This window comes from Jeotgalibacillus aurantiacus (assembly GCF_020595125.1).
Classification (GTDB): Bacteria; Bacillota; Bacilli; order Bacillales; family Jeotgalibacillaceae; genus Jeotgalibacillus; species Jeotgalibacillus aurantiacus.
This window is the reverse complement of the sequence record NZ_JACNMS010000002.1, coordinates 57,672-172,409: the sequence shown is the minus strand read 5'-3', so window position 1 is coordinate 172,409 and position 114,738 is coordinate 57,672. Positions and strand designations below refer to the sequence as shown.

Here is a 114,738-nt window from a genome sequence, read left to right as displayed (position 1 = left end):
CCAAAGCCGTTTTCATCACTCTTTCCTGTTGCTGAAAAACCTCATATGGTTGTATCTTTTTTAGCAGTGCTGGAACTTGTTAAAAGAAAAGAAATTTGGATAAAGCAGGATCATAATTTTTCGGAAATCATGGTTCAAACTACTGAAGGAGTGTCGTTAGTTGGCCAGTCATAATGTTTATGCGATTGTGGAAAGTCTGTTGTTTACGTCAGGTGATGAAGGTCTGACGCTTGAGCAGCTGATGGATGTGTTGACACTTTCAGAAGATGAGGTGCTCAAAATCATGGCGACCATCCGTGAGCAGTATTTGCAGGAAGATTCACGAGGAATCCAGCTCGTTGAATACGCAGGTAAGTATCAGCTTGCCACGAAAGCAGGATTTTCAGACTATATTAAACAGCTCGCGGAAGCTCCATCACCAGCCACCCTGTCACAGGCAAGCCTTGAGACTTTGGCCGTTATCGCTTACCGGCAGCCGGTAACAAAAGTTGCCATTGAAGAAATACGCGGCGTTAAAACCGATCGTCCGGTCCAGACTTTATTATCCCGTGGGCTGATCAAAGAATTGGGCCGTGCAGAAGGTGCCGGCAGACCTATTCTCTATGGAACAACCGATGAGTTTCTCGACAGCTTTGGTTTGAATAACCTGACTGAGCTCCCTGAATTGCCTGAATCGATGGATGAGGACGACGCTGATCAGGGTGGAGATCTCTTTTTTGAATCGCTGAAAAAAGGGCTTGAATAAAGAATTGAACAAATAATTTTAATCATCACACCGTGTCAGCGCGGTGATAAGGCAGTTAAGTGATACAGACGCATTGCGTTTATTATTGCTTATCTGCTTTTTTTTGCGCCTGAGCGCCAGTAATAGCAGCCCCCTCTTTTACATATATATCCCTTATGTATAAATAAAGGTGGTGGGACTTCTGAAATATTTCCGGCTATTCCTGACAGTGCTGGTGTTCTTTTTGTTAGTATCAGAAACGAAAGCTGTCCCTTCTCCTTCTGCCACTTCAGCTATTTTGATAGAAGCAGAAAGCGGAAGAGTCCTGTTTGAAAAAGCTGCTGATCAGGAAATGAAAATTGCGAGCATTACTAAAATTCTCACGGCACATGTTGCACTTCAGCACGCTTCTCTGCAGGATAAAGTAAAAATCTCAGCAAAAGCGGCAGCCACTGAAGGCTCTAGCCTCTACTTACCTGCCGGTTCAAAGGTCACCATGGAGGATCTCTTATATGGACTTCTCCTAAGGTCAGGTAACGATGCGGCTGTTGCCATTGCTGAACATGTCAGCGGTTCGGTAGAAGACTTCTCTGTATTGATGAATAATGAAGCGAAGAAATTAGGGATGACCCATTCACATTTTACAAATCCACACGGGCTGGATCTTGATGATCAGCATTATTCAAGTGCGCGGGATATGGCCATGCTCACGAAAGAAGCGATAAAAAATCATGACTTCAGTAAGATATTCTCGAGCGAAAAATACAGAGCTGAACTAAATGGAAACCCTGCACTCTGGCATAACAAACACCGCCTCGTAACCGGCCTGTACCCATACGCTTCAGGAGGCAAAACTGGTTACACAAAAAAAGCAGGGCGAACACTTGTGACTTCAGCCAAGCGGGATAATATGACGCTGATTGCTGTCACGATACAGGCTTCAGATGACTGGAACGACCATATTCATATGTTTGAACACGGCTTTTCAACTTACAAGAACGTCCCGCTGTTGGAAAAAGGTGAGCTTCCGCCTTATGCTGATCAGTCTGAAGATGTGATTCTCGTGAACAAAAATCATTTCTCCTATCCGCTTGCTAAACATGAAAAGGACAAAGTTTCCTTTATCCTTAATCCTCAAAATGCGACGTTAAAAGTACAGCTACAAAACAGGACCATACATACTGAACAGCTTGAGGAAAAATCAGTAAAAGAAAAAAACTGGTTTCAAAAACTGATTCAAAGAATCGCGGGTGGATTTAATGGTTAATCTGATCTGGATCTTTATGGTCATCATCGGTCTGCTTTTCAGTTTTTACAATGGTACAACCGCCGAAGTCAATCAGGCTATGTTTGAAGCCTCAGGAAATGCTGTTGAACTTGTAATCGGCTTTATTGCGATCTTTACTTTCTGGCTCGGTATGATGGAAGTAGCCAAAAAAGCAGGATTATTGAGTATGATCACTTCTATTTGTTCACCTTTTTTATCACGGCTTTTTCCAGATCTTCCGAAAAAAGATCCATCATTCGGCTTTATCATGTCCAATGTTACCGCCAATTTCTTCGGACTCGGTAATGCCGCAACCCCGTTTGGTATAAAAGCAATGAAAGAAATGCAAAAATTGAACCCTGCCCCTGATAAAGCCAGTCGTTCCATGGTGACATTCTTATGTCTGAACACGGCGGCCATCACGTTTTTTCCTGCTACTATCGTGTCTCTTCGTCTGACTGAAGGAGCAGCTGACCCGCTTGATATTGTGATTCCTGCCTTTTTAGCAACACTCGTCTCCTGTACAGCCGCGATTATCTATGACCGGATCAGCTGGCAGATCGTTTCAAGGAGGAGAAAGTAATGGCAGCCATCCAGCTCGCCTCAGGGTTTTTTTTACCCATGCTCATTCTGATTATCCTGATCGCTGCCTTATGCACCAGAACAGATGCATTCGGTGCCTTTGTAGAAGGAGGTAAAGAAGGACTTCAGCTGTCAATCGCCCTTCTGCCTTATTTACTCGGAATGCTTGTTGCCATCAGTGTGCTGAGGGCTTCAGGGATTCTCGACTTAATGACAGGCTTCTTCTCTCCTGTTCTGGAAAAACTGATGATCCCTTCTGATCTGCTGCCTTTATTTTTAACAAGACCCATTTCAGGTTCGGCCTCTCTTGGCATTGTGGCAGAACTGACAAACAGTCTTGGCCCTGATCATATGGCTTCAAAGATCGCTGCGGTCGTACAGGGCAGCACGGATACGACCCTTTACATACTCACGGTTTATTTCGGTGCAGTCGGGATCCGGAAAATGGGGCGTGCACTGACAGTCGGACTGCTTGCTGATTTTACAGGGATGATTGCGGCTGTTATGATATCTGTATGGTATTTCGGATTTTTTTCATAATGGATGATTATTGGAGTGAAAGAGATGAAAAACTATGATCAGGCCTACCTTGATTATTTAATTCATTTTCACGGGGACCGTGATTATTTTGAATGTCATGAAGTGCTCGAAGAATACTGGAAGGAATATACCGCACAGGAGAAAGACAGTGTCTGGGCCGGCTTAATACAATTTGCCACAGGCATGTATCACTACCGCCGCGGTAATTTACGCGGTGCTGCAAAAAGCATTCACCAGGCACACGGAAAGCTGAACACAAAAACCAATCAGCTGGCAGCACTCGGGATTGAGCATGATGCTTTTATTCAAACCATCATTGAAACCGAAAGTGCCATCGCGGCTACAACCCCGTATCAGAGTGTCATGATCCCCCTCACCGATAGCGGGCTCGAGTCCTACTGTAAACATGAATGTGCCCGAAAAGGCTTTGCCTGGGGAGAACCAAGTGACCTGTCAAACCCTGAACTCATTAATCGGCACACACTGAGAGACAGAAGCGAAGTCATCGCCCTTCGGCAAAAAGCACTGCGCGAAAAAAACAATTGACCCCTCACGCAGTTGGAGAATGTCCATTTGTGGTTTACAATCAGCTTAAAATGCTTTAATTTTTACAATTTCCTTAAACCACTCTATAAATAGCAATAGAAGAACACAACATATTAGTGCCGGGGACATCCGGAGACTCCTATGGCGGAAAGGGACAGGTGAAACCGATGTGCGAAGCACAGCGGGTTCACCGCCCGGCCACTGAAAAGCGGAGGCGGGCGCTCAGGGACGTACAAACTGGACTGGCCCCGACGGAGATAAAGGAAACACAGTGAACGCAGTGAACTGATGTTGACTTATCGGACGAGGGGACGGGAAGTTTGCTAGTCCCTGCTCGTCGCAGCTAGACAATGGAAAGCGGAGGATGTCCCCGGCACGGTTTTTAATTGAACATAAAGAAAACACCGCTATTCTGCGGTGTTTTCTTTATGTTCATCACATCTCGCCATAAAACCTGACGTGTACGAATTACTTTTTAACTGTTTATCAGCGTAAATCTCTTTCAACGTTTCAACCATTTTGCGCCCGATCCCTTCGTTCCGGTGAGATGGATTAACGGAAATATGCTGAAGCGTCACGGCATCCTCTTCGATGAATACGCCAGCCAACCCGATGATATCCTCTTCCTTCCATAGGAAAAGCTGATAGCGCTGGTCCTCTTCATACAGCTTCATGGATTGCTGAAGCTGTTTGATATCCTTTTCAGTTGGCATGAAAGACATAAGCCCCATTGCGATTTTTTCAAAGGATTTTTTATAACGTATTAACATAAGGTACTCCTTATCAAAGTTGTAGTAGAGAGCTGACCACGCAGATTCTCTTCTTTCCTGTTACTGCTGCCGCTCTTAATCATACTAGAAACCCTGTGTGAATTCAATCACGGCCAAAATACCTGTTTTACGCAATAAATGCCCAGTAAATAATTCCCCATATGACAGCAAGGATTAAAAGCACGATAAAAGTAATCGCATTCTGTTTTTTCATTGCTTGTTTCCTGCTTTTAATGGTCTGTCATGTCTGATCAGATCTTTATAGCTTTCTCTCTCGATGATCAGCTCAGATTCTCCATTTTCAACAAATACGACGGCAGGTCTTGGAATTCTGTTATAGTTGTTTGCCATCGCGTAACCGTATGCGCCTGTACAGAATACAGCCAGGACATCTCCCGGGTTAGCATCACTGATTGGTAAGTCCCAGATCAGCATATCTCCAGATTCACAGCATTTACCGGCAATCGATACAACGTTGTCATTCACAGCTTCCGGATGATTGGCGATCACTGCCTCATAACGCGCCTTGTAAAGCGCCGGTCTGATGTTATCGCTCATTCCACCGTCTACTGCCAGATAAGTCCTGATATCAGGTACCTCTTTTGTAGAACCGACTTTATACAGCGTCGTTCCTGCATCCCCTACAAGTGAGCGCCCGGGTTCAATCCAGATCTCAGGCATAGACAAATGACGCTGACCCATCTGATCCTTCACATGACTGATAATGTCTTCTACATATCTTGCCGGTGCGATCGGAGTATCCTCTTCTGTATATCTGATACCGAATCCCCCACCAAGATTTAACACTTCTGATTCGAAGCTGTGGCGCTCTTTCCACTCAGCCAGCTTTTCAATCATTCTTTCAGCAGCTTTAATAAAGCCGGTTGTTTCGAAGATCTGAGACCCGATATGACAGTGCAGACCGAGCACTCGAAGATTTTGATTTTCAAGCGCTGATTGTAAAGCCTCGTCTGCCTGACCGTTCTGAAGGCCGAATCCAAATTTCGAATCATCCTGTCCAGTCAGAATATAATCATGGGTATGCGCTTCAATTCCAGGTGTTACACGGAGCAAAATACTGGCAGTCGTATTTTTTTCTTTACACACTTCAGGTAACAGCTCAAGCTCATAAAAGTTGTCCACGACAAAACAGCCTACTCCTGCATCAAGTGCCATCTCTATTTCATGTCTGCTTTTATTGTTCCCGTGAAAATGAATTTTTTCCGGGTTAAACCCTGCTTTAAGAGCCGTATACAGTTCTCCTCCTGATACGACATCCAGGCTGAGCCCTTCTTCCTCAATAAGCTGAATCATGGCAATCGAAGAGAAAGCTTTACTTGCGTATGCAACCTGTGATGATACTCCAAGCTTTTCAAACGTTTCCTTAAATCCTCTTGCACGTTCCCTGATCAGAGCCGTGTCATATACATATAAAGGCGTGCCGTATTTTTCCGCCAGTTCAATCGTGTCGACGCCACCTATGGTCAGGTGACCTTTTTCATTGATACCTGATGTTCCGTAATAATGCATGTTCTTATTCCTTTCCGCCATAGCAGTACTTACATACTTATAGATAGTAAGTACTCTATCACACTAAAGCGTTTTATTGCAATGTCATTTCTCTGACGGTTTTTGTCTGACACGGTCTTTTGTTTTGACGATCATCGGACGTACAAACGATCGGGTAACCGGCATTCTGATCAGCACATGAATCAACGCAAGCGGACGAAATGGAACGAGTGGCCATAAATAAGGAACTGAAAAGACTTTTATTCTCATCAGGAAAAGCAGCATAAGTGTAAGTCCAATCACAAATCCACTGATGTGAAATATCCAAACAAGAAGCATTAAAAGGACACGTGCCATCTTGTTTGCCACACTCAATTCATAGCTTGGTGTGGCAAATGTTCCAATGGCAGCCAGCGCAACATACAAAATGACTTCCGGAACGAAAAGCCCAACATCAATGGCAATCTGTCCGATCAAAACTGCCGCAATCAGACCCATCGCGGTCGACAGCGGCGTTGGGGTGTGAATGGCTGCCATCCTTAAAAATTCAATTCCGATATCGGCAATCAGCAGCTGTACAATCAGGGGAACCGCAGTATCTTCTTTCATCCCGAGAAATTCAAGTGATTCCGGTTTCAGTCCGGGATCAATGGCAAGCAGGTACCACAGCGGTAAGAGAAATACGGATGCGATGATTCCGAGTATCCTGATAAACCGGATGAAGGTTCCGACTGCAGGAGACTGTCTGAATTCTTCTGCATGCTGGATATGATGAAAAAAAGTAGAAGGTGTAATCATGACACTTGGCGAAGTATCGACGTACACACATACATGCCCTTCGAGTAGGTGCTCTGCTGCAATATCGGCTCTTTCTGTATATCGCACGAGCGGATATGGATTAAATCCCTGCTTCACGATATACTCTTCCAGTGATTTGTCAGTCATGATTAATCCGTCCGTTTTAATCGGTTCAATCTCTTTTTTGATCACCTGAACGAGTTCGTCATTGGCAAGCCCTTTGATATAACCGATTGCAACATCCATTTTAGACCGTTCCCCAACCTCCAGCATTTCAAAACGGAGTCCCGGGTCTCTTATTCTTCTTCTTGTTAAGGCTGTGTTCACGATGATGTTTTCCACAAATCCGTCTCTGGATCCTCTGACTACTTTTTCAGTATCAGGTTCTTCAGGCTGCCTGCCGGGATAACTCCTCACGTCAATCAGAAAACAATCCGGTTCTCCATCGACTTTTATGGCAATCAATCCTGAAAAAACCTGTCTTACAAGCGCCTGCTTCGAATCAGTGGACTCAACCGAATGATGAATCAGCCTGTTTTTCACCCATGTATTCATATGAGGTGGAACGGCGTCTGAATCACCTGTGAGTTCATCAAGAATTTCCATAATGAATCTCGTTTCGCATAGGCCGTTTACGGCATAAAGACTGATCAGGTGATCATGGATCATCATATGTCTGACTAAAAAATCGAAGCTCTTCCCGAGGCCGGCGTGTTCTTCAAGCCACAGGTCGAGCTCATGATTATGTGTTGGCAGCATTGTTCTATTCCCCTTTCAAATATGGCAAATAGATCAGCCAGTAAAACAGGGATCCGGCTATTTTGCCAGTGATAATTGCCATTATTATTGCCTGAAGCCGTGTATGGCTATTCAGTCTTCTGGCAATCAGGGGAATTATTTTTAACACTTCAGTCAGGGCTCCTGCGAGCATGCCGACAAACATACCGGAAAACAGCCCAATGAAAGGAACTAAAATCACGGCATTCACGAAGGTCCACCCGGATATCATCATGATGCATACAGACATTGCCCCCATAACGAGTGCTGCTTCAAGCAGTGATAACCTGCTTTTTGTTTTCGTCAGATCCACCAGTCGCGGAATAATGCCGAGCGCAAAAAGAAAGGCTGTAAACCCTCCTCCCACTGCAAGGCCTGATGACAGACCGAGAAATAACAGAAGAAGATGTTCAGCCATTTCGATTTCGCGCCTTTTCCTGCTCTGTCAAAAAATCCGCTAATGATTTTTCATAATGATGGACTTCCATCTCGAGAGGGCTCGGTTCATCTGAAAATTTCTTATTCAAAAAACGGTTGAAGAATAAGTACATACCAATACCAAGACCAAAAGAATACGGAATTTGAAACCATAACGGGTTACTTCCACCAAGCATTTCAGTCAGAGCAATCTGGGATTCCGCCATGCTGACATCCTCATGAAAATACATGATGGTAAGTGCTGCACCTGAAAACAGAAGAAGCCAGGCGAATAAAAACAGCAGGAATGAAGGTGAAGATTGACTGGATCCATAATCAAGCAACGTATGCGGCGGGCCAATCCATTTAATATGAACCTCGTTGTGCTTATGTTTTATGACTGATTCAACATGATATTGCTCAATCAGCTTGTATCTCCCGGTTGTTTGACCCCACTCTCCCACCACGAGGTTTTTTATTTTATCTGTGTCGTGATGTGAGATAATATCAGCAATATCCTTCAAGGTAATATCTTTCCCGCTAAATCCGGATTTCCCTTTCATCCGTAACGTGATGATCATGTGCTTTCACCCTTTTTTACGCCTCCTGAGCCTCTTCCATCCAGTGCCGGATTGACTGCAGCACCCTTTTTTCGATTCTGGATACCTGAACTTGCGAAATGCCGAGCTTTTCAGCAACCTCCGATTGTGTGCAGTCCATATAATACCTGAGAAAAATGATTTTCCGGTCCCTTTGTTCCAGCGTCAGCAGTGCTTCTTTAATCGCGATTTGATGAAACCATCCACCGTTATCAGCAGACAGCTGATCAAGCAGTGTAATCGGATCACCTTCATTCTCATATACAGTCTCATGAATGGAGGATGGAGCCCTTGAGGCTTCCTGTGACAGCAGAACATCATCAGGGGTAACATCCAGGTGCGCTGCAATTTCATTGACAGTAGGTAACCTGCCGAGCTGACTGCTTAAAGCTTCTTTTGCTCTTTTCACTTTAATCGCCAGCTCTTTAATGGAGCGACTGACCTTTACCGACCCATCATCTCTCAAAAACCGCTGAATTTCACCGATAATCATCGGAACAGCATAAGTGGAAAACCTCACGTTATAGCTCAAATCAAATTTATCGACCGCTTTTAAAAGGCCGATCGCACCGATCTGAAACAGATCATCCTGATCATATCCCCTGTTTTGAAAACGCTGAACGACTGACCAGACAAGCCTGATGTTGCTTTCAACCATTCTTTCCCGCGCGCTCTCATCTCCTGACTGACTTTGCCGAATCCATTCCCTGACCGTTTCGTGGTTAACCGGATATGAACTCATCAGTCCGCCCCTAATGACATTCAGCCTGAACGGATGTCAGCTGTTTTGTCATTTTTACAGTCGTACCTTTGCCAGGTTCAGAGATTACTTCAACGCCATCCATGAAGTGGTCCATAATGGTAAATCCCATTCCAGATCTCTCCATGTCAGGGCGGGATGTATAAAGAGGCTCCATCGCTTTTTCTACTTCTGCAATACCTTTTCCCGTATCCCTGACTTCAATCTTCAGCACACGGTCCATCATAGTCATTTTCATATAAACCTCATGGTCCTCTTCCCCATTGTAGCCGTGAATGATGGCGTTGGTAACGGCTTCTGAAACAACTGTTTTAATATCGCTTAACTCCCCGATGGTCGGGTCATATGACGCTGCAAATGAAGCTGCGATCATTCTGGCAAGCGCTTCATTTTCACTGATTGATTTAAACGTACACGTCAGGCTGTTATTCATTGTACGGCCCCCAATCTTGAGAATGCCCGTTCCTCTGACAGCTCCACCATTAAAATTCTGAACATCCCTGACATTTCAAACAGTCTTTTTACCTGCGGTGAAGCTGAACATAAAACGACATTTCCACCAGCTTTTTGAATGGATTTGTATCTGCCAAGGATCAAACCGAGACCTGAACTGTCCATAAACTCCAGATTAGAAAGGTTTAGCACAAGGTGTTTAATCGCATTTTTATCCATCAGCTCAGATAATTCACTTCTGATGGACTCCACCTCGTGATGGTCAAGCTCCCCTTCCATTCTTAACAGCAGAATATTCCCCTTGATTTCAGCTTCTACCTTACACGCCATTTATGATTCCCCTTTCTGTCATATGCGTCTGATGAAGTCCATGCCTCAGGCACATCTTTTCACACACGCGATCACATAAAATACAAATCAGGTATTCACGCTAAACGGCTGAAATTCCTTCAAGGTGACATTAATAGAAAAAAATAGAACGAAATCGACTTATTTTGTTCCATCCGTCAGTTCTAATAAGCTACGGTTAAACAAATCTCCCCACGATGCCCGCTTTACCTCATGTTTTGTCAAAAGCGGCAGCTCTTTAACTTCTTTGCCATCCACCTTTAGAATCACACTGCCAACCTGTGTCCCTTTTTTCATTGGAGCTTTAAGGTCACGGTCAACACTGATGATTTTTTGGACGTTTGCTTCCTTCTTTCCATCATTGAGCCACGATAACGGCTGGTCAATGACGGCCTTTACTTCATGCGGAGCCCCTTTACTGATCTTTACCTCTGCAATGGCATGGCCCGCTTTATATAAGGTCTTTGTCTGATAATGGGTAAACCCGTAATCCAGTATTCCTGCAGTAATTCGGTTTCTTTCAGCAGACGTTTCGGCTCCAAACACGACTGAAATTAACCGCATATTGTTTTTTTGTGCAGTTGCAGTTAAACAATACATAGCCTCTTTTGTGAATCCTGTTTTCAGTCCGTCTGCGCCTTTATAGGAGCGTACGAGTTTATTCGTATTCACGAGCCAGAACGGCTCTTCTGCATCCTGCCTTAAAAAGTCCTCGTAAATTCCCGTAAACTCCGTAATTTTTTTATGTCTGAGCAGTTCTTTAGCAAGTATGGCCATATCATTCGCCGTGCTCTCATGACCTTCTGCCGGCAGTCCCGTCACATTTTTAAATGTCGTATTCGTCAATCCAAGCGATTTGGCTTTTTTGTTTATCTGATCCACAAGGGCAGCCTCAGAGCCGGCGAGATGCTCTGCCATAGCCACTGAAGCATCATTTGCAGAGGCCACTGAGATCGCCTTGACCATTTCCTCCACCGTCATCGTTTCGCCTTCTTTTAAATAAACCTGGGAACCGCCCATCGACGCAGCTTCTTCACTTGCCTGCACTTCATCCGTCCACTTCAGCTTTCCGGAATCAATCGCCTCCATAATCATCAGAAGTGTTCCAATTTTTGTCATTGAAGCAGGTGGTAATTTTTCGTTTGCATTTTTCTCGAGCAGGATCATACCCGTGTTTTCATCGATCAAAATTCCTGATTTGACACCATTCATCAGACTGTTTTCCTCTGCTGATACTGACGATGCTGAAAAAAAGAACCCTGCTGCGATAAACATTGTGAGAATTTTTTTCATGTTGCTCACACCTTTCCCATGCTTTTTCTTTATTTTTTCTAAGATGGAAAGGTTTTATACATTTTGGTCAACTGATGCCTTTTCGCCATAGAAAAAGCGGGACAGCTCCAATCTGAGCATGTCCCGCTTCTATGATTATGTCAGTCCAGGCCGTGAAGCCGGGGGCTGATATTCAGATTTATTCTCCTGTTACTTCACCAACGATCAGGGCTGGCGCATGTCCTTCCTCTGATACAATGATACTTTCATACAGCTTTTCTTTAACGCGCTCCACTTCGGTCAAATCATTCGCATAAATCGTTACAAGTGATTCTCCCTTTTCAACGGAATCGCCAACTTTTTTATTCAGCATTAAGCCGACTGCGAGGTCAATTTCACTTTCTTTTGTTGCGCGGCCTGCTCCAAGCCACATGGCTGCTGTTCCGACACTGTCCGCAACAATCCGGCTGACCTTACCGCTTTCTTTTGCCTCAAGCTCAATTTTATGCTCAGCCTGAGGGAGTCTTGATGGATCATCAACAACAGATGCATCCCCACCCTGTCCTGCAAGGAACGCTTTGAAACGGTTGAGTGCTTCTCCATTCCTAATGACTTCTTCAAGCTTTGTTCTTGCCTCTTCAAGACTGCCTGCTTTACCCGCAAGGTAAACCATGTAGCTGCCGAGGACTAAACATAGCTCTGTTAAATCCTCAGGACCTTCACCTTTCAGCGTATCGATGGCTTCTTTTACTTCAAGCGCATTACCGATCGCTAATCCAAGCGGCTGGCTCATATCCGAAATGACAGCCATCGTTTTACGGCCAACGTTGTTTCCAATACGCACCATGGCTTCTGCAAGTTCACGTGCCTGCGCTTCGTCTTTCATAAACGCACCTGCACCGGTTTTCACATCAAGTACGATCGCATCCGCTCCTGCCGCAATTTTTTTACTCATAATTGAGGAAGCAATAAGCGGGATGCTGTTAACTGTTGCTGTAACATCACGAAGTGCATACAGCTTTTTATCAGCAGGCGTCAGGTTACCGCTTTGTCCGATAACAGCAAGCTTTTCTTCATTGACAAGACGGGTGAATTCCTCACTTGAAAGCTCTACATGAAACCCGGGAACCGCTTCCAGTTTATCAATCGTTCCACCTGTATGCCCAAGACCGCGTCCGCTCATTTTCGCAACCGGAACGCCAACAGCTGCAACCAGTGGTCCAAGAATTAAGGTTGTTGTGTCACCAACTCCCCCAGTCGAGTGCTTGTCGACTTTAACCCCTTCAATCGCTGAAAGGTCAATCTGATCACCTGATTCAACCATTGCCATTGTCAGATCTGCACGTTCCTGCTGAGACATTCCTTCAAAATAAATGGCCATTAAAAGAGCGCTGACCTGATAATCAGGAATCGTCTCATTTGTGTAACCTTCAATCACAAAGTTGATTTCTGCCTGTGATAATTCGCCGCCATTACGTTTTTTCTCAATGATGTCGACCATTCTCATTGTCGTTTCCCCGTTTCTTTTTAAATATAGTGTGGCAAATGGTTCATGACTAATACCGGGAACCTGTTTATATGCTGTTCATCCAAACGGGTTCCCGGATCTTGTTGCCTATTAAATTAAATCTTTTAAGAAGCTTTTACCGAACTTAGGTGCTTTTACATTAAAGTTTTCTGCAACCGTTGCACCGATATCAGCAAAGGTTTCACGAAGCTCCAGCTGTCCGGCTTCTTTTAATTTTGGAGAATAAACCAGAAGCGGCACATATTCACGCGTATGGTCCGTACCGTGGTGAACAGGATCATTTCCGTGGTCTGCTGTAATAATCAGCAAGTCGTCCTCTGTCATTTTTTCAAACACTTCTGTCAGACGCTGATCATAAGCTTCAAGCGCTTCACCATATCCTTTAGGATCGCGGCGGTGACCAAACAGCGCATCAAAGTCAACAAGGTTCAAAAAGCTCAAACCGGTAAAATCACGGTCAAACGTCTGGATAAACTTATCCATTCCGTCCATGTTGTCACTTGTGCGAAGAGAGTCTGTTACCCCTTCACCGTTGTAAATGTCAGAGATCTTTCCGATTGCCACTACGTCATAACCGCTGTCCTTCAATTCGTTCATGACAGTACGTTCAAACGGTTTTAAAGCATAGTCATGGCGATTAGAAGTACGTTTGAATGAACCAGGCTCTCCAACGAATGGGCGGGCAATGATCCGGCCAACCAGATATTTTTCATCCAGCGTCAGCTCTCTTGCGATTTCACAAATACGGTACTGCTCTTCAATCGGAATAATATCCTCATGCGCTGCAATCTGTAAAACTGGGTCAGCTGACGTATAGACAATCAGCGCACCGGTTTTCATGTGCTCTTCTCCCAATTCGTCAAGAATCGCTGTTCCGCTTGCCGGCTTATTCCCAATCACTTTTCTGCCCGTTTTCTCTTCAAGCTGATCAATGAGCTCCTGCGGGAATCCTTCAGGGTATACTTTAAATGGCTTATCTATATTAAGCCCCATGATCTCCCAGTGACCTGTCATCGTATCCTTACCAACAGAAGCCTCCTGCATTTTTGTGAAATAAGCCATTGGGGAAACCGCTTTCTCAATACCCTTAATCTCCTCAATATTTGAAAGGCCGAGCTTACCCATATTTGGCATATTCATACCGTCCATATGGTCTGCAATATGACCAAGTGTATGAGCACCTTTATCATTAAAATCAGCTGCGTCCGGCGCTTCACCAATTCCCACCGAATCCATTACGATCAGGTGGACGCGTTTAAATGTTGACATCCGTCTTCCTCCTTTAATCTGCATGTTTCTATCATAACTGCATCATGTTCAGTCTGACAAGATATTCGTCTGAAGTCTGACAACTAATTTCACCCGGGATCAGGCTCTCGGGTGAAATTGTGAATAAACCTCGCGAATCCGCTTTGTTGATACGTGTGTATATATCTGGGTGGTGGAAATATCTGCATGTCCAAGCATTTCCTGAACCGCTCTCAAATCCGCCCCATTTTCAAGTAAGTGTGTGGCAAATGAATGCCTTAACGTATGAGGAGTGAGTTCTTTTTCAATTCTTGCTTTTGAAGCAAGTGATTTGAGTATTTTCCAAAAACCCTGCCTGCTTAACCGGTTCCCGTGATGATTGAGAAACAGCGCTGTTTCCCGACCTTTTTTCATCTGGTTTCTCGTCTGATTTAAATAAGTTGAAAGGACTTCTGAAGCTGTTTTTCCTATTGGAATAATTCTTTCTTTATTTCCCTTTCCCCTGCATCTGATAAACCCCATTTCAAGATTCACATCATCTGCATTCAATCCGATCAGCTCACTGACGCGCATGCCGGTCCCATATAAAACCTCAAGCATCGCCTTGTCACGCCAGCCGTTCTTTCTGGAGAGGTCCGGTGCATTTAATAATTCCTCAACTTCTTCCAGGTTTAACACTTTCGGAAGGGATTTTTCTGCTTTTGGTGTATCCAGGTGTTCAGTCGGATCTTCCTGACATCGCCGGTCCCGCATTAAAAAGTGATGGAACGACCTGATAGAAGACGTATGACGTGCGATCGTCCTCGAAGATTTCCCTTTTGACTTTAACAGGTGAAAAAACTGAAGAATATGTACCCGCTTAATGTCACATACATCCTGCAACTGTTCAACTTTTATCAAATAATCTATATAACTTTTCAAATCCCGTTCATAAGATTGAACCGTATTTTTAGACAACCCTTTTTCAACAACCATAAACTGAATAAAATCCTGCAGGTGATCCTTCATCACATATCCCCCTTATCTTACTATTGTATTATGGAAGCCCGGTAAAGTCATCTTTCGTATTCAAATTAAAGAAAGAGCTTTCGCTTTATACGTTCGAAAATTATACCATCCATCAATGTAAGAGAGTGTTTTAAATGATAAGTTCATTCTTTTCATTTTCTAAAATACTTTAATGAGCTGTTCCTGTCTAAGGGCCGTATTCCACCGAAGACTCCTGTGGCGGAAAGGGTCAGGTGAAACCGACTGTGCGAAGCGCAGGCGGGTTCACCGCCCGGCCACGGAAAGCGAAGGTGGAATACGGCCCGGTTTTATTATTAAACAAAATAAAAACGAGACATATCAATGAATGTCCCGTTTGTTCTTCAATTATCCCTCATCCGTTCCATCATGACATCTGTGACAAATGCCGTGAAACGTAAGGCGGTGATCTTTAATTTTAAAATTCCAGTCGCGTTCAACAATTTCTTCCACATCTTCGAGTAGATCATCCTGTATTTCATCTACTGTTCCGCACTCAAGGCAGATCAGATGGTGATGAAAGTGTGCAGCACCCTCTTTTCGAAGATCATAGCGCGAGACACCGTCACCAAAATTGATTTTATCTACTACTTTTAATTCTGATAAAAGTTCAAGCGTACGGTAGACAGTAGCCAGTCCAATTTCGGGCGCTTTTTCCTTCACTAGTAAATAAACGTCCTCTGCACTCAGATGGTCTGCTTCATTTTCAAGCAGGACTCTCACTGTCGCTTCGCGCTGAGGGGTCAGCTTATAGCTGGCTGAATGCAGCTGTTTTTTTATTCGTTCAATCCGGTTTTCCACTAGGTACCCCTCCCTCGCATTATCAATTCTCATTATAACAAACCAATTGATAAATGCAAACGATAATCATTATAATTTAAGGAGGAAATTTATTATTATTTAATAATAATTATCATGTAATAAACCATTTAGCCCACTGAACCGGAACGATAAGCTCTATTGCAGCACCAGCAGCTGCTATAACCAGAACAAGGGTGAGAACGGCGCAATAGGAAATAATGGTTTTCCTAAACGCAGGACCAAATGACTGGCGTGTTAAAACACTTTTCCAGAGCTGGAAAGTCAGGATCGTAGCCTGGCTGCAGACAATCAGATAGACAGGGATCAGAAGAAGATTCTGTGGCAACAGCAGCCCTGTTGCATGCCAAATCCCTTCCCATCCACTTTGATATACAAGAAAACCTGCAGCAAAGCCAAACAGACAGCCTTTTATGTATAACAGAAACCATGCAGCAGGAATGCCGATCAGCGTCAGTCCTGAAATCCACATCATAAACAGGATAATCAGATCAGCAAACATATATGATTTAATCGTTTCAATTTGATCAGTCAGTGTACCATCAGGCCAAATCAAATTCAGGCTGTCTATTGTCACATTATGTGACGAAAAGTCATTGACCAGAATGGCTCCGGTCACTGTTCCCCCTACTAAAAGCAGTAAGCTGAACAGATAAAATGACAGATGGGTGTTTACATAGCGTTGTAATTGCCGTGCTGCAGGTCCTTTCACGTATTCTGCCCCCTTTTATTTGCATTTCTCCATTGTATGCAAATAAAAAGAGTTCATGAATCACCTCAGCTTTGCTGAAGTCTCAGGTGCAGGACGGCATAAGCGGTTTTCGCATCAAAAATGCGCTGTGTTTTCACACATTCTTCCGCTTCCTCAAGCGTCAGTTCAACGAGTTCAACAAATTCATCTTCATCTGTTGCGCTCGCATTTTCGATTTTATAAAGATCTTCAGCGACAAAAACGTGAACCAGTTCGTCAGCAAAGCCCGGTGACGTATAGAAAGAAATGAGCGGCTTTAACTCCCGGCAGCCATAGCCTGTTTCCTCCTCAAGTTCCCGGACAGCTGTAATATGCGGTTCTTCTCCCTCCTCCAGTTTTCCTGCAGGGATTTCAAGAATCGAACGCTCAAGCGCTTTGCGGTACTGCTCCACCATGATGATTTTCCCCTCATCGGTTACAGCGATGACGCAGACTGCCCCGGGGTGTTTAATGATTTCACGTTTAGACGTTTTGCCGTTCGGCAGTTCAACCTCTTCAATTTGGAGATTGATGATTTTCCCTTCATACAGCACTTCTTTAGAAATTGTTTTTTCTTCGAATTTTTTCAACATGATCACTCCTCCTTTCATATTGTATCAGCCTTCATTTAGTAAAGACATGAAAAAGCAGACTGTTTGAACGTAATCCTTTTTGAGAATACACTAACTATATGAAGGAGGAGATGTACGATGATCAAAAGAAAAATAGGTTCATCATCCCTTGAAGGGACATTGCTCGGACTTGGATGCATGTCCATCGGAACTGATAAAAAGAAAGCAGAAGAAATTCTGTTAACGGCTTATGATCAGGGGATTAATTATTTTGATACAGCGGATCTGTATGATTACGGGCAGAATGAGGAAATCGTCGGTGATGTGCTGAAGCAGGTCAGAAGCGAGGTTTTGATAGCAACCAAGGTTGGCAATAAACCAAACCCGGCAAAAGACGGCTGGTCCTGGGACCCTTCAAAGCAATACATAAAAGAGCAGGTTAAAAACAGCCTCAAGCGCCTGCAGACCGACTACATTGATTTATATCAGCTTCACGGCGGCACACTCGATGACCCGATTGAGGAAACGATCGAAGCGTTTGAAGAACTGAAAGCTGAAGGGCTGATCCGCGAATACGGGTTTTCTTCCATCCGGCCGAATGTGATCAATGAATATGCACCCCGATCTTCTGCCGTATCCAATATGATGCAGTACAGCCTGCTCGACCGCAGACCTGAGGAACAGGCATTCCCGATCCTTGAAAAACATGGCGTTTCTGTCATTACACGCGGACCGCTTGCAAAGGGATTACTGTCAGGTCAGTTTAAAAAGAAGCTTGACCAGGCGAAAGACGGTTTCCTGAATTATGACCATAATGAGCTGACCGAGCTGCTCCATGCTCTGCAGGATAAGTTTGAAAACCGGCCACTTGAAGAATTAGCGATACAGTTTAATGCGTCACAAAAAGTCGTCTCCACCGTTATTACCGGTGCAAGTTCAAGGGAACAGGTGCTCTCGAACGTAAAAGCAGTTGAGTCTCCCGCCTTGTCAGATCAAGAGCTTGCTCTCTTAAAGCAGCTGACCAAAGACAACGGATACAGCGAGCACCGCTTATAAATAACGGTACAATGAAGGACCGCATGCAGCGATACAGCAGGCGGTCCTTTTTGTTTCAGCTTTTATAATCCTTCCAGTTCATGCTGCTTTCATCCAGCAGTTCTTCAAAGGATTTATTTTTCTCACGCTCGATGCGTTCAGCTTCTTTTTGTCTGATCCGCTCCTGACGCGCTTTTTCTTCTGCTTCCACAGCATTTTTCTTCAGGTTCTGAAGTTTTTCAAGCATGTCCTGATTCAGTGAATCTTTCAGGCTTGGTTCCTTCTCCTGCTGCTTCTGATGTCCTTTTCTCATCTGATTACCTCCATCATGCGGCGTGCTGGACGGATGTTAGAAGGCACCTGTTTTAACGTGTTCAGGCACGTGAAGCTCGGGTTCAGTGGAAGACACAATTTCTTCTACCGTAAATCCTTCCGCCACTTCCGCAAGCACAAGCCCCTTCTCTGTTACATCAATGACCGCACGCTCGGTAATAATCCGGTTGACAACCTTTTTACCCGTCAGAGGAAGTGAACATTCCTTCAGGATCTTTGGCTGTCCATCCCGGTTGACATGCTCCATAATCACAATAATCTTGCGGGCACCATGAACGAGATCCATTGCACCGCCCATTCCTTTGATCATCTTACCCGGGATCATCCAGTTTGCCAAGTCACCTGACTCTGATACTTCCATTCCACCTAAAATGGCCACATCCACATGACCACCTCTGATCATCGCAAACGATTCGGCACTGTCAAAGTAGGAAGCCCCTTTCACAGCCGTCACGGTCTCTTTTCCGGCGTTGATCAGGTCAGCATCGACTTCATCCTCAGTTGGATAACGTCCAATACCGAGCAGACCGTTTTCCGATTGTAAAATGACCTGCTTGTTTTCTGACAGATGATTGGCTACAAGAGTCGGCATCCCGATCCCGAGATTAACATAATCTCCATCATTGATTTCTCTTTCAGCACGTTTGGCAATCGTTTCTCTTACTTTTTGTTTGTCCATGTTGACACCCCTTTCTGTTATGCTGTCACCGTTCTTCTTTCAATGCGTTTCTCCTGATCAGCCTGAATCAAATGCTGAACATAAATGCTTGGCGTATGAATTTCATTTGGATCAAGGTCCCCGATTTCAACAAGTTCTTCCACTTCAGCGATTGTGACTTTACCTGCCGCTGCGATCATTGGATTAAAATTACGCGCTGTTTTGCGGTACACAAGATTGCCCATTTTATCGCCTTTCCACGCACGTACTAAACTGACATCTGCCTTCAGTGCCTGTTCTAGGACGTATTCTTTCCCGTCAAATTCACGCACTTCTTTTCCTTCCGCTACCGGGGTTCCAACGCCTGCCGGGGTGTAAAAGGCAGGAATCCCAGCCCCGCCGGCACGGATGCGCTCTGCAAGTGTTCCCTGCGGCACAAGCTCCACCTCAAGCTCGCCGGATAACACCTGGCGCTCAAATTCCTTATTTTCCCCGACATACGAGCCAATCATCTTTTTGATCTGACGGTCGTGAAGAAGCAGTCCAAGTCCCCATTCATCGATGCCGCAGTTATTTGAGATCACGGTTAAATCTTTTACACCACTGTCTCTTAGTGCCAGAATCAGCTGCTCCGGGATCCCGCACAAACCAAAACCGCCTACCATGACGGTGTCGCCATCTTTAATATGTGAAACAGCTTCAGCTGCTTTAGCATAAATGGTTTTCATTACGCGTCACCCTCTCTTTCCACAACTGTAGCCACGCCCTGACCGCCTCCGATACAAAGTGTAGCCAGGCCGTAACGCGAATTTCTTTTTTGCATCTCATGAACGAGCGTCACAAAAATTCTCGTTCCGCTTGCTCCGATCGGATGTCCAAGTGCAATGGCACCACCATTGACATTCAGCTTTTCTTTGTTAAACGAAAGCTCGCGATCCACAGCAAGGGACTGTGCGGCAAAGGCTTCGTTCGCTTCGATCAGATCCATATCCTCAAGAGCAGTGCTTGATTTCTGCAGCGCTTTTTGCACCGCCTGTACCGGTCCGATTCCCATTACGCTCGGATCCACACCTGCACTCGCATTGCCTCTAATCGTCACAAGCGGTGTCAGGCCAAGCCCAAGTGCTTTTTCTTTAGACATGACTAATACAGCAGCTGCTCCATCATTGATTCCTGATGCATTCCCGGCTGTTACGGTGCCGTCTTTTTTGAACGCGCCTCTTAGCTTACCGAGGGATTCAGCAGTCGTTCCCGCTCTTGGGTATTCATCAGTTTTAAATACGAGCGGATCCCCTTTACGCTGCGGGATCACGACCGGTACGATTTCGTCTTCAAAGCGGCCGCCTTCAATCGCTGCCACCGCTTTTTGCTGACTGGCAGCCGCAAACGCATCCTGTTCCTCACGCGTCAGACTGTACCGGTCGCATAAGTTCTCAGCTGTCATCCCCATATGGTAATCATTAAAGGCACACCATAACCCGTCACGGATCATGCTGTCTGTCATTTTCTGATCGCCCATTTTAAAACCGTCACGTGCTCCTTCAAGTAAATACGGGGCACGGCTCATATTTTCCATTCCACCTGCGACAATAATGTCCGCATCTCCTGCGATAATTGCCTGTGATGCCAGATGGATTGCTTTTAATCCTGATCCGCATACTTTGTTAATCGTCATAGCCGGAACTTCCTGCGGCAGTCCCGCCTCAATCGCAGCCTGTCTCGCGGGATTCTGACCAAGCCCGGCCTGAAGGACATTTCCCATAATGACTTCATCAATCGTCTCAGGTGAAATACCTGCTTTATGTACGGCTTCTTTTATCACGACTGCACCAAGTGCCGTTGCACTTACCCCTTTCAGTGAACCGTTAAAGGCACCGATTGCTGTTCTTACTGCACTTACCACTACTGCTTCTCTTGTCATGAAAAAATCCTCCTTTGTTGTGTTCCACTTATTCCTTTTCTATGAAAACGCTTTAATTCCTTCTTTTTCGACTGGATTTTTTCTGGTACGCTTACTTTAGATCTTGGAAAAATCATAAAGGGGTTGGCTCGTGTGAATTTACCTGAAACCGCAACGATTATTGAAGTAGGACCGCGTGACGGTCTGCAGAATGAATCAAACTTTGTGCCGACTGAACAGAAGGTCGCTTTTATTCAGTCGCTATTTAATTCCGGATTTCGTGAAATGGAGGTCACATCCTTTGTGTCACCGAAATGGGTGCCGCAGATGAGCGATGCGGCTGAAGTGATGGAATATGTCAGTCACTACGATAAAACGATTGTTCTGACGCCGAATCAGAGAGGCGTGGAAGCTGCCCTGCAGGCAGGTGCAAAATCGGTGGCGGTCTTTATCGGGGTGAGCTCGACTTTTAATCAGAAGAATATCAACCGTACAACGGAAGAAGCACTGAAGGGTCTGCACCCTGTCATTAAGGAGCTGAAAATGCAGGGAATCTTTGTCCGCGCCTGTATTTCAACGGCTTTCCACTGTCCTTATGAAGGTGCTGTGGATCCTGATGATACCCTTGCACTGTGCCAGGCCTTTTATGAGATGGGCGTGGATGAACTGAGCGTGGCAGATACGATTGGAAAAGCAACACCGAAGGAATCGTATGCGCTATTCTCAAAACTGAAGGAAGAGCTTCCGGGCATTTTGTTAACCGCCCATTTCCATGATACGCGGAAAATGGCACTGGCTAATATTTATGCCGCTCTCCTTGCCGGCATTAACCGGTTTGATTCATCTGCAGGCGGCCTTGGCGGCTGTCCGTTCGCTCCCGGCGCCAGTGGAAATGTCGCGACAGAGGATGTCGTGTATATGCTGCACGAGATGGGCATTGAAACAGGCATCAATCTGGATTCACTGGTACAATCTATAGATATTATTAAACCTTATGTATCGAGGGAATTATCAAGCTGGTATTACAAGGAACATCAAAAGGCGTAACCGAAAGGGGGCATCGCGATGAAACGTAAAAAAACCGCAGCCGCCATCGCATCTGCAGCAGCTGTTACCGTCAGCGGACTCGGGGTTTATTTATCAAACCGGATAATGTATATGAAAATGAAGGAAGCATCTGTCATTGAAGAACGGGAACGCTCGGCGGGCTTTTATGTAGAGGATGAATACAGCGCACTGCCGAAAGAGGAAGTGACGATCCCCTCACCCGGCGGTTATGACCTGCAGGCTGTTTTTGTTACACCACATCCCGGCGGCCCCTACGTGATTTTCTGTCACGGTGTGACGGAAAACAAAATGAATTCAATGAAGTATATGCAGCTGTTTTTATCAAAGGGTTATAATGCCGTGATTTATGATCACCGGCGTCACGGGGATTCCGGGGGTAAAACAACGAGCTACGGCTTTTATGAAAAAATCGATCTGAAGGCTGTGGTTCGTGTTCTGCTCGAGCGTGAGGGGGAGCAGACCGTGTTTGGCATTCACGGCGAGTCAATGGGAGCCGTGACAACCCTTTTGTACGCAGGTACGGTGGAAGATCGTGCTGACTTTTATATTGCTGACTGCCCTTTTTCCGATCTCAGCGAACAACTTGCTTACCTGATAGGGAAAAAAGAGCGTCCCGGACTCGGCTCCAGGCTTGCCGTAAAGCTTGCTGATGCCTTTATTCTGCTGCGTGACCGCTACACGATCCGTGAGGTGTCTCCAAAGGAAGCCGTCCAGCATATAAAAAAGCCGGTATTATTTATCCATAGTCAAAACGACGGTTTCATCCCTTCCCACATGACTGAAACATTATATACGCTAAAAGAAGGGCCCAAAAAGCTTTATCTCGCTGAAAACGGTGATCACGCCCAGTCCTATACGGCTAACCGGGAAGAATACAGCGCAAAGATCGATGAGTTTTTAAAAGAGTTCGTGCAGGCATCATCTTAAACCAGCATATAAACAGCGGGCCCAAACAGGTGGACCCGCTATTGTCATTTTTGTTTTTTTAAGCTCATTCGGCCATTGATGGTCTGTCCGGGACTTTTCAGCTGAAACATGCCGGCAGAAGCTGAATAATCAATCGTCAGTTCTTTATCATAAAAAACTTCCTTGGATTTTTCGATCAAAATTGGACGGTCGTTGGTTTCGATCAGCTGATCATCCTCTTCAGGCTCTTCAACATGCCACAGGATCGGCACCCCGTTCATGACACAGCCTGTTCCCTCTGTATCGTACTTCAGTTTTAAGAAGCCTTTTTCAGGGAGTTTTTCTGTTATTTTTTCTGACGCGGGTCCGGTTATCGTAATTTTCATCTGTATCGCCTCCATCTTAAAGTATAGCACGCCTTTATTTCTTTTCCCCGGATCTTGCTTTTTAAGACCTGTTACAGTAGGATCAGAAACGTACATACGAAGGAGGGGTTTATATATTGGAAAAGGTTCAGATTAAAGTGATGGACAATGGATCGTTAAAAGTAACAGGTAATGTGGAGCTGGTTGATATGGATGGTAATCCATTTCCCGTCAAACCGGTCTTTTCACTGTGCCGCTGCGGATTGTCCCAAAAGATGCCTTTTTGTGATGCATCTCATAAAGGAAAGTTTGATTCCTGCGTAAGAGCTGAAACCGTTCTCGAGGAAAAATGATGAAAGCAGAGCAGCAAACCCTTGCTGCTTTTTATTTTTGAGAAACAGAGACAAGCGTATGAAAAGAGATTTGAACACCGTTGATCGTGAGGATCTGCGAATAGTCATCCACTTTTTCAAGCAGTCCTTCTGCCGTCACAATGCGGTGATGTTTAAAATATGAAATTCTGACTTCAAGGTCCGCCTCAAGTGCTTCCTGTATCAGACGCCCCCACTCCTCTTTTTGCTGTTCATCGGCTTCAGGCATTGTAACGTATTCGTCCTGCTCCGCCCATTCACGAAGCAGCTTCACATGCTCCGGCAACATCATCGACGTCCACTTGATGGTTCCGCGGTCTTTATTCACGTGACATTCCTCTCTTTCGACTTATGTCCCCCGATCAGACGGGCTCTTCTTCTTGAAGTACCGGCCGGTGTATAGGAAATGGCCCGCAGGAGCGCAGCCGATCCAAAACGGTCACGGATCGCATCCATCGTATACCCGAGCTGGTGCCGGTGCTCTTTTTCAGGCTGGAAAAGATCGAGCTGGAGGACATGATCCGGCACAAGATTTGTCACGGAAATAGAAATTTTCCTCACGGCATAAGGCTGTAGGTGCTGATTTAATATCAGCAGGCAGGCCTCATAAAGCTCCATCGTAATCGCGCTCGGCTTTTCAAGTGATGTGGACCGGTGAAAGGAGGCAACGTGCGCCTGTTTACTGTAACCAACTCCTAAGTGAATGGTTCTGGCTGCCAGACGATTTCTCCTTGCTCTTCTCGCTACTTCTTCACACATTTCTAGAATGACTGCACAGATCTCACCATAATCCGTATAATCCCGAAGCAGAATCTGACTTTTCCCATAGCTGACCTGCCCCTGTAGAATGGGCGCACCAACCTTTGAATGGTCAATGCCGTGTGCATGATAGTAAAGCTGGTTCCCCATCACGCCAAACACAGACTCCAGCCGCTCAAGATCATACGCAGCAAGATCCCCTACCGAAAAAATCCCCATACGGTTCAACCTTTTTTCCAGACGCGGACCGATCCCCCACATGGCAGAAAGCGGCTTAACCGGCCAGAGTTTTTTCTCCACATCCGCATACGTCCATTCTGCAATGCCTTTTTTCTTTGCCTCGAGATCCAGACAAAGCTTTGATAAAAGCATGTTGGGACCAATGCCAATGGCACACGGAAGGCCAAACTCCCTCATCATATCATCCGCAATACGACGGGCTGTTTCCCATGCATCCCCCCATAGTCTGTCTGTCCCATCAAGCTGTAAAAAGCTCTCGTCCACACTGTAAATGTGAATCGCATCCTTTGGCACATAGCGGTGAAACAGCTTCGTAATTTCAGTTGAAAGGCGCAGATACTGACCCATATCAGGCTCAAGCAGCTGAATAGACGCATCATAAGGAATTTCATGAAGTCTCGAACCGGTCCGGATGCCAAACTCCTTTTTCAAACGCGGGGATGCTGCGAGCACCACACTGCCCTTCTGATCTTTATCACCCACAATGGCAATTCTGCACTGAAGCGGATCCTGTCCGGTCTCAACCGCTGTGCAGCTGGCATAAAAACTTCTCATATCCACACACAGGATCCGATTCTCTTCTGACCTTTTCAATTGCGTCACCACCAACACGAACATTTGTTCTTATCATATCAGCCTCTTTTAAAAATCACAATCCTGAAAATGTTGGGAGAGGGAGAAAAACTTTGTTGATGACGGGTTGCTGCGTGGTTTTTAGAGTTTTTGGAGTTGCTACTTAGTTCCATGGCATATAGGTCATTATTCACTAAACTCACATTCATCACGGACAACCTCACAAACTCGGGGGCTAACCTCACGTTCTGGACGCACAAGCTCACGAATTCAGCTTCTATCCTCACGAATTACGGGTACGACCTCACGAGCCTAAAACACTTCCCAACAAAAAACGGAACCGCCCCAGAATAGGCGGTTCCGTTCATCAGTTATTTTTGATTAAATCCCTTTTTCCCAATGCGTTCAACCGCTCCGGGGGCCAGTGCATAGACGCGTGAGGCTGCATTCATCCAGCCGGGAAGGTTGATTTCACGTGTCCCTGTAAAAAAGGAATCCACTGTTTTTTCAGCGACTTTCTGCGGAGACAGCATCCACTTTTTGACCTTGCTTGCGTAGCTTCCACTCGGCTCTGCTGAGTCGAAAAAGTTTGTGTCGATCGGTCCCGGGTTGACAGTGGTCACTAAGATGCCGCGGTCTGCCGTTTCCATCCGGAGACTGTTTGAGAAGCCGAGCACCGCATGTTTGGTTGCTGCGTAAATGGTTGATTTCGGCGTGGCAATTTTCCCTGCCTGTGAAGCGATGTTGACGATATGTCCTGAGCCATGTCTTTCCATAGCCGGCAGCACGCCTCGGCTCATTAAAATAAGTGACAGAACATTGACATCAAACATTCCCTTGATCACATCCTCCTCCGTCTTTTCGAGCGTTTCAAAAAGTCCGAAGCCTGCATTATTGACAAGAACGTCAACGTTTCCTTCCGCTTCCAGAACGCGATACACAAAGTCCGGCACCTCTGATGTTTTCGACAGGTCAAAAGGATAAACGGCTGCCTGACCTGCTCCAATCGTCAGGCATCTTGAGGCTGTTTTTTCAAGTTTTTCCTCAGAACGCGCGATCAGTACGAGTGAGGCTCCGCGGCGGGCGCACACTTCTGCAATCGCCTGCCCGAGTCCGCCTGATGCACCTGTGATCCAGATCTTTTTCCCTTTCAGTGAAGTCATACTTTTTCTGTCACTCCTTCTGCACGGTAAATGATCGCACCATGATGGATACCTGCCTCTTTAATTTCACCATTGGCCAGTAAATAATCGAGCTGTCCCATCGTTTCGGATAACGTCAATCCGAGCTGTTTTTTAAACAGGGATGGAAACAGTCTTTGACACAGTTCAAAGGCTGTTGTTTCTTTTTCTTCAAGCATGGATTTTACGAGCATCGCACGTTCATGCTGTTTTTTGAGTCTCTCCTGAATCAGGGAAAAAGGCTGTTCTACAGGATCACCGTGACCGGCCCACACACGCCCCGGGTTGAGCGCAGCGATTTTCTTTAAGGACTCATTATACTGCAGCTGCGGAACCGGTCTTGGTGTATTAATGCCAAATGGTGGTTCAATGAGCGGATTGGATGATATATTGCCAAGTAAAATGTCCCCTCCAATCATTTCCCCTTTTGAGCTGACCAGGGAAATGTGTCCCTGGGAGTGCCCATGTGTTTCAACGACACGCCAGCCGTCTAGCCCCGGCAGTGTGTCTCCTTCTGTTATATAAGCGTCTGCTCCTCTGTTCCCCATCGGTTTCAGTGGGTCCTTCATTTTATCGATTAAAACGAGATAGGATTCAGGAAGCCCCAGCTGCTTAAAAAATTCCCTGTAGAAAAAGTCATGCATATCCATAAAGGATTGCGTTCGGGTTAAAAAACGGTCACTGTCCTGATGGCTGTAGAGGACTGCGTGACGGAACTCTTCAGTCAGTCCGGCGTGGTCAGCGTGGTGATGAGTCAGCACGACCTGATCAATATCCTCAGGCTGCAGCCCGATTGCTGACAGTTGGGCTGTAACGGATTCCCAGGCCTCCTTCGTACGCGGGCCTGTATCCACGAGTGTAATGGTATCTCCTTTTAACACATATATATGCACATCCCCGACCGCAAAAGGTGTCGGAATGGTGAGTTGATGTAAGACTGGCTCAACCGGCATGTCATTTCCTCCTCATAACTGAATAACTATTCACTTTCTATCAGTGTAGCCTTTTTACACACAGATGTTAAGTAAATAAGTCTGAAAAAAAGCTTGACATTCCCATGTCCGCTCATCATAATCACTTATAATATCAATCGACAACACGATGACAAGGAATAGTACGTGAAGATGAGGTCAAAAGAGAGCAGAACCCGCCGGCTGAAAAGTTCTGCAGACCACCACTCACCGAACCTGCCCTTCGAGTGGCCGGAAAACCGGTCCGCCCCCCTGCGTTACGGGGCTTAAAGTGTGCGGATCCGTCCGCAAATTAAGGTGGTACCGCGAAAAGCCCTTTCGTCCTTTTATACAGGATGAGAGGGCTTTTTTATCGTAAAAATGACAAACAGAAAACAAACGGGAGGGATTTAGATGAAGCTCATATTCGTAGGAGCAGGATCAATGGCAGAGGCTATGATAAAAGGAATGAAGGGCTCCCCTTCGTTAAAAGAGACAGACTTATGGATTACAAACCGTTCAGATGAGAGCCGCCTGGATCTATTATGTGAAAACTATGGAATTAAAGCGAGCTATGATCTTCAGACACTGCTGGCAGGAGCAGACGTCATTGTCCTTGCAGTAAAGCCGAAAGACGCAGCTGAAGCGATTGAAGCAATCAAACCATTTTATCACAAAGAACAGCTGCTCATTTCCGTATTGGCGGGATTGTCCATTGAGTACATCAGCCGCCAGCTTGGTGAGTCGTCCATCGCCCGGGCAATGCCTAATACATCAGCGACGATTCAGCAGTCTGCTACCGGTTTATCCTTTAATGACCATGTAACGGATAAACAGAAGATCACGGCGCTCTCCCTTTTTTCAGCGATCGGTTCGGTCACGCTTGTGGAAGAAGCCCGGCTTGATCTCGTAACAGGTTTATCCGGCAGTGGACCAGCCTATATTTATTACGTGGTGGAAGCGATGGAACAGGCCGCCGTGGAGCTCGGACTAAGCCAGGCGGAAGCAAAACCCTTTATTATTCAGACGTTAAAGGGAGCAGCCCAGATGCTTGAAAGCACGAATCTCCCGGCAGAAGATTTAAGAAAAGCCATTACAAGTGAAGGCGGAACGACAGAAGCAGGCATTGCCCAGCTCGATCTCCATCAGGTAAAAGCGGCTTTTAAGGATTGCATAAAAGAAGCCACTCTTCACTCAGGGAGGCTGAGAGAACGGTTTGAGCAGACCCGTTAATGTTTTAGCTTGCCATACACGCTGCGCCGGAAGTACGATTAGAGAAAAAGGAAGCGGTCATCATGTTATTCATTCTTCTGTCCATCACCGCCGCCTTCTGGATGCTCGTTGCCCTTGATACGTACAGAGGCCTGCGGGAGCTTCCGGCACTTGAATCTGAACCTCCGCTTACCTCCGGCGGTAAAGTAAGCGTCATTATTGCTGCGCGCAACGAGGAAGACACGATTGAAAAAAGTGTTCTTTCACAGCTGAATACAACATACGATCCGGTGGAATGGATCCTCGTGAATGACAGATCCACTGACCGGACAGGAGAAATCATGGAAAACCTGGCCTTAAAAGACAGACGGATTCAGGTCATTCATATTTCTTCCCTGCCAGCGGGCTGGCTTGGTAAAAATCATGCCCTTCACACCGGGGCTAAAAGAGCCTCAGGTGACCTGCTGTTATTCACTGATGCAGACATCCAGTATGAACCTGACCTGCTGGCAAAAGCGGTTGCTTATTTCAAACGGATGAAGCTTGATCATCTGACGGTCTCACCGGATCTGCAGGCCAACAGCTTTTTATTGCAGGGATTTATCGCCTTTTTCCTGTTTGGGTTTTCTTATTATAAGCGCCCGTGGTCCGCTAACCGTGATCACTCAAAATCAGGGATGGGTATCGGCGCATTCAATATGATTTCGCCGGACGCCTATGCTAAAATCGGCGGCCATAAAGCGATCAGATCCAGACCGGATGATGACCTGCAGCTCGGTATGCAGATCAAACGTAAACGGCTCAGGCAGCGTATGGCGACGGCAAGGAAAATGCTTCGGGTTGAATGGTATCCTTCCCTTCAGGAAGCCATCAAAGGCCTTGAAAAAAATGCATTCGCAGGCCTACATTACAGTTATCTGTTCGTTTTTGCTGCGATGACAGGTGTTTTCATCTCACAGCTCCTGCCATTTGTAGCACTGTTCTTTGCTGAAGGCTCTACTTTACTGATGTCCTGGATTGCCATTGGTGCGATCATGTCCGTCTACATCCCGCTGACTGCGAGGCTGACGAATTTCAATGGCTGGCACGCGTTGATTTTCCCTGTTTCCGTTTCACTGTTTATCTATGCAATTCTGCGGGCAGCTGTTCTGACAGCTGTCAGGGGCGGCGTTCAGTGGAGAGGTACGCTCTATCCATTAAAAGAACTGAAAAAGCGCACGAGATAAGGCGCATTTTTTCAGTTCTTTTTATTTGGCTGGTATACTTAGGGAGACGAAAAAGAAGGAGGATTTTTGAATGACCGCATTATTTTCTTCGTATCAGTTAGGCAATGTTGAATTAAAAAACCGGATTGTGATGGCACCGATGTGCATGTATTCAAGCCACAACCGTGATGGTAAAGTCGAAAACTTTCATAAAACGCATTACGTTTCAAGAGCAGCAGGACAGGTTGGACTGATTATGCTAGAAGCGACAGCTGTCACCCCACAGGGCAGAATTTCAAATGAAGACCTCGGTATCTGGAGTGATGAGCACGTTGAAGGCTTAAAGGAGCTTGTCAGCCTGATTCAGGAGCAGGGATCAAAAACCGCGATCCAGCTAGCGCACGCCGGCAGAAAAATGATGGCAGATGGAGACGCGATTGCTCCTTCAGCAATTGCCTTTAACGATAAGATGAAAACACCGCTTGAGATGTCGCAGGACCAGATCAAAGAAACGATTCAGGCGTTTAAAGACGGTGCACGACGCTCACGCGAAGCCGGATTTGACGTGATTGAACTTCACGGCGCACACGGCTATTTAATCAATGAGTTTCTGTCTCCCCTTTCAAACAGACGGACAGATACATACGGCGGATCTGCAGAAAACCGTTACCGCTTCCTGCGTGAGATGATTGAAGCAGTCAAAGAGGAATGGAATGGCCCTCTATTAGTGAGAGTGTCAGCAAGTGACTGGACAGAGGAAGGATTAACGCCGGAGGATTACGTGACCTTTGGAAAGTGGATGAAGGAGCAGGGCGTGGATCTGATTGATGTCAGCTCAGGCGCTGTCGTTCCGGCTGCCATTCACGCTTATCCCGGCTACCAGGTGCCGATGGCTGAAACGATTAAACATGGAGCTGATATCCCGACAGGCGCAGTCGGCCTGATTACGAGTGGACTGCAGGCAGAGGAAATTCTGCAAAACAACCGGGCAGATCTCGTTTTCCTTGCCCGCGAGCTGCTGCGTGACCCTTACTGGCCAAGAACAGCAGCACTCGAGCTTGGCACAGAAATTGAAGCACCTGTGCAGTATCAGAGGGGCTGGAATATGAAGTAATCAAAAAAGGATGAGACTAACACCTCATCCTTTTTTGAATTGTATTGAATTATTTTAAAAAATATCATTGTGGCTTTGTCTTTTATGAGAAATCATTAGCATTAATCTACCCATGTAGTGCCGGGTCATTCCTTCAACGGCCAAGCGGTTAGTCTACGGAATGCCCCTACACTTATTATATTTGACTAACCATACTGATACTTTGAACTGGTTAGTCAGCCTTAATGTGGATTTACATATCATCATATAGCTTATTTGTTGAATCTACTTACCAATCTCAGCCTCCAAAAGATCATGAGCGAGATTTGTATTGCTGAATACTTCTCTTGCTTCTGAGAATAACTGAGCGGCAGTATCTCCTGTGTAACGGGAGCTGATGTGGGTCAGCCAAAGCTCTTTCACTCCTGCTTCTCTGGCTGTTTCAGCAGCCTGTACAGCGGTGGAGTGGTAGTATTGGTAAGCCATCTCCTCATGCCCTGCTCCAAACGTTGCCTCATGAATCAGGACGTCCGCATCCCGGGCAAGTTCAACGGCAGCCGGTGTTTTACGAGTGTCTCCGGCTACTGCGATAATCATCCCCTTTTTAGGTGCCTCCAGATAATCTTCGCTGATCAACGTCTGCCCGTTCCACTCCACAGATTTGCCGTTTTTTAAGTCGTTATATAAAGGACCCGGCGGCAGTCCGGTTTCCCGAAGCTTATCAACCATCAGCGTCCCGGGCTTATCCTTTTCCATGAGACGGTAGCCGAAAGAATCGAGTGCATGATCGAGCTTAAAAACCTTAATCTGATATGTTGCATCTTCAAATTCAGACTGATCCGTTATTTCATGGATAAAAAGCTCGTACTTTAAATGCGTACCGCTGATTCTGAGCGATGTTTCTATGTATTCTTTTATCCCCGGAGGTCCGTATACAAAGAGCGGTTCTGTTCCACCCTGAAAGGAACGGCTCCCGATTAATCCCGGCAATCCGAAAATATGGTCGCCGTGTAAATGTGTGATAAAAATTTTTTCAATTCTGCGTGGCTTGATGGACGTATGTAAGATCTGATGCTGTGTTGCTTCCCCGCAGTCAAACAGCCAGATTCCGCCTTTTTTATTGATCTGTTTAATGGCAAGTGATGATACGTTCCTCTCTTTTGCAGGTACCCCTGCCCCTGTTCCAAGAAAATGAAGCTGCATTTGACAACCTCCCTTCAAAAATCTATCCTATCATAATATGCCAGAAATCATCCTCAGGCAAATGAGCACCGCGGATGTTGCATAATGGTTGCAACCGGACGCCTGCACCTATACAATTTAGATATTGCAAAAACGGCTGAATGCCGGTAAGACTAACTTAAAGTGAGGTCCTGACATTGAATAAGATTACAACACCCCCAACACTCATCATGATTTTCGGCGCAACCGGAGACCTTGCTAAACGCAAACTGTTCCCTTCATTATATCAGCTTTACTTAAAAGGAAGCCTTGAAAAGCGGTTTGCTGTTCTTGGAATCGGACGCCGGGAGTGGACAAATGAACAATTTACACAGCACGTACGTGACTCCCTTGAGAATTCGAGTCACGATCAGGATCGAATTGATTCATTTATCGAACACTGCACGTATGAATCACATGATGTGGAGGATTCATCGTCCTACATAAAACTGAAAGAAAGAGCAGACGAGCTCGATCAGTCATTTGATCTTGATGGCAACCGGATTTTCTATCTGGCAATGGCGCCTGAATTTTTCGGCACGATTACTGATCATTTGAAAGCGGACGGCCTGACCGATACTGAAGGATTTTGCCGACTGGTTATTGAAAAGCCGTTCGGACATGATCTCCCTTCGGCAACTGCCTTAAATAAACAGATCCGTCAGTCCTTTTCAGAGGAGCAGATTTACCGTATCGACCACTACCTTGGTAAGGAAATGGTCCAGAATATTGAAGTCATCCGTTTTGCCAACGCATTGTTTGAACCGCTTTGGAACAGCCGGTTCATCTCAAACATTCAGGTTACGTCCTCAGAGGTGCTCGGTGTAGAAGAGCGCGGCCGTTATTACGAGAAAAGTGGTGCACTCCGGGATATGGTTCAGAACCATATGCTGCAAATGGTTGCCCTGCTTGCCATGGAACCGCCTATCTCCTTGAGCACGGATGAAATCAGAAGTGAAAAAGTCCGCGTATTGCGCGCGCTGAGACCGGTTGAAGGAAAAGAAGTCGATGATTATTTTGTCAGAGGTCAGTACGGCCCTGATGAAAACGGTGAAATTAAAGGGTACCGCGAAAATTCCAATGTGGATTCAGACTCCAACACGGAAACCTATGTTGCCGGAAAAGTGATGATTGATAACTTCCGCTGGGCAGGCGTCCCATTTTATATCCGTACAGGAAAAAGCATGTCTGTGAAATCAACAAAAATTGTTGTTCAGTTCAAGGATATTCCGATGAACCTGTACTATAATAAAGAGCACTCTCTTGACCCGAACCTGCTTGTGATTCATATTCAGCCTGATGAAGGGATCACACTGCATTTAAACGCCAAGAAGAGCAATCTTGGAACAGATACAGACTGCATTAAACTGAGTTATTCAGCAAGCAGTGTTGACGGCATTAACACACCTGAAGCGTATGAAAAACTGCTGCTCGACTGCATTCTTGGTGATGCGACGAACTTTACACACTGGGATGAGGTCAGACATTCCTGGAGTTTTGTTGATAAAATTTCAGAACACTGGGAGTCAACGAAGGATGAAACCTTCCCTAACTACCCGGCTAAATCCATGGGACCTGCAAAAAGCGATGAAATGCTCGCGAAAGACGGCTTCGAGTGGTGGCCTGTCGGTGAACAGGACCTCGAAGAATAGAAAAAATCCTCCGGACACGCACATGTCCGGAGGATTTTTTAGTTCTTACCTTCCGCATTTTTAGAAATAGTAAATGCCCATTTAATTAATGGGATCTGAAAAGCCACTCTGCCCCAGAGAACAGCAGGAGAAAGCTTTATTTTTCCCAGAGGAATTTTTTTATAAGCCATATACATATTAGCCGGCCATACTGCAATCATCAGCCATCCAAGCAGCTTTCCGGCAAGTCTTGTTCCTTTGTTCAATACAAGCATTCCGCCTATGATGACTTCAGCAACACCGGAGATCAGTACGATTGCCTTTCTAAACGGTAAAAACTTAGGCACAATATGCCTGAAGTTGCGCTCCTTTAAAAAATGCATGACACCGGCAAATAAAACAAAAGCTCCATAAACACGCTTTAACATCCCTTTGTCCCCCTTTATGCTTTACAGAAAAAGCTCCTCAGAAAAGAGGAGCTTTTTTATACATTGTCACATGATCAAACCGTGCCAGGTCATTCCTTTCCTTTGTCCAGCTGCGGCGAATACGGAATGGCCTGGTACTTATGCGGTGCAAAAATCTTATCAAGCTTAACTTTTAATAAATTTTGAAAGGATTATTCCATCCACTCGGTGTGGAATGTGCCTTCTTTATCCGTTCTTTCGTATGTGTGAGCACCGAAGTAATCACGCTGTGCCTGAATCAGGTTAGCTGGCAGGACAGCTGTACGGTAGCTGTCATAGTATGCCAATGCTGTTGAGAAGCCAGGTACAGGAATACCATTTTTAACTGACAGTGCAATCACGTCACGAAGTGCTGACTGATAGTTTTCAACGATGCCTTTGAAATACTCATCAAGCATCAGGTTTGTCAGCTTCGGATCACGGTCATAGGCTTCCTTAATTTTTTGCAGGAACTGCGCACGGATGATACAGCCTCCGCGGAAAATCATTGCGATTTCACCAAACTTCAGATCCCAGCCATATTCTTCAGATGCCGCCCGCATTTGAGCGAAGCCCTGTGCATAAGAAGCAATTTTCGACATGTAAAGAGCACGACGAATTGCTTCGATCCATTCCTTTTTGTCTTCTTCAGGAAGGGTTGGTACCGGACCGCTCAGCACTTCACTTGCTTTTACGCGCTCATCCTTTAGTGCAGAAATAAAACGTGCAAATACGGATTCAGTGATGATTGGAAGCGGTGTTCCAAGGTCAAGTGCGCTTTGGCTTGTCCATTTACCTGTTCCTTTTTGACCTGCTTTATCCAGAATGACATCAACCATTGGCTTGCCTGTTTCCGGATCGTATTTTTTGAAAATATCAGCGGTAATTTCGATCAGGTAGCTGTCAAGCTCACCCTTATTCCAGTCTGCAAAAACTTCATGCAGCTCTTCAGCATTCAATCCAAGTACCTGCTTCATCAGGAAGTAGGATTCTGCAATCAGCTGCATATCTGCGTATTCAATACCGTTGTGCACCATTTTCACATAGTGACCGGCGCCATCCGGACCAATATACGTGCTGCACGCTTCACCGTTAACCTTTGCAGAAATTTCATTAAAGATCGGTGCCACAAGGTCATATGCTTCTTTCTGACCGCCAGGCATAATAGAAGGACCCGTTAACGCGCCTTCCTCTCCACCGGATACACCTGTTCCGATAAAGTGAATGCCATATTCACTCAGCTCTTTATTACGGCGGATCGTATCACGGTAATACGTGTTACCTCCATCGATCAGGATATCGCCTTTATCGAGTAATGGCAGCAGTCCGGAGATCGTAGCATCCGTTGCCGGTCCGGCTTTTACCATAAGCATGATTTTTCTTGGTTTTTCTAGTGAGTTTACAAACTCCTCCAGGCTGTATGTACCGAAGATGTTTTTACCTTCAGATTCTTTCAGCATATCGTCCACTTTTTCAGGAGAGCGGTTATATACAGCTACCGAAAAACCTCTGCTTTCAATATTCCATGCAAGGTTTTTTCCCATGACAGCTAAACCCGCCACGCCAAATTGATGTTTTGACATATTCAACGTCCTTTCTTTCTTTAGTTGTTCTCCCTTTGATCCTTTCCCATTGTATCATTAATCGGATAAAAATCGAAAGAAATGCCTTTTAAACGTCTTTATCAAGGAAATCCTTACTGAAGCTAGTCTCTGATTTATATCCTTTTCCACCTGTTTTGACTCCACGTGAAAGAGCTCCTGTTCCGAATTTCTTTTCAATGTCGCTGATCAGCCGGTCAATTGGCTCGTATTTGGCATCCTCTTCATAAGAGAAAAGATCAATCTGCTTATACGCCTGACTTCTTTCCTGCAGGTCCTGCACCGTTACGCCAAGCAGACGGACAGGCGTACCATCCCAATGTTTCAAAAATAAGCTTTTGGCTTCATTTGCTATTTTGTCTGTTTCTAATAAAGGATGGCGGAAAGTCATGCTTCTCGTGATTGTTTTTCTATTTTTAAACCGAATCATGACAGAAAGACTGTAGCCGATTACATCCTTGCTTTTCAGTCTGTCACTCACTTTCCGGGATAACGCTTCAAGCACCTTCATTAAATCCGCCTGGTTTGTATAGTCCCGCGGCAGTGTCGTAGAATTCCCGACACTTTTAAAATCATACACACTGTCGGGATCCACTTTCCTTATATCAATGCCGTTTGCTCTGTTTTTTAACCGGGTGCCGTTAATGCCAAGAAGGGCTTTCAACTGGATATCATCAGCTGCTGCTAGATCACCGATCGTCTGAATGGAAATGGCCGCAAGCTTTTCAGCCGTCTTTTTGCCCACACCATGCATCTCCTCAACCGGCATCGGCCAGAGGATGTTTTGGACTTCACGTTTTCTCAAAATGGTGATGCCAAGCGGCTTCTTCATATCAGACGCCATTTTTGACAAGAACTTATTCGGTGACACGCCGATGCTGCACGGAAGATCGAGCTCCCTTAAAATACGGTCCTGAATTTCTTTTACCGTAGCAAGTGGATCATCCAGTCCTAGGTCTGTAAGATCCATATATCCTTCATCTATGGATACAGGTTCAACAAGATGTGTATAGGATCTTAAAATATCAAACATCGCTTTTGATGCTTTCCGGTATTTATCAAAATCGGGACGCAGTACGATCAGGTCCGGACACAGCTTCATGGCTTCGCGGACATTCATTGTTGTGTACACACCATATGCGCGGGCCTCGTAGCTGCAGGTCACAACAATGCCTCGGCGTTCTTCAGGGTTACCGGCGATGGCGACGGGTTTTCCTTTCAGTTCGGGCTGATAGGCGGCTTCAACGGATGCATAAAAGCTGTTCATGTCGATGTGTAGAATAATTCTGCCTTTTGTTGTCATGTAAGCCGCCTCCTTTGGTCTAAATTGTAGTGTAAATGGAGGAAAAAAGGAAGCGGGTGAGTTCTTGATTATAAAGTTCATTTTCAAAAACCGGTCCGTGCCGCATCCTACGCTTTCCTTTGTCCAGCTCCGCCGACTAGCCCCTCGAGGTCATAAGTCAAAGCTGAACGAGGGTATAGGGCAACCCTCTTTTCATCTTCGCCTTATGCTTGTCGGGGCTGGACGAGTCGACTCCGCTTTTCCAAGGCCGCGCGGTGAGCCAGCTAATGCTCCGCATTACGCTGTCTCACCTGTCGCTTCTCTGCCGCAGGAATCTACGGATGCGACACGGAACTATTGCTTAAAGGAATATCTTTATCTTGTTTACAAAGATATTGCATTCAGTTATTTCTTGGACAAACTATTCTGCTTGATAGATAGAACAAATTAAAAACCCCTTCTCGCGATCTGCAAGAAGAGGTGTCAAATTTGTATCAGCAGATATCTTAGACGGTCTGTTGTTTTTTCAGGTCTGTGATGTAGTCTTTGATCTGCTTCATTCCATCGAGGCTGCTGATGAGAATGGAAGGATCAATGAGCGTGATGAGCCGGTCGCCGACCTGGGCGACGGATGTGAAGTATTCTGTTTTTTTGTAGGCTGCCAGTCCGATTTCCTTGAATTGATCAAGCGGTATATCAAGAATTTCTTTTGCTTCTTTGACTTTAACAGCGATTGTAAGCTCATCGGTTTTTAGAACGAGAAGCTTTTGCTCCTGATTTGTCAGAGAACGGTTATAGAGAATATCTTCAAAGTCCAAAACCGGTATGAGTTCACCGCGTACTTCTGTGATGCCAGGCATAAAGGATGGTAAATGTGGAACAGGTGTAATTTTTTCGTCTTTTTCAATCGAAATTACGTTTTCAATGGAAATCGCATACTCTTCATTTCCACATTCAAAAACAACTACTTTTTTACTGTTTTCCATTACTTCCAGCCCCTTTATATCAGATGAACTAAATGTACCATAAGAAAAAAGTCCTGCCAAGCATTTAGATAGTTTACATAATAATATTATTGTAGCTTAATTTATTTTATGTGGCGTTTGTTTGTTAAATAAAAAAGCCGGGACATCACGACTGATCGTAATTTGTCCCGTCTTCGCTCATGAAAATATTATTTTGCAGCTGTTTCTTTCACAATTTGTGTAAGAAGTTCGCTCAGTTTTACAAGCTCTTCGATTGGCATGCGTTCGTTTGTCGTGTGGATCTCTTCATAGCCTACTGCGAGATTAACGGTTGGAACGCCCATTCCGGCGATGACGTTTGCATCGCTTCCGCCTCCGCTCGTTAGAAGCTCAGATGGACGTCCGATGGCAGCTGCTGCTTTTTGTGCGATCTGGACAACTTCATCATCTGCACTGAATTTGAAGCCTGGATACATAATCTGAATATCAACATCCGCTTTTCCGCCCATTTCGGCTGCTGCCTGTTCAAAGGCTTCTTTCATTTTAGCCGTTTGTGCTTCCATTTTTTCCGGCACGAGTGAACGGGCTTCTGCAAGCACATCAACGCGGTCACACACGATATTTGTTGCGCTCCCACCTTCAAAACGTCCGATATTAGCCGTTGTTTCTTCATCAAGTCGCCCAAGCGGCATATTGGCAATGGCTTTTGATGCAATCGTAATGGCAGATACACCTTTTTCCGGCGCTACGCCTGCGTGTGCCGTTTTTCCGTGGATCACCGCTTTGACTTTAGCCTGTGTTGGTGCGGCAATGATGATATTGCCCACCTTCCCGTCACTGTCAACAGCAAAGCCGTACTTTGCTTTCACGTAATCAGGGTTGAGCGCTTTAGCTCCAACAAGTCCTGACTCTTCTCCAGCCGTGATAATAAACTGAATATCGCCGTGCTCAAGGTTTTGCTCCTGCAGCTGTTTGATCATTTCAAGCATCGCAGCAATTCCGGCTTTATCATCTGCACCAAGGATTGTCGTACCGTCTGAGTAGATGAAGCCGTCCTCTTTAATCTGAGGCTTGATTCCCTTTCCTGGTGTAACGGTATCCATATGTGAAGTGAAATAAATCGTATCAATACCCTCGGCATTACCTTTTAAGGTAAAGATCAGATTGTTGGCTCCGTGTCCTGTTTCATTCATACTGCTGTCTTCTTCAATCTGAAGACCAAGATCCCCAAATTTCTTCTTTAATACAACAGCGATTTCTGCTTCATGTTTTGTTTCAGAGTCTACCTGAACAAGCTCCATAAATTCCTGTACAATACGTTCCTGTGTCATATTAAAACCTCCGGCATCCTGTTATGGTGAATGTTTAGTATAACGACTAGTCTGACTGCTGTCTATCGTTATGAAAGTGCCTGGATTCAACCGTTTTTAAAGTGGTATATTCCCGTGCTTTTTCTTAGGACGTTCCTCTTTTTTATTTCTCATCATCTCGAGCCCCTGAATCAATTTGATACGTGTTTCTCTCGGATCTATAACGTCATCAACCATTCCTCTTGAAGCGGCAACAAATGGGTTGGCAAACTTTTCGCGGTATTCTTCAATTTTGCGCGCGCGCGTTGCTTCAGGATCCTCGCTTTGTGCAATTTCTTTGGCAAAGATAATATTGGCTGCACCTTGAGGGCCCATTACCGCAATTTCAGCATTCGGCCAGGCAAAAACGAGGTCTGCTCCGATCGATTTACTGTTCAGTGCGACGTAAGCACCGCCGTATGCTTTTCTGAGGATCACTGTCATTTTTGGTACGGTTGCTTCAGAATATGCGTATAGAATCTTTGCACCGTGACGAATAATGCCGCCATGCTCCTGTTTAATGCCCGGGAAGAAGCCTGTTACGTCTTCAAACGTAATGATCGGAATATTAAAGGAGTCACAAAAACGGATAAAGCGTGACGCCTTGTCACTTGAGTCAATATCAAGACCGCCTGCCATCACTTTTGGCTGATTACACACAAGTCCAACAACCTCGCCCTTTATGCGGGCAAGACCAATGACAATATTACGTGCAAACTCCTTTTGTACTTCCATAAATGAGCCTTCATCCACGACCTGATTGATAACGACACGCACATCATATGGTCGGATCGGATCAAATGGAATCGAATCAGCAAGATCCGGACGATCATCGCTTTCACCTGATGGAGTGGTCATTGGCGGCCGTTCTTCACTAGATTGCGGAAGGTAGCTCAGTAGCTGTCTGACCTGCTCCAATGTTTCCTGTTCTGTTTCTGCTCGGAAATGTGCATTTCCGCTGATCGAATTATGTATTTTTGAACCACCGAGATCCTCTGCAGAGATTTTTTCACCTGTAACGGTTTCAATGACTTTTGGTCCTGTGATAAACATCTGACTCGTCTGATCCACCATGAAAACGAAATCAGTAATCGCTGGTGAATAAACTGCACCGCCTGCACAAGGACCCATGATCACAGATATTTGCGGCATCACACCAGAATAAATCGAGTTCCGGTAAAAAATCTGACCATAACCATCAAGTGATACAACACCCTCCTGAATTCTGGCACCGCCTGAATCATTCAGCCCGATAAATGGAGCGCCATTTTTCGCTGCAAGATCCATCACATTCGCAATTTTAGCAGCATGCATTTCACCTAAGGCTCCTCCAAAAACAGTGAAGTCCTGTGAAAATAAATAGATCGGGCGGCCGTTTACTTTACCGTAGCCTGTTACGACGCCGTCTCCAGGACCTCTTTGAGATTCCATGCCAAAATCGCTGCAGCGGTGCTCAATAAAAGGATTCAGTTCAACAAATGATCCTTCATCGACAAGAAGATCAATTCGTTCCCTGGCTGTCAGCTTTCCTTTTTCATGCTGACGCTCGATTCTTTCATCTCCTCCTCCAAGCTCAATTTCTCTTCTTCTGTCGTACAATTCATTAATTTTTTCAAACATATCACTCACTGCTGCTCTCCTCCGTTACGATAAGAATGGTCACAAAGTTCATATAACACGCCTTTTGCCTGCTTAGGATGCATAAAAGCGACCTGCGCTCCGGCAGCACCGGCTTTTGAATGATCAGAAGTAAAGCGGATGCCTTTAGATTTCAGCTCCTGCATTCGTTCATCAATGCCAGTCACACCGAATGCCACGTGGTGAATGCCCTCACCTTTTTTTTCAATAAAAGCCGCTACGGGTGAGGTTTCGCTGAGCGGCTCAAGCAATTCAATCTTTATATTTCCGGCATCGAGAAACGCGACCTTCACACCCTGCTCCTCAACCGTTTCTTCCTTTAAAAAAGTAAGCGTTAACATTTCTGTATAAAAAGGAAGCGTCTCTTCAATGGAACGGACAGCAATTCCGATATGATCGACCTTTTTCATTCCACTCATCCCCTCTCTTTCGACATTCTTATTGTAACGGCAAAATGCCTGATTGACTACCACTTGCACGTGTATGTAGATGCATGTACAATAAAAATACTATGCACTTCAGAAGGAGAGAAATGGTTTGCGTAATCGTACGTTCAGAAAAGTCATTGTCTATTTGATGATCTTTGCCATGCTAGCTTCAACACTTGCTATCGGTTTATCATTTGTTGCGTTTTAAGATTTGATTCTTTTTTATTGAAAACCTAAAAAGCGAAAAGGCACCTGATATGCCTTTTCGCTTTTTAGGTTGGTAGATCCTTTAAAACCGTGCCGGGTCATTCCTTCGCTTTCCGTGGCCGGGCGGTGAACCCGCCTGAGCTTCGCCCAGTCGGTTTCACCTGACCCTTTCCGCCACAGGAGTCTACGGAATGACCCGGCACTCTATTTTCACTTTGATTTGTAAGTATATTTTCAAAGAAATCTAATTAAGAAAAACCATAAAACATTTTAGTATCAGGATCTATTTGAAACTTACTGATCATCCCTTTTCTAGGTAGTCCAAGGAATAATTAAGCACTCTGTGTGTGTTGATTTCTAATTAACATTATTCAGACAGATCATACGAATGAAAAAACGCAATGGCAGGATGCCATTGCGCTTTTTTATGCGTTTTCTGTCAGGCGGTCTTTGCTTTTTTTAGGGATGCCTCTGAAGGATTGTTTGATTTGCAGGTATTCTTCCATTTCGCGGATGAATTGAAAGAGGTTGGCTCTTGTTTCGAATTCTTCGCGTGAGTCAGGAAGTGGCATTTGTTCGAATTCAAGCTTCATGTCATAGAGTTTTTTCAGATATAGCACCGCGGTGTTTCCGGGGTGAATATGACGGCTCAGGTCTTCAACAAATTCTGCTACAAATTCCCTTTGTTCAACGCCTTTGGATAAGGAAGCAATCAGGGGTAGCATTCGTTCGATCAGTTCAAACTGTTTTTCTCTCATGTTGAAGTATAAATAATAAATGCTTTCATTTCGTAAAAAGTGATTTTCAACGTCCTGGAAGGCCAGTGTTTTGGCCTTCTTTATGAGATCGGCGGTTTCTGCAATTTCTTTGCCGTCCCAGTCTGTGTCCTGATTTCTCAGGTAGGCGGCCATCTGAATGAAGATAAGCCGGAATTGCTGTTCAAGTTTTTCCTGGTACGTGCTGAGTTTTGATTCCACGCTTGGCATGTATAAATTCATCAGAAGAGCGATTCCTACCCCGATGAAAATGAGCATCAGTTCATTTCCAATCAGGTTCAGCGTAATATTACCTGAGTCAAATAAGTGGAGAATGATGACACTGCTTGTGACAATTCCTTCTTTGATTTTAAGCATGACGGCTGTTGGAATGAAAAGCAGGAGCAATAAGCCAATCACGGCCGGATGAAACGCGATCCCTTCAAAAAACACAAAAGAAAAACCCATGGAAAGCACACAGGCTGCCACACGGCTCCATGATGCTCTGACCGACTTTCTTTTTGTGTTCTGAATACAAAGTATGGCGATGATGCCTGCAGAGGCAAAGTTTTCGAGCTGAAGCATGCCGGCCAGCATGATCGCAATGGCCGTTCCCGCAGCCGTTTTAATCGTACGGTACCCTATTCGAAACATTCGGTGATTCCTTTCCACTGAAATAGAAAAAAGATGATCCGGATGATCATCTTTTTTCTTTATTATAACACTTTCTGAAGAAAATTCTGCGCACGCTCTGTTTTTGGTGCGCTGAAGAAATCAAGCGGCTGTGCTTCTTCGACGAGCATGCCTTCATCCATGAAGATGACGCGATCTGCTACTTCACGTGCAAATCCCATTTCGTGCGTGACAATCATCATCGTCATGCCGGTTTGAGCAAGTGATTTCATAACATCCAGCACCTCTTTTACCATCTCCGGGTCAAGTGCTGATGTCGGTTCATCAAATAACATGACAGAAGGTTCCATCGCAAGTGCACGTGCAATCGCTACACGCTGCTTTTGTCCTCCTGACAGACGGTTTGGATATTCATTCGCTTTTTCTGAAAGACCTACTTTTTTCAGCAGATCAAGCCCAAGCTGCTCGGCCTCTTTTTTTGATTTGCCTTTTACTTTAATCGGTGCATATGTCACGTTTTCAAGTGTGGTCATATGAGGAAACAGGTGAAAATGCTGAAACACCATCCCCACTTCTGAACGAAGCTTTTGCGGGTTATATTTCGCACTTGTGATTTCGTCCTGCGCGATCGTGATTTTTCCTTTTGTCGGGGTTTCAAGCAGGTTCAGACAGCGTAGGAAAGTTGATTTACCGGATCCGGATGGACCGATGACAACCACAACCTCACCTTCTTTAATCTCTGCATTGATCTCCTTCAGCACTTCAAGGCTGCCGAATGATTTATATAATCCTTCTACTTTAATCACTTCTTCTCATTCTCCCTTCAACCCATTTTCCGGCGAAAGTTAAGACCAGAACCATCAGGTAATAAATCAGACCCGCAAATAAAAGCGGCTCAAGGAAGGCAAATTTATCACTTCCGACGATATAGGCTCTTCTCATGATATCAGTTACACCGATGACTGTCACAATCGCGGACTCTTTTGTCAGCGTAATGAATTCATTCATCAGTGCAGGCAGAATATTTTTCATTGCCTGAGGTAAAATAACGTCCTTCATCATTTTGTTATAAGGTACACCAAGTGCCATAGCGGCTTCTTTCTGACCTTTATCGACTGCCTGGATACCGGCACGGATGATTTCAGAAATATAGGCAGCCGAATTAAGGGCAAATGATAAAATAGCGGCTGTATAAGCTTCAATCTGTGTCCCAAACAGCTGTGGAGATGCGTAGTAAATAATCATCAGCTGTAAGACGAGCGGCGTTCCCCTGAAAATCGATGTATAAGCGTCCGCAAACCATCGCAAAAATGGTACACGCCCTATTTTAAATAATGATAATATAATTCCGATTGCAAATCCCAGTAGTCCTGCAATTAATACGATCTGCAGGGTCACCCAAATTCCCTGAAGAATATAGGGCATGGAAGGGATAATCTGTTGAAAGTCCATATCTATTCCTCCTCATTCATCAACAAAAGAAAAGAGTGCTATCGCAAGCTCCAGCACTCTTTGATCCATTTATTCAGCAGCTGCTCCGTCAAACCATTTTTCTGCAAGCTTATCAAGCTCTCCTGACTCTTCAAGCTCAGCGAGGACCTCATTGAATTTTTCTGTCCATTCGCTGCCTTTTTGAAGGGCAACAGCTGATCCCGCTTCCTGCTCATCTACTTCAATCGTTTCACCGACAAGCTCTTCGTTGCTGTCGAGATAACCTTGAGCAACTGTATTTTCAACAATAATTGCATCAAAACGTCCGTTGATAACGTCCTGCATTAATTCAGGGATACGGTTTCTAGTTTCGACTGTAATATCCATCTCTTCAGCCAGTCCATCCACATATTCCTGCTGGATGGATCCAAGCTGTACGCCTACCGTTTTACCATCAAGATCTTCCGGCGTAGCCAGACCGCTTCCATCCATTGAAATAATCATATCCTGTGCAACATAATAAACGTCTGTGAAATCCACATTTTCTTTTCGCTCTGCTGTTGGCGTCATTGCAGCCATTACAAAGTCAACCTGATCGTTCGTTAACGCTGTAACAAGACCGCTGAACTCCATATCAATGATTTCAAATTCAAAGCCAAGCTCGTCAGCAATCATATTCGCAAGGTCAATGTCGTAACCAATAATCTCATCACCCTGAGCTGTATCAACATATTCAAATGGGCGGTAGTCAGCAGACGTTCCCATGGTCAGCATCGGCTTTTCTTCAGAAGATCCACTTCCGTTTGATGAAGCCTCCTCCTCTGAACTTCCGCAGGCACTCAGCACCATGGCTCCCGATAACGCAGTCAGTAACATATATTTCTTCATTATTTCTTCCCCCTCAAGTATCTTTATACATCATTTTGTATATTTATTATATTTGTATTTTACTGATCACGAAATAAATATGCAATACCTTTTAATAAATATACAAAATAAAAGTTTATTCTGACAATTCATTGTATTTGTAGCAGCAAGACAAAACACATCTATTTTATTTACTTTCTTTTCAAAGAATTTAAGGAGGGTTTTATAGCTGATGTGGAGGGACGGGACCATACGCAGACTCCTGTGGCGGAAAGGGTCAGGTGAAACCGGCTGAAGCACAGACGGGTTCACCCCCGGCCTTAGAAAAGCGGAGGCGACTCGTTCAGCCCCGACAAGCATAAGGCGAAGATGAAAAGAGGGCTGACTTTTGCCCTCGTTCAGCTTTGACTTATGACCTCGAGGGGCTAGTCGCCGGAACGAGACAACGAGCGGAGTATGGTCCCGTCCCGGATTAATCGAAAAAACCGGAACCACTCTGAATGAGCGGTTCCGGTTTCGTTATCTATTATACTTCTTCACAATGTACTTCAAAAATACTCTGAAGGTTTGCGATGACTGACATTGGATCGTGTCCTTCAATCTCATGTCTTTCCACCATCGTTACAACCTTCCCGTCCTTCATTAATGCAAATGAAGGAGATGACGGCGGATAACCTTCAAAATAGCTTCTCGCTTTAGCCGTTGCCTCTTTATCCTGACCGGCAAATACCGTGACAAGACGATCCGGGCGCTTATCATAATGAATCGCGTGTGCTGCAGCAGGACGGGCAATTCCGCCTGCACATCCACAAACGGAGTTCACCATTACAAGTGTCGTACCCTCTTGCGAAAGAACGTCTTCCACTTCTTCCGGCGTCGTCAGCTGCTGATAACCGGCTGCTTCTATTTCATCACGTGCCTGACGTACTACATCATTCATGAAAATGTTAAAATCCATACTCATATTAAAACGCTCCTTTTACAGGTGATTACAGTTTAATCATAGTGTACATATCGGACTTTATCAACTATGTTGAACCCGTTTTCAAACGCTGCATAAAAAATTTCATCTTTTTTTCATTTTGTGGTTTAAAATGTCCTCACGTTGGCAATACTATAAAAGAATCTAGATTTAACCCCTAAACTCCCTAGATTTCTTGGCGGCCGTCAGTGATGACAGCCGTCCTTTTTTATGTCCTCGCATTTATTCCTCAAACAGCTTGTCTACCGCTTCTGTCGGGGAGAGCTGATGTTCTCTCACCCGCTCCTCAAACTCTTTCAGACGTTCTCTGCGATTTCCCTGTGACAAAAAATGATCATATAAGCGGTCAAGCAGCATCTGGTTCATCCAGTCAACGGATTGCTCACGTCTTCTTTTTTCAAACTGTCCGCTTTGTCTCATCTGCTGTTCGAATTCAACGATCAGCTGCCATAGTTCATGCACACCCCTATTTAATATAGCTGAGCAGGTGTAGGCTTCAGGTTTCCAGCCTTCTGTTGCCGGCGTCAGAAAGTGCAGGAGCTGGCTGAATTCATTTCTTGTTTTGCGTGCAGCCTGCTCATTATGACCGTCTGCTTTATTAATGACGATGGCATCCACAAGCTCCATAATGCCTTTTTTCATTCCCTGCAGTTCATCACCAGCGCCGGTCAGGGTGAGGAGCAGGAAGAAATCGACCATTCCTCTGACCATGCCTTCGCTTTGTCCGACCCCGACCGTTTCAACGAGGATAAGATCATAGCCTGCTGCTTCACAAAGAAGCATTGTTTCACGTGTCATTCTTGCTACCCCGCCAAGCGTTCCTGCTGATGGTGAAGGCCGGATAAATACATCAGGATGATTGGATAAGGTTTCCATCCTCGTCTTGTCCCCAAGAATACTCCCGCCGGAACGGGATGAGCTCGGGTCGATCGCAAGAACTGCTATGCGTTTTCCTTCCTGCACCACATTGCTTCCAAACGTTTCAATCCACGTGCTTTTACCCGCTCCCGGCACACCTGTAATGCCGATCCGGATACTGTTCCCTGTAAAAGGGAGCAGCATGCCAATCAGCTCCGAAGCAAGTTTGCGGTGATGAGGGCTTTTACTCTCAATCAATGTGATTCCTTTTGACAGTGCACTCCTGTCTCCGTTTCGTATCCGTTCAGCTATATCAGTAATAGGAATGCTTTCCTCTTTTTTTCGCCGGAACGTCTTTTTGGCTTTAGTCATTCCCGACGACTTCCTCATAACCGAGACGCTGATAAATTTCTTCAATGACTTTTTCTGCAGCAGCCGGGATGACGGTTCCAGGACCAAAAATCGCGGAAGCACCATTTTCAAGAAGAAAAGCATAATCCTGAGCCGGGATCACACCGCCAATCACGACCATGATGTCTTCACGTCCCCAGTTTTTCAGCTCTCTGATTAATTCAGGCACTAACGTTTTATGACCCGCAGCAAGAGAACTGACACCAATTACATGCACATCATTTTCAACGGCCTGTGTCGCTGTTTCTTTCGGTGTCTGGAAAAGCGGTCCGATATCCACATCAAAACCGAGGTCCGCAAAAGCGGTTGAGATGACTTTCGCCCCTCTGTCATGTCCGTCCTGTCCCATTTTGGCAATGAGAATTCTTGGTCTTCTTCCTTCATTTTCAAGAAAATCAGCGGTCATTTCCCGAACGTTTTCAATCGCCTGCGCATCAGAATAACTCTCACTGTAAACGCCGCTCACAGAACGGATCACAGCACGGTGCCTTCCGCTCACGTGCTCAATCGCATCGGAAATTTCGCCGAGTGTCGCGCGGAGCCTTGCAGCTTCAACCGCTTTTTCAAGAAGATTTTCCTCTCCGCTCTCAGCCGCCTGCTTCAATGCAGCTAAAGCCTGTTCCACCGCTTTCTCATCGCGTGATGCACGAAGTTTTTCAAGGCGTTCGACCTGACTCTTCCTCACTTTTTCGTTGTCGATCGAAAGGATCTCAATGTCTTCTTCCTGCTCCAGACGATATTTATTCACGCCGATAATGGTTTCCCTGCCTGAATCAATTTTCGCCTGCCTTTTTGCAGCTGCTTCTTCAATTCTCATTTTAGGAAGACCTGTTTCAATCGCTTTTGTCATTCCGCCAAGTGACTCAATTTCTTCAATATGACCCCAGGCTTTTTCCATGAGCTGATCGGTAAGAGCTTCCACATAGTAGGAGCCTCCCCACGGATCAATAACATCCGTAATGCCTGTCTCATCCTGAAGGTATAGCTGCGTGTTTCTTGCAATTCTCGCTGAAAAGTCAGTTGGCAGGGCAATCGCTTCATCAAGTGCGTTTGTGTGAAGAGACTGCGTATGCCCCATTGCTGCAGCGTGTGCCTCCATCAGCGTTCTCATAACATTATTGAATGGATCCTGCTCAGTCAGAGACCAGCCCGACGTTTGGGAGTGCGTTCTAAGGGCGAGTGACTTTGGGTTTTGCGGGTCAAACTGTTTCAGTAATGTTGCCCACATTCTCCTCGCTGCCCTCATTTTCGCCACTTCCATAAAGTAATTCATGCCAATTCCCCAGAAAAACGACAGACGCGGCGCGAACTGGTCAATATCGATTCCGGCCTGAATGCCTGTACGGACATATTCAAGGCCGTCTGCGAGTGTATACGCGAGCTCTACATCAGCCGGTGCTCCAGCTTCCTGCATATGATAGCCTGAGATAGAGATTGAATTGAACTTTGGCATATTGGATGCAGTATAAGCAAAAATATCCGCAATGATTTTCATGGACATGTCCGGCGGATAAATATACGTGTTACGGACCATGTACTCTTTTAAAATGTCATTTTGAATTGTTCCGGACAGTTTCTCAGGTGATACTCCCTGCTCTTCAGCCGCTACGATATAAAAGGCCATAATCGGCAGCACGGCTCCGTTCATTGTCATGGATACTGACATCTGGTCAAGCGGAATACCGTCAAAAAGAATCTTCATATCCTCAACAGAATCAATCGCCACACCAGCTTTTCCAACATCACCGGTTACTCTTGGATGATCGGAATCATATCCTCTGTGGGTAGCCAGATCAAACGCAACCGACAATCCTTTTTGACCCATTTCAAGATTCCGTCTGTAAAATGCATTACTTTCTTCTGCCGTCGAGAACCCGGCATACTGTCTGATCGTCCATGGACGGCTCGTATACATGGTCGGATAAGGTCCTCTCGTGAAAGGAGCGAGGCCCGGAAGATCCTGCATATGCTTTGCCGACTTGATATCAGCTTCCGTATAGTAATCCTTAATCTTTATTTCTTCGTTCGTCAGCATTTCACTTTCCTTAAGCGACAGCGTTTCTTTTATGTTTGTGTAATTAAATGAAGACTGATTAAATTCAGGCATTCTCTTCCTCTCCTTCCCCTTCAAATAAAACCTTTTCAAGAAAGTCAATCATATCAAGACCTTCATAGACGGAACCGTCGAGATCAGGATAAACATCCTGAACATTCCCAGCAGCAAAGAGCTTCTGATGTCGGTTCTTCTCGCTTAAAAGGTTTGTTAAATGCTCTTTGTAAATGTCATTACTGCCACAGGCAATGAGGACATCCGCTTTATGATCATTTTCGTCCACTTTAACTCCGGCAGCTGCAAATACACCTTTTACAAAGTCTGCCCGTGGTTTATAGTCTTTTAACTCTCCCATTGTTACGAGGGAAACAGATCTGGTCTTTTCCTGCTGAACCCGTCTGATTAATTGATCCCAAGACTGACCGATGGTACGTCTGTTGTCTGCAGGGGTCGCATTTTTCGATAACTCGGCATAGCGGTTCATGCCGACAATCGTTGTTTTGCGCGTTCTCACATTCTGGTCTCTCTTTGACCAGATTTCATCCACTTTTTTCTCCAGCCAGCCGTCTTTCACGAGGTCAGAATAGCTGCCGCGTTTTTGCATATCACAAAACATCTCCCACGCTTTTTCCGCCAGCTCCTTCGTCAGATGTTCAATATAGTAAGACCCGCCAGCCGGATCCTGGATGTGCTGCAGGAACATTTCCTCTTTCAAAATGAGCTGGAGATTTCTTGCGGCCCGGGAAGCTTGAGGAGAAGGGTCTGCAGATTGCTCGTATGGTGCCGTATACAAATAATCCACGCCGGCAAGAACGGCTGCAAAAGCTTCATTACCCGCTCTTAAAAGATTGACGTGCTGATCCTGAGAGCTCTTTGTAAAAGCAGAAGTCTCACTGCCAATCGTGATTGCCTGATCCATCCCATAATAGGAAACGAAATGCTTCCATAACACCCGGAACGCCCTGATTTTAGCAATTTCACTGAAAAAGGCGGATCCTGTTGAAAATGACGCGTGCATTTTTGAGAAGGTTTTCTGTGGATCCCATCCAAAAGATTCAGCTATCTCTATCCATTCAGCTGCCTGCGCGAGCACAACAGCTAATTCCTGTACAATACCTGCTCCCTCGTTATGCCAGCGCACAGCTGTTAAAGGAATCGTTCTCAGTACAGGATGAGATTCATCAAGTTGAACCCACGGTTTAAACCAGTTCCCGTCCTTCTTATCTCCAGTTAAGGCAGAATGTGCATTGATTCCGAAAACACCTTCAATTTGTTTAGCTGACGAAAGAATGGCTTCATGCCAGCCGATAGCTTTTTCGTCTAAAATCAGGTAAACGTTCGGGTTTTCCATCAGATTCAGCGATTTTTCTGCATCAGCAGCCGTCCAATGCTCAAAGCGTTCAGCTGATAGGACTTCTGTGCCTTTTTCAAGCTCACTCTTCAGCCTGTTTAATGCCACGTCTGGATGGAGTCCATTCACACGCTGCGTGATTTTAAACCCTGACTCACTTTTCCACGTTCTGGCCGGATGGTTCTCAGGTATCTCCGGTCGTTCTGTATATAAAGGATTAATATGAATCCCATCAATGGTCTTTTTATGTATGCTGTGAAGCGGTTTCCCCTTGAGCGCCGCTTCTGCACTCTTTTCCCAGTCCTGCAATGAGTGGACCGGAAAAGTTGTATCCCTGTTGTTCATAGCCGTGCTGCAAATGCAGCTCCCTCCCTTGTAATCGTTTTCATTTTTGAGCAGCGATAATGGATCATGCGCTACCTTCAGTATAATGAAAAAACCTTTCATTGAAAAGAAGAGCCGGTCGCACTCATGCGGCCGGCTTCTATTCATTAATAAACGGAAGTGTTTTCAGATGTATTTTCAAGGATTTCCTTTACACGCTGAAGGAATCGTCCGCAGACAAGACCATCAAGAACGCGGTGATCGAGTGACAGACAGAGGTTTACCATATCTCTGACAGCGATCATACCATTGTTCATCACAACCGGACGCTTGACAATGGATTCAACCTGAAGGATGGCAGCCTGCGGGTGATTAATGATGCCCATAGACTGTACAGATCCGAATGAACCGGTATTATTCACCGTAAACGTTCCGCCCTGCATATCTTCAGACTTCAGCTTGCCGGCACGTACTTTGCCTGCCAGCTCATTGATCTCACGGCCGATGCCTTTGATCGTTTTTTCATCTGCATGCTTAATTACCGGAACAAACAGTGCATCATCTGTTGCGACAGCAATTGAGATGTTAATGTCCTTTTTCTGAATGATTTTATCTCCCGCCCACATAGAGTTCATTTGCGGGAACTCTTTTAACGCCTGAGCAACAGCCTTGACGAAGAATGCGAAGTAAGTGATGTTAAAGCCTTCTTTTTGTTTGAAGTCAGCTTTGATCGAGTCGCGGTAAGCAACAAGATTCGTTACATCCACTTCCATCATCGTCCAGGCGTGCGGTGCTTCATGCTTACTCTTCAGCATGTTGGCAGCAATCGCTTTCCGCACACCTGTTACAGGAATTTCAATATCACCAGGTGCTGACGGTACTGAAGTCTGCTGCTTTGGCTGCGCAGCCGGCTTTGGCGCTTCTTCCATGCGCGTTTCCTGCACTGGTGCTGCTGAAGGAGCTGAAGATGCGGTAGGAATTTCACCGGAATCAATAATTTTTTGAAGGTCTTTACGTGTGATACGTCCTTCTTTTCCTGATCCCTGTACCTGAGTCAGGTCAATGCCGTGCTCCTGTGACATCCGCATAACAGCAGGAGAATAGCGTGCTTTTGAACCATCCTGTTTAGATCCTTGAGGCTTTGCAGGCGCAGCTGAAGCTGAAGACTTTTCAGCAGGCGCATCCTTTTTCTCAGGTTCAGCAGCCGGTTCAGAACCGCCTCCTTCCACTTCAATCGTACAGATGACTTCCCCTACTTCAAGCGTATCGCCTTCTCCGGCAATCAGTTCTTTAATGACGCCAGTAAAGGAGGAAGGAACCTCTGCATTTACTTTATCCGTATTGACTTCAGCGATTGGATCGTATTTATTAACAGTGTCTCCTGGCTGAACCAGCCATTTTTCAATCGTACCTTCAGTTACAGACTCCCCTAACTGAGGCATGGTCATTTTTTCAATTCCCACAGAAACGGCCTCCTTTTATCGATTAATATTCAGCTAGTTCTTTCATGGCTTTTTCCACTTTATCCGGATTAACCATGAAGAATTTTTCCATTGTTGGTGCATATGGCATCGCCGGAATATCAGGACCAGCAAGACGCATAATCGGTGCATCCAGATCAAACAGGCAGTTCTCTGCAATGATGGCAGCCACTTCACCCATAATGCTTCCTTCTTTCGTGTCTTCTGTAATAAGAAGTACTTTACCTGTCTTTTTAGCTGCTTCAATAATGGCTTCTTTATCTAATGGGTAAATTGTGCGAAGGTCCAGAACATGAACACTGAAACCGTCCTCTGCAAGACGCTCTGCAGCCTGCAGGGCAAAATGTACACAGAGACCGTATGTAATCACTGTAATGTCCTCGCCCTCACGCTTTACATCCGCTTTACCAATTTCAATTGTATAATCCTCTTCAGGAACCTCACCTTTAATCAGGCGGTAAGCACGCTTATGCTCAAAGAACATAACCGGATCATCGTCACGGATCGCCGCTTTCAGCAGGCCTTTCACGTCATATGGTGTTGAAGGCATGACAATTTTAAGCCCCGGCTGATTGGCAAATACAGCCTCCACTGATTGTGAATGATAAAGAGCTCCGTGAACACCGCCGCCATAAGGGGCACGAATTACCATCGGGCAGCTCCAGTCGTTATTTGAACGGTAGCGGATTTTAGCCGCTTCTGAAATGATCTGGTTGACTGCAGGCATGATAAAGTCAGCAAACTGCATTTCAGCGATCGGACGCATACCATACATGGCTGCACCGATTCCTACGCCTGCAATCGCAGATTCTGCAAGTGGTGTATCAATCACGCGGTCTTCTCCAAACTGATCATACAATCCGTTTGTCGCTTTAAATACTCCGCCTTTTTTCCCTACATCTTCACCAAGGACAAACACGCGCTCGTCCCGTTCCATTTCTTCTTTCATCGCTAATGTAACAGCATCAATATATGACATTACCGGCATCGGTTGATCCCCCTTTAGTTTTGCTCTGCGTAAACGTATTTCAGCGCTGATTCAGGATCTGCATATGGAGCCTTTTCAGCATATTCAGTCGCTTCGTTGACTTCTTTCATAATCCGGTCATTGATTTCCTTTTCAAGCGCATCATCCATCACACCGTTTTCCTTCAGGTAAGCGCCAAACGTAATAATCGGATCCAGCGATTTCGCTTTTGCCACTTCATCAGGAGAGCGGTAAGCACGGTCATCATCATCTGAAGAGTGAGCTGTCAGACGGTAGGAAACCGTTTCAACAAGGGTTGGACCTTCTCCTCTTCTTCCGCGGTCAGCCGCTTCCTTTACTGCCTTGTACACTTCAAGAGGATCATTACCATCTACCGTAATACCAGGCATCCCGTAACCGATCGCACGGTCCGATACGTTTTCACACGCCAGCTGCTTTTCAATCGGAACGGAAATCGCATATTTATTGTTTTCACACATAAAGATGACAGGGAGCTTATGAACACCTGCAAAGTTCGCTCCTTCATGGAAGTCTCCCTGATTGGAAGAACCTTCACCAAAAGTAACGAATGTCACGAGATCCTTTTTCTCCATTTTTCCGGCAAGCGCAAGCCCAACAGCGTGAGGAACCTGCGTTGTAACAGGAGATGATCCTGTTACAATTCTTTTTGCCTTATGTCCGAAGTGACCCGGCATCTGACGGCCGCCTGAATTCGGATCTTCAGCTTTGGCAAATCCGGAAAGCATCAGTTCACGTGCGGTCATACCAAAATGAAGCACAACACCCATGTCACGGTAATATGGAAGTGCATAATCCTTCTCAACATCAAGGGCAAATGCTGCTCCAACCTGAGCCGCTTCCTGTCCCTGACATGAAATCACAAAAGGAATTTTTCCAGAACGGTTTAACAGCCACATACGCTCATCAATTCTTCTCGCAAGGAGCATTGTTTCATAAATTTTCAGTACATCATCGTTTGTTAAACCCAGTTCTTCATGGCGATTTTTACTCATGTTTTCAACCTCCTGATTCATCATTATGAATGAATAGCCTTTCCATCAACTGCAAGGGCCGCTTCCCCGATCGCTTCACTTAACGTCGGATGCGGATGGATCGTCTGGCCGACTTCCCAAGGAGTGGCATCAAGCACACGCGCAAGCCCTGCTTCAGAGATCATATCTGTGACGTGAGGACCGATCATATGAACGCCTAAAATGTCGTTTGACGCTTTGTCAGCAATGATCTTTACAAAGCCGTCAGATTTCCCGAAAACAAGCGCTTTTCCGATTGCTTTAAACGGGAATTTTCCGATCTTCACGTCGTATCCCTCGTCCTTCGCCTGCTGTTCAGTCAGACCGACACTTGCTGCTTCAGGGCTTGAATAAATACACTTCGACACAAGGCTGTAGTCGATAGGTGATACGTCCAGTCCTGCAATATGCTCAACAGCGTGAATACCTTCATGTGAAGCAACGTGTGCAAGCTGAAGCCCGCCAATCACATCACCAATTGCGTAAATGTGGGATTCCTTCGTCTGAAGCTTGTTGTTCACCTTAATAAATCCGTTTTCCACCTGGATGTCTGTGTTTTCAAGACCGATTCCTTCCGTATTGGCACTTCGGCCAACGGACACAAGAATTTTTTCAGCGGAATATGTAACCGTTTCACCTTTTACTTCAGCTGAAATGGATACACCGTCTCCCTTTTCGGCACTTGCTGCATCGACTTTTGCACCTGTCACAATGGTGATTCCTTTTTTCTTCAGCAGCTTCTCCATTTCTTTTGATACATCCGTATCCTCTGTCGGGATAATACGGTCTGCATACTCAAGAACGGTTACGTCAACGCCGAAATCGGCCATCATGGATGCCCATTCGATCCCGATTACGCCTCCGCCGACAATGATCATAGATGCTGGCAACTCTTCAAGCTCAAGCGTTTCATCCGAGCTCAGAATATGCGTGCCGTCAATGTCTAGGCCAGGCAGTGAGCGCGGTCTTGAACCCGTTGCGACTATGACATTTTTCGGAATTAGCATTTCATTTTCAGTTCCGTCCGTCATTTCCACTGAAATCGTACCCGGCATAGGGGAAAAAATGGATGGTCCAAGAATTCGTCCAAAGCCGTCAAAAACATCGATTTTACCCTGTTTCATCAGGTGCTGAACACCTTTATGAAGCTGATCCACAATCGCCTGTTTACGCTCCTGCACTTTAGTGAAATTTAATACCGCCTCTTTAATATCAACGCCAAAATCGGCAGCATTTTTTGCTGTAGCAAACACCTCTGCACTTCTTAACAGTGCTTTACTCGGGATACACCCTCTGTGAAGGCATGTTCCACCGAGCTTTCCTTTTTCAACGATTGCCGTTTTCAACCCAAGCTGTGAGGCACGGATCGCCGCAACGTATCCGCCAGTCCCTCCGCCGAGTATGACGAGATCATATTCTTCTGCCATGAAAATTCCTCCTGTCAGCTTTTTACTGAAACATTCCCTAATGGATATACTTTCGCAGCCTCTTCTTCACGAAGCACGCGGAGCGCTCCTTCTGCAAGAGCCTGAAGTTCATTTTCACCCGGCTGCACGATGACATCGGCAATCCAGTCAATGCGCTCACGGATCAGTTCAACAAAATCTTTTCCGTAAGCAAGACCCCCTGTTAAAATGATGGCATCTGCTTTGCCTTTAATGGCTGCAGCCGCTGCACCGATTTCCTTTGCCACCTGATAAGCCATCGCTTCATATACTTTTTTTGCTTTCTCATCACCGTTTTGGATCATCTGCTCAACCTTTACGGCATCATTCGTGCCAAGATAGCCAACGAAACCCCCCTGGCCTACGAGCATTTTCATGATCTCTTCACGGTAATAATCCCCTGAAAAACAAAGTTCCACTAAATCTCCAGCCGGAACGGTCCCTGCCCGCTCCGGACTGAATGGTCCATCCCCGTGCAGTCCGTTATTCACATCAACAACCCGTCCATTTTCATGAACGCCAACCGTAATTCCCCCGCCCATGTGCGTGACAATAAAGTTAGAGTCTTCGTAAGATTTCCCTAACTCCCTGGCTACACGGCGGGCAACAGCTTTTTGATTCAGCGCGTGAAAAATACTTTTTCGTTCAATCAGAGAAAACCCCGAAACGCGGGCGATGTCTGAAAGTTCATCCACCACAACCGGATCCACGATAAAGGATGGTATGTTCAGGCCCTGTGCAATCTCATAGGCGATAATGCCGCCAAGATTGGAAGCATGCTGACCGGAATAGCCTTTGCGTAAGTCCTTAAGCATTGCTTCATTCACTGAATAGGTTCCACCCTCGATCGGGCGCAACAGACCACCGCGTCCGCACACGGCATCGAGTCTTGAAATATTCATTCCTTCCTCATCAAGCGCTTCAAGAATCGTCTGCTTTCTGAACTGATACTGATCGATGATTTTGTTGTAGCTGTCTATCACACTTGAATCATGCCGAATCGTTTTTTCAAGAATAGCTGTTTCGCTGTCAAACACACCAATTTTCGTTGACGTTGAACCCGGGTTGATTACTAATATACGGTAGTTTTGATCCTGCACGTTTTTCCCTCCAGTAATACAGACCAGTGCCATTGAATCATCAAGGGCACCGGCTTTATTCATTCTTATCTTCTGCTTAAAATATTGTGCTCGCTGCGGAGAAACTGACTTCTTGATTTCGCCATTTTCGCAATTCTCTCTTCCGCCATACGGTCAGCAGCAAGATAGCTTGGTACATTGTCGCGTTTGGCAATCTCAAATACACGCGCAACATTATCATATACTTTTTCTACATTTTTCATCGCACGCTCACGGTTATATCCGTAAAGCTCATCGGCCACGTTGATCACGCCGCCGGCATTGATCACGTAGTCAGGCGCATAAACGATTCCACGTTCGTGAAGAATATCGCCGTGTTTTGTTTCCTTCAGCTGGTTATTTGCAGCACCAGCAATGACATCTGCCTTTAACACTTCAAGCGTCTGATCATTGATGACAGCACCAAGTGCACATGGGGCAAAAATATCACAGTCAACGCCATAAATCTCGTTCGGTTCAACCGCTGTTGCACCAAACTCATCAACTGCACGCTGCACCGCTTCTTTATTAATATCAGTCACAATCAGCTTCGCGCCTTCTTCGTGAAGGTGACGGCAAAGCGTAAACGCAACGTTACCAACACCCTGAACAGCAATCGTCTTGCCTTCAAGAGAGTCACTGCCGTATGCTTCATTTGCTGCCGCCTTAATTCCTCTGTAAACGCCATAAGCAGTTACTGGTGAAGGGTTACCTGAAGAACCGAACGCAGGTGAGATCCCCGTTACATAATCTGTTTCTTCATGAATGAGGTCCATATCCTTTACGGTTGTACCTACATCCTCTGCTGTAATATAACGGCCGGCAAGACCTTGAATGTAACGGCCGAAAGCACGGAACATTTCTTCGTTTTTGTCCTTTAGTGGATCACCGATAATAACCGTTTTTCCTCCACCAAGATTTAAGCCCGCTGCGGCATTTTTATAAGTCATCCCTTTAGCAAGACGAAGTGCATCTTCAATCGCATCTGCCTCAGAGTTATACGTCCACATTCTCGTACCGCCAAGTGCTGGTCCGAGTGTTGTATCGTGAATGGCAATAATGGCTTTTAATCCTGAGCTCTCATCCTGGCAGAAAACCAGCTGCTCGTAATCGTATTTCTCCATATAAGTAAAAATTTCCATTTTCATTTCCCCCTGATCAATTAATGTGTTGTACAAATCGCAAGTGCGAGTGAATGAAGCTTGCTGTCTGCTGTATCTGCTCTTGAAGTCAGCACAACAGGCGCTTTTGCACCGGCAATCACTGCTCCGACCTTACTCTGCCCGAAATACATCAGAGATTTATATAAAATGTTTCCGGACTCGATATTTGGAACAAGCAGAATGTCGGCTTGTCCGGCAACCGGTCCCTCAATCCCTTTATGCCCGGCAGCCTCTTTCGACACAGCATTATCTAATGCCAGCGGACCATCCACCTGACAGCCTTTGATCTGTCCGCGGCGATTCATTTGCGTCAGTGCCGCAGCATCAAGTGTCGCCTGCATAGCCGGATTCACAACCTCAACAGCTGCCAATGGCGCAACAGCCGGATTCGACAACCCGATGCCATGCGCAACCTTTACGGCGTTTTCTAAAATCTGCTTTTTCTGCTGAAGATCCGGCGCAACATTCATCGCTGCATCCGTCACGAAAATACTTCTGCCAATGGCAGGCACTTCAAATAAAGCAACATGGGACAGAACATTTCCTGTTCTTAACCCGACTTCTTTATTCAGTACCGCTTTTAATAACGAAGCGGTATCAATGTGACCCTTCATTAAAACTGACGCCTCACCGTCGCTGACAGCTTTTACAGCCGATAAAGCGGCTGATGCCTGAGAATCCGCGTTTCTGATGACAATATCAGCATGCTCCAGAAGGTGAGGGAAATGAGCGGCAATCAATTCATTGATTTTCATCTCATCACCAGTCAGGATAAATCTCCCCAGATTCATTGAAAGGGCCATATCGACCGCTTTTAAGACTTCATGGTCTTCAGCGGAAGCAACAGCCACGGTCACATCCGCAGCTGCTTCCGCTTTTGCTAAAATCTCTTTAAATGTAATCAAATCAACTGCTCCTTTCACTCTCAACCTGATATTTCTCTATCTTGTAGTAGAGATTCCGTATTGAAATATCAAGATCTTTTGCAGCGGCAGTTTTATTGCCTTTATGTTTTTTTAATGTGGAACGGATAATCTCTTTTTCAACTCGTTCAAGCTGATCTGCAAGAGATCCGCTCAGCTCTTCAGGCTCCTCGGAAGGATGAAGAGGAATCAGATGTTTTGGTTCTATCATGTCATCCTTCTGATCCATAAATATCATGGCCCGGCTCAGAACGTTTTCAAGTTCCCGTATATTCCCCGGCCAGCTGTGCTCATACAGCTGTCTGAGTGCCAGGGCTGAAATCCCTTTAACATGCCGGCCGTAAGACTGGTTCAGCTTCTGAATCAGCCTGTCTGATATAGAAGGAATATCCATCTTATGAGACCGGAGCGGTGGAAGTTGAAGGGTCAGCCTTGATAGGTGATAATACAATTCCTCCAGAAATCTCCCGTCCCCGATGGCACGTTCAAGATTGAAATTAGAAGCGGTGATGACTCTCGCCTTTAGCGCCACTTCACCGGTCGTTCCAAGACGTCTGATGGTTTTTGACTCCAGCACGGAAAGCAGCATCCTTTGCGCTTCAAGGCTCAGTTCTCCGATCTCATCCAGGAAAACCGTTCCTTCTCCAGCCTGTTCAAAAAAACCTTCTGATGTTTCCCTGCCAAACAGCGCCTCCATCAGATAAGCAGCCGGCATAGATCCGCAATTCACCCTGACAAACGACTTATACTTTCTGTCGCTTGCGTTGTGAATGGCATGGGCGAAAAGCTCCTTCCCACTGCCGGATTCCCCTCTGATTAAAACGGTCGTATTCGTTTTTGCTGCCACCTTAGCCTGTTCCGTGACCAGCATCATTTCATCGGACCGGCCGATAATATCCTCAAACGTGTATTTTGCTTCGAGTGAACGGATGATCCTTCTCGCCCGGTCAAGCTCAGAGGACAGCTCCTGAATCTCAGACATGTCATGAATAACCCCGACACTCCCTTTGAGCTGACCATTTACGATAATAGGGGCGACGTTTACCGCTACTTCTTTTTTATTCGGGCCGACAATCATCTTGACACCGCGAACCGGCCGCCTCGTCTTCAATACCTTCATGTGCATACTTTCGCCTTCAAAGATATCAGTCGTTGCAGGCTGATTAATGACTTCACTTTCAGAAAGTCCAGTGAGCCGGGTGTATGCTGGATTAATAAGCAGACCTCTTCCGTGCTCGTCCACCACCGATATCGCATCATCACTCGATTGGATGATCGCCTCAAGCATCATCTGTATTTCCTTCAGGTTCGTCATTTCCTCTGCAAGGTCCACTACTTCTGTGATATCTTTAAATACCGCAAAAGCCCCTATAATCTCCCCCTGATCATTGATCATCGGGATCCGGGTTGTGACAACCTTTGCTCCATTATCAAGGACGAGCTCCTGATGATTTTCCGTCCGGCCGGTTTCAATGATTCTTGGCAGGCCGCTTAATGGAACAACCTGGTAGATAGACTGGTGCATCGCCTTTTCCTTTTCAATCCCGACCATTTCAGATGCCCGGTCATTGAATAGAATTATCCTGTGATCCTTATCAATCCCAATCATGCCATCATGGGTTGAATTCATGACAAGTTCTCTTATGTAGGAATCATGCTCCAGATGACGGATCAGCGATTCTTTTTCAGTCAACAGTTGATAAAGGAGCGAAGCTACACTGCCCGGAATCAGAACTGTGTTTTGAGACCTTGCTTCCCGTAAATCAAGAAAAGTCTGATGATCCCCTGTTACATCTATAATAATATCTGTTTGATCTGTTAAATAATTACGCCAGTCACTTCCGGTCTGTATATCCATTGCACGTGCCAGTTCAAGCCCTGGTGCCTGGTTATTCCGGTCAACAACTGCATACACTTGAAACGCATCACTTTCTGCCATGACCTGCAGCAGGGCTTCCCCTCCCTGACCAGCTCCGACGATCAGCACTTTTTGCAATTTATTTCATCCCTTCTGTTCGATAACGCAACTTCTTGCAACCTTCTTCATTGTACATGAAAGCCTTTTCCTTGACAATCTTTTTTCTACACAGCATAGTCATAGCATAACCATGTTTTAAGGAGTAATCGTATGGCAAGAATCGCAGCATTAATTGTCCTGTTAATCCCCGGCGTTATCGCGGCTTACGGCATTAAGCTGATGCGGGATATGTTTTTTGGCATTCAGGCTTCATGGATGCCTGCCCTGTGGCTGCAGTTTGTTGCAGGTCTTATTATGTTCATCATCGGAATCGGTTTTATCGGGGGATTCCTCCTGCACCGGGATCGCAAAAACAACAAAGTGCAAAAACGATTTCAAAAAGAAAAATAAACACACATCGTAAAAGAGCCTGTCTCAGCATTTCCTGAGACAGGCTCTTTTGTTTTAATATTTTCAACATAGCTTACTGCTCGTTCGCACTTATAAAACGATGCCCTTCTAATTGTAAGAGCATTAGTGCCGGGGCATTCCGTAGACTCCCTCGGCGGTAAAGCGACAGGCGAGTCGGATGTGCGTAGCACAGCCGGCTCACCGCGCGGCCGCGGAAGCGAAGGAATGTCCCGGCACGGCTTTATGAGCAAAAGCTGCTTTAAATTGGTATAAGGCAGCCTTTTCATTTCTCTTTCTTCAACTGAAGAGCTCTGCCCGGAAAATCAGTAATCACACCCGAAAGGCCTGCATCCATCCACTTCTGAATAAGAGACACCTGATTCAACGTGTACAACCTGACAGGGAAACCGTGGCGCTGGCAATCGCGCATCAACTGCTCAGTCATCACCCGGTAATTGGCATGAATGGCATCTGCTCCGACCGTCTGCTGAAGCAACAGTGGATTGACTCCTTTTTTATTGTAAATAAAGGCGACTTCAGATGGGGAATCCAACTTTTTCAACGTTGTGACACTGTCGAGGTTGAAGGAGGAATACACAATTCTGTTATCTAATTTAAACTCTGCAACTTTTTGCAAAATTTCTTTTTCCATTCCCTCATAGCGTACTTTATCGTTTTTCAATTCAATATGGCACATAATCGCTTCATTTTGCAGCCACTGAAGCACTTCGTCAAGTAAAGGAATCTTTTCCGGTCTGAGAAAGCGGCTCTTTTTTATTTTCAACTGTCTTAATTCTTTTAAAGTCAGGTCTTTCACATATCCTGTTCCATTTGTTGTCCTGTTGACCGTTTCGTCATGAATGACCACGAGCTCTCCATCCTTTGACCGCTGAACGTCAAGTTCAATCGCATCACACCCGGCAGCTATCGCTTTTTTAAACGCCTTCATTGTATTTTCCGGGTAATGTCCGGAATCCCCGCGATGAGCAATAATCTGAGACATAAACATCCCCCTTCCGCTAATAACTGTATTCCCCGCAAATTTACAATATACGCTTCTTTACCTGCTTGCAGACATAAAAAAACAAGCCGCAGCCCATTGACTAACGACTTGTTCGTATTCAGCTTGCTTTATGCTCAAGTCTCAGCTTATCAGCCACCATCGCAATAAACTCACTATTCGTTGGCTTTGATTTCACTGCAGAAACGGTGTAGCCGAAAAGATTTGAGATCGCTTCAACATTCCCGCGGTTCCAGGCTACTTCAATGGCGTGACGGATGGCCCGTTCCACGCGGGATGATGTCGTATTGTATTTTTTCGCAATATCAGGATACAGAATTTTTGTGATGGATCCGAGTAATTCAATATCATGATACACCATTGAAATAGCTTCTCTTAAGTACATATAACCCTTAATGTGAGCCGGCACACCAATCTCATGAATCACACCTGTAATGCTTGCGTCCAGATTTGGTTTTCTTTGAGGCGATTTAACGGGCTTTGAAGAGTTTGATCGTGATAGTGGATTCTTTTTCCCCTGAACCTGTCTGATTGTCTGAACAAGATTTTCCATATCAAAAGGCTTCAGGATAAAGTAAGAGGCCCCCAGCTCAACCGCTTTCGTTGTGACATCTTCCTGACCAAAAGCAGTCAGCATGATCACATTGGGCTGTTTATCCAGGTCCATTTCCTTCAGTCTCTGCAGAGCATTTAGTCCGTCAATGTGCGGCATGATAATATCCAACAGACATACATCAGCATCCGTTGTTTCGATCAGATCAAGAAACTCCTGACCGTTATAGGCAGTTGCTGCAACCTCCATATCCGGCTGCTCCGAAATAAACTGTTCAAGCGTTGATACAAGTTCCCGATTGTCATCAATAATGCAAACCTTGATTTTCTCCACCCAAAATTCCTCCTCAAATTAAATTGCCTTTGAATAAGGGTTCGACACTAATTGTTAATCCCCTTTTTTATCTTATAATATTTTTCATAAAAATAGGGGTTTTCTCCAAAATCCTTTAAGAAACTTTATTTTTCGATATATTTCAACATAATTAAACATATTGTCGAATTGCTTTTATGTAGTGTAACATCCTTTTGAAAAAAATACCACCCCTCCTCCTGTTTTATTAAAAATCAGCCCTGTCTGACTGTTTGGACAGGGCTTAATATTATGATCAGGAAACTTTTTCTTCACTCTTCAGCATGTCATCTATAAAAAGCGCATAACCGGAATGAGGATCATGGATGAGCACATGTGAGACTGCACCAGCGAGTTTATTGTTCTGAATGACCGGACTTCCACTCATCCCCTGTATAATGCCACCCGTTTCATCAAGCAGTCTTTGATCCGTCACCTTAATCATCATCCCCCTGCCGCCACCGGGGATTTCTGCATCAAGATGAACGATTTCGATCTCAAAAGCTTCAATCTGATGATTTTTAATGACTGTCAGAATCTCTGCCTTCCCAGGCTGTATCTCATTTTTGGACGCGGTATCCAATGGTTTATCAAACAGTGGATTACGAATCGCTTCATAAACATTTCCGTAAATGCCGGTGTTGATATTCTCCCTGATCTCCCCGATTGCTTTTTCTTCTGAAGAAAACAAGGCGATCTTTCCACCTGGTTTACCCGCACTGCTTTTTTGAACGGATTCGATCTTCGCGTTTAAAATGTTTCCGTCAGCCATCTCAACCGGTTTTCTTGTATGCATATCTGTCACAATATGCCCAAGCGCACCAAAACCGAGTGTCGAAGGATTAATATAGGTGATTGTGCCAACTCCCTGCGTTTCATTTCTGATATAGAGGCCAAGCTGCGCTTTATTGTTTTTACCCAGCACGACCGGCACGGTTTTTACAACCGGTTCCTTTGCCCTGATAATCTCAACCTGAAGATTCTGTTGATCATGCTTCACTCCGGCAAGAACACGATTGATATCCCCAGCATTTTTTACCTTCTGCTTTTCAATTTTGCTGATTCTGTCCCCAACCTGAATTCCCGCTTTCTCAGCAGGCGACTCGCTACTTTCTCCAGCTGTTACCGGATGGAACCCGGCAACAATTACACCATCTGCGTGCATCGTAATACCGATTGAATGGCCTCCGGGAATTAATTCGACTGCATAAGCAAGACTGGAAAACGGAATAATAAACAACATACAACAGACAAGAACCAGCTTTTTCATCCTCTTCCCTCCCTTCATCGTTCTATCTTAATGTGAGCGAAACGAGACCGGATTATAACGTCATCAACATAAAAAAGCCACCCGTAATTGGATGGCTTTAACTATACGTCTATACAGTCGATTTTTTGATTGAATGAGCAAGATCGAGCAGCTCTTCTGCGTGACTGATCGTTAAATCAGTGATTTCAACACCTGAAATCATTCTGCTGATTTCTCTCACTCTTTCCTGCTTTTCAAGCGGTAGAACGTGTGTAGTCGTTCGGTCGTTTTTGATTTCCTTTGATATGAAGAGGTGACGGTCACTGATGGCGGCAACCTGAGGCAGATGCGAAATACACAGCACCTGTGAATGGGTGGAGATTGAGTAAATTTTTTCTGCAATCGCCTGTGCCACCCGGCCGCTCACGCCGGTGTCGACCTCATCAAATATGATGGATGTGATCCCCTGATGCTGTGAGAAGATTGTTTTTAAAGCAAGCATCATCCGTGAAATTTCTCCGCCTGAAGCAACTTTGATTAACGGTTTCAGCGGCTCACCAGGATTGGTTGAGATGTAAAATTCAATCTGGTCCATCCCATCCTGCCGAAAATTCTTCGTCTCGGAAAACCGGACTTCAAATACAGCTTTATCCATATAAAGGGCTTTTAATTCAGAATGAATTTCCTTTGTCAGCTGTTCTGACCATTTTTTGCGAAGGCTCGTCAGGTTCTCCCCTTCAAGCTGAAGATCTTTTTCTGCTGAATGCAACTTTTTCTGCAGCTCCTCTAATGAAGAGTCGCGGTTCACGATCGATTCAATTTCCTCTTCAATAGCAGAATAATACTCCATGATTTCTTCAATAGATGACCCATATTTCCTTTTCAGCTGATTAATTTCGTTCAGTCGCTCTTCTATAATCTGAAGCCGTTCCGGATCATATTCCAGGTTATCAAGCTGTTGGCGGATCGTCCTCGCTGCATCTTCAAGCATATAAAACTGACTGCTGACCGCTTCACTTACTTCTTGAATGTCCTGATCAATATCACCGGCCTGCTCAAGATTAGACATCGCGAGCCCTACCCAGTCAAGTCCCTTCTGTTCTCCCTGCAGCGCATTATAAGCCGTTTGCAGAGAATCAAAAAGCCTTTCGAAATTGGATAGCTTTGTTTTTTCTTCAAGCAGTTCTTCGTCTTCATTTAGAGTCAGGTCCGCTTTTTCAATTTCCTGATATTGAAACTGGATCAAATCCAAACGGTGCGCCATCTGCTGATCATTTTCAGAAAGTGATCGAATCTGTTTTCTTAAATCATCGTATAGCCCGAATACTTCACTGTAATTTGAACGCGCAGCTGAAATTTCACCGCCGCCAAACTGGTCAAGTAAATGAATATGTAATTGTTCGTCCATCAGCTCCTGACTCTCGTGCTGGCCGTGAATATCAATTAAAGCAGAGCCAACCTCCCTCAGGATGGCAATCGTGACAAGCTTCCCGTTAATTCTGCATGCACTTTTACCGCTGACAGATATGTCTCTTTTTAATAAGATCATTTCATCTTCAATTTCAATGCCGAATTGCTCACATCTTTCATATACAGGATGTGCAGGTGGCACGGTAAATACCCCTTCAATCTCAGCTTTTTTTTCGCCATGGCGGACAAACTCAGCCGATCCCCTGCCTCCTGCAAGCAGCTGGATGGCGTCAATTATAATCGATTTACCCGCTCCGGTTTCACCTGTTAAGACTGTCAGCCCTTCTTCAAAAGAAAGTGACAGTTCTTCAATAATCGCAAAATTTCGTATCGATAAGTCCTGAAGCATTCCAAATCACCTCTGTTTTAGAGCATATCAAGAAAACGCTGGGAAATCACTTTTGATTCTTCTTCAGTGCGACAGATAATCAGGCACGTATCATCGCCACAAATCGTTCCTAAAATTTCTTCCCAGTCAAGATTGTCGATTAACGCACCAATAGCATTCGCGTTACCTGGCAATGTTTTCATCACTAACAGGTGACCAGCTCCATCGATTCTTACAAACGCATCTGTCAGCGTTCGTTTCAGTTTCTGAAGAGGATTAAAGCGCTGGTCTGCTGGCAGACTGTATTTGTAACGGCCGTCCATCATCGGTACTTTTACAAGGTGCAGTTCCTTAATGTCGCGTGAGATGGTTGCCTGTGTGACTGGAAATCCGGCATTTTTGAGCTCATCTACAAGCTCATCCTGTGTTTCGATGTCGTTGTTGACGATGATTTCTCTGATTTTGATGTGGCGCTGTCCTTTGTTGATCATGTTGTTCACTCCGTCTGTATGAATATTTATACTTAATTATACACTTATAGTATCGTATTCGTATGGATTTGTACATAAATGGGCTGGGGGAATTGTGGAAGATTTGAATGGATTATGTAGTATTTTAGGGGAATGTTGATGTAAAACCGGTCTGAACTCACCCTTCGCTTTCCGCGGCCGCGCGGTGAGCCAGCTAATGCTCCGCATTACGCTGTCTCACCTGTCGCTTCTCTGCCGCAGGAGTCTACGGGTGAGTCCAGACCTTTAGGGAGTTTTACTGGCCCTTTTATAATGGCTTAAATGGGGGCAGTGACTTTTTGATAAAAAGAAAACAGCTGGGGTGTCAGCTGTTTTCTTTTTTGGCTTTTTTGAAGTTTGTGTGTGCTTCTTCGACGATTGCATCGGCCTGGACGGATTCGTTCATTTGGCCGGGCTGGCTTTCTGATGTTTTGAGGTGGAGCAGGAATTCGATGTTTCCGTCTCCGCCGGTGATCGGTGAATAGGATCCATTCACAACATCAAATCCTTCAGCAAGTGCAAACCGGATCATGTTGTGCAGCACTTCTCTATGAATGGATGCCTCTCTTACAATACCTTTTTTACCTACTTGATCGCGTCCCGCTTCGAATTGCGGTTTTACGAGTGCGATGACGTCGCTGCCTGGTTTGAGCAGTGTTCTGAGCACGGGAAGGATGATTTTCAGGGAGATAAAGGATACATCAATGGATGAGAAATCCGGAATCCCTCTTTTAAGATCTTCAGGTGTCAGATAGCGGAAGTTGGTTCTTTCCATGACTTCCACTCTGTCGTCCTGCCTCAGTTTCCAAGCCAGCTGGTTGTAGCCTACATCAACGGCATAAGACATGGCAGCTCCTTTTTGAAGCGCGCAGTCTGTAAATCCGCCGGTTGATGATCCGACATCAATCATGGTTTTACCTTCGATTTCTATATCAAATGCCTGTAATGCTTTTTCTAGCTTTAATCCTCCACGGCTTACATACGGCATTACTTTTCCTTTAACGGATAATACCGTATCCTCAGGGATTTTTTCTCCCGGTTTATCAAGCCGTTCTTCATTTGCATAGACAAGGCCGGCCATAATGGCTCTTTTCGCTTTTTCCCGCGTTTCAGCCAGTCCCTGTTCTACAAGGAGGATATCAATACGCTGTTTTTTAACCTTCATTCACTTACGCCCTTTTTTCTTTAGCCGGAACCATGGACTGAATCAGTTCAACCGCACGGCTCTCCGTTAAATTAATTTCTTCAAGCAGTTTTCCAACGCTGCCATGCTCAATAAACTGATCTGGAATGCCCATACGTTCAATCGTAGCATGGCCGAACCCTGCATCGTGTGCAAACTCTAATACCGCACTTCCAAAACCACCCTGCAGCACTGCTTCTTCGATTGTCAGCAGTGGCATATTCAGCTTCAAAAGGTCCATCATCATCGCTTCATCAAGCGGTTTAATAAACCGTGCGTTGACAACTTTAACTGAAAGTCCTGACTTCGCAAGCTTATCAGCTGCATTTAAAGCCATCGGAATTGTCGTTCCAAATGTCAGAATCGCTGCATCCGAGCCTTCTCTCAGCACTTCCCATGAACCGATCGGCAAAGCGGAAAGTTCTTCATCCATTTCAACACCTGATCCGTTCCCTCTTGGATAACGCATCGCAATCGGGCCATCGTCATAGGTTAATGCCGTGTGGACCATATGCTGTCCTTCATTTTCATCCTTTGGCATCATGACAACCATATTAGGCAGGCTGCGCAGGAAGGCAATATCAAATACACCCTGATGCGTTTCGCCGTCAGCCCCTACAAGGCCGGCACGGTCAATACCGATGAAGACGTTCAGGTTCTGTCTGCAAATGTCATGAACGACCTGATCGTAAGCTCTTTGCAGGAAGGTTGAATAAATCGCCAGAAACGGCTTCATTTTTTGGGTCGCGAGTCCCGCTGCGAGTGTTGTCGCATGCTGCTCTGCAATCCCTACGTCAAACATACGATCCGGAAACTCACTCGCAAATCCTTCCAGCTTTGATCCAACAGGCATTGCTGGAGTAATGGCGACAATTCTTTCATCTGTACGTGCAGATTTTCTTACCGTTTCACTTACGAGCGCGCTCCACGCCGGTCCCTTTACCGCTGATTTAATCAAGTCACCAGTGTCGATTTTGTAAGGGCCGGTACCATGCCATGTACCAACTTTGTCATTTTCAGCAGGGTGAAAACCTTTTCCTTTTTTTGTAATAACATGAAGCAGCACAGGACCTTTCGTTTTCTTGGCAAATCGGATGTTTTCATCAAGTTCGTCAAAATTATGGCCATCTACCGGTCCAAGGTAAGTGAATCCAAGCTCTTCAAAAAACATGCCTGATACGAGCAGATATTTTAAGCTGTCTTTAACCCGCTCAGCCGTTGTGGCAAGCTTTCCGCCAACAGCCGGAATTTTTTTCAGGATATATTCAAGATCATCTTTTGCTTTATTATATTTCCCTGCCGTTCTCATTCTCCCGAGTACGCTATGAAGAGCTCCGACATTCGGTGCGATTGACATTTCATTGTCATTGAGCACGACAATCATATCTTTCTTTTCATGCCCAATATGATTTAACGCCTCAAGTGCCATACCACCGGTTAGCGCTCCGTCTCCGATAATAGGAACAACGTAGTTAGAGTCCCCTTTAATATCACGTGCAATCGCCATACCCATCGCAGCAGATAATGATGTTGAACTGTGGCCTGTTTCCCAGACGTCATGCTCACTTTCATTCATCTTCGGGAATCCGCAAAGTCCTTTAAACTGACGAAGCGTATCAAACTTATCTCCACGTCCGGTCAGTATTTTGTGGACATAAGACTGGTGCCCGACATCCCATAAAAACTTATCCTTCGGGCTGTCGAAATGCTTGTGTAAAGCAAGTGTCAATTCGACCACACCAAGATTCGGACCGATATGTCCTCCCGTAGCGGAGAGGTTTTCAATCAAAAAATCCCGAATATCCTGGCTTAACTCAACCATCTCTTCTTTAGACAGATTTTTTAAAAACGCCGGATCCTTAATTTTTGTTACGTCCATATGGATCACTCTCTTTCCTGAAAGGGTCCCGTTATCCATCGCCTTTTTCTTTTTACTTTTCCGGCATCAGATAACAGGTTCATGTCACTAAATTATTTTTTTCGTTTTCTTTGTATTTCAATTATAACAATGTCCGGATTTTACTCAACAAATAGTCGGGTTTGTTGGGTTGGAAAATGTTTTATGGTGTCAGAATCAATTAAATATCACTTTGAGCCCCTGACATTTCCAACATGATGATACCGTGTCATCCACGTAATCTCTTTTTATGTAAAATACCCGTGTAAAGAAAAAATAGCCGCCAGCACACGTGTGATAACGGCTATAGAGATTCTATTTAAGGTTACTTATGATGATCAGTCTGATGATGTCATGTCTATGTTAAGCGTCCAAAACATATAAGTTTTGATCCTTATTGCCGGTATGTCACTGTAGCTAAGTATATCATATCCTGTTTCAGATTGTCTCACTCCACTATCAGCTCGTACGGGAAGCGATCAGGTCTGCTATATCTGCAAGTAAGTCTGGTTCTGGATGGATCTTCTGCAGGGATTCATGAGCTTTTTCAATATGGTATTGCAGCTTTCGTTTTGCTTCCTCCATACCGAGCAGAGCCGGGTACGTGCTTTTTTTGTTCGCCTCATCGCTGCCGACAGGTTTGCCAATCTCATTTTGATCGCCTTCCACATCCAGAATATCATCCCGTATCTGGAAAGCGAGTCCGATATGTTTCGCGTAATCACCAAGAAGATTCAGTTCTCTGTCATCCAGACCACTGATGATGCCTCCTGCTTTTACCGCGTATTCCAATAGCCTGCCAGTTTTGCGGACATGAATGGACTCAAGCTCTTTAATGGTCAGATCAGCTTCCTCACCTTCGATATCAGCAGCCTGTCCACCAACCATTCCCTCTGCTCCTGAAGCTTTCGCAAGTAATCCGATCAGCTTCACCTTTTCTTCAGGCGTAAAGTTTACGGAATCGGCAATGATACCAAAGCTTAGTGTAAGCAGTGCATCTCCGGCTAAAATCGCAAACGCTTCACCAAATACTTTATGATTGGTCGGCTGGCCGCGCCTCAGATCATCATCATCCATACTCGGCAGGTCGTCATGAATTAATGAATACGTATGTATCATTTCAAGGGCTGCGCCTGCTTCGAGCGCACGTTCCGGATTACGGTCAAATGACTGTGCTGTTGCCATCACGAGCAGCGGGCGAATTCTTTTACCCCCTGCTTTTACTGAGTAAATCATGGCTTCTTGAAGTTTTTCAGGACAATCCAATGATGTAATTGCATTTAATAGGACCTGCTCAACTTTTAATTTATTTTTAGTCATGAATTCTGACAATCGGTTCATTTTTATTCCACATCCTCCGGGTCAAGTGGTTTTTCACCTTCATCTGTCATGATCGTCGCCAGCTGTTTTTCCGCATGCTGAAGTTTTTCGTGACAGATTTTCGATAGTTCTACACCTTTCTGGTAATAGGAAATGGCTTCTTCAAGTGGCACATCTCCCTCTTCAAGACGTGAGACAATTTTCTCAAGCTCCTGCATTGCCTCTTCAAATGATTGTTTTTGCTCTGCCATTTTATTCACGCTCCTTGATTTCATCGATTGTACAAAGGAGATCTGATGACTGCAGTGACACTTTGACTGCATCTCCTTCTTTGAGCTGTTGACTGTTTTTAATCAGGTTCCCCTGTTCATCATATACCAGACTGTATCCTCTGTTCATTATTTTTAATGGGCTTAATGCTTCTAACGTGGATACTGACTGCTGAAATTGGTGCGCTTTTACTGTCACGAGTTTCTGTGTGCGGTTTTCAAGCCGGGTATGAAGGGCTGATACGAGTGACCTTTTGTGCTCTATTTGCCTGTCAGGACTGAGCCTGATCAGCCTTTCATGAAGTCTGTCACGGCGGATGCCGGCTTTTTCTTTAATTAAATGAGATTCTCTTGAGAGATTTTCACGCAGCCTGTCTAACTGCTGAACCTGCTGCTCAATTAATTTCTGAGGTTTCTTAAATACAACAGAACCTGTCTGCTTAAACAGTCGTTGTTTATCAAATTGAATTTTTTGATTGACTGCACGGTGAGCCCGGATGGAGGCAGCCATGATTTTCTCACGCACCTCTTCAATATGAGGCACTGCAAGTTCTGCAGCTGCAGTTGGTGTCGGGGCGCGCATGTCAGCAACAAAATCCGCGATTGTTACATCCGTTTCATGCCCGACAGCCGAAATGACCGGGACAGGAAATGCGGCAATGGCTCTGGCAATCTGCTCATCATTAAACGCCCAAAGCTCTTCTATTGACCCGCCACCACGGCCAATAATGACAACATCAAGTTCTTCATCATGCTTTGCTTTTTCTAATGCCTCAAGAATCGAAGGTACGGCTTTTTCGCCCTGGACTGAGCAGGGATAGAGCCTGACGGATACAACTGGATATCGTCTTTTTATCGTGGTCAGAATATCTCTGATCACCGCTCCGGTCGGAGACGTAATGACACCTACTTTAACAGGATAAAGCGGGAGTCCGCGTTTTCTTTCAGCATGGAATAACCCTTCCTCTGACAGCTTTTCCTTTAGCTGTTCATAGGCAAGATACAGGGCGCCGATGCCATCAGGCTCCATTTTTTTCACATAGAGCTGATATTGCCCGCTTGATTCAAATACAGAAACATCCGCCTGAATCAGTACCTCCATCCCGTTTTCAGCCTGGAATTTCAATGAGGAAGCAGCAGAGGAAAACATCACGGCGGCAATTCTTGATTTTCCATCTTTTAATGTGAAATACAAATGTCCGCTCGAATGTTTCTTGAAATTTGACAATTCCCCTTTAATATAAACGTTAGACAGGTGAGGGTCAGCATCAAATTTTCTTTTTATGTATTTTGTTAATGCACTGACAGTCAGGTACCTCGGAGTAGACATACGGTTTCTCCTTTCGGACATGATAAAATATGATTCCGGTATTCAATAAAAAAGCGGCCCCCTTTATATGGGCAATGCCCGGGAGCCACTCTTGATCTTTTATTTCATGCGGGCGCGTTCTGCTGACTCTGTTGTGTTCGCGAGTAACATTGTAATCGTCATGGGTCCGACACCGCCGGGAACAGGTGTGATCGCAGACGCTTTGTCCTTGCAGCCTTCAAAATCAACATCACCACAAAGCTTTCCGGCATCATCTCTGTTCATGCCGACATCAATCACGATCGCTCCGTCTTTTATATGGTCAGCCGTGATCAGATGGCGAATACCTACTGCAGCAATCACAATGTCAGCCTGCTTCGTATGATAGGCCAGATTTTCCGTGCGTGAGTGGCAGATTGTAACCGTCGCATGTTTATTTAATAGCAGCTGTCCCATCGGTTTGCCGACAATGTTACTCCGACCCACGATGACAGCATGCTTTCCGGCAATGTTTATACCTTTATGTTCAAGCATTTTGATTATACCGTACGGAGTGCAGGGGTAAAATGCTTCTCCTCCGGTTTGCATACGGCCAATATTGACCGGGTGAAAACCATCTACATCTTTTTCCGGTTTAATCGCTTCAATAACTGCGGCTTCGCTGATTTGATCAGGTAAAGGAAGCTGTACGAGAATACCGTGAATCCGGTCATTTTCATTAAGGGCGTTCACAACCTCGAGCAATGCGGCTTCTGTCGTCTCTTCAGGAAGTTCGATCAGCTCAGAGTAAATCCCGAGCTCAGTGCACGCCTTTTGTTTCATTGATACGTACGTTTTCGACGCCTGATTATGTCCAACGAGTACAACTGCCAGACCCGGTGGCTGACCGCTCTCCCTTAACTTTTCAATACGGCTTTTTAATTCTTCTCTTATATCCAGTCCGATTTTTCTGCCATCGATTATTTCAGCTGTCATTCTGCTTTTACGCCTCCCGTGTGATCAATCACGTGAATGTAAAGTCGTTACAACCTTTGATAAAACCCCATTCACGAATTTGCTTGATTTTTCATCACCGAAACGCTTAGAGATCTCAACCGCTTCATTCAGGACTACGTTATATGGGACTTCTTCTTTTTTATATAAAAGCTCGTATAACGCTACCCGTAAAATATTCCGGTCCACCCGGGCAAGACGGTCAATCTTCCAGCGCTCGAGATGTCCTTGTATGGTCTGATCGATTTCTGGTTTATTTTCATGTACCCCTGTTACAAGGGCTGTCAGATAATCATCATTTTTTTCATCTTCCAGAATATTTTCAATCGCTTCTTCCGGCTCCATCTCGTTCATATCCATCTGGAATAAAGCCTGCAGCGCTTTTTCTCTGGCCGTTCGTCTTTTCATTTCAAGTTTAACTCCTTCTCTAATTGCATAATATCCATGTCATAAAAAGATCATAGCACAAAATCGCAGTCCCTACTAACGTAACTTCATGAAACTTTCATGATAACGCTGTCAAAATGATCGTGATTCTCACTTTAATAAATCTATCGTAAAACACCCGACGGTTTGTGCTGCCAGGCTGTCCATGCAGCACACAGAAAAAGGTGTCCCCTTATAAGGACACCTTTTACATCTGTCTTTATTCTTCTTCTTCCAGCTTTGCTGATTCGAACTGGATCCCAACAATGTGAATATTAACTTCCTCGGCAACGAGTGCCGTCATATTCTGCAGTGTCTGGCGGATATTATCCTGCAGCTTCTGGGCAACAGTCGGAATCGAGATCCCGAACTTCACCGTACAGTACACATCAAGGATAATGCCCTCTTCTCCAAGCTCGACCTTCACGCCTTTACCGTGATTTTTCTTACCGAGTCTCTCAGCAACACCGGATGCAAAGTTGCCGCGCATTTGAGCAATTCCGTCTACCTCAGAAGCAGCGATACCGGCAATTACTTCAATCACTTCCGGAGCAATTTCAATTTTACCCAACTGATTTTGTTCCAGGCTGCTCATTTGGAGCAGATTATTCTGATTCTCAGACATCATAATATCCTCCTTTTATTCAGCCTTCTTAGACATAATATCATACGTCTCCAAAAACTTGGTGTTAAAATCTCCGCCTGTAAATACATCATGATTCAGAAGCTTCAGGTGGAAAGGAATCGTTGTATGAATGCCTTCAATGACAAACTCGGAAAGCGCGCGCTTCATTTTCGCAACAGCTTCATCACGTGTTGTGCCGTATGTGATAACCTTGGCAATCATGGAATCATAGTAAGGCGGAATTTCATAGCCGGGATAAGCTGCAGAGTCAACACGCACACCAGGACCACCCGGGGGCAGGTACATCGTGATTTTTCCGGCTGAAGGCATGAAATTCTTTTCAGGATTTTCTGCATTGATGCGGCACTCAATCGACCAGCCTGTGAATTCAACTTCTTCCTGTGTGATTGGCAGCTTTTCACCTGAGGCTACACGAATCTGTTCTTTAATCAGATCAACACCTGTTACCATTTCTGTAACGGGATGTTCAACTTGTATACGTGTATTCATTTCCATGAAATAAAATGACTGTTCGTTATGATCATAAATAAATTCGACCGTTCCGGCACCCGTATATTTCACAGCTTCAGCTGCTTTTACGGCAGCATCACCCATTCTCTCACGGACCTTTTGATCGAGCGCAGGAGAAGGTGTTTCTTCAAGCAGCTTTTGCAGACGGCGCTGGATCGAGCAGTCCCGCTCACCGAGGTGAATGGTATTGCCATGGCTGTCGGCAAGCACCTGGATCTCAACGTGTCTAAAATCCTCAATATATTTTTCAATATAAACACCCGGATTACCGAATGCTGTTTCTGCTTCCTGCTGCGTTACCTTCATGCCTTTTTCAAGGTCTGCAGGTGTTTTCGCCACACGGATTCCTTTACCTCCGCCGCCTGCTGTCGCTTTAATAATGACCGGGTAACCGATCTCCTCAGCAAGGGTAAGGGCATCATCAATAGAGGCTACAATGCCTTTTGAACCCGGCACGACAGGAACGCCTGCTTCACGCATCGTCTCACGTGCCACATCCTTCGTTCCCATTTTTGAAATAGCCTCAGGACTTGGTCCAATAAAAATGATATTGCAGTCTCTGCACAGTTCAGCAAAGTCCACGTTTTCAGCGAGGAAACCATAACCTGGATGAATCGCATCCGCTCCAGTCAGTTTGGCTGCTGAAATCACATTCGTAAAGTTTAAGTAGCTGTCTCTTGAAAGCTTCGGCCCGATACAGACCGACTCATCAGCAAGCTGCACGTGCAGGGCTTCTCTGTCCGCTTCAGAATACACAGCTACGGTTTCTATATCCATCTCTTTACATGCTCTGATAATACGTACCGCAATTTCTCCACGGTTCGCAATCAATACCTTTTTAATCATACGTCTTCTCTCCTAACTATTCTTTAACAAGAAAAAGAGGCTGTCCGTATTCTACCAGCTGGCCGTTTTTGACCAGTACCTCAACGATTTCTCCATCCACTTCCGCTTCAATTTCGTTAAACAGCTTCATCGCTTCAACGATACAAACAGGCGTATCCTTGCTCACCTTTGATCCAACCTTCACAAAAGGATCTGCATCAGGCGAAGAAGCCTCATAGAAAGTGCCGACCATCGGTGATTTAATTTCAACTGTTCCTTCAAGAGATGGCGTTTCTACTGCAGGAGCAGCTGCTTTTTCTTCCTGCACTGCAGCCGGTGCCGTTTCCTGAACGGGTGCCTGCTGAACGGGAGCTGTCTGCTCAGGTGCGCTTGTGACAACCTGCTCAACCTGGTGTACGACAGCATTGGACTGCTTGCGCATTTTAATTTTTGCACCATCTTGCTCGTATGTAAATTCATCAATTGAAGACTTGTCAATCAGTTTAATTAACTCTCTGATTTCCTGTACTTTTAACATAGTAGACACTCCTTGACTTTTATAATTAGTTATTAGCAGCAGCTACTAATATCATACGATAACAACTGCCCATAATTCAACTTCATGTAAAAAACGTTTTATTTAAACGCTTACATAATGGATATTGTAACATACTTCACTCTCAACCCGGATGCAATTTCCTGCATAATAGATCGTATGGAAATTGTCAGGGTGATTAAAGCTTCCACCACGATCTGCTAACAGCCAAAAAGCCGGAACATGCGCTTTATAAGCGCTCTGTTCCGGCTTTTAATTACTCAGCTGATTCTGCCTGTTCAGACGGTTCGAACATCACGGATACAAATGCCTGCTCACCAAGCTCTCTTCGTCCGAGCTGAACGAGCTCATTGGCGGCTTCTTTCGAGTGTTCATTTTCAGCCGATTTAACGGTGATCAGCACTCTGTTGTCCTCTGAACGCACAAGCGCATCTTCATAACCGAGTGCTTTAATCATGGATTCGATCATCTGCTCTTTTGTTTCTAGTTTCGTTAATTCTTCCATCGCAGCATAGGCCTCATTTTTTTCAGCTGCTGAAAATTCAGTTGAAGCGACTTTGGAAGTCAGCTGTTCACGCAGTGCACTTCTTTCGTCCTGAACCTCCATACGTAATACGTCAAATAATTCATCTCCAGCTGCTTCGGATGTTACATCCACTTCATCTTCAAGCAGCCATTCATCCGAATCTTCCCCTAACACCATTTCAGCTGACTCATCAAGTGTAATCGGTGACAATTCTTCAGAAGGCGAGAATACATAATATACGGATAAAACGACAACTAAACTTACCATCGTTAACAGCCACACGGTTTGCTTTTTAAGCATTAATATCCATCTCCTTATTCATAAGGTATAACAGCTACGCGGTGTGATGAAACATCCAGCGCTTTTGATACGGCTTCTGCAATCTGTTTTTTTACTTTTGCCTCTTGTCCATTTTCAGCCACAATCATGACACCTGTTATCGCCGGTTTTTCTATGTAACTCAACACGGGTGCCCCCTGCTGTGACTGGTTCCCGAAAACGAGCTGCGAGGTCATCGAGTTCCGGTCAGCCGCCGAGCTGAATCCTTCCTTCTGATCCTCGGACTGATCCTGCTGCGTCGTTTCATTACGGGCAAAAATCTTTTTTTCACTTGTCCCCAACGTCACCATGACTTCCACTTTGTTTGTTCCAAGTGCTTTTTTCAACATGGCTTCCAGTCTTTTTTCAGCTTCGTTTTCAAGCTTTTTGATCTGCTCGAACTCTTCCTCCGTCTCGCTTACAGGAATCGTGGTCACTTCTTGTTCAGAGGGCTCTCTTCCCTGTAAAACGAGGATCAGCCCGATGATCAGCAAAAGCAGAATCAATGGCCATTTCTTTTGAAACGTCGGATCTCTTGATGAAAACAGCGTCTTCAGCTTGTCCATCATTCCCTCCCCGGTTGTTCGTTGATATGATAAATGATCTGGTCATTCTCCATTTCCCACAGCGCTGCCAGCCGCTCTTTCAGATTTCTGCCGCTTTCAAATCCCCCTTTAATATAGATGTGAACGTTCGAACCGTCATTTAATCTGACGGCCTCAACCCGGCATTCACAGTCTGTTTCCAGTGCTTCCTGCGCCTGTCCTCTCAGTGCTTCTTCCGCCTGCTCTAATAAATATGTATCCCGCTTGTCATTCATTCCATCAATTATTTGTTCTCCCCGTTCGCGTTCTGATTTTAACCACGCTGTATTAAAAAAATTGTGCATGATCAGGTGATGCTCTGATTCATCCATCAGTGATTTGACCGGGGTGATGAGCCATAGCAGGAAAAACAGTCCTGCAATGAGTCTGATAAACGGTTTCCACGAGTCTGATGGCGCAGCAGCACTTGCCAATATGAGTAATACTATCAATACAAGCAGCTGAGAAGCCCAAGAATAAAAGGTCACATCCATCACCTCACCTGATCATTAGCGGAATATTACTGACGAATAAAAGGATGATGATCGCCAGAAAGAAATTGCAGCAAATAAATAATAGAGCAGCACCTATATGAAAAAGACCTTTGCTGACCGCATCAACCGCCTGAATTAAAGAAGGGTGACCAACCGGCTCCATCACAACAGCTGACAGCCTGTACATCAGCGCAATCACCAGAATCTTTATGGCTGGAAACAGCACAATCATCAGCAATAAACAGGCACCGGCAAGACCGATCGCATTTTTAGCCAGGACAGAGGAAGCGAGCAGAAGATCTGCCGTATCCGATACGACTTTCCCAACGAAAGGTATAAATGTTCCAACCATCGTTTTCAAGGACTTAGCCGCTACACCGTCCGCTACAGAAGCCGTTACGGTCTGAACTGATAATATCGTGGTCGAAATGACAGCTGATAAGCCGAGGATCCACAACCCGAGCTGTCTGCAAAAGGCAGCGAATTTTCCTGTATTAAATGAGCTGGAGAACGTATTGGCGAGATCAAAAAAGATCGCCAGAATAAAAAGCGGGATAATGACCGTTTTGAGAAGCAGCATGGAAAAATGAATCATGGCGAGCATGATCGGATAGGAGACGGCAGATGAAGCAGGTCCGCCTGAAAAGGTAATCGACGCCATATACAAAGGCAGTAAGGCATAAAGAAAATCACCCATCATATGAAGCGCATCATAAAAATATTCCAGACACTTCTGTATACTTTTAATGACTGTCATCAGGAGCAGACCGGTTAAAACCAGCGGACTGACTTCCGCTGCAGCCTGATGAGAAAAAGACTGGTGCAAAATCTGAAGAATCGATCCGATCACCAGGAATAACAGCAGCCAAAAAATGATCTGCATATTTTCAGCGATCTGATGAAAAAAAAACATCGAAAAACCTGAAAACCATTCTGTGAACGTTTCTGACGGATTGGTAACTGCTTCAAAAAATGTTTGTTTTGAGAGCTCCGGCATGTACTCACCATAATCCACGGACAGTTCGTCCCAATATTTGAGCCACGTGTCATGTTCCGGGGCCATAAGCTGATCCTGCTTCATCTGCTCCTGCTGTATGGGTACACTCATCAGAACGGCTCCTTGGCGAACTGATCCGGCAACAGCATTAGCATATTTTCCATTAATTCAATAAAAACCGGGAACGCAATCATCAGAATGATCATTTTGCCCGTCCATTCAATAATGATGGCGAGTAGAGGCTGATCCATCGATTTTAATAGATGGATGCAGATTTCTGATAAAAATGCGATGAGCAGTACTTTTAGCAAAATGGATGAATATTCTCCGAGACCCGGAACATACCCCGCAAACTGATGAAGCATCGTGACAGCCATTTTCAAAGCGTGCAGGAGCTCTGTCAGCAGTAAAACACTCCCGCAAAGCGTCAGCAATATGGCAACCTGCGGCGATCGTTCTTTAATGACAAGCGCTAAAAATCCGATTAAAAAACAAATCCCTGCAGTCCGGATTAACTCCTCCATCGGCAGCACACTCTATTCATAAAACATAAGGACGGAACGGACAGCACTGAAAAAAGTATCAAGTGCCTGCAGCACAATAAACAGCACGTATATAAAGCCGAAAAACGCAAGCCACTGCGCATATTCTTTCTTTCCCGCCTGATCCAGAACAGTGTATAAAAAGGCCACGACAAGTCCCACTCCTGCAATTTTAAATAATATGTCTGCATCTATGATCACCTGCTACCTCTCCTGTCATCAGCTTAAAAGCAATATTGCGAGCAGACCGCACGTCACCCCGGCAACTCTGTATATTTTTACAAACTTCCCCTCACGCTCAAGCGCCTGTTCATATCTTGCCTGTAAACCTGATACCGTAAAGTTAAGATCACGCTCCACCATCTCGGCATTCATCCCCTGAAACGCCTCACCAATCCTCATCACCCAGCTTACATCCTCAGCATCCAGGCAGGAAAATTCACCGGTTTGCACAACCGTATCCTTCCATATTTCAGGAAGCGGCTTATCCTCCTGTCCCATGTTTGCTTTCAGCGCTCTAAAAAAAGGAACGAGCAGAGAATCTGACTGTTGCTGGTAGCGGATGATTTCCATCATGGACGTTTGTCTGCCGGAGACTTCTCCAAGCATCCAGTGGCACGCTCTCACAATATCAAGTAAAACGAGCCTCCTCTTTCTTAAAATGGAAGCCCTTCGCATACCTTCAAGTGTAAAACTGACCACAATACAGCCTGCACCTATGGCAAACATCATCATTTTTCAACCTCTTCAATCGCTTCACCCTGAAACTCAAGGAGATAATGATCACACGTACAGCGCAGTGTGAAATGGACAGTCTTTTCTAATAGTTCCCGGAATCCGTTTTTTTTCAATAGATCATCATAGCTGCTGGCGTGTGCCGTCATAAAAAGAATGACACCTGAAGCGACTGCTTCCTTGATCGAACCGAGATCCTCAAGACTTCCGATCTCATCCACGATCATGACGTCAGGACTCATGCTCCTGACCATCCATTGAATGCCAAGTGTTTTCGGACACTTATCGAGCACATCCAGACTCAGCCCAAACGTCAGCTGCGGAACCCCCTGCCAGGAGGCGGCAATTTCTGACCGTTCATCTACAACACATACCGTCCTCAGAGGAATGTCAGTTATTGTCTCAGATCCCCCTGAAAGAATCCGGGCTGAATCCCTCAAAAAGGTCGTCTTCCCACTTCCCGGCATCCCGTAAATAAGTAGATGCGGCAACCTATCAGGTTCTCTTGTACAGAGAAGCTTTAGAACCTGTTCTGCACATCCGATTTTTTCATGGGCAATCCGGATCGCAAAGGATGTGACATAACGGAATGCCTGAACCTGATCTGTTTTTGACGCCACTTCACCTGAAAGGCCGACCCGATGCCCTCCTTTCAGCGTAATAAATCCGGATGTGATGTCTTTTGTATGGGAGTATAGGGAATAGCTCGTCAGCCTGTCCATTAAATAAAAGCAGTCATCCTCTGTCACTTCATAATGAATTTCCTTTCTCTGATTCAGCCCGATCAGTTCAATATGACGGTTCATACGGATCCTGATTTCATGCCAGCCGGTAAGCGATTCACCCGCAGCGGGCAATATGTATTCCTGCAGATTTCTGGTGAAAAGCGAGTAGATCATATGCATGTGCTGATACTCCTTTTTTGAGACACTTACTTTTACGTTCATTCTATGGTGAGCAGCGGTAATTATGACGAAGAGCTTTTTGCCCTCAACCATCCTCATGACTGTTTACACACAAAAAAGTCCGGCATCTACGCTTGCAGCGTAAATACCGGACTTTTTTCAAATGCTTTTATTTTCTTGAAACGTATGAAGAATCAGTCGTGTTGATGACCAGAACGTCACCTTCGTTAATAAAGAAAGGTACGTTTACTGTGAGACCCGTTTCCACTGTAGCCGGCTTCGAACCGCCACTTGTTGTATCACCTTTAATGCCAGGCTCAGTTTCAACTACTTTCAGTTCAACTGTGTTTGGCAGTTCAACCCCAAGTGTTTCAGCCTGATACATCATGATCTGTACTTCCATGTTTTCCTGAAGAAACTTCAGTTCGTATTCGATCTGTGCAGCAGGAAGTTCAATCTGCTCATAAGACTCGTTATCCATAAATACGTGCATATCTCCATTGGCATAAAGATACTGCATGCGGCGGTTATCAATTTGTGCTTTCGCCACTTTTTCACCTGCACGGAATGTTTTTTCCTGCACAGCACCTGTACGAAGATTACGCAGCTTTGAACGGACAAAAGCCGCTCCTTTACCAGGCTTCACGTGCTGGAAATCCATTACACGCCAGATTCCGCCATCTACCTCAATAGTTAAACCTGTACGAAAATCGTTTACTGAAATCATATTTGTTCCTCCTGTATCAAATTATAAAATAAGCAATTCTTTTGTTGAATGAGTGAGTGTTTCATTGCCATCAGCCGTCAGCACCGTATCATCCTCAATACGTACACCGCCGATTCCAGGCAGATAAATACCCGGCTCCACTGTCACAACCATATTTTCTTCAAGGACGATATCAGAACGGAATGACAGTCCTGGTCCTTCATGAACCTCAAGACCAATCCCGTGCCCGAGGGAATGTCCAAAATAATCCCCATATCCTTTTGAAGCAATGTAATCACGGGCAAGTGCATCCGCTTCTTTTCCGGTCATCCCAGGACGGATCCCATCCATTGCCTTCAGCTGTGCATCCAGCGTGACCTGGTAAATTTCCTTCAGCTTGGCATCCGGCTCACCAACGGCCAGTGTACGGGTCATGTCTGATACATACCCCTTGTGCAGCGCACCATAATCAAGCGTGACAAAATCACCCTTTTCAATGATCTTATCGCTTGCAACACCGTGCGGAAGAGCAGAACGGTGTCCTGATGCAACAATAATATCAAAAGACGATGATACTGCACCGGCTTTGCGCATGAAGAACTCCAGCTCATTTGACACCTCAATCTCGCTCTTTCCAGGCTGAATAAAGTCGAGAATATGCTTAAACGCCGCGTCTGCTATGTCCGCAGCTTCCTTTAATATCTTAATCTCAGAATCTGTCTTAATCAAGCGGATTTTTTCAATGACACCTGACAGCGGAACAAGTTCTGCATCAATTGATTTTTCGTAGCTTCTGTAAGTGCTCAGAACGAGGTGATCTGATTCAATCCCAAGCTTTTTAATACCAAGCCGTTTACACTGGGAGGCGATTTCTTCTGTGATCGGACCTTTATGTGTAATGACCGTGAATCCCTGCGCCTGTTCCTCCGCCTGTTCTGTGTAGCGGAAATCAGTAATAAAAACGGCTTCATCAGCTGAAATCAGAACGGCACCTGCTGAACCGGTGAAATTCGTTAAATATCTTCTGTTATATGTACTCGTGATCAGCATTCCATCTGCCTTACCTGCAAGCTCTTTACGAAGTTTTTCAAGCTTCATCATTTCCAACTCCCTTAATCATCTGTTTTAAAGCGTAGAATCCGAGTTCATAACCGTACACGCCAAACCCCGCAATCTGCCCTTTTGCTTCAGCCGCAATAACGGACTGATGCCTGAATGATTCCCTGGCATGAATATTTGATATATGTATTTCTATAACGGGTAAAGAAACTGCTGCTACAGCATCACGAAGGGCATAACTCGTATGCGTATAAGCTGCCGGGTTAAACAAAACCCCTGCATATGAATCATCCTCTGCCTGATGCAGTGCATCAATCAAATCGCCTTCATGGTTTGACTGGACCGCATGAAAATCAAAGCCATATTTCTCAGCGAGCGCGCCGATTCTTTTTTCCACAGATTCGAGCGTATCAGCGCCGTAAATATCCGGCTCCCTTTTTCCGAGGCGATTCAGATTCGGTCCATTTAAAAGCAGGATTTTTTGCATACACTGTCCCCCCACAAATTCACTCCACGCTATTGTATCACAAAGCACCTGAAGTCTCACTATCCTGCTCATATGGTTCGTGATAGGCTATGGAGTAACCTGTAAAAGCACCGTGAAGAATAAACAGCGACGTCATGGAGATGACAGTATGGGCCTCCAGCTTAAGTGGATTCATGGCCGCGTCTGCCAGCCACCCTCCAGCAAAGATCAGCAAAAGCAGGATCAGATTCACAATCACCCCGGGGATAATAGATTCCCCCGTTTTTATGAATGATTTATATAAAAACGCCCACACGATAGAGATGAGACAAACAATAAATAATAGTTGGAGCTGATTAAGCCAATTCTTTTCCCAGTCCGGAAAAACAGAAAGCAGCCATTCGTTTTCTATAAAATGAAAAAAGGTATAAAACCGGTTCATTAAATAAAAAAGGACGCCTGCTGTTAGTCCCGTCCAAAAAGTAAGCATATTAAAACTCATAGTAGGAAACTTCATTTTGATTACCTCCGTTACATGGTTAATTTTTATTGGAATGGTAAAGAATAAGTTCTGGATATAAAATATAAATAAAAGTCGCGCCTGTGCACGATCACTTTCAAGAAGTATTCCCAAAAATGAAATTATTTATTGCAGATAACCTCATACGGCTAGTAGAAAGGCTAATTTTTTAGTAAACTGGAGTTACCTTATATAAAGGAATGTTTTGGATAGGCTGGTGTAATAGATGGCAAACAATCAAAAGCCTGCATATGGCGGGCAGGCTGTGATGGAAGGCGTAATGTTCGGGGGTAAACGCCATACGGTCACTGCAATCAGACGGAAAGATCAATCAATAGAATATTTTCATCTGCCGCGCAAGCAAAAGCCGGCGTTTCAAAAAATGAAAAAGATCCCTTTTCTTCGGGGAATCATTGCACTCATTGAGGCAAGTGCCAATGGAACGCAGCACCTTAATTTCTCAAGTGAACGCTTTGATGTGATGCCTGAGGACGACGAAAAGGTTCAAGAGGAACAAAAAGCATCAAAACTCGAAATGATATTTGGCATTGCTGCGATCGGTGTATTATCCTTCCTTTTCGGGAAGTTTGTCTTTACACTGATTCCCGTTTTTCTTGCCGATGCGTTCAGCTTTATCCTTCCGGGTAAATTCGAGCAGATTTTACTTGAGACCACGTTTAAAATCGTGCTGCTGCTTGCATACATTTATTTCATCTCACTGACCCCATTAATTAAGCGGGTGTTTCAGTATCACGGTGCGGAACATAAGGTCATTAATGCCTACGAAAACAATCTTCCGTTAACCGTGGAAAATGTTCAATCACAGTCAAGACTTCATTACCGCTGTGGTTCAAGTTTTATTCTATTTACGGTTATTGTCGGGATGTTTGTGTATCTTTTAGTGCCGGTTGACCCGCTTTATGTGCGTGTATTAAACCGTATTGCACTGATTCCGGTTGTTCTTGGCATTTCATTTGAAGTACTTCAGCTGACAAACAAAGTTCGGTCAGTACCTGTTCTCAAATACCTCGGTTATCCGGGCCTGTGGCTTCAACTACTGACAACGAAGGAACCAAAAGATGATCAGGTGGAAGTAGCCATTGCTTCATTTAATAAAATGCTTGAAGTGGAAGAAGCGGCTGAGTCAGGTTTAAAAAAGGCTGCACTTGTCTAAACTATTAAAAAAGGCTCGTGGGGGACGGAGCCCCTGTTCCTTTTAAAAAAGCCGGCGTGCATTGCCGGCTTCGCATGACGAGCTGTAGGAGGTGGCTGTAATGAGTGGAAGAATGATTTTCGCTTCAGTCGTTGTGATTTTAGGAGTAATTGGTCTGATCAGTATTCTCGTAACAGATCCGGGAAGACTGTTAAGCATGATTTTGACGTATGCGGCGATTGCCCTCGTCATTTATGTCATTTACCGTATATGGATGAGCAGAAGAACAGACCGCCGGGAGCAGCAGGCATTTAAAAAAGCAGCAAAACAGTCGAAGAAGAGATACCAGACTCCGGCCCCTCCTACCCGAATGAAAACGGCGGCAAAGAAAACACAGGCAAGAAAAACGACACCTGCCAAAAGAGCTTCAGCAGCCCGGATCGGTGCACCAAAGCTCACAGTCATAGAAGGAAAAAAAGGAAAGAAGAAAAAAAGAATGTCACTTTAAGCCTTCTTTCTCTATAAATTCTATTGTTTTTGCACGCCCTGATCGGATCAGGGCGTGCATTTTTTCCGGTTTCAACTGAAAGCCCGCTGTTGGAATTGGAGGCGTTTTGACAACAACCCATCTGAGTCTCGGGTTTTTCTTAATGAATCTCTGATCATGCGCTTCCTTCATTGTATGAAAAAGTGCCTCGTATAACTCCACTACATTATCAATTTTTCGTGTAGACCCTACTTCTTCAGCTGTCAGCTGAAACCCGAAGAGCGGCACCTGCTGTTCCTTTTCATCAAATAAAAACACCGGAAAATTACTGAGCACCCCACCGTCTACAATATAATGAACCTCTTTACCTGATTTAAGCTTAACCGGTTCATAAAAAAACGGCAGTGAAGCGCTCATTCTGACGGCTTCAGCTATCGTTAAATGCCTCTTATCATTTGTATAACGCTTTATGTCATCTGGTAAAACGAGCATTTCACCATCTGTCAGATCAGAAGCAATCATTCGCAGCTTTTCATAGGGTAAGTCCTCAAAATATCTGATTCCTTTCTCAAACAGCTTCCGGTCCATCCATTCTTTAATGCCGTCCCCGGAATACAGTCCTTTCTTCCAGTAAAGTAACAGCCACCTTAAAATCGTTGGAGTCCGGTTCATCTTTTGTTCAGCACGGGCAAACATCGACAGCTCCGGAAGCATTTTGATCAGATCCTCTGAGCTGTATCCTGCACTGACGAGCGCTCCGATCACTGCGCCGGCACTGGTACCCGCCACTTTCCTGATGGTAATCCTGTATTCCTCCAAAGCCTGCAAAACACCAATAAACGCCAGTGCTTTCACACCGCCTCCTGAAAAAACGACATCTGCCTGCACACCCTCACCCCTTTTGGTTTATGATATGCGGACGACAAAAAAGAAGAAGGCCGCATTGGACCTTCTTCTTTTTTAAACATTTATTTATAATCCACACTTCAACTGTGCGTTACAGTTTGTGCATGTGTTACAGCCGCCGATTTCTTTCACTGTTCCTTTTCGGCAGACCGGGCACGTGTTTCCGATCTCAGAGCCGATTGTTACATTTGTCGAGCGCAGATCCTGAATCGTATCTACGAGTACAACGTTTTGCTTTCTCTTTGGCTCGTCCTGCTTGTTTTCTTCTGCTTTCAACGTCAGTACCTGGCTGTCCCGGCTGCCGTCAACATAAACCGTTCCACCTTTTGCTCCACCGCGGTACAGACGCTCATACACGCTTTCCACCTGTTCAACAGAGTAACCTTTTGGTGCGTTTACTGTTTTTGAAATAGAGCTGTCAATCCAGCGCTGGATGACACACTGTGTATCTGCGTGTGCTTCAGGTGAAAGCTCCATCGCTGTCACAAAAAATGACGGCAGGTTTTCTTCTGATGCACCAGGGTTCAGCTCCAGATATTCTTTGACGATGTCCGCTTTCACCTCGATGAATTTACCAAGACGTCCACTGCGGTAATAAGTAAATGAGAAGTATGGCTCAAGGCCTGTAGATACGCCCACCATTGTACCCGTACTTCCCGTTGGAGCGACAGTCAGCAGGTGAGAGTTCCGGATACCGTGTTCCACGATCGCACTTCTCACATCTTCAGGCATCTTTTTCATATAACCTGTTTCAGTAAAGGCCTGGCGCAGCGCACTTGTTTCTTCTTCTGTTTCACCAGCAAGGAATGGGAACGATCCTCTTTCTTTTGCAAGCTCTACTGATGTCTTGTAGGCCGTAACGGCAATTGTCTCAAAAATCTCATCAACGAGTTTGTTGCCTTCTGCTGTACCGTATTCTTTTTCACAGTAAATAAGCAGATCTGCCATCCCCATCACACCAAGTCCGACACGTCTCTCACCAAGTGCCTGCTTTTTGTTGTCTTCAAGGAAATACGGTGTCGCATCAATGACGTTATCCTGCATGCGAACACCAACTTCAACCGTTTGCTTCAGACGTTTGAAATCAACCGTTTTATTCTTCTTATCCGCGAATTCTGCCAGGTTTACGGCTGCCAGATTACATACAGAGTATGGAGCCAGCGGCTGTTCACCACATGGATTTGTCGCTACAACCTGCTGACCGTATGCTTTTGCATTCGTCATGTCATTGGCATTATCAATAAAGAAAATACCAGGTTCCGCTGAGTACGTTGCACAAATATTGATCAGGTTCCAAAGCTCTTTCGCTTTAATTGTACGGTATGTTCTTACCGCATTACCCTGCTCCTGCCAGCGTCTCACATCACCGACTTCATGCCAGTTTTCATTGTAGTTTTTCATCTGCTCGGCCGTGTAATTTTCTACATCCGGGAATCTTAATGCATAGTCTCCGTCTTCTTCCACTGCTTTCATAAAGTCGTCCGTCAGACAGACTGAAATATTGGCACCTGTAAGAAATTCAGAGTTATGAACAGCATAAGTTCCGCCTTCAGCAAGCTTTTCTTTCGCATCATCAATAATGGACTGATTAAAGCCGCCGAAGCCTTCGATGTTTTCATAATTGGCAATGCTTTGATACATGGCGGCTTCCTGCTCTGTTAAAGGCGTAAACTTAAGTTTTTCCTGTGCGATCTTTTTGATAAAATCATCCTGAGTTGTTTCAAGAAGGAAACGCAGAATTCTCGGATTTTGCATCTTGGAGATAATAAATTCAATGATGTCAGGATGCCAGTCCGAGAGCATAATCATTTGTGCCCCTCTGCGTGATCCTCCCTGTTCAACCAGGTGCGTCAGCTTCGCAATATCATCCAGCCATGAAACAGAACCCGAAGATTTGCCGTTTACGCCTTTTGCCAGTGTATTGCGCGGGCGCAGTGTCGAACCGTTTGTCCCGACACCACCGCCGCGGCTCATGATTTCCATGACCTGCTTACGGTGATCTGAAATCCCTTCTCTTGAATCCTGAATGAAAGGCATTACGTAACAGTTGAAAAATGTAACGTCTGTCTCCGCTCCCGCTCCATAAAGCACGCGGCCCGCAGGTACAAAACGCATATTGGAAAGCTCTTCGTAAAACTTTTTTGTCCACTGTTCACGAAGCTCAGGTGTTTTTTCAACTGCTGCGAGACCCGTTGCATTACGCAGCGCAATCTGTTCGTAATAAACTTCAAGCGGTTTTTCAATGACATCAAGAGATCTGACAACAACACCTGACTCCATCTCTTTCGGTGTATCAAGGGAATTTCTGAATTCTTCTTCAATCAGCACATGTGCCTCACGCCTGTTCCAGTCAATACTCTGAATAAAACCAAGTCCACGAGCAGGAAATTTCGGGTCTTCACGGATCGTCAGAACAACAAAGTCCCCTTCTCTCAGTGTCTTCTTTTCAGTATCTTTAAATGAATAGCGGTCAAGCATGACCAGTCTCGACACACCTTTATGTGTTTTCGACATCTGATCTGTAATTTCGTGTACCTGAGGGAACTGTTTAATATCCCGGTTCAATGCCTCTTTGTTGAGTTTAGGTACTGAAGTAGATAATTGTGCCATTTGTGTCTCCCCTTCATGATTAAATATTAACTATTTGTAGTTTACTCTTCCATTACCCGAATTTCAATTATAAAACACAACATATTGTGTTTTTATTTTTCACCTAAATACTATATATAGTTTTTTCGGTCAAGCAAAAGATTTTGTCAAATGCTCAATTATAAGAAAAATGAACAAAACACGAGAAAACGCAGTGTTTTTTATAACATTTCCCCAATTTTCGACCAAATCGGAGCTTGAGTTTCAAACAGCATTTCTTCCTTAATCTAGAAATCAACAGCCACCTGCATTTCTCTTAAAGGAACCTATGCTATCATTTAAACAAAAAGAAAAAAATGAGCTTTTTAGCTCATTTTTTAAGGTATTGTTTGACAGAACCGTGCCAGGACATTCCTCCGCTTTCCTTTGTCTAGCTTCGGCAATTAGCCCTCGAGGTCATAAGTCAAAGATGAACGAGGGCGAAGATCAGCCCTCTTTTCATCTTCGCCTTATGCTTGTCGGGGCTGGACGAGTCGCCTCCGCTTTTCCAAGGCCGCGCGGTGAGCCAGCTAGCGCTCTGCGCTAGGCTATCTCACCTGTCGCTTCTCTGCCGCAGGAGTCTCCGGAATGTCCTGGCACTATATAGATGATTCTCATTTTTTAAAAAACAATATTATCTTTGATAGTTCCAGTCATCACTTAAATATTTCTTCTCCATAATGGACTCTACTACACGCAACTGTTCGTCTGACAGGGTGTAGGGAACGAGTTCAATATTCAGACCCTTTTCAAATCCTTTATGGAAGGCTGCTTTCGCCTCTTCAAAAGTGACCGGAACCTTTCTTAGTTCATTGATCGCCACCGCTTTATCTGAAAACGCCCGCATCATCCGTTCTTTTACCCGTTCACTTGGATAGTTGAACAGGCTGAACAGCTGCTCTGTGTCAAGGTCGAGCAAAATGGAACCGTGCTGCAGGATCACACCTTTTTGTCTTGTCTGGGCACTCCCAGCCACTTTTCGTCCTTCCACAACCAGCTCATACCAGCTCGGCGCATCAAAGCATACAGCGCTTCTTGGATCTTTAAGCTGTGCTTTTTCCTTTTCTGAATCCGGAATTGCGAAGTAGGCATCAAGCCCAAGTTCACGGAAACCGTTCAGAATGCCTTCAGAGATGACACGATATGCTTCCGTTACAGTATGCGGCATGTCGGGATGCTCTTCAGATACAATCACGCTGTAGGTCAGCTCTTTATCATGAAGCACTCCCCTGCCACCGGTCGGTCTTCTGACAAATCCAAGACCCTGTTTTTTTACTTCATCCAGGTTAATTTCTTTTTCTGCTTTTTGAAAATAACCGATCGACAATGAGGGAGGGTTCCAGCCGTAAAAACGGATAACAGGCGGGATTTCCCCCTTGCTGTGCCATTCCAATAGCGCTTCATCCATCGCCATATTAAAGGCGGGACCGCAAAATCCTGAATCAATAAAGTACCACTTTTCTTTTTCCAACATGATCACCTAACCGTCTATTCAAATATTATTTTCATGTATCCTGATGTTTCTTATATTTTTCTTTGAACTATTAACCTCTGACCCCTATAATAAAGAATAGTGCTGAAAATAGAAAGGGGTTAAAAAGTTGGAGTCACTTTATGTACTAATCGCTGTCCTTGCTGCGATCATTCTTTATTCAGTCTTCACCTATTTCCGTCAGAAAAAGATTTTAAAGACGCTGACAGAAGAGGAATTCAAGAACGGTTACCGCAAAGCACAGCTGATTGATGTCAGAGAACAGCGTGAATATGATGGCGGTCATATCCTTGGCGCCAGAAACATTCCACTGTCTCAGCTAAAAATGCGCCTCGGCGAAATCCGCGCAGACAAGCCCGTTTATCTTTACTGTCAAAACGGCATGAGAAGCGGACGCGCTGCCCAGCTGCTTCACAAAAAAGGTGTAAAAGACCTTTACCAGCTACAAGGCGGATTTAAAAAATGGACAGGTAAAATTAAACGCAAATAAAATAATTTGTTTCGATTAATCATAACCATCCCACAAAAAGTCAAAAGCCTCCGTTACAAAAGAGGCTTTTGACTTTTTTTAATTGACCGCTTTGTATGTATTAAACACATTTCTATAGACTGAGTACTTCAAGTGAATGGGAGATCCCCGGGTCAGGTGAAACCGGCTGAAGCGCAGGCTTGTTCACCGCCCTGCCGTAAGCGGAGGCTCGTTCCGTGACAACTTTCAATTCAAAAAACCCCCTGAAAAAATTCAGGGAGTTTTCCTTTTATACTTCAACTGCTTCTTTTTTAGTATAGCGGAGAATCGGCTGTCTTGCTGCTCTTGTTTCGTCCAGTCTGCTGATCACAGTTGTGTGAGGAGCCTCCTGTACGATTTCCGGATTCTCTTCTGCTTCTTTCGCAATCTGGATCATAGCATCAATAAATGAATCCAGCGTTTCTTTTGATTCCGTTTCAGTCGGCTCAATCATAATACATTCCTCAACATTCAGCGGGAAGTAAATGGTTGGCGGGTGGAAGCCGAAATCAAGGAGTCGTTTAGCGATATCAAGCGTTCTGACACCAAGCTTTTTCTGTCGCTTACCGCTTAATACAAATTCGTGTTTACAATGACGGTCAAATGGCAGATCGTAATGTTCAGCCAGTCTTCTCATCATGTAGTTGGCATTGAGAACAGCATATTCACTGACTGCTTTCAGACCATCCGGCCCCATTGTGCGGATATACGTATAGGCACGAACGTTGATGCCGAAGTTTCCGTAATACGGCTTAACACGTCCGATTGACTGAGGACGGTTATAATCAAATGTTAAAACGCCACCCTTCTTCACTAATACCGGCTTAGGAAGATACGGAATCAGATCCTTTTTCACGCCGACAGGACCCGATCCCGGACCGCCGCCTCCGTGAGGACCTGTAAATGTTTTATGAAGGTTAAGATGCACAACGTCAAAGCCCATGTCACCAGGACGTGCTTTTGATAACACGGCATTTAGGTTAGCTCCGTCATAATAAAGCTTGCCGCCTGCTTCGTGAATGATCGCAGCCATTTCAAGAATATTTTCCTCAAACAACCCGAGCGTGTTAGGGTTTGTAAGCATAAGTGCTGCCGTATCGTCCCCAACGACGCGCTTCAGGTCATCCAGGTCTACAAGTCCCTGCTCATTGGACTTAACGGTAATCGTTTCAAAACCTGCCACTGTTGCGGATGCAGGGTTCGTACCGTGTGCTGAATCAGGAACAATGACCTTCGTCCGGTTAAAATCACCGTTTGCCTCATGATAAGCGCGGATCATCATCAGACCCGTCCACTCACCGTGGGCACCTGCTGCAGGCTGTAGCGTCACTTCATCCATTCCTGTGATTTCCACAAGATGCTCCTGAAGGTCGTACATAAGCTCCATCGCACCCTGGACCGTACTTTCATCCTGAAGCGGATGGATATGGGCGAAACCGTCATAACGCGCAACCGCTTCATTAATTTTCGGGTTGTACTTCATCGTACAGGAACCGAGTGGATAAAAGCCGGAGTCCACACCGTGGTTTCTGTTTGAAAGCGCTGTGTAGTGTCTCATAATATCAAGCTCGGATACTTCCGGCAGTTCTGGTGCTTCTTTTCTTAAAAATCCTTCCGGTACAAGCTCAGACAGATCCGTTTCCGGTACATCAAGTTCAGGCAGACTATACCCTGTGCGTCCTTCTTTTGACAGTTCAAAAATGAGTGACTGATCTTTGTTATGCATATTGCTTCAGCTCCTCTGCAAGTAGGTCAATTTCTTCTTTTGTCCGCTGCTCTGTCACAGCAATCAGCATCTGGTTTTTACGGCTGTCATAATCACGGCCAAGGTCATATCCACCTAAAACCATTTTTCCAAACAGCGACTGATTCACTTCTTTTACAGGACGGCTTAACTCAACGACGAATTCATTAAAGGTAAAGCCCTGGTCCACGATCGTGACACCCGCTTCCTGAAGTCGTTTCTTAGCATAATGAGCCTTCTGGAAATTCTGATTCGCAATCTCCTGAATCCCCTGTTTTCCAAGTGCGGTCATCGTGACGGATGATGCCAGTGCATTTAGCGCCTGGTTGGAACAGATATTGGAAGTCGCTTTATCACGACGGATATGCTGTTCGCGTGCCTGAAGCGTCAACACATATCCTCTCTGTCCATTCTCATCCTGCGTTTCACCGACAAGACGGCCGGGCACTTTTCGCATCAGCTTTTTCGTTACGGCAAAATAACCGCAGTGCGGGCCGCCGAATGCCTGAGGAAGTCCAAACGGCTGTGCATCCCCAACAACGATATCGGCGTTAAACTGTCCAGGAGGTGTCAGGGCGCCAAGCGAAATCGGATTCGAGGATACTACAAACATCGCTTTTGAAGCGTGCGTAATTTTCTCGATTTCATCAAGACGTTCGATCTGTCCGAAGAAGTTAGGATACTGAACCATAACAGCCGCAATCTCATCTGTTACAAGCTCTTTCAGGGCGTCAAGATCTGTTACGCCATTAGATTCCGGCACCGTTACGACTTCGATGTGCTGACCCGCTGCATACGTTTCCAGAACGGCACGTGATTCAGGGTGAACGGCTTCAGAGACAAGCACTTTCTTTCTGCGTGTCTGACCCGCTGACAGCATCGCTGCTTCTGCGAATGATGTCCCTCCGTCATACATGGATGAGTTGGCTACATCCATTCCCGTCAGCTCACAGATCATCGTCTGAAATTCGAAAATGGCCTGCAGCTCTCCCTGGGAAATTTCAGGCTGGTAAGGGGTATAAGCTGTGTAAAATTCAGATCTTGAAATGACGTGATCCATAATCGTCGGAGAATAATGGTCGTAAACCCCTGCTCCGAGGAATGACGTGTATTTCTTCGTATCCGCGTTTTTAGCAGCCAGCTGAGCGAGCTCTTTTGTTAAGGCAGATTCCGCTTTAGCAGGTTTAATATTTAACTCCCCGTCAAAGCGTACCTTTTCGGGAATATCGGAGAACAACTCCTCAATGGTTGATACACCAATGGCTGAAAGCATTTCCTGCTTATCTGATTCTGTCATCGGTAAATAACGATGTGTCATAGTAATGATTCCTCCTGCTTTTATGATTTACGTTTATAAAATGGGGATTTTACGACTTTCGCTTTCACATGTTTGGACCTGATTTCAACTGTAAGTTCCTGATCCATTGACGCGAATTCTTTTTCAATCAATACGTATCCAACATTTTTACCAAGTGTCGGGGACTGTGTACCGGTCGTAACAAAACCTACTTCCTTTTCACCTACAAATACGTTATAACCGAAACGTGGAATACCACGATCAATCATTTCGATGCCAACAAGCTTCCTTGGTGCACCGTTTTCCTTCTGATCCTTCAGCACTTCCTGTCCGATAAATGGTGTTTCCTTATTTGTTTTAACGGCAAAGCCGATTCCTGCTTCAATCGGAGAAATCGATTGTGAAAGCTCCTGCCCGTAAAGAGCAAGCTTCGCTTCAAAACGCAGTGTATCACGCGCACCAAGACCGCATGGCTCCAGCCCTGACTCTTTACCCTTTTCCAGCAGCAGCCTCCATAGTCCAGGGGTATCTTCAGCACGGCAATAAAGTTCAAAGCCGTCCTCACCTGTATAGCCGGTTCTCGATACGAGCACGGAATAGTCTCCGATTTTCACATCTCTTTTAAAACGGAAGAATGTAATACCCGCGAGGTCCTCTTCTGTCAGCTGTTGAAGAATGGATTGTGCAAGTGGTCCCTGCAAAGCAAGCTGACCCGTTTGCTCTGAAATATTTTCAAGAGTAACCCCTTCGATCTGATGGTCTTTTAACCATTGAACATCTTTATCTATATTTGAAGCATTAATGACAAGGAGATAGGTTTCAGCGTCATAGCGGTAAACAAGAAGATCATCTACCGTCCCTCCGTTTTCATAACACATGGCTGTATAAAGCGCCTGATCGTCTTCAAGCGTGCTAATATCATTGGTCATCATTTTCTGAAGGTAGTTCAGGCTCTCCGGCCCCTCCACCATGACTTCACCCATATGGGAAACGTCAAACAGTCCTGCTTTCGTTCTGACAGCATGGTGTTCCTGTTTAATACCTGAAAACTGAACCGGAAGCTCCCAGCCTCCAAAATCAATGACTTTTCCTCCATATTCACTGTATAAAGGGAAAAGCGGAGTTCTTTTTAAAGCTGTAACCATTCTTTTTCTCCTTTCTGATGAATAATACATCCACACACTGAACGAAATACGTAAGCCGAACAAAAAAGGACAGGGAATCCCCTTTGGTCATTTAGGGGTCCCTGTCCTTTTCACCTGAAAGTTTACCTGATGGCTTTCCTCTTTGGTGGTTTCACAAAGAAACACTCTCCAGAGTTGCGTCCGACAGAAGTCTTTTTGCCTGAGAGATTCACATGTAAACATGCTTGCTCCTTCGGCGTCCATAAAGGATCTCTCCTTCTGCCATCATTCGCTCATATTTGTCATGTCAGTTGGACATACTATGAACAGCAATCTTTTATTTTTCTTTAATGTTCGTATTTAGCAGTTAAATACTTTAAAAATCACCTTAATAGTATCATCATTTCAGTTTTTTAGGCAATGTTTTTTTAGTTTGAATGTTCAAATGTTTTGGTATTTGACTATACAAGATGAAAGGAGAAAAAATATGGAAATCAACGTTTCAATTGGGGACAAGGACTGGCGCGAACGTTTTTTTCGTTATTTGAACAGCTTTAGTGAGCCATCAAGCCTTGCATTGACTGAAATATCCTATGAACTAAAATACACGTCCATCAAAAAAGAACGTACACTGAGCTGTCTGCAGGACCTGATTGATTTTTCTCCTATGCCTCATCAGATCAATGCAGCTGAGAAGGTATTATTTGAGATGGGTAGCCGCGCCATTCTGGCAGATGAAGTCGGACTAGGTAAAACAATCGAAGCCGGACTGATCATTAAAGAACTGCTGTGCAGAAAAATGGTTAAAAAGGTGCTCATTCTCGTTCCGTCATCACTGGCCGGGCAGTGGCAAAAAGAGCTTTGGCGGTTCACTCTCCCTTCTATTATCCATAGAGGAAAAAAAGAATGGAGACAGTCACCGATTACCATCGCTTCCATTGACCTTGTCAAAAGGGAGCCATTCCGTTCAGAGTTTCAGAAGGAAGCGTTTGATCTCCTTCTGGTTGATGAAGCACATAAATTATCCAACCCAAAAACGCTGAATCATCAGTTTGTCGCATCTTTGAAATCATCTTACCGGATTTTTTTAACAGCAACGCCGGTACAAAATAAAACAGAGGATTTGTACCACTTGTCACAGCTGTTGCATCCATCACTTTTCGAAAGCAAAAAGGACTTCAAAAAACTGATTGCCTGTGACGATAAAGGATTGTTGAAGGAAAAAATGGATCAGCTCATGATCCGTTCCCGCCGCAACGAAACGGACGTCAAGTGGACAAAACGGAAGATCAACGTTTTATGGATTGATCAGCTGCCATATGAAAAATCTCTTTATCAGGCTGTTGAAAATGAATATACGAGGATGCAAAAAGAAAACCTTCACTCGTTCAGCCATCTGGCACTGCTCCGACAGGGCTGCAGCTCCAGCATTTCGTTATTAAAAGCACTCAGAGGAGAAAAGCACGATGATTTTTGCAAATCGATTAAGGTGAATTTAAACATCACGCCTGATGAACTGATTACAGCCAAAGCACAAAAAATACTGGAGATTGTCAAAAAGCACCAGGACAAAGTGCTGATCTTTACACAATACAGGGCAACACAGCTCTACCTTCACTGGTTTTTGAAACAAAACGGAATCTCTTCGGTGCTTTTCAGAGGAGGATTTAAAAAAGGGAAAAAGCAATGGATGACCGATCTGTTCAGGGACCAGGCAGAAGTCATGGTTGCAACCGAGGCGGGATCAGAAGGACTGAATCTTCAATTCTGTCACTGCCTGATCCACGCAGACCTTCCCTGGAATCCGATGAAGCTCGAGCAGAGAACAGGCAGGGTTCACAGAATTGGTCAATCAAATGATGTAAATATTTATTATTTGCTGAATAAAAATACGATCGAGGAAAGAATCTGGAGGCTGCTAAAAGATAAGATGGTGCTTTTCGAAACGATTGTCGGTGAGCACGATCATCTGCTGAGCGGAACGACAGAAAAGGACCTTGACCGCTATTTAAACGATGCCATCCTTCACTCCAGATCGGAAAAGGAAATGAAATTGAAACTGGATCATCTGGAATCCGTTTTGAAAAAGGCGCATCAGAAGATATTGCAATCTGACCAGGCAGTCGCCACCGGAACGGAAGGCTTTCCGGAAAAGGAGGAATTTTAAGTGAATGCCATGCACCTGACTTTAATCAAAGAATTTTTAATCCATAAAGGAGCTTCCGTTACAGAGGGGAAGCAAGAATTTATGGTGCAGCTGACTGAAGAGCTTGACCGGAAATACATGAACAGACCTTATTACTGGCATTACCGTGACGCAACATTTCAAAAAGGGGAACCTGCGAGAGTATTCATTTCAATGAACAGTACGGAAGATCCTCCCTCTGTCGATAAAATCACCCATTCCCATCCCGTATTTCAGTCTCTTGTCCAATCAGCGCACGAAGAAGCAGGCTTTTATAAGTTTTATGAAAAGCCTGCTGTACAACATGTGCATGTAAAGCTTTATCCATGGTTATTTTTTCACGGAGAGTCTGAATTTACTCCCCCGGGTCCGGAAAGTTTATGGACGATTCAGGCCATGTCTTTGACAACAGGTACACTGCAATCACAGGACGACATCCCGTTTAATGACAATTTGTCGGGGCTGATCCCGGAAAACTGCACGCTTTCCATTCCAGTCATCAGTTTTGAACACGCCATCAGCCGGCTGATCACACACACCGAAATGGCAATCAGAAACAAAATTAATACTGAAAGGCTTGAGGAATCAAAATCGTATGATGTTCGCATGCATACTCCTTCAGCAGGCATTATATACCGGCTCGTTCCATAACGGCTGATCTGATCTGATCAGCTGTTATGTCAGGCGAAACATCGTCAACTGATAAAGTAACATGAGCCGCAGCCTGATACTGCTCATGCCTTAGTTGATATAGATCCTCAAGTTCCTTCTTTGTTCTCGTTGCAGCTACAGGTCTGTTCTGATCCCCTGAAATTCTGGTGTACAGTTCTTCAAAAGGAGCGTGCAGATAGATGACCAGACCGTGATTGCGCATCCACTCACCTGTCTCTGGATCATATAAAATACCGCCGCCGGTTGCGGTTACAGCAGGTTCTCCGATTTCTTTAACCGCACCGGCCTCCAATTTGCGGAAATACGCTTCACCATCTGATTTAAATATATCAGGAATACTCCTTTTCTCTCTTTCTTCAATATATTGATCAAGATCAATGAACGGACGTGACAGACGGTCAGCTGCCAATTTTCCAGCTGTTGATTTACCCGCTCCCATAAAACCGATTAGGAATACATGTTCAACATTCATTCTCATCACTCCCTGTTTCATTCATCATACCGCATCATGTTCACATTAGACAAAGCGTCAGAATCTGATCGGATCTCAGACCAGTCCTTGTAAACTGATTTCTGATAATACGATACCATTCCTTCATAATGGCGTACCTGATTGTGAGACAGTGTGGTAATGAGGATCGCTGCAGATAACAGGACAAAATAAAAAATTACAACTGGTAATACAATACTTCCCTTATGATTCAAAAGGGGAAAATGTGAAATGAGCTTCGTAGGTCCGTCCATCCAGAAATGTAACCTCCATTCTTACAAAGCCATTTTGATATTGAAACCTCAATGCATTGACATTCGTTAAATGAATTTCATGCCCCTCTAAACCAACCGTACGCCTGATATAAGAACTGTATCTTGCATACCGGATCTCTTGTTCTCCATCTGTAAAGGTAATGACATGGTCCTCAACCTGCTTCAGCTGAAGATATTTGTTTTCTTCCCTGAACTGAATCTTGAAAATTTCCCATTCTTCATTTCTCTGCTCATCGAGTGACTCGTATGCCGAATAAAAGGTCAGGATTATCAAACTGAGTAATGGTGCAACGATCATTAAAACAGCCAGACTGATTAAAACCTCTAGTAATGTAAATCCTTTATGATTCTTCAGATGAACAGATAGATAAGCCTGAGTCTGTGCCATGATAAACGCATATCCCTTCCGGAGAATAGGTGATTTTATATTTAACTCCTTCTTTTATAACTTCTTGCTGCCGTATACCTGTATGTTTTACAAATTCAACCTGTTCTGCTGCTACACTCCAAAGCTCATATTTAACGGATGCCGCCTCTGCCTGAAGAATTGATAGCACTGTGACAGGTACTATAGTCAGGCATAAAAACAGAACCATCCCGATCGAGATAACAGACTCAAGCAAAGAAAAGCCTGATTCATTTTTCAATTGTAAATCTCCCCCTTGCCAGATAAAAATGGAAGGCCAGATCATCCCCATTGACAAAAAATCGCAGCGATCCGAACGTATTCGTATTACCAATGGGGGTATACCTGAATGATTGCAGCGAACTGTATGAATTGAATTCTACTTCATCCGGTATGCTTCGATCGATCAGAATATTCCCAGACTCACCCGTTCCCATTCTTACAACGTATCGTCTCTCTTCCGGTAGAAGTTGAAATTGAATATATTTTCCGTCTGTGATTGCCTTCAACTGGGCATAATGGAGATCCTGACTCAACTGGGTTTCAAACGTCTCTGCCAGTTCACGATCTGCCGAAATTCTCACAGATGATGCAATCACAATAAATATACTTAAAACTAACAGCACAACCATGATTTCAATCAGGGTAAAGCCTGATTCTCTACGGAGTAGATTCAACGACGGACACCTGACCATCTGTACCGATCGTCAATTCCCTTCCATCCGGACAGGTCATTTCTTCTGCATTCAAATAGCCTTCCTCCTGAAGTTTCACCATCGATTCAGGCAGCGCTTTATTTGACATCCGGTAAGACTCCACCTGGGCCTGCACCATTTGTTGAAAAGCCTCGCAGCCTTTCCCGTTGATTTCCTTACTCTGGGATGAAATATTCGGCAGGCTGACAATAAGCAGTACGGAGATAACAAGTAATACAATGACCATTTCAATCAGTGTAAACCCCCGGGTATTTGTTAATAATCTTTTTACTAATTTCATCATCACAATTCCTCCTTAAATCGATTGCATTAATTGAAAAACAGGCAGTAAAACGATCAGATATGCACCGATAACGGCCAAACCAAGTAAAGTAAATAAAATGGGCTGTATAAAAGAAAAAGCAGTATTCGTTTTGGATTCAAGATCTGACAAACAGAAAGTGCTGTAAAATCCCCACTCCCGCTCAAGACTTCCATTCAATTCTCCATGCCTCGTAATATTACTTAACTCATCTGAAAAAAAGGGAAGCTGCAACATCGTATGATATACGTTCTGGCCTCTCTTCAATTCATCCATCATAAACTGACCGATTTCCTGGTATAAGGGACGGTATGGCTGTGAGATAAATGATTCAAGCATCTGATAAAAGGACAATCCGCTTTTCAGCATGGCAGAAGCTTCACGTGAAAAAACATAGCTGTGAAAACTTTTTACGTAAAAGCCTATCACAGGTAAGGAAGCCAAAAATGACCACCTGGAATGGGCTGATAGTCTTTTTAATATGACATACAAACTGACAAGTGATAAAACAATCAAACATGTACTGAAAAGAATGACCTGGGGCATTGCCGTAAAGATGGAACCCGCCGTTTTTAATGCTGCTGATTCAGTTGATCCGACGGCTGCATAGAGGCTTTTCATTCTGGGGATAAGATAATGATTCATGATGATTAAAATGAATGAAAACATCATGATCAGAAAAAAAGGATACTGCAAAATGGAGATCAGTCTTTTCTCTTCCCGCTGTTTCATCTTCATGAGATCCGAAGTTTCCTTTAACGTTTTTGTGAGATCTCCGTATTCTTCAGCGAAAAAAAGATGCATACAGACGAATTGAGGAAAACCAAGCGTTTTCATCACATCGCTCAGTGAATCTCCACTTAGAAGGGAATCATGAATTTTCCGGGGTGTTTCCGGCTTTTTACGATAGGGTAACAGGAGAAATTCAATTGCTTGATTGAGGGGATAGCCACTTTCCTTAAGTTCACTCAGTCTTGACAGGAATTGCGGCTGATCTTTTTTCGGAATAAGGGATTTCTGACGCCATCCAGCGGTGATATTCCTCTGAAGAAACATAACCAAGAGCGACCCCCTTTCTAAAGAGGTCCGGTAAACTCACATAGTTGTGCCGTACAGGAATCTGATCAATAAGAGATTCAATTGCGGGACTCGTGACGATCTCATATATAGAAGTACGTTTAATGCTGTGCGAGACGGTATTTATTTTCACGAGCCTCTGACCTGTCACGCCGATCAGCGCCTGCAAAAGTACTTCTTTTGAGATACCCAGATCAATCATCCGCCTGATTGCACCCGCTGCATTTTTTGCATGTAGGGTTGATAAAACGAGATGACCGCTTAAGGCAGCTTTAACAGCGATATCTGCTGTTTCCATGTCCCGGATTTCTCCGACAATAATGATATCCGGATCGTGCCGCAGAATAGCTTTTAAGCCTGAAGAATAAGTGACACCGGCCCTTTCATTGATCTGGACCTGAAGAACATGATCCTCCTTTCTTTCAACAGGATCCTCAAGTGTAATAACATTTCTTTTTAAAACGGTTGAACAAAAGTGTAACAGGGAGTATAGCGTTGTGGATTTGCCGCTTCCGGTTGGGCCTGTAAATAAAAGAAGTCCCTGGGGATATGAAGCCAATTCCTGAAGTTTTTTTGCTGAGTGAGAAAACATGGAGAGCTTTTCGATGGGTATGGCAAAGGATTGAGGGAGGAGTCTGATGACCATACTTTCTCTTCCAGTGGCAGAAGGTAATGTAGAAATTCTTAAGGGGAGCGATTCATCGTCGATCATCACATCACAGGCACCACTCTGAGGTTTTCTCTTCTCACCAATGTCGAGTGACGCTTTAAATTTGAAATGTGAGATCAGCCGTTCTCCCGCATCAGCAGAGATGGTCTTGTGTTGAACCAGATCACCCTGCACCCTCAACTGAATCTGCAAACAATTTTCTTTTGGAATCAGATGGATATCTGATCCTTCCTGCCTCACAGCATCATTCACAAGCTGCAATGCAAGCCGTTCTGTTCCAAACGTCATTCATGAACCACATCCTTTTTGAAAGATGTCTTCACTATACACCAAAATTGTAAATATGTCTCATATTTTTTGTAAAATTCAAAAAAAAGAGAGGCAATCGCCCCTCCAATCAACCGGACAGCTTGTACAGCTGCTTTTTATTTGAAAGACTTCTTAAGCCTTCAGGATTATAACCGACAATCAGCTTTCTGCCATCCGTTAAAATTGGACGCTTCAGCAGCTTCGGATCTTCAATAATCAGCTTAACCACTTCAGATAGTGGAAGATCATTTACATCACGATTCAAATTCTTGAATGATTGACTTCTTGTCGCCAGCAGCTCGTCAAGTCCGTCTGTCGTTAAAGTAAGCAGGTGCATCAGTTCATCAAAATCAGGAGTTTCACGGAATATGTGCCGCTCTGTAACATTTACGTCATTTGCCTTCAGCCATTTTTTCGTTTTTCTGCAGGATGTACAGCTTGGATACGTGTAAAATGTGATAGGGTTCATGTTTTTCTCCTCCTGGATGTTTTATTGTACAACTTTTGTTTGACTGTTGTTTTATTTTTGTTTAACTGTTGTTAGTATTGTATACCACATGTATAACCTTTGTACACTTTTTTGCACAACATTTTTTAAATTTATTTTCAGAATTTAGGTTTTGTACGATTTTATTCACAATTACCAAAAATCACGTAATCGTCACATTCAAAAAAGATGGGTTATTTACTTTGTAATATGGTATCCTTTATAATAGGTTCGATGGATTGTTTGCGTAAAGGAGGGATTCGGATGGATAAAATGTATCGCGTTATGGGGTTTTGGACAGCTATTTTTTCGGTATTATTTTACTTAGGACATATGCCAAAGACTTCATTACTTTTCTTAGCCCAGACAGGCTTTTTCATCCTATTGGGATACATGAAATTATCTGAGCGTATGTATGTGTATGTATTCTTTGTATACTTAACGGTATTCTTTGCTGGATTTACTTATTGGACAACTTTTATGATGCCTTTAAACGGCCCACTGTAAAACTCGTTATGAAAGCCCATTCAGGCTTTCAACAAAAAAGACAGCTGCGTGACGCAGCTGTCTTTTTATTTGTGTTAGACAGGAGTTGTACAAACTATATACTAAATCCGTTTAAGAAAGGATTTGATTCCATTTCATCCTCAATCGTTGTAACCGGACCGTGTCCAGGCAGCACATATGTATCCTCCGGTAGAGTTAACAGCTTTTGATGTATACTTTTTAACAGAAGCTTGCCATCACCACCCGGCAGATCAGTTCTTCCAATACTCCCCTGAAAAAGCGCATCTCCTGAAATGACGAGCGACTGCGCAGGAAAATAAAAGCTTACACTTCCAGGAGAATGTCCCGGTGTATAAAGCAAAGAGAAGATAAAACCTTCAATCGCGATCTCTTCTTCACGATTCCATGTAAAATCAGGTCCCTTTGCTGTAACCTCACTTAATCCTGCAAAAAAAGAAGAACCGTTTTTAGCCGGATCCCCAAGCCAGGATTTTTCCTGCTCATGAACATATACAGGAATCTCATATTTTACGCGGATATCGTCAACCGCTCCAATATGATCAAAATGCGCATGTGTCAGAAGAATCGCTTTCGGATTCAGGTTTTTCTGCCTCACCCACTCATTAATTTTTTCCGGCTCTTCTCCCGGATCAATAATCAGACAATCCCCATTTTTTTGATAAACCAAATATGCATTTGTTTGCAGCGGACCTAATGGAAGCTGTTTCCATTCCACAACCATCACCTCAAAGTTAGTGTAGCATGACTGGAATAAAAACACGAATCATCACGAAAGTGTCATGATTTGTTCTCGACATTACACACAAATAGCATTAAAATAATAGAAGAGTACGCATTTATCTGCACTAATCTCGTATAGTAATGATTCATGGAATGTGTGAAAGGGGTGCTTAAGAATGAATGGCTTAACAATTATCCTTGCTATCGTAACAATTTTAGCTGTAATCGCAACCATTACAACATTTAAGGAAAAGAATGTTCTTGGAATTTTCTTCTCTCTTGCAACACTTGGAGTATTCGGATGGTTTACTGTTATGACAATCGTATTTGACGGTTATCCAGTCCACTAAAAAAGCTGACAATAGTCAGCTTTTTTTATTTGCTCTTTTATTTGTTGCCTTTCATTTTGTTTTGTACCGACTCCAGCTTCTCCTCCATCGTATGGTTCTCCTTATCCCGTCTCTCGTCAATTCTTATATTCGTCGCCACTCTTTGTACACCCTTTGTAAAAGGGACTTCGTGAAGCTCCTGAATGACCTGAAACAGCGCGGTTAAATCTCCCTCTATCAGCGTGCTCATAGGCGTCAGCGTATAATGAATATTTCCTTCAGATGCTCTTTTCTCAAGGACCTTCTGAATGTCAGCCACGTATGAACTCACGCTCGGTGTTTCTGTTCCAATTGGAATGATCGTAATATCTGCTATTGCCATTATTGAATTTCCTCCTCAAACAAAATAATCGGTTTATTCGATTGATCTTCTATATTGATCATAGAGGTTAGATGATGTCCAATCAAACAATATGTACCGCTTTGATTACAGGATATTTGATGGTTCTCCGTATTATCTAGAATCGTGTGTATTACCCCAGTTTTCAGATTCATGCCCATCAGAGAATACTGCCCTTTTCCATATGCATACTCTCCTGTTTCATTCGGGGAAAAATATATAAATGCATCTTCTGTTAATTCATACGCCGGCAGAAGTTGCTGGTCATACTCAGTTAGAAAACCGGTACTCACTTCCTGAATCAATGCACTTTCAGATTCAATCCGGTAGGTAATTTCATCTCCGTCAAGGTTCCTGATTGTTTTAATGATGTAATCCTGTTTTGCCCTGATCATCTCGATTGGTTCATCTTCAAATATCTTTTTCTTTTCCTCAAGAACATATGACACGCTTGTCCCACTTTCCGGATCCTTATAAAATAAAGAATCTTCTCCAATCCATCTTGCAAAGGGAGGTACGTCATCGAGAGGGTTAATAGATTGATCAGAAAGATCTATCACCTTTATGTCAGCTTCCCACTCTTCGTTAAATGAAGTAATCAGAATTAGCTTTTCATTATATTCATTCCATCTGAAATCAAACTCGTTTCCTTTAAACATGTCAGAGGCAAGTGTTTTCCCCGTGTGCAGATCAATAATTTCAATTTGAACCTGCTGATCGCTCAAAGGCTGTACTGTTAAAGCTTTTGTTTTGGAAGGACTCAAATAAATCTGAGAGACTCCTTCCTTCGTTTCAAATAAAAGAACTGAGTCGTTTAGATACAGATCATGAGAAATAACCTGTAGCGCTTCTTTGTTCTTTTGCACGATTAATATGTTTTTGTTGTCTTGCCATCCGAGAACATTGTAGAACGAGGATGAAGGAAGTATGTAAGGATAAACGACCTGCTTTTGTTCTGATTCAACCGATTTCAACGGAACGGATTCCGGTGAGCATCCTGTTATCAGCAAAATCATGATTAAATACATTATAACCTTCATTTCATCCCCCCTTCATGTATTGCCTCATGTATAAGTATAGACGTATATATCATGTGCTTTGTTTCATTTTAACAGAAAATAGAAAGAAGAAGCCAGATGGCTTCTTCTATTCTTCTTCACTATTTTGTTCAGTCTTCAATCTGCCGGTTTCACGGTCATAGAAGCGGAGAAGATCTCCATAAATGATTTCATCATTATAAGCAAGCTCTTCGTTCGCTTTTTCAATCAGCGGTTCACATCCAGCGATATCAACAGGTTCACCTGTTTCACGATCATAGCATGTTTCCCCCGCATACACGAACTCTTCTGAAATAAATCTTCCATCACGTAAAATGACGAAGTTATCATTTTCTTCAGAGAAGATATCCTGACCAAATTGCAGACTGTTTTCTTCTTCGATACCAAGCAGATTAAGAATCGTCGGCTTCAGATCAACCTGACCTGCAAGCTTAGAATTCACCTGGCCTACATCTTCACCAGGAATATGAATAAACATTGGTACCCGCTGCAGCTGCGCTGTTTCATAAGGCGTAATATCCTTCTCAAGATACTGGCTCATTGCAGCATTATGATTTTCAGAAATACCGTAATGGTCTCCGTACATCACGATAATAGAATTTTCGTATAACCCTGCATCCTTTAGATAAGTGAAAAATTCTTTAATCGATTCATCAAGGTAACGTGAAGTCTGGAAATAACGGTTCAGCGTTCCTGAATTTGAATCGTATTCTTCAATAAACTTATCTTCTTCATCAAGTGTAAATGGATGGTGATTTGTCAAAGTAATCATTTTAGAATAAAACGGCTGTTCCATTTCTTTCATGTGTTCAACTGACTGTTCAAAGAATGGAATATCCTTCATTCCCCAGTTCACTGCCTGACCTTCTTCAACTGTATAATCAGTCAAAGAATAGAAGCGGTCATAACCAAAGTTTTCATAAACAACATCACGATTCCAGAAACTTTTATTATTTGCGTGCATGGCGTTTGTAAAATACCCTGCATCATTCAATGTGTCTGTCATCGTGTGGTACTCGTTCCCGCTGTGCGTAAAGAATACGGCACCTCGGCCTAACGGGTAAAGTGAATTATCAAGGATAAACTCTGAGTCAGACGTTTTACCCTGTTCAGTCTGGTGATAGAAGTTATCCATATAAATCGTATTTTCATCTTCTGTTAATGAATTCAGGAAAGGCGTAATCGTTTCCCCATTCATCTCATTGTTGATCACAAAATTCTGAAGCGATTCAAGTTTTACAACGATCAGGTTTCGATCCTTCGCGATCCCTGAAAGATCCTTCGACGGATCCGCTTCTTTAGCTTCAACATAGTTGTTTACATCTACAAGTGCATCACTGTCAGCCATAGCGCGTTGTGCAGACTGCTTGGATTGTAAATAAACATCATAGATATGATAGTTGTTCAGTCCGATATTTTTAACAAGCATTTCACGGTCGAACGTTCTTGTTAAAAGCTGTGGACGCTCAATTTCTGCAAGACCGAGATTAAAGAAGAAAGTAGCAATTGCCACAAGGAAATAGGCACGACGTGTTAATTTTGTCGGTTCCTTATGCGTTACAAAAGCAGGCTTAAACTTCACAATCGCAATCAAGATCAGAATGTCCAGGAAATACAGTGCATCTGTAAAATAAATATTTTCTAATGCACTTCCGCCAAGATCTCCGAAGTTGTTTGTCTGGAATAGTACCGGCAGCGTAATAAAATCGTTGAAAAAGCGGTAAAACACCATATTAGCAAATAGCATAGCTGTAAGCACAAAGCTCATAGAAATAACATATATGTTTCTTGTTTTTTCTTTCTTAAAGAATAGAGACAGTCCGAAAATCAATAATAAAAAGCTTAATGGGTTAATAAATAAAATAAACGCCTGCATTGCGTTCTCGATTTCAATACTGAAACTTGCATAGTAAGAAATGTACGTTTTAATCCATAAGAACGCAATGGCGATAATGACAAGCGATAGCTTGGGCATTGACCATTTTTTGTTCATAAATCCTTCCTCCTGTTGTATAGCAAAATGACAAATAGTGGGTAGTGTTTACAGTCAAACATAATATTACGCCGCTTTTTTACAAAAATCAAATACAAAATCAATAATCATAAAATCTTATTTACAATTCCACCTTTATAGACGTTTAAAACCTCAAATAGTTTCGTTTTATAAAAATATTTGAAAAATCATCCTTAAGTCACTCAAAACTTTTGATCTAAGTGGAGATTGTAAATTTAAGGTTAAGGCTGTATTATACAACGATTATGATGTGAAGTATAGGGCTGGAAGTTGGAAAAACAGGATTGTTTTAGATGAAATGGTTTTCATTTTGTCGGGGAAGTGAACACTGGGGGACGGAGCGGGTGTTCCTTCTTCAAAAAAGGAACACCCGCTCCGTCCCCCTTAATGAAAAAGGGTGAAAATAAAGCGTTTTTAACGCTTTATCTTCACCCTAATCATAAATCCACCAAGTTTCAGCGGGTTAATGTTTATATTTAATCAGCCACGCTGCGCCGATTACACCTGCATCATTCCCCAGTGTTGCGACAGTAATTTCAGTTGATTCTGCAACAGTCGGAAAAGCAAATGCTTTAAATTTTTCTCTCAGACGGTCAAGAAGGATCGGTCCGGCCTGTGATACCCCTCCACCAATGACGATTTTTTCCGGATTCAAAGCGCTTCCCAGGTTGGCAAGTGCAAGTCCAAGATAGAATGTGAGTCTATCAACAGCTTTTAATGCCGCTTCATCCCCCTGTTTAGCATGATCAAATACATCTTTAGCAGAGAATTCGCCTTTTTCATTTAACAGTGTATTGAGCACAGAAGTTGTGTCTTTTGCTGCTTCTTCCTTAGCAAGTCTGACAACTCCTGTGGCGGATGCAACTGTCTCAAGACAGCCTTTTTTACCGCAGTTACACTGATAACCACCCTCAGGAACGGCTGTAATATGGCCGATTTCACCTGCAGCCCCTTTTATACCGTGTGCAATGTCTCCATTGACGATGACGCCACCGCCAACACCTGTACCTAGTGTGACACATACAACGTCACGTGCGCCATCTCCGGCACCTTTCCACATCTCACCAATCGCAGCTACGTTGGCATCGTTTTCAATAACAACCGGCAATCCTGTCTGCTGATGCAGCTCATCACGCAGGGCAACCGGTTGCTCCCAGCCAATATTCACACCCGTATACAGAATACCTGTTTGCATATTAACCGGTCCCGGTGCACCAACACCAATGCCAAGAACCTGTTCAGGATTAATCGAAAGCTGTGTTTGCTTTAATTTAACTGCTGCTGCAATATCCGGAATAATGCTCACACCGTTATTGGATGTGTTAGTCGGGATCTCCCACTTTTCAATAATGATTCCCGATTCGTCAATAACAGCTAATTTCGTTGTCGTACCGCCAATATCCACACCAAAAATAAACTTTTTCATCATTTCACCTATCCATTCATTTCTTTATTCATTTCACTTCGAAGGACTAAAACAGCCATTCGAAAAATGTCTCGATCAATCAGGCCTGACTCATAAAGCTCCCTGATCTCCACTTCCATTAATTCAAGCGTTGAAGTTCGGTTTTCGCCGTAAATAAATAAGCCAAACCGTTTCAGAAGCTGCTGAACATCAAACATTGTTTTCAGTTCCATTACTATCCTCCATCTGAAAAGTACCTTATAAGTATATATGAAAACCCTTTATAATCTCAATTGAATCCGCTGTATTTTATGTAGTCCGGCAAAGCCGGATATTAAGGATACCCCAGAAATAAAGCTGCTCCTGAAACGATGATGACCCCAAGTGCAAAGATGAGTTGAATACCGGCGTTTGAACGGCTTTTTGGCAGTGCGGCTGCACCTGCTGTCAGAAATCCGCCAAGCAGACCACCAATATGCCCTGCATTATCAATTCCAGGAATGGAGAATCCAAACACAAGATTGATTAAAATAATAACAAGTACATTCGCACCCATTGTTCTGAAAAACAGTCCCGGCTTCCGGATACCGAAATACAGCAGCGCACCAAACAGGCCAAAGATCGCACCGCTCGCTCCTGCTGAGATTGATTCTGTAAACAGAAAACTCATGACAGACCCGGTAAAGCCTGCTGTAAGGTAAATGAGCAGGAAGCGGAATCGCCCATAGATTCTTTCAACAAGAGGACCCAGGAAATAAAGAGCCAGTGAGTTCATCAGTAAGTGCAGGATACCGATATGGAGAAAAATTGGTGTGATCAGTCTCCACCACTCACCTTCAATGATCAGAGGATTATATTTAGCACCATACTCGATCAGAACGTAAGGGTTTGTACTCCCCCCTGCCTGCTCAAGTATGAAAAACATAACAACCTGCAAAAATATGAACATATAGGCAAGTAAAGGTTTTGCATTGTCAAAAACAGCCCGATCCTGTTCATTCTGTTCTTTTGCGCGGAGCAGCGCAGCATATTTCAGCCGGTCGATTTCAAGATCCATTCCTTCATAAGAAGAAGGATAGTCAATAGAAGAAAGTGGTTTCCGGATGCCCACATCAGCCGGATTTGAATCCATTGTAACGAGCGTATGATATAGAGGCGTCCGGCGATCAGGCTGATTGTATGCCTCAAGGACTTCCTGCTGATGATCAACAGGCTCAAAACGCGAGAAATAAATGTTGTCAGCTTCAATTTTTCCTGCTCTGATCAGTCTTCTGACCCTTTCAACTTTTTCGGGAATCTGTGCTAGATCCGTTTTTAACCTGTTCATCCAGTCAAAATCATGACGAACAAGCCTGACCACTCTTTTCGGAGAACGCCCAGGGCTTTCAAGCCAGATTTCATTATGAGATGGTGACATAGTCGCAACCCGGTAATTTTTCTTCACAATGAGATCATACGCCGTTTTCCAGTAATAGTAATCAATGTTCCCTTCCATGATTATCACTCTTTCTCTGTGAGCACATTTTATTTTATTATATCAATTCCCATCAGAACTCACCCTGCTGCTGAACTGTTCAGTCGGTTATCAGCTTATTCACCGGAATATCGTGAGTCTCATGGGGAATCTGATCCATAATCTGAAAACGGAAACACAATGAAGCTGTCATCTTTCTGTAGTCTGTCAAAAAACGGTCGTAATATCCGCCACCAAACCCGATACGATATCCTGCACGATCAAAAATGAGTCCTGGAACAATTAACAGATCAATGTCATCTTTATGTATAACCGGCAGTGATTCAGGCGGCTCAAGTAAGTTGAAAAAGGATGGTTTAACGTCAGTTATGTCTTGAATTTCATGAAAAACGAGTGCTTTTCGGGATGGAATACATCTCGGCACAGCAACTGCCTTTCCATCTTGAAACGCACGTTCAATCACAGGTCGCGTTTCTAATTCGAATCCGGTTGAAACCGTTAAACCGACCGTTTGAGCATGTCTCCATTCATCTGTTTGAAACAAACGCTCATGAACACCTTCTGTTAAAAGGATTCTGTCATCACCTGAAAGGTCTTTCATACGCTGAAGCATCGTTTTTCTCAGGTCTTTCTTATCCAAAGTCATCACCCTTTTCCTTTTCATTCTCACGTTGGTTTCAAAATAGCTGGTTAACACTTTCAGTAAGTATAAAAAAACCGAAAATGCTTTTGCACATTTTCGGTTTAACGATCATTATTTTGTCTCACGGTGAAGCGTCACTTTCTTCAGACGTGGACTGTATTTTTTAAGTTCAATACGATCCGGGTTGTTACGCTTGTTCTTCGTAGTGATGTAATTGCGATCACCAGTTTCAGTGCAAGCAAGAGTAATGTTTACACGCATTTATTTTCCCTCCAAACATTCAAATGCTATTTCATAACTTCATTTCGATTCATACGACTTTTCAATAATACCATTAACAATAAAAAAAATCTACTGTCATTTCATGAATTACACTTTTTATTTTCACCTTATATTCCCTGCCTTACAAGACATGATACAATTATACCCGTAAACTTTTGGAGGTGATGACAATGGAGTGGACATATGTTGTGACGGCAGGTATCGGAATGCTGTTTCTGATCATTTCATTTTTCATAAAAGACCGATCTAAGCAAAATGAAGAAGAGCTGCAGGACCTTTCCATGAACCTTTATCAGGAGCTCTATCAGCTGAAAAAACGGACGAAACTGCTTGAAGAAGAACTCATGATTGAAAACAGCAGACCCGTAAAAACAGCTGTAAAAAAATCAAAACCTGTCAATGAAATCATTGTAAATCAGGTCCTATCACTACATAAACAAGGGTTAAAAGCTGAGCAGATTTCAAACTTATCATCTCTGCCGGTCAGCGAAGTCAAAACCCTGATCAAAAACAGATCGTGAGGCATCGATATGGATAAAAGATCAATGCGTACACTGGGAATCGGATTTATTTCCGCCTCCCTGCTCTTATACAGTGCAAATGAACTGACAGGAGAGTCAGCGGATGAAAACACTTTAATAGAAGAAACTGATGTTATCCTGTCTAACGAAGAATACGAAACCCTACAGCAGGAACTTACAGAGTGGGAAGACAGGGCACTCGCTGCAGAAGAAGCTGCAGCTGCAGAAGAAACTCCGGCAGAGGAGACTGCTGAAGGAGAAGCTCCGGCAACGACCCGTTTCATCCTTTCCATTGAATCCGGTATGACAACACCTGATATACGGGATCTGTTGGTGGAGTATGAATTAATTGAGGATAACGGGGAATTTGAGCAGTACTTAACGGATAATGACCTGACAGACCAGATTCAGATTGGTCAATATGACCTTAACTCATCTATGACGCCTCAGGAAATCGCAGAGATGATTACACAGTAAAGTATAATGCAGGTAATCGTTTTGAAAATCGTACCGGGGGATTCTTCCGGTACTTTTCGGATGTAATCCACATCGATATTCATTAAAATTTTGGATGAAGTGAATCTACGAGTGAATTGGCATCTAAAAAAAGCTGGCACAATTGTGCCAGCTTTTTTAGATTACTTATTCAACTCGTATCTTGTCCCTTTAACAAGGTAGAAGATATTCTCTGAGATGTTGGTTACGTGATCTGCTGCACGTTCCAGGTAACGGCAGATGAATGACAGCTGAGTGATCTGTGGCAGCTTGTCCGGATTTGTCGCGCTCACTGAGAGCAGCTCCTGGATGGTCTGACCATACAGTGCATCTACTTTATCATCAAGCTCTGCAATCTGCTTTGCCTTAATGATGTCTTCATCACGGTATGCTTCTAAGACAAGCTCAATCATTTCTGCAGTCTTTCTGTACATCTGATCAATATTTTCGATCGGTTTAACAAGAGCGTCATTTCCGATTCTGATCGTTGATTTTGCAATATTTACAGCAAAGTCCGCAATTCTTTCGAGGTCTGCAGCGATTTTAATCGCTACGATTACGCGTCGAAGATCTGTCGCAACGGGCTGCTGC

General features: G+C 44.5%; 124 protein-coding genes, 2 riboswitches and 1 other annotated feature (2 of these 127 running past the window's edge). Of the genes, 25 read left to right on the top strand and 99 right to left on the bottom strand.

Annotated features, from left to right (window positions below):
• The 6 genes from H7968_RS05625 to H7968_RS05600 form a co-directional block, all read left to right on the top strand.
• Positions 1-174: the end of a segregation/condensation protein A gene (locus H7968_RS05625; RefSeq protein ID WP_227395244.1), read on the top strand. The gene continues 588 nt to the left of window position 1, outside the view; the window shows 174 of its 762 coding nt (coding positions 589-762); its start codon lies beyond the left edge, outside the window; it ends in the stop codon at positions 172-174.
• Entirely contained in the window at positions 161-745 is a 585-nt protein-coding gene (scpB, locus tag H7968_RS05620; protein WP_227395243.1) for an SMC-Scp complex subunit ScpB, read from the top strand. The genes H7968_RS05625 and scpB overlap by 14 nt, the downstream gene beginning before the upstream one ends.
• A 214-nt stretch (positions 746-959) precedes the next feature.
• On the top strand, positions 960-1,991 hold the full coding sequence (locus H7968_RS05615) for a D-alanyl-D-alanine carboxypeptidase family protein (protein ID WP_227395885.1): 1,032 nt from the start codon (positions 960-962) through the stop codon (positions 1,989-1,991).
• Positions 1,984-2,574: a nucleoside recognition domain-containing protein gene (locus H7968_RS05610; RefSeq protein ID WP_227395242.1), complete on the top strand. Its 591-nt coding sequence runs from the start codon at positions 1,984-1,986 to the stop codon at positions 2,572-2,574. Before H7968_RS05615 ends, H7968_RS05610 begins: the two co-directional genes overlap by 8 nt.
• Positions 2,574-3,113: a spore maturation protein gene (locus H7968_RS05605; RefSeq protein WP_227395241.1), complete on the top strand. Its 540-nt coding sequence runs from the start codon at positions 2,574-2,576 to the stop codon at positions 3,111-3,113. The genes H7968_RS05610 and H7968_RS05605 overlap by 1 nt, the downstream gene beginning before the upstream one ends.
• A gap of 24 nt (positions 3,114-3,137) precedes the next feature.
• Positions 3,138-3,659, top strand: coding sequence for a DUF309 domain-containing protein (locus H7968_RS05600; protein WP_227395240.1), 522 nt, complete (start codon positions 3,138-3,140; stop codon positions 3,657-3,659).
• A gap of 407 nt (positions 3,660-4,066) precedes the next feature.
• Here the strand turns inward: H7968_RS05600 and H7968_RS05595 are convergent, their stop codons facing one another.
• From H7968_RS05595 to H7968_RS05525, 15 genes are all read right to left on the bottom strand, one after another.
• Positions 4,067-4,429, bottom strand: coding sequence for a GNAT family N-acetyltransferase (locus H7968_RS05595; RefSeq protein WP_227395239.1), 363 nt, complete (start codon positions 4,427-4,429; stop codon positions 4,067-4,069).
• Between the two features lie 210 nt (positions 4,430-4,639).
• A complete protein-coding gene (gene lysA, locus H7968_RS05590) occupies positions 4,640-5,959 on the bottom strand; it encodes a diaminopimelate decarboxylase (RefSeq protein ID WP_227395238.1) in 1,320 nt (439 codons plus the stop codon).
• Between the two features lie 84 nt (positions 5,960-6,043).
• On the bottom strand, positions 6,044-7,495 hold the full coding sequence (locus H7968_RS05585; RefSeq protein ID WP_227395237.1) for a spore germination protein: 1,452 nt from the start codon (positions 7,493-7,495) through the stop codon (positions 6,044-6,046).
• Between the two features lie 4 nt (positions 7,496-7,499).
• On the bottom strand, positions 7,500-7,931 hold the full coding sequence (locus H7968_RS05580) for a stage V sporulation protein AB (protein ID WP_227395236.1): 432 nt from the start codon (positions 7,929-7,931) through the stop codon (positions 7,500-7,502).
• Positions 7,924-8,511 (bottom strand): stage V sporulation protein AA, encoded by a 588-nt coding sequence (locus H7968_RS05575; RefSeq protein WP_227395235.1) that lies wholly within the window; start codon positions 8,509-8,511, stop codon positions 7,924-7,926. The genes H7968_RS05580 and H7968_RS05575 overlap by 8 nt, the downstream gene beginning before the upstream one ends.
• A gap of 16 nt (positions 8,512-8,527) precedes the next feature.
• Positions 8,528-9,271: an RNA polymerase sporulation sigma factor SigF gene (sigF, locus tag H7968_RS05570; RefSeq protein ID WP_227395234.1), complete on the bottom strand. Its 744-nt coding sequence runs from the start codon at positions 9,269-9,271 to the stop codon at positions 8,528-8,530.
• Between the two features lie 10 nt (positions 9,272-9,281).
• On the bottom strand, positions 9,282-9,722 hold the full coding sequence (gene spoIIAB / locus H7968_RS05565; RefSeq protein ID WP_227395233.1) for an anti-sigma F factor: 441 nt from the start codon (positions 9,720-9,722) through the stop codon (positions 9,282-9,284).
• A complete protein-coding gene (gene spoIIAA / locus H7968_RS05560) occupies positions 9,719-10,072 on the bottom strand; it encodes an anti-sigma F factor antagonist (protein ID WP_227395232.1) in 354 nt (117 codons plus the stop codon). Before spoIIAA ends, spoIIAB begins: the two co-directional genes overlap by 4 nt.
• A gap of 159 nt (positions 10,073-10,231) precedes the next feature.
• A complete protein-coding gene (locus tag H7968_RS05555) occupies positions 10,232-11,383 on the bottom strand; it encodes a D-alanyl-D-alanine carboxypeptidase family protein (protein ID WP_227395231.1) in 1,152 nt (383 codons plus the stop codon).
• A gap of 178 nt (positions 11,384-11,561) precedes the next feature.
• Positions 11,562-12,869, bottom strand: a complete 1,308-nt coding sequence (locus H7968_RS05550; RefSeq protein ID WP_227395230.1) for a pyrimidine-nucleoside phosphorylase — start codon at positions 12,867-12,869, stop codon at positions 11,562-11,564.
• 111 nt (positions 12,870-12,980) lie between these two features.
• Positions 12,981-14,159, bottom strand: a complete 1,179-nt coding sequence (gene deoB / locus H7968_RS05545) for a phosphopentomutase (RefSeq protein WP_227395229.1) — start codon at positions 14,157-14,159, stop codon at positions 12,981-12,983.
• Positions 14,160-14,258: 99 nt separating this feature from the next.
• On the bottom strand, positions 14,259-15,146 hold the full coding sequence (gene xerD, locus H7968_RS05540; RefSeq protein WP_227395228.1) for a site-specific tyrosine recombinase XerD: 888 nt from the start codon (positions 15,144-15,146) through the stop codon (positions 14,259-14,261).
• 366 nt (positions 15,147-15,512) lie between these two features.
• A complete protein-coding gene (fur, locus tag H7968_RS05535; RefSeq protein WP_134376534.1) occupies positions 15,513-15,965 on the bottom strand; it encodes a ferric iron uptake transcriptional regulator in 453 nt (150 codons plus the stop codon).
• Positions 15,966-16,077: 112 nt separating this feature from the next.
• On the bottom strand, positions 16,078-16,695 hold the full coding sequence (spoIIM, locus tag H7968_RS05530) for a stage II sporulation protein M (RefSeq protein WP_227395227.1): 618 nt from the start codon (positions 16,693-16,695) through the stop codon (positions 16,078-16,080).
• A gap of 65 nt (positions 16,696-16,760) precedes the next feature.
• On the bottom strand, positions 16,761-17,303 hold the full coding sequence (locus H7968_RS05525) for an NUDIX hydrolase (RefSeq protein ID WP_227395884.1): 543 nt from the start codon (positions 17,301-17,303) through the stop codon (positions 16,761-16,763).
• 120 nt (positions 17,304-17,423) lie between these two features.
• On the opposite strand from H7968_RS05525, the gene H7968_RS05520 reads away from it, so the two are divergent.
• Complete coding sequence (locus H7968_RS05520; protein ID WP_227395226.1) at positions 17,424-18,341, top strand: aldo/keto reductase; 918 nt, start codon at positions 17,424-17,426, stop codon at positions 18,339-18,341.
• 55 nt (positions 18,342-18,396) lie between these two features.
• Here the strand turns inward: H7968_RS05520 and H7968_RS05515 are convergent, their stop codons facing one another.
• Genes H7968_RS05515 through H7968_RS05500 form a run of 4 tightly spaced genes read right to left on the bottom strand, consistent with a single transcriptional unit; the run spans position 18,397 to position 21,232 of the window.
• Positions 18,397-18,633 carry a YqkE family protein gene (locus tag H7968_RS05515; protein ID WP_227395225.1) on the bottom strand — a complete coding sequence of 79 codons (237 nt, stop codon included), beginning with the start codon at positions 18,631-18,633 and terminating at the stop codon, positions 18,397-18,399.
• A gap of 36 nt (positions 18,634-18,669) precedes the next feature.
• Positions 18,670-19,332 (bottom strand): CoA transferase subunit B, encoded by a 663-nt coding sequence (locus H7968_RS05510; RefSeq protein WP_227395224.1) that lies wholly within the window; start codon positions 19,330-19,332, stop codon positions 18,670-18,672.
• Positions 19,333-19,349: 17 nt separating this feature from the next.
• Complete coding sequence (locus tag H7968_RS05505) at positions 19,350-20,039, bottom strand: CoA transferase subunit A (protein ID WP_227395223.1); 690 nt, start codon at positions 20,037-20,039, stop codon at positions 19,350-19,352.
• Positions 20,039-21,232 (bottom strand): acetyl-CoA C-acetyltransferase, encoded by a 1,194-nt coding sequence (locus H7968_RS05500; protein WP_227395222.1) that lies wholly within the window; start codon positions 21,230-21,232, stop codon positions 20,039-20,041. Before H7968_RS05500 ends, H7968_RS05505 begins: the two co-directional genes overlap by 1 nt.
• Positions 21,233-21,364: 132 nt before the next feature.
• On the opposite strand from H7968_RS05500, the gene H7968_RS05495 reads away from it, so the two are divergent.
• The gene (locus tag H7968_RS05495) at positions 21,365-22,258 is read left to right on the top strand and encodes a hydroxymethylglutaryl-CoA lyase (protein WP_227395221.1); all 894 of its coding nucleotides are present in this window, start codon (positions 21,365-21,367) and stop codon (positions 22,256-22,258) included.
• An 18-nt stretch (positions 22,259-22,276) separates the two neighbouring features.
• The gene (locus tag H7968_RS05490) at positions 22,277-23,206 is read left to right on the top strand and encodes an alpha/beta hydrolase (protein WP_227395220.1); all 930 of its coding nucleotides are present in this window, start codon (positions 22,277-22,279) and stop codon (positions 23,204-23,206) included.
• Positions 23,207-23,250: 44 nt separating this feature from the next.
• Here the strand turns inward: H7968_RS05490 and H7968_RS05485 are convergent, their stop codons facing one another.
• Positions 23,251-23,571, bottom strand: a complete 321-nt coding sequence (locus H7968_RS05485; protein WP_227395219.1) for an iron-sulfur cluster biosynthesis family protein — start codon at positions 23,569-23,571, stop codon at positions 23,251-23,253.
• A gap of 140 nt (positions 23,572-23,711) precedes the next feature.
• On the opposite strand from H7968_RS05485, the gene H7968_RS05480 reads away from it, so the two are divergent.
• Positions 23,712-23,903 (top strand): CDGSH iron-sulfur domain-containing protein, encoded by a 192-nt coding sequence (locus H7968_RS05480; RefSeq protein ID WP_227395883.1) that lies wholly within the window; start codon positions 23,712-23,714, stop codon positions 23,901-23,903.
• A gap of 31 nt (positions 23,904-23,934) precedes the next feature.
• Here H7968_RS05480 and H7968_RS05475 read toward each other — a convergent pair whose 3' ends face one another.
• From H7968_RS05475 to H7968_RS05460, 4 genes are all read right to left on the bottom strand, one after another.
• Entirely contained in the window at positions 23,935-24,249 is a 315-nt protein-coding gene (locus tag H7968_RS05475) for a YolD-like family protein (protein ID WP_227395218.1), read from the bottom strand.
• A complete protein-coding gene (locus tag H7968_RS05470) occupies positions 24,246-25,538 on the bottom strand; it encodes a Y-family DNA polymerase (RefSeq protein WP_406566375.1) in 1,293 nt (430 codons plus the stop codon). The genes H7968_RS05475 and H7968_RS05470 overlap by 4 nt, the downstream gene beginning before the upstream one ends.
• 326 nt (positions 25,539-25,864) lie before the next feature.
• A complete protein-coding gene (locus H7968_RS05465; protein WP_227395217.1) occupies positions 25,865-26,656 on the bottom strand; it encodes an SDR family NAD(P)-dependent oxidoreductase in 792 nt (263 codons plus the stop codon).
• Entirely contained in the window at positions 26,653-27,627 is a 975-nt protein-coding gene (locus H7968_RS05460; protein ID WP_227395216.1) for an MBL fold metallo-hydrolase, read from the bottom strand. The genes H7968_RS05465 and H7968_RS05460 overlap by 4 nt, the downstream gene beginning before the upstream one ends.
• Positions 27,628-27,766: 139 nt before the next feature.
• Positions 27,767-27,974, top strand: a binding site (T-box leader).
• 64 nt (positions 27,975-28,038) lie between these two features.
• On the opposite strand from H7968_RS05460, the gene proC reads away from it, so the two are divergent.
• The 3 genes from proC to namA all read left to right on the top strand — a co-directional run bounded on the left by proC (position 28,039) and on the right by namA (position 31,155).
• Positions 28,039-28,857, top strand: a complete 819-nt coding sequence (gene proC / locus H7968_RS05455) for a pyrroline-5-carboxylate reductase (protein ID WP_227395215.1) — start codon at positions 28,039-28,041, stop codon at positions 28,855-28,857.
• 62 nt (positions 28,858-28,919) lie between these two features.
• On the top strand, positions 28,920-30,062 hold the full coding sequence (locus H7968_RS05450) for a glycosyltransferase (protein WP_227395214.1): 1,143 nt from the start codon (positions 28,920-28,922) through the stop codon (positions 30,060-30,062).
• A gap of 70 nt (positions 30,063-30,132) precedes the next feature.
• Entirely contained in the window at positions 30,133-31,155 is a 1,023-nt protein-coding gene (namA, locus tag H7968_RS05445) for an NADPH dehydrogenase NamA (protein WP_227395213.1), read from the top strand.
• A gap of 264 nt (positions 31,156-31,419) precedes the next feature.
• Here the strand turns inward: namA and rnz are convergent, their stop codons facing one another.
• Entirely contained in the window at positions 31,420-32,337 is a 918-nt protein-coding gene (rnz, locus tag H7968_RS05440; RefSeq protein ID WP_227395212.1) for a ribonuclease Z, read from the bottom strand.
• Between the two features lie 176 nt (positions 32,338-32,513).
• Between rnz and zwf the strand changes: the two genes are divergently transcribed.
• Positions 32,514-34,007 (top strand): glucose-6-phosphate dehydrogenase, encoded by a 1,494-nt coding sequence (gene zwf / locus H7968_RS05435; protein WP_406566373.1) that lies wholly within the window; start codon positions 32,514-32,516, stop codon positions 34,005-34,007.
• Between the two features lie 38 nt (positions 34,008-34,045).
• Here the strand turns inward: zwf and H7968_RS05430 are convergent, their stop codons facing one another.
• The 7 genes from H7968_RS05430 to mce all read right to left on the bottom strand — a co-directional run bounded on the left by H7968_RS05430 (position 34,046) and on the right by mce (position 41,677).
• The gene (locus H7968_RS05430) at positions 34,046-34,414 is read right to left on the bottom strand and encodes a DoxX family protein (RefSeq protein ID WP_227395211.1); all 369 of its coding nucleotides are present in this window, start codon (positions 34,412-34,414) and stop codon (positions 34,046-34,048) included.
• Positions 34,415-34,605: 191 nt separating this feature from the next.
• Entirely contained in the window at positions 34,606-36,015 is a 1,410-nt protein-coding gene (gndA, locus tag H7968_RS05425) for an NADP-dependent phosphogluconate dehydrogenase (RefSeq protein ID WP_227395210.1), read from the bottom strand.
• 88 nt (positions 36,016-36,103) lie between these two features.
• Positions 36,104-37,336: a DNA polymerase IV gene (locus tag H7968_RS05420; RefSeq protein ID WP_227395209.1), complete on the bottom strand. Its 1,233-nt coding sequence runs from the start codon at positions 37,334-37,336 to the stop codon at positions 36,104-36,106.
• Positions 37,337-37,821: 485 nt separating this feature from the next.
• Positions 37,822-38,301, bottom strand: coding sequence for a chemotaxis protein CheW (locus H7968_RS05415; RefSeq protein ID WP_227395208.1), 480 nt, complete (start codon positions 38,299-38,301; stop codon positions 37,822-37,824).
• A 188-nt stretch (positions 38,302-38,489) separates the two neighbouring features.
• Positions 38,490-39,611, bottom strand: coding sequence for a M20/M25/M40 family metallo-hydrolase (locus tag H7968_RS05410; protein WP_227395207.1), 1,122 nt, complete (start codon positions 39,609-39,611; stop codon positions 38,490-38,492).
• Positions 39,612-39,707: 96 nt separating this feature from the next.
• Positions 39,708-41,249 (bottom strand): acyl-CoA carboxylase subunit beta, encoded by a 1,542-nt coding sequence (locus H7968_RS05405; RefSeq protein ID WP_227395880.1) that lies wholly within the window; start codon positions 41,247-41,249, stop codon positions 39,708-39,710.
• 5 nt (positions 41,250-41,254) lie between these two features.
• Positions 41,255-41,677: a methylmalonyl-CoA epimerase gene (gene mce, locus H7968_RS05400; protein WP_227395206.1), complete on the bottom strand. Its 423-nt coding sequence runs from the start codon at positions 41,675-41,677 to the stop codon at positions 41,255-41,257.
• A 127-nt stretch (positions 41,678-41,804) separates the two neighbouring features.
• On the opposite strand from mce, the gene prli42 reads away from it, so the two are divergent.
• The gene (gene prli42 / locus H7968_RS05395) at positions 41,805-41,903 is read left to right on the top strand and encodes a stressosome-associated protein Prli42 (RefSeq protein WP_166805909.1); all 99 of its coding nucleotides are present in this window, start codon (positions 41,805-41,807) and stop codon (positions 41,901-41,903) included.
• 424 nt (positions 41,904-42,327) lie between these two features.
• Here prli42 and H7968_RS05390 read toward each other — a convergent pair whose 3' ends face one another.
• The 16 genes from H7968_RS05390 to H7968_RS05315 all read right to left on the bottom strand — a co-directional run bounded on the left by H7968_RS05390 (position 42,328) and on the right by H7968_RS05315 (position 61,712).
• Positions 42,328-43,311 carry an aromatic acid exporter family protein gene (locus H7968_RS05390; RefSeq protein WP_227395205.1) on the bottom strand — a complete coding sequence of 328 codons (984 nt, stop codon included), beginning with the start codon at positions 43,309-43,311 and terminating at the stop codon, positions 42,328-42,330.
• A 62-nt stretch (positions 43,312-43,373) separates the two neighbouring features.
• On the bottom strand, positions 43,374-44,096 hold the full coding sequence (locus H7968_RS05385) for an amino acid ABC transporter ATP-binding protein (protein ID WP_134376559.1): 723 nt from the start codon (positions 44,094-44,096) through the stop codon (positions 43,374-43,376).
• Positions 44,089-44,748, bottom strand: a complete 660-nt coding sequence (locus H7968_RS05380; RefSeq protein ID WP_227395879.1) for an amino acid ABC transporter permease — start codon at positions 44,746-44,748, stop codon at positions 44,089-44,091. The genes H7968_RS05385 and H7968_RS05380 overlap by 8 nt, the downstream gene beginning before the upstream one ends.
• Before the next feature lie 63 nt (positions 44,749-44,811).
• Positions 44,812-45,609, bottom strand: a complete 798-nt coding sequence (locus tag H7968_RS05375) for a transporter substrate-binding domain-containing protein (RefSeq protein WP_227395204.1) — start codon at positions 45,607-45,609, stop codon at positions 44,812-44,814.
• Positions 45,610-46,114: 505 nt separating this feature from the next.
• Complete coding sequence (locus H7968_RS05370; RefSeq protein ID WP_227395203.1) at positions 46,115-46,552, bottom strand: BrxA/BrxB family bacilliredoxin; 438 nt, start codon at positions 46,550-46,552, stop codon at positions 46,115-46,117.
• Between the two features lie 240 nt (positions 46,553-46,792).
• Positions 46,793-47,800, bottom strand: coding sequence for a methylmalonyl Co-A mutase-associated GTPase MeaB (gene meaB, locus H7968_RS05365; RefSeq protein ID WP_227395202.1), 1,008 nt, complete (start codon positions 47,798-47,800; stop codon positions 46,793-46,795).
• Positions 47,793-49,946 (bottom strand): methylmalonyl-CoA mutase, encoded by a 2,154-nt coding sequence (gene scpA / locus H7968_RS05360; protein WP_227395201.1) that lies wholly within the window; start codon positions 49,944-49,946, stop codon positions 47,793-47,795. Before scpA ends, meaB begins: the two co-directional genes overlap by 8 nt.
• Positions 49,939-51,588, bottom strand: coding sequence for a methylmalonyl-CoA mutase family protein (locus H7968_RS05355; protein ID WP_227395200.1), 1,650 nt, complete (start codon positions 51,586-51,588; stop codon positions 49,939-49,941). Before H7968_RS05355 ends, scpA begins: the two co-directional genes overlap by 8 nt.
• 146 nt (positions 51,589-51,734) lie before the next feature.
• Entirely contained in the window at positions 51,735-53,030 is a 1,296-nt protein-coding gene (locus H7968_RS05350) for a dihydrolipoamide acetyltransferase family protein (RefSeq protein WP_227395199.1), read from the bottom strand.
• A gap of 22 nt (positions 53,031-53,052) precedes the next feature.
• Positions 53,053-54,036: an alpha-ketoacid dehydrogenase subunit beta gene (locus H7968_RS05345; protein ID WP_134376566.1), complete on the bottom strand. Its 984-nt coding sequence runs from the start codon at positions 54,034-54,036 to the stop codon at positions 53,053-53,055.
• 14 nt (positions 54,037-54,050) lie between these two features.
• Positions 54,051-55,049 (bottom strand): thiamine pyrophosphate-dependent dehydrogenase E1 component subunit alpha, encoded by a 999-nt coding sequence (locus H7968_RS05340; RefSeq protein ID WP_134376567.1) that lies wholly within the window; start codon positions 55,047-55,049, stop codon positions 54,051-54,053.
• Positions 55,050-55,072: 23 nt separating this feature from the next.
• Positions 55,073-56,494: a dihydrolipoyl dehydrogenase gene (lpdA, locus tag H7968_RS05335; RefSeq protein ID WP_227395198.1), complete on the bottom strand. Its 1,422-nt coding sequence runs from the start codon at positions 56,492-56,494 to the stop codon at positions 55,073-55,075.
• Between the two features lie 14 nt (positions 56,495-56,508).
• Complete coding sequence (gene buk, locus H7968_RS05330) at positions 56,509-57,645, bottom strand: butyrate kinase (RefSeq protein ID WP_264476668.1); 1,137 nt, start codon at positions 57,643-57,645, stop codon at positions 56,509-56,511.
• 32 nt (positions 57,646-57,677) lie between these two features.
• Positions 57,678-58,772: a Glu/Leu/Phe/Val family dehydrogenase gene (bcd, locus tag H7968_RS05325; protein ID WP_227395197.1), complete on the bottom strand. Its 1,095-nt coding sequence runs from the start codon at positions 58,770-58,772 to the stop codon at positions 57,678-57,680.
• 20 nt (positions 58,773-58,792) lie between these two features.
• On the bottom strand, positions 58,793-59,695 hold the full coding sequence (gene yqiS / locus H7968_RS05320) for a phosphate butyryltransferase (protein WP_227395877.1): 903 nt from the start codon (positions 59,693-59,695) through the stop codon (positions 58,793-58,795).
• A 4-nt stretch (positions 59,696-59,699) separates the two neighbouring features.
• Complete coding sequence (locus H7968_RS05315; protein WP_227395196.1) at positions 59,700-61,712, bottom strand: sigma 54-interacting transcriptional regulator; 2,013 nt, start codon at positions 61,710-61,712, stop codon at positions 59,700-59,702.
• Between the two features lie 132 nt (positions 61,713-61,844).
• Here H7968_RS05315 and H7968_RS05310 point away from each other — a divergent pair, with 132 nt between their 5' ends.
• Complete coding sequence (locus H7968_RS05310; protein WP_227395195.1) at positions 61,845-62,084, top strand: DUF2627 domain-containing protein; 240 nt, start codon at positions 61,845-61,847, stop codon at positions 62,082-62,084.
• 283 nt (positions 62,085-62,367) lie between these two features.
• On the opposite strand, the gene H7968_RS05305 is transcribed toward H7968_RS05310, so the two are convergent.
• The 27 genes from H7968_RS05305 to H7968_RS05175 all read right to left on the bottom strand — a co-directional run bounded on the left by H7968_RS05305 (position 62,368) and on the right by H7968_RS05175 (position 85,348).
• Positions 62,368-63,087 (bottom strand): glycerophosphodiester phosphodiesterase, encoded by a 720-nt coding sequence (locus H7968_RS05305; protein WP_227395194.1) that lies wholly within the window; start codon positions 63,085-63,087, stop codon positions 62,368-62,370.
• Between the two features lie 118 nt (positions 63,088-63,205).
• Entirely contained in the window at positions 63,206-63,991 is a 786-nt protein-coding gene (gene spo0A / locus H7968_RS05300) for a sporulation transcription factor Spo0A (protein WP_134376573.1), read from the bottom strand.
• A 274-nt stretch (positions 63,992-64,265) separates the two neighbouring features.
• A complete protein-coding gene (gene spoIVB, locus H7968_RS05295) occupies positions 64,266-65,279 on the bottom strand; it encodes a SpoIVB peptidase (protein ID WP_227395193.1) in 1,014 nt (337 codons plus the stop codon).
• Between the two features lie 109 nt (positions 65,280-65,388).
• Positions 65,389-67,077: a DNA repair protein RecN gene (gene recN / locus H7968_RS05290; RefSeq protein WP_227395192.1), complete on the bottom strand. Its 1,689-nt coding sequence runs from the start codon at positions 67,075-67,077 to the stop codon at positions 65,389-65,391.
• 17 nt (positions 67,078-67,094) lie between these two features.
• Positions 67,095-67,544, bottom strand: coding sequence for a transcriptional regulator AhrC/ArgR (ahrC, locus tag H7968_RS05285; protein ID WP_227395876.1), 450 nt, complete (start codon positions 67,542-67,544; stop codon positions 67,095-67,097).
• Between the two features lie 346 nt (positions 67,545-67,890).
• Positions 67,891-68,730 carry a TlyA family RNA methyltransferase gene (locus tag H7968_RS05280; RefSeq protein ID WP_227395191.1) on the bottom strand — a complete coding sequence of 280 codons (840 nt, stop codon included), beginning with the start codon at positions 68,728-68,730 and terminating at the stop codon, positions 67,891-67,893.
• Between the two features lie 4 nt (positions 68,731-68,734).
• Positions 68,735-70,627: a 1-deoxy-D-xylulose-5-phosphate synthase gene (gene dxs / locus H7968_RS05275; protein ID WP_227395190.1), complete on the bottom strand. Its 1,893-nt coding sequence runs from the start codon at positions 70,625-70,627 to the stop codon at positions 68,735-68,737.
• Between the two features lie 477 nt (positions 70,628-71,104).
• Positions 71,105-71,986, bottom strand: coding sequence for a polyprenyl synthetase family protein (locus tag H7968_RS05270; RefSeq protein WP_227395189.1), 882 nt, complete (start codon positions 71,984-71,986; stop codon positions 71,105-71,107).
• A gap of 2 nt (positions 71,987-71,988) precedes the next feature.
• On the bottom strand, positions 71,989-72,216 hold the full coding sequence (locus H7968_RS05265; protein WP_134376578.1) for an exodeoxyribonuclease VII small subunit: 228 nt from the start codon (positions 72,214-72,216) through the stop codon (positions 71,989-71,991).
• Position 72,217: 1 nt separating this feature from the next.
• Positions 72,218-73,564 (bottom strand): exodeoxyribonuclease VII large subunit, encoded by a 1,347-nt coding sequence (gene xseA / locus H7968_RS05260; protein ID WP_227395188.1) that lies wholly within the window; start codon positions 73,562-73,564, stop codon positions 72,218-72,220.
• A 99-nt stretch (positions 73,565-73,663) separates the two neighbouring features.
• On the bottom strand, positions 73,664-74,518 hold the full coding sequence (gene folD / locus H7968_RS05255; protein ID WP_227395187.1) for a bifunctional methylenetetrahydrofolate dehydrogenase/methenyltetrahydrofolate cyclohydrolase FolD: 855 nt from the start codon (positions 74,516-74,518) through the stop codon (positions 73,664-73,666).
• Between the two features lie 24 nt (positions 74,519-74,542).
• Complete coding sequence (nusB, locus tag H7968_RS05250) at positions 74,543-74,944, bottom strand: transcription antitermination factor NusB (protein WP_227395186.1); 402 nt, start codon at positions 74,942-74,944, stop codon at positions 74,543-74,545.
• A gap of 238 nt (positions 74,945-75,182) precedes the next feature.
• Positions 75,183-75,587 (bottom strand): Asp23/Gls24 family envelope stress response protein, encoded by a 405-nt coding sequence (locus tag H7968_RS05245; protein ID WP_134376582.1) that lies wholly within the window; start codon positions 75,585-75,587, stop codon positions 75,183-75,185.
• A 15-nt stretch (positions 75,588-75,602) separates the two neighbouring features.
• Positions 75,603-76,964 carry an acetyl-CoA carboxylase biotin carboxylase subunit gene (gene accC / locus H7968_RS05240; protein ID WP_227395185.1) on the bottom strand — a complete coding sequence of 454 codons (1,362 nt, stop codon included), beginning with the start codon at positions 76,962-76,964 and terminating at the stop codon, positions 75,603-75,605.
• Between the two features lie 16 nt (positions 76,965-76,980).
• Positions 76,981-77,481, bottom strand: a complete 501-nt coding sequence (accB, locus tag H7968_RS05235) for an acetyl-CoA carboxylase biotin carboxyl carrier protein (RefSeq protein ID WP_227395184.1) — start codon at positions 77,479-77,481, stop codon at positions 76,981-76,983.
• A 274-nt stretch (positions 77,482-77,755) separates the two neighbouring features.
• Positions 77,756-78,325: a SpoIIIAH-like family protein gene (locus tag H7968_RS05230; protein ID WP_227395183.1), complete on the bottom strand. Its 570-nt coding sequence runs from the start codon at positions 78,323-78,325 to the stop codon at positions 77,756-77,758.
• A 14-nt stretch (positions 78,326-78,339) separates the two neighbouring features.
• A complete protein-coding gene (locus H7968_RS05225; RefSeq protein WP_227395182.1) occupies positions 78,340-78,909 on the bottom strand; it encodes a hypothetical protein in 570 nt (189 codons plus the stop codon).
• Complete coding sequence (locus H7968_RS05220; protein ID WP_227395181.1) at positions 78,909-79,415, bottom strand: stage III sporulation protein AF; 507 nt, start codon at positions 79,413-79,415, stop codon at positions 78,909-78,911. The genes H7968_RS05225 and H7968_RS05220 overlap by 1 nt, the downstream gene beginning before the upstream one ends.
• Before the next feature lie 10 nt (positions 79,416-79,425).
• Complete coding sequence (locus tag H7968_RS05215) at positions 79,426-80,529, bottom strand: stage III sporulation protein AE (protein WP_227395180.1); 1,104 nt, start codon at positions 80,527-80,529, stop codon at positions 79,426-79,428.
• Positions 80,529-80,942 carry a SpoIIIAC/SpoIIIAD family protein gene (locus H7968_RS05210; protein WP_227395179.1) on the bottom strand — a complete coding sequence of 138 codons (414 nt, stop codon included), beginning with the start codon at positions 80,940-80,942 and terminating at the stop codon, positions 80,529-80,531. The genes H7968_RS05215 and H7968_RS05210 overlap by 1 nt, the downstream gene beginning before the upstream one ends.
• A gap of 12 nt (positions 80,943-80,954) precedes the next feature.
• On the bottom strand, positions 80,955-81,161 hold the full coding sequence (gene spoIIIAC, locus H7968_RS05205) for a stage III sporulation protein AC (RefSeq protein WP_134376590.1): 207 nt from the start codon (positions 81,159-81,161) through the stop codon (positions 80,955-80,957).
• 18 nt (positions 81,162-81,179) lie between these two features.
• Positions 81,180-81,695, bottom strand: a complete 516-nt coding sequence (locus H7968_RS05200; protein WP_227395178.1) for a stage III sporulation protein AB — start codon at positions 81,693-81,695, stop codon at positions 81,180-81,182.
• Positions 81,692-82,600 (bottom strand): stage III sporulation protein AA, encoded by a 909-nt coding sequence (locus H7968_RS05195; RefSeq protein WP_227395177.1) that lies wholly within the window; start codon positions 82,598-82,600, stop codon positions 81,692-81,694. The genes H7968_RS05200 and H7968_RS05195 overlap by 4 nt, the downstream gene beginning before the upstream one ends.
• A gap of 169 nt (positions 82,601-82,769) precedes the next feature.
• A complete protein-coding gene (efp, locus tag H7968_RS05190) occupies positions 82,770-83,327 on the bottom strand; it encodes an elongation factor P (RefSeq protein ID WP_134376593.1) in 558 nt (185 codons plus the stop codon).
• A 21-nt stretch (positions 83,328-83,348) separates the two neighbouring features.
• A complete protein-coding gene (locus H7968_RS05185; RefSeq protein ID WP_227395176.1) occupies positions 83,349-84,407 on the bottom strand; it encodes a M24 family metallopeptidase in 1,059 nt (352 codons plus the stop codon).
• Complete coding sequence (gene aroQ, locus H7968_RS05180; protein ID WP_227395175.1) at positions 84,394-84,852, bottom strand: type II 3-dehydroquinate dehydratase; 459 nt, start codon at positions 84,850-84,852, stop codon at positions 84,394-84,396. Before aroQ ends, H7968_RS05185 begins: the two co-directional genes overlap by 14 nt.
• Positions 84,853-84,889: 37 nt before the next feature.
• A complete protein-coding gene (locus H7968_RS05175; protein WP_227395174.1) occupies positions 84,890-85,348 on the bottom strand; it encodes a YqhR family membrane protein in 459 nt (152 codons plus the stop codon).
• Between the two features lie 229 nt (positions 85,349-85,577).
• Here H7968_RS05175 and H7968_RS05170 point away from each other — a divergent pair, with 229 nt between their 5' ends.
• On the top strand, positions 85,578-86,525 hold the full coding sequence (locus tag H7968_RS05170) for a DUF1385 domain-containing protein (protein ID WP_227395173.1): 948 nt from the start codon (positions 85,578-85,580) through the stop codon (positions 86,523-86,525).
• A gap of 100 nt (positions 86,526-86,625) precedes the next feature.
• On the top strand, positions 86,626-87,012 hold the full coding sequence (locus tag H7968_RS05165; protein ID WP_227395172.1) for an SA1362 family protein: 387 nt from the start codon (positions 86,626-86,628) through the stop codon (positions 87,010-87,012).
• Here the strand turns inward: H7968_RS05165 and H7968_RS05160 are convergent.
• The 3 genes from H7968_RS05160 to H7968_RS05150 form a co-directional block, all read right to left on the bottom strand.
• On the bottom strand, positions 87,004-87,879 hold the full coding sequence (locus H7968_RS05160) for a patatin-like phospholipase family protein (protein ID WP_227395171.1): 876 nt from the start codon (positions 87,877-87,879) through the stop codon (positions 87,004-87,006). The genes H7968_RS05165 and H7968_RS05160 overlap by 9 nt on opposite strands.
• Before the next feature lie 84 nt (positions 87,880-87,963).
• Positions 87,964-90,507 (bottom strand): vitamin B12-dependent ribonucleotide reductase, encoded by a 2,544-nt coding sequence (locus H7968_RS05155; RefSeq protein ID WP_227395170.1) that lies wholly within the window; start codon positions 90,505-90,507, stop codon positions 87,964-87,966.
• Positions 90,508-91,159: 652 nt separating this feature from the next.
• Positions 91,160-91,996 (bottom strand): lipoate--protein ligase family protein, encoded by an 837-nt coding sequence (locus H7968_RS05150; protein WP_227395169.1) that lies wholly within the window; start codon positions 91,994-91,996, stop codon positions 91,160-91,162.
• A 130-nt stretch (positions 91,997-92,126) separates the two neighbouring features.
• Here H7968_RS05150 and H7968_RS05145 point away from each other — a divergent pair, with 130 nt between their 5' ends.
• Positions 92,127-92,507, top strand: a complete 381-nt coding sequence (locus H7968_RS05145) for a rhodanese-like domain-containing protein (protein ID WP_227395168.1) — start codon at positions 92,127-92,129, stop codon at positions 92,505-92,507.
• A 268-nt stretch (positions 92,508-92,775) separates the two neighbouring features.
• On the opposite strand, the gene gcvPB is transcribed toward H7968_RS05145, so the two are convergent.
• From gcvPB to gcvT, 3 genes are read right to left on the bottom strand one after another with little or no spacing between them, the layout of a single operon-like run.
• Entirely contained in the window at positions 92,776-94,251 is a 1,476-nt protein-coding gene (gene gcvPB / locus H7968_RS05140) for an aminomethyl-transferring glycine dehydrogenase subunit GcvPB (RefSeq protein ID WP_227395167.1), read from the bottom strand.
• Positions 94,244-95,587, bottom strand: a complete 1,344-nt coding sequence (gcvPA, locus tag H7968_RS05135) for an aminomethyl-transferring glycine dehydrogenase subunit GcvPA (RefSeq protein WP_227395166.1) — start codon at positions 95,585-95,587, stop codon at positions 94,244-94,246. The genes gcvPB and gcvPA overlap by 8 nt, the downstream gene beginning before the upstream one ends.
• 20 nt (positions 95,588-95,607) lie before the next feature.
• Positions 95,608-96,711 (bottom strand): glycine cleavage system aminomethyltransferase GcvT, encoded by a 1,104-nt coding sequence (gene gcvT, locus H7968_RS05130; RefSeq protein WP_227395165.1) that lies wholly within the window; start codon positions 96,709-96,711, stop codon positions 95,608-95,610.
• Positions 96,712-96,810: 99 nt separating this feature from the next.
• Positions 96,811-96,885: riboswitch (glycine riboswitch) on the bottom strand.
• A 3-nt stretch (positions 96,886-96,888) separates the two neighbouring features.
• Positions 96,889-96,979, bottom strand: a riboswitch (glycine riboswitch).
• Positions 96,980-97,177: 198 nt separating this feature from the next.
• On the opposite strand from gcvT, the gene H7968_RS05125 reads away from it, so the two are divergent.
• Together H7968_RS05125 and H7968_RS05120 are read left to right on the top strand one after the other, a co-directional pair.
• Positions 97,178-98,857 carry a DEAD/DEAH box helicase gene (locus tag H7968_RS05125; RefSeq protein WP_227395164.1) on the top strand — a complete coding sequence of 560 codons (1,680 nt, stop codon included), beginning with the start codon at positions 97,178-97,180 and terminating at the stop codon, positions 98,855-98,857.
• Positions 98,858-98,866: 9 nt separating this feature from the next.
• Positions 98,867-99,526, top strand: coding sequence for a YqhG family protein (locus H7968_RS05120; protein WP_227395875.1), 660 nt, complete (start codon positions 98,867-98,869; stop codon positions 99,524-99,526).
• Here the strand turns inward: H7968_RS05120 and H7968_RS05115 are convergent.
• The 8 genes from H7968_RS05115 to H7968_RS05080 form a co-directional block, all read right to left on the bottom strand.
• A complete protein-coding gene (locus H7968_RS05115; protein WP_227395163.1) occupies positions 99,504-100,019 on the bottom strand; it encodes a shikimate kinase in 516 nt (171 codons plus the stop codon). The two genes, H7968_RS05120 and H7968_RS05115, sit on opposite strands and share 23 nt — an antisense overlap.
• Positions 100,020-100,241: 222 nt before the next feature.
• Positions 100,242-100,700 carry a competence type IV pilus minor pilin ComGF gene (gene comGF / locus H7968_RS05110; RefSeq protein WP_227395162.1) on the bottom strand — a complete coding sequence of 153 codons (459 nt, stop codon included), beginning with the start codon at positions 100,698-100,700 and terminating at the stop codon, positions 100,242-100,244.
• Positions 100,654-100,959 (bottom strand): type II secretion system protein, encoded by a 306-nt coding sequence (locus tag H7968_RS05105; RefSeq protein WP_227395161.1) that lies wholly within the window; start codon positions 100,957-100,959, stop codon positions 100,654-100,656. Before H7968_RS05105 ends, comGF begins: the two co-directional genes overlap by 47 nt.
• Entirely contained in the window at positions 100,949-101,395 is a 447-nt protein-coding gene (comGD, locus tag H7968_RS05100) for a competence type IV pilus minor pilin ComGD (RefSeq protein ID WP_227395160.1), read from the bottom strand. Before comGD ends, H7968_RS05105 begins: the two co-directional genes overlap by 11 nt.
• Entirely contained in the window at positions 101,379-101,714 is a 336-nt protein-coding gene (gene comGC, locus H7968_RS05095) for a competence type IV pilus major pilin ComGC (protein WP_227395874.1), read from the bottom strand. The genes comGD and comGC overlap by 17 nt, the downstream gene beginning before the upstream one ends.
• Before the next feature lie 15 nt (positions 101,715-101,729).
• The gene (gene comGB, locus H7968_RS05090) at positions 101,730-102,791 is read right to left on the bottom strand and encodes a competence type IV pilus assembly protein ComGB (RefSeq protein WP_227395159.1); all 1,062 of its coding nucleotides are present in this window, start codon (positions 102,789-102,791) and stop codon (positions 101,730-101,732) included.
• Complete coding sequence (gene comGA, locus H7968_RS05085) at positions 102,700-103,770, bottom strand: competence type IV pilus ATPase ComGA (protein WP_227395158.1); 1,071 nt, start codon at positions 103,768-103,770, stop codon at positions 102,700-102,702. The genes comGB and comGA overlap by 92 nt, the downstream gene beginning before the upstream one ends.
• 109 nt (positions 103,771-103,879) lie before the next feature.
• On the bottom strand, positions 103,880-104,260 hold the full coding sequence (locus H7968_RS05080) for a Spx/MgsR family RNA polymerase-binding regulatory protein (RefSeq protein WP_134376618.1): 381 nt from the start codon (positions 104,258-104,260) through the stop codon (positions 103,880-103,882).
• A gap of 282 nt (positions 104,261-104,542) precedes the next feature.
• On the opposite strand from H7968_RS05080, the gene H7968_RS05075 reads away from it, so the two are divergent.
• Positions 104,543-104,785 carry a DUF2626 domain-containing protein gene (locus tag H7968_RS05075; protein WP_134376619.1) on the top strand — a complete coding sequence of 81 codons (243 nt, stop codon included), beginning with the start codon at positions 104,543-104,545 and terminating at the stop codon, positions 104,783-104,785.
• 94 nt (positions 104,786-104,879) lie between these two features.
• Here H7968_RS05075 and H7968_RS05070 read toward each other — a convergent pair whose 3' ends face one another.
• A complete protein-coding gene (locus H7968_RS05070; protein ID WP_227395157.1) occupies positions 104,880-105,521 on the bottom strand; it encodes an MBL fold metallo-hydrolase in 642 nt (213 codons plus the stop codon).
• Positions 105,522-105,702: 181 nt separating this feature from the next.
• Between H7968_RS05070 and H7968_RS05065 the strand changes: the two genes are divergently transcribed.
• Complete coding sequence (locus H7968_RS05065; protein WP_227395156.1) at positions 105,703-105,876, top strand: DUF2759 domain-containing protein; 174 nt, start codon at positions 105,703-105,705, stop codon at positions 105,874-105,876.
• 37 nt (positions 105,877-105,913) lie between these two features.
• Here H7968_RS05065 and H7968_RS05060 read toward each other — a convergent pair whose 3' ends face one another.
• The 8 genes from H7968_RS05060 to rpmG form a co-directional block, all read right to left on the bottom strand.
• On the bottom strand, positions 105,914-106,237 hold the full coding sequence (locus tag H7968_RS05060; protein WP_227395155.1) for an MTH1187 family thiamine-binding protein: 324 nt from the start codon (positions 106,235-106,237) through the stop codon (positions 105,914-105,916).
• Positions 106,237-107,295, bottom strand: a complete 1,059-nt coding sequence (locus tag H7968_RS05055) for a YqgU-like beta propeller domain-containing protein (RefSeq protein ID WP_227395154.1) — start codon at positions 107,293-107,295, stop codon at positions 106,237-106,239. The genes H7968_RS05060 and H7968_RS05055 overlap by 1 nt, the downstream gene beginning before the upstream one ends.
• A 106-nt stretch (positions 107,296-107,401) precedes the next feature.
• Positions 107,402-109,306, bottom strand: a complete 1,905-nt coding sequence (locus H7968_RS05050) for an LTA synthase family protein (RefSeq protein WP_227395153.1) — start codon at positions 109,304-109,306, stop codon at positions 107,402-107,404.
• Between the two features lie 484 nt (positions 109,307-109,790).
• Positions 109,791-110,756, bottom strand: coding sequence for an ROK family glucokinase (locus H7968_RS05045; protein WP_227395152.1), 966 nt, complete (start codon positions 110,754-110,756; stop codon positions 109,791-109,793).
• Positions 110,757-110,761: 5 nt separating this feature from the next.
• A complete protein-coding gene (locus tag H7968_RS05040; protein WP_406566367.1) occupies positions 110,762-110,965 on the bottom strand; it encodes a YqgQ family protein in 204 nt (67 codons plus the stop codon).
• A 101-nt stretch (positions 110,966-111,066) separates the two neighbouring features.
• The gene (locus H7968_RS05035; RefSeq protein ID WP_227395151.1) at positions 111,067-112,227 is read right to left on the bottom strand and encodes a rhomboid family intramembrane serine protease; all 1,161 of its coding nucleotides are present in this window, start codon (positions 112,225-112,227) and stop codon (positions 111,067-111,069) included.
• Positions 112,228-112,306: 79 nt separating this feature from the next.
• Positions 112,307-112,852 carry a 5-formyltetrahydrofolate cyclo-ligase gene (locus H7968_RS05030; protein ID WP_227395150.1) on the bottom strand — a complete coding sequence of 182 codons (546 nt, stop codon included), beginning with the start codon at positions 112,850-112,852 and terminating at the stop codon, positions 112,307-112,309.
• A gap of 108 nt (positions 112,853-112,960) precedes the next feature.
• Positions 112,961-113,110, bottom strand: a complete 150-nt coding sequence (gene rpmG, locus H7968_RS05025) for a 50S ribosomal protein L33 (protein ID WP_039809691.1) — start codon at positions 113,108-113,110, stop codon at positions 112,961-112,963.
• Between the two features lie 191 nt (positions 113,111-113,301).
• Between rpmG and H7968_RS05020 the strand changes: the two genes are divergently transcribed.
• Together H7968_RS05020 and H7968_RS05015 are read left to right on the top strand one after the other, a co-directional pair.
• Entirely contained in the window at positions 113,302-113,652 is a 351-nt protein-coding gene (locus tag H7968_RS05020; protein ID WP_227395149.1) for a hypothetical protein, read from the top strand.
• 9 nt (positions 113,653-113,661) lie between these two features.
• On the top strand, positions 113,662-114,129 hold the full coding sequence (locus H7968_RS05015) for a hypothetical protein (protein ID WP_227395148.1): 468 nt from the start codon (positions 113,662-113,664) through the stop codon (positions 114,127-114,129).
• Positions 114,130-114,290: 161 nt separating this feature from the next.
• Here the strand turns inward: H7968_RS05015 and phoU are convergent, their stop codons facing one another.
• Positions 114,291-114,738: the 3' portion of a phosphate signaling complex protein PhoU gene (gene phoU / locus H7968_RS05010; RefSeq protein WP_227395147.1), read on the bottom strand. 212 nt of this gene lie beyond the right edge of the window; only the last 448 of its 660 coding nucleotides appear in the window; its start codon lies beyond the right edge, outside the window; its stop codon occupies positions 114,291-114,293.

What these genes read in the sequence shown, in the direction of transcription:
- H7968_RS05125 (WP_227395164.1), top strand. Translation starts at nt 97,178, where the DNA reads ATGGAAATCAACGTTTCAATTGGGGACAAGGACTGGCGCGAACGTTTT.
- proC (WP_227395215.1), top strand. Translation starts at nt 28,039, where the DNA reads ATGAAGCTCATATTCGTAGGAGCAGGATCAATGGCAGAGGCTATGATA.
- H7968_RS05575 (WP_227395235.1), bottom strand. Translation starts at nt 8,511, where the DNA reads ATGATCATCACGTTACGGATGAAAGGGAAATCCGGATTTAGCGGGAAA.
- H7968_RS05040 (WP_406566367.1), bottom strand. Translation starts at nt 110,965, where the DNA reads ATGGAACTGAAAACAATGTTTGATGTTCAGCAGCTTCTGAAACGGTTT.
- aroQ (WP_227395175.1), bottom strand. Translation starts at nt 84,852, where the DNA reads ATGCAAAAAATCCTGCTTTTAAATGGACCGAATCTGAATCGCCTCGGA.
- dxs (WP_227395190.1), bottom strand. Translation starts at nt 70,627, where the DNA reads ATGGACGTAACAAAAATTAAGGATCCGGCGTTTTTAAAAAATCTGTCT.
- H7968_RS05485 (WP_227395219.1), bottom strand. Translation starts at nt 23,571, where the DNA reads ATGAAAATTACGATAACCGGACCCGCGTCAGAAAAAATAACAGAAAAA.
- meaB (WP_227395202.1), bottom strand. Translation starts at nt 47,800, where the DNA reads ATGACTAAAGCCAAAAAGACGTTCCGGCGAAAAAAAGAGGAAAGCATT.
- accC (WP_227395185.1), bottom strand. Translation starts at nt 76,964, where the DNA reads ATGATTAAAAAGGTATTGATTGCGAACCGTGGAGAAATTGCGGTACGT.
- spoIIAA (WP_227395232.1), bottom strand. Translation starts at nt 10,072, where the DNA reads ATGGCGTGTAAGGTAGAAGCTGAAATCAAGGGGAATATTCTGCTGTTA.
- xseA (WP_227395188.1), bottom strand. Translation starts at nt 73,564, where the DNA reads ATGTCTACTCCGAGGTACCTGACTGTCAGTGCATTAACAAAATACATA.
- H7968_RS05610 (WP_227395242.1), top strand. Translation starts at nt 1,984, where the DNA reads ATGGTTAATCTGATCTGGATCTTTATGGTCATCATCGGTCTGCTTTTC.
- comGC (WP_227395874.1), bottom strand. Translation starts at nt 101,714, where the DNA reads ATGAAATTAGTAAAAAGATTATTAACAAATACCCGGGGGTTTACACTG.
- H7968_RS05500 (WP_227395222.1), bottom strand. Translation starts at nt 21,232, where the DNA reads ATGACAAGAGAAGCAGTAGTGGTAAGTGCAGTAAGAACAGCAATCGGT.
- H7968_RS05470 (WP_406566375.1), bottom strand. Translation starts at nt 25,538, where the DNA reads ATGTTCGTGTTGGTGGTGACGCAATTGAAAAGGTCAGAAGAGAATCGG.
- H7968_RS05390 (WP_227395205.1), bottom strand. Translation starts at nt 43,311, where the DNA reads ATGTTTCGAATAGGGTACCGTACGATTAAAACGGCTGCGGGAACGGCC.
- gcvT (WP_227395165.1), bottom strand. Translation starts at nt 96,711, where the DNA reads ATGGTTACAGCTTTAAAAAGAACTCCGCTTTTCCCTTTATACAGTGAA.
- H7968_RS05200 (WP_227395178.1), bottom strand. Translation starts at nt 81,695, where the DNA reads ATGATGATGTTTGCCATAGGTGCAGGCTGTATTGTGGTCAGTTTTACA.
- H7968_RS05075 (WP_134376619.1), top strand. Translation starts at nt 104,543, where the DNA reads ATGGATAAAATGTATCGCGTTATGGGGTTTTGGACAGCTATTTTTTCG.
- H7968_RS05600 (WP_227395240.1), top strand. Translation starts at nt 3,138, where the DNA reads ATGAAAAACTATGATCAGGCCTACCTTGATTATTTAATTCATTTTCAC.
- H7968_RS05410 (WP_227395207.1), bottom strand. Translation starts at nt 39,611, where the DNA reads ATGACACAGGAACGTATTGTACAGGAATTTATGGAGCTTGTTCAGGTA.
- H7968_RS05265 (WP_134376578.1), bottom strand. Translation starts at nt 72,216, where the DNA reads ATGGCAGAGCAAAAACAATCATTTGAAGAGGCAATGCAGGAGCTTGAG.
- H7968_RS05170 (WP_227395173.1), top strand. Translation starts at nt 85,578, where the DNA reads ATGGCAAACAATCAAAAGCCTGCATATGGCGGGCAGGCTGTGATGGAA.
- H7968_RS05310 (WP_227395195.1), top strand. Translation starts at nt 61,845, where the DNA reads ATGGCAAGAATCGCAGCATTAATTGTCCTGTTAATCCCCGGCGTTATC.
- H7968_RS05415 (WP_227395208.1), bottom strand. Translation starts at nt 38,301, where the DNA reads ATGGAAAACAGTAAAAAAGTAGTTGTTTTTGAATGTGGAAATGAAGAG.
- H7968_RS05035 (WP_227395151.1), bottom strand. Translation starts at nt 112,227, where the DNA reads ATGGAAGGGAACATTGATTACTATTACTGGAAAACGGCGTATGATCTC.
- H7968_RS05225 (WP_227395182.1), bottom strand. Translation starts at nt 78,909, where the DNA reads ATGGACAAGCTGAAGACGCTGTTTTCATCAAGAGATCCGACGTTTCAA.
- sigF (WP_227395234.1), bottom strand. Translation starts at nt 9,271, where the DNA reads ATGAGTTCATATCCGGTTAACCACGAAACGGTCAGGGAATGGATTCGG.
- spoIVB (WP_227395193.1), bottom strand. Translation starts at nt 65,279, where the DNA reads ATGAAAAAGCTGGTTCTTGTCTGTTGTATGTTGTTTATTATTCCGTTT.
- H7968_RS05045 (WP_227395152.1), bottom strand. Translation starts at nt 110,756, where the DNA reads ATGATGAAAAAGTTTATTTTTGGTGTGGATATTGGCGGTACGACAACG.
- H7968_RS05185 (WP_227395176.1), bottom strand. Translation starts at nt 84,407, where the DNA reads ATGATGAAGCTTGAAAAACTTCGTAAAGAGCTTGCAGGTAAGGCAGAT.
- H7968_RS05550 (WP_227395230.1), bottom strand. Translation starts at nt 12,869, where the DNA reads ATGAGAATGGTCGACATCATTGAGAAAAAACGTAATGGCGGCGAATTA.
- H7968_RS05405 (WP_227395880.1), bottom strand. Translation starts at nt 41,249, where the DNA reads ATGTTTGAAAAAATTAATGAATTGTACGACAGAAGAAGAGAAATTGAG.
- lysA (WP_227395238.1), bottom strand. Translation starts at nt 5,959, where the DNA reads ATGCATTATTACGGAACATCAGGTATCAATGAAAAAGGTCACCTGACC.
- accB (WP_227395184.1), bottom strand. Translation starts at nt 77,481, where the DNA reads ATGTTAAAAGTACAGGAAATCAGAGAGTTAATTAAACTGATTGACAAG.
- H7968_RS05520 (WP_227395226.1), top strand. Translation starts at nt 17,424, where the DNA reads ATGATCAAAAGAAAAATAGGTTCATCATCCCTTGAAGGGACATTGCTC.
- H7968_RS05115 (WP_227395163.1), bottom strand. Translation starts at nt 100,019, where the DNA reads ATGAATGTTGAACATGTATTCCTAATCGGTTTTATGGGAGCGGGTAAA.
- H7968_RS05420 (WP_227395209.1), bottom strand. Translation starts at nt 37,336, where the DNA reads ATGACAACAAAAGGCAGAATTATTCTACACATCGACATGAACAGCTTT.
- rpmG (WP_039809691.1), bottom strand. Translation starts at nt 113,110, where the DNA reads ATGCGTGTAAACATTACTCTTGCTTGCACTGAAACTGGTGATCGCAAT.
- H7968_RS05490 (WP_227395220.1), top strand. Translation starts at nt 22,277, where the DNA reads ATGAAACGTAAAAAAACCGCAGCCGCCATCGCATCTGCAGCAGCTGTT.
- H7968_RS05450 (WP_227395214.1), top strand. Translation starts at nt 28,920, where the DNA reads ATGTTATTCATTCTTCTGTCCATCACCGCCGCCTTCTGGATGCTCGTT.
- H7968_RS05465 (WP_227395217.1), bottom strand. Translation starts at nt 26,656, where the DNA reads ATGACTTCACTGAAAGGGAAAAAGATCTGGATCACAGGTGCATCAGGC.
- H7968_RS05210 (WP_227395179.1), bottom strand. Translation starts at nt 80,942, where the DNA reads ATGGAGGAGTTAATCCGGACTGCAGGGATTTGTTTTTTAATCGGATTT.
- gndA (WP_227395210.1), bottom strand. Translation starts at nt 36,015, where the DNA reads ATGTCAAAACATCAATTTGGCGTGGCGGGTTTAGCTGTCATGGGAAAA.
- gcvPA (WP_227395166.1), bottom strand. Translation starts at nt 95,587, where the DNA reads ATGACACATCGTTATTTACCGATGACAGAATCAGATAAGCAGGAAATG.
- nusB (WP_227395186.1), bottom strand. Translation starts at nt 74,944, where the DNA reads ATGAAAAGACGAACGGCCAGAGAAAAAGCGCTGCAGGCTTTATTCCAG.
- folD (WP_227395187.1), bottom strand. Translation starts at nt 74,518, where the DNA reads ATGACAGCTGAAATAATCGATGGCAGAAAAATCGGACTGGATATAAGA.
- H7968_RS05370 (WP_227395203.1), bottom strand. Translation starts at nt 46,552, where the DNA reads ATGAGTATGGATTTTAACATTTTCATGAATGATGTAGTACGTCAGGCA.
- H7968_RS05120 (WP_227395875.1), top strand. Translation starts at nt 98,867, where the DNA reads ATGCACCTGACTTTAATCAAAGAATTTTTAATCCATAAAGGAGCTTCC.
- scpA (WP_227395201.1), bottom strand. Translation starts at nt 49,946, where the DNA reads ATGCCTGAATTTAATCAGTCTTCATTTAATTACACAAACATAAAAGAA.
- H7968_RS05245 (WP_134376582.1), bottom strand. Translation starts at nt 75,587, where the DNA reads ATGTCTGAGAATCAGAATAATCTGCTCCAAATGAGCAGCCTGGAACAA.
- H7968_RS05050 (WP_227395153.1), bottom strand. Translation starts at nt 109,306, where the DNA reads ATGAACAAAAAATGGTCAATGCCCAAGCTATCGCTTGTCATTATCGCC.
- H7968_RS05305 (WP_227395194.1), bottom strand. Translation starts at nt 63,087, where the DNA reads ATGTCTCAGATTATTGCTCATCGCGGGGATTCCGGACATTACCCGGAA.
- H7968_RS05055 (WP_227395154.1), bottom strand. Translation starts at nt 107,295, where the DNA reads ATGAAGGTTATAATGTATTTAATCATGATTTTGCTGATAACAGGATGC.
- H7968_RS05165 (WP_227395172.1), top strand. Translation starts at nt 86,626, where the DNA reads ATGAGTGGAAGAATGATTTTCGCTTCAGTCGTTGTGATTTTAGGAGTA.
- H7968_RS05215 (WP_227395180.1), bottom strand. Translation starts at nt 80,529, where the DNA reads ATGAGTGTACCCATACAGCAGGAGCAGATGAAGCAGGATCAGCTTATG.
- H7968_RS05595 (WP_227395239.1), bottom strand. Translation starts at nt 4,429, where the DNA reads ATGTTAATACGTTATAAAAAATCCTTTGAAAAAATCGCAATGGGGCTT.
- H7968_RS05605 (WP_227395241.1), top strand. Translation starts at nt 2,574, where the DNA reads ATGGCAGCCATCCAGCTCGCCTCAGGGTTTTTTTTACCCATGCTCATT.
- H7968_RS05505 (WP_227395223.1), bottom strand. Translation starts at nt 20,039, where the DNA reads ATGAAAACCATTTATGCTAAAGCAGCTGAAGCTGTTTCACATATTAAA.
- H7968_RS05430 (WP_227395211.1), bottom strand. Translation starts at nt 34,414, where the DNA reads ATGTTAAAGCGTGTTTATGGAGCTTTTGTTTTATTTGCCGGTGTCATG.
- comGA (WP_227395158.1), bottom strand. Translation starts at nt 103,770, where the DNA reads ATGACGTTTGGAACAGAACGGCTTGCATTGCAGCTTGTGAATGATGCT.
- H7968_RS05015 (WP_227395148.1), top strand. Translation starts at nt 113,662, where the DNA reads ATGGATAAAAGATCAATGCGTACACTGGGAATCGGATTTATTTCCGCC.
- xerD (WP_227395228.1), bottom strand. Translation starts at nt 15,146, where the DNA reads ATGAAGGATCACCTGCAGGATTTTATTCAGTTTATGGTTGTTGAAAAA.
- H7968_RS05585 (WP_227395237.1), bottom strand. Translation starts at nt 7,495, where the DNA reads ATGCTGCCAACACATAATCATGAGCTCGACCTGTGGCTTGAAGAACAC.
- namA (WP_227395213.1), top strand. Translation starts at nt 30,133, where the DNA reads ATGACCGCATTATTTTCTTCGTATCAGTTAGGCAATGTTGAATTAAAA.
- H7968_RS05555 (WP_227395231.1), bottom strand. Translation starts at nt 11,383, where the DNA reads ATGAAAAAAATTCTCACAATGTTTATCGCAGCAGGGTTCTTTTTTTCA.
- H7968_RS05580 (WP_227395236.1), bottom strand. Translation starts at nt 7,931, where the DNA reads ATGGCTGAACATCTTCTTCTGTTATTTCTCGGTCTGTCATCAGGCCTT.
- H7968_RS05460 (WP_227395216.1), bottom strand. Translation starts at nt 27,627, where the DNA reads ATGCCGGTTGAGCCAGTCTTACATCAACTCACCATTCCGACACCTTTT.
- H7968_RS05195 (WP_227395177.1), bottom strand. Translation starts at nt 82,600, where the DNA reads ATGCATATGATCTACTCGCTTTTCACCAGAAATCTGCAGGAATACATA.
- recN (WP_227395192.1), bottom strand. Translation starts at nt 67,077, where the DNA reads ATGCTTCAGGACTTATCGATACGAAATTTTGCGATTATTGAAGAACTG.
- efp (WP_134376593.1), bottom strand. Translation starts at nt 83,327, where the DNA reads ATGATTTCAGTAAACGATTTTCGTACAGGTTTAACTATTGAGGTAGAT.
- H7968_RS05175 (WP_227395174.1), bottom strand. Translation starts at nt 85,348, where the DNA reads ATGAAGTTTCCTACTATGAGTTTTAATATGCTTACTTTTTGGACGGGA.
- H7968_RS05270 (WP_227395189.1), bottom strand. Translation starts at nt 71,986, where the DNA reads ATGAACCGATTGTCAGAATTCATGACTAAAAATAAATTAAAAGTTGAG.
- rnz (WP_227395212.1), bottom strand. Translation starts at nt 32,337, where the DNA reads ATGCAGCTTCATTTTCTTGGAACAGGGGCAGGGGTACCTGCAAAAGAG.
- comGF (WP_227395162.1), bottom strand. Translation starts at nt 100,700, where the DNA reads ATGGCACAGACTCAGGCTTATCTATCTGTTCATCTGAAGAATCATAAA.
- bcd (WP_227395197.1), bottom strand. Translation starts at nt 58,772, where the DNA reads ATGGAAATTTTTACTTATATGGAGAAATACGATTACGAGCAGCTGGTT.
- H7968_RS05230 (WP_227395183.1), bottom strand. Translation starts at nt 78,325, where the DNA reads ATGCTTAAAAAGCAAACCGTGTGGCTGTTAACGATGGTAAGTTTAGTT.
- H7968_RS05480 (WP_227395883.1), top strand. Translation starts at nt 23,712, where the DNA reads ATGGACAATGGATCGTTAAAAGTAACAGGTAATGTGGAGCTGGTTGAT.
- spoIIAB (WP_227395233.1), bottom strand. Translation starts at nt 9,722, where the DNA reads ATGAATAACAGCCTGACGTGTACGTTTAAATCAATCAGTGAAAATGAA.
- H7968_RS05060 (WP_227395155.1), bottom strand. Translation starts at nt 106,237, where the DNA reads ATGGCAATAGCAGATATTACGATCATTCCAATTGGAACAGAAACACCG.
- H7968_RS05510 (WP_227395224.1), bottom strand. Translation starts at nt 19,332, where the DNA reads ATGGACAAACAAAAAGTAAGAGAAACGATTGCCAAACGTGCTGAAAGA.
- H7968_RS05355 (WP_227395200.1), bottom strand. Translation starts at nt 51,588, where the DNA reads ATGAACAACAGGGATACAACTTTTCCGGTCCACTCATTGCAGGACTGG.
- buk (WP_264476668.1), bottom strand. Translation starts at nt 57,645, where the DNA reads ATGGCACTGGTCTGTATTACTGGAGGGAAAAACGTGCAGGATCAAAAC.
- H7968_RS05345 (WP_134376566.1), bottom strand. Translation starts at nt 54,036, where the DNA reads ATGCCGGTAATGTCATATATTGATGCTGTTACATTAGCGATGAAAGAA.
- mce (WP_227395206.1), bottom strand. Translation starts at nt 41,677, where the DNA reads ATGAAAAAGGTCGATCATATCGGAATTGCTGTCCGTTCCATTGAAGAG.
- H7968_RS05155 (WP_227395170.1), bottom strand. Translation starts at nt 90,507, where the DNA reads ATGGCACAATTATCTACTTCAGTACCTAAACTCAACAAAGAGGCATTG.
- deoB (WP_227395229.1), bottom strand. Translation starts at nt 14,159, where the DNA reads ATGTCAACATTTAAACGCGTCCACCTGATCGTAATGGATTCGGTGGGA.
- H7968_RS05080 (WP_134376618.1), bottom strand. Translation starts at nt 104,260, where the DNA reads ATGAACCCTATCACATTTTACACGTATCCAAGCTGTACATCCTGCAGA.
- H7968_RS05280 (WP_227395191.1), bottom strand. Translation starts at nt 68,730, where the DNA reads ATGAAGGTTAAAAAACAGCGTATTGATATCCTCCTTGTAGAACAGGGA.
- H7968_RS05340 (WP_134376567.1), bottom strand. Translation starts at nt 55,049, where the DNA reads ATGAGTAAAAATCGCCATGAAGAACTGGGTTTAACAAACGATGATGTA.
- comGB (WP_227395159.1), bottom strand. Translation starts at nt 102,791, where the DNA reads ATGTTTCTTCAGAGGAATATCACCGCTGGATGGCGTCAGAAATCCCTT.
- H7968_RS05375 (WP_227395204.1), bottom strand. Translation starts at nt 45,609, where the DNA reads ATGAAGAAATATATGTTACTGACTGCGTTATCGGGAGCCATGGTGCTG.
- H7968_RS05020 (WP_227395149.1), top strand. Translation starts at nt 113,302, where the DNA reads ATGGAGTGGACATATGTTGTGACGGCAGGTATCGGAATGCTGTTTCTG.
- H7968_RS05515 (WP_227395225.1), bottom strand. Translation starts at nt 18,633, where the DNA reads ATGAGAAAAGGACATCAGAAGCAGCAGGAGAAGGAACCAAGCCTGAAA.
- H7968_RS05030 (WP_227395150.1), bottom strand. Translation starts at nt 112,852, where the DNA reads ATGACTTTGGATAAGAAAGACCTGAGAAAAACGATGCTTCAGCGTATG.
- lpdA (WP_227395198.1), bottom strand. Translation starts at nt 56,494, where the DNA reads ATGGCAGAAGAATATGATCTCGTCATACTCGGCGGAGGGACTGGCGGA.
- gcvPB (WP_227395167.1), bottom strand. Translation starts at nt 94,251, where the DNA reads ATGCATAACAAAGATCAGTCACTCATTTTTGAACTGTCAAAAGAAGGA.
- H7968_RS05065 (WP_227395156.1), top strand. Translation starts at nt 105,703, where the DNA reads ATGAATGGCTTAACAATTATCCTTGCTATCGTAACAATTTTAGCTGTA.